Below are 115,343 nucleotides of genomic sequence, written 5' to 3'. Positions count from 1 at the left end.
ATCTAAAAAACAATGGGTAATCGGTGGTCCAGTCAACAACGGTGGTATTGTTTTACGCTGGGCTTTAGAAAAATTATTTGATCACGAAAAACAAGCCTTTGAACAAGCTCATCAAGATCCTTATCAGCAATTATTAAAAATAATTCAAACTGTTCCGATCGGTGCTGCTGGTCTGCTATTCTTTCCGTATCTCAATGGTGAACGCGCACCTTTGTGGAATGCTGATGTACGTGCAAGCTTTGTCGGTTTAAATCAATTGCATGGTCGCCCAGAAATGGCTCGTGCGGTTGTTGAAGGTATTATTTTTAATCTTCGCAGCGTTTGGGAAATTGTCAGCCAGACTTTGGGTCAGCCACAACATTTAATTCTTAGTGGTGGGTTTGCCAGATCCGTTTTTTTACGACAACTGATTGCCGATATTTTTAATTGCCCAGTACAAGTCCCTGAACAAATTGAAGCTTCCTGTCTGGGAGCAGTCTTAATCGGAATGAAAGCTTTGGGCTTAACTAATGATCTAAGCAAAAGTGCTGCTGCGATGAGCGGAACGGTTATAACTTATCAGCCTAATTCGGCAAATGCACTTCACTATTCAGAATTATTTGCTATTTATCAACGGCTACAACCACAATTGAGTCGTGAAACAGCTACTTTAACAGCACTTCAGCATAAATTTGCTGAATAAAGAATTTGAAAGGATGACTATTATGCATATTGGAATGATTGGACTAGGCAAAATGGGACTTAATTTAGTTAAAAACCTATTGGAACAGCAGATTAAAGTAACCGCTTTTGATCTTAATCCTACAGCTCGAATGTCCGCTCAAAAAAATGGTGCTCAAATTGCGACCAGCTTAACCGAATTAGTTGCTAAGCTGCCACAACCGCGCATAATCTGGATTATGGTACCTGCTGGTAAACCAACTGAAGCCACCATTAAACAATTAGCCGTATTGCTGACAGCTGACGATATTGTGATTGACGGTGGAAACTCTTTTTACCGCGACTCAATTCGTCATGGTCAAGAACTAGCCGCTGCTAATATTAATTTTTTTGATGTTGGTACCTCTGGTGGGATGGCTGGCGCTCGCCACAATGGCAACTTTATGATCGGCGGGCCAGCCAATATTTTCCCGCAGATCAAACCATTGTTTCAAAAAATTGCTGCTCCAAATGGTTATCTCTACACTGGTCCAACTGGATCCGGTCACTATTTAAAAATGGTCCACAATGGAATTGAATATGGCATGATGCAAGCAATCGGTGAAGGCTTCGAGATCTTACAAAAATCACCTTATAATTACGATAACGCTGCTGTTGCCCAAGTCTGGAATCATGGTTCAGTCATTCGCAGTTGGTTAATGGAACTTGCACAACAACAATTTGCCAAAGACCCACAGTTATCCCAGATTAAAGGCATAATGCATTCTTCTGGCGAAGGTGCTTGGACCAGTGAAGAAGCAATCAGGCTGCATGTACCGGCACCCGTTATCAGTGCCGCTTTAATGATGCGCTACCGCTCAGAAGAAGCAGACACTTTAAACGGTAAAGTCGTCGCTGCTTTGCGTAATGGTTTCGGCGGTCACGCCATGGAAAAAAATTAAAACAAAACTATATTTTATGGCAAGCACATTTATTGTAACCGTTTTATAATGTGCTATAATACGAAGTGTAAGGGATTATAGCAAAGCCTATAATCTTGCTGGGCATCATTTAAAACGTGATCGTCTGGCAAAATAAACCGTGATAGCGGTTAGAAAAGAGGTTAGAGCTTGAAATTCCCTTATGTTTTAGCAGTCCAGTGAGATAATTGAACAGTAATTGCTTTTTGGATTAACATGTAGTCCATGAAAGTCAGAAGCTGGATCAATTAGCATCGAAGAGATAAATGTTGGTAGTAAATTGTAGTTGCAAGCAAACATTATCTCGCTGGACTGTTTTTTTGCGGTCTAAATTATAAATATGCTAAAATCCCTACCCATCGTTTCCAGCAAAAACTATACATATTGTAGAAAAACAAAACATGTAATTGACTTGGTGATTCAAAGAATAAATTTTAATTGCGCTGTTTTTCCAGCTTGGCTTGCGGCAGCTCTTGTTGAATTTTAGTTGCCAACTCTTGGCGAATTTCAATCAGCCGTTGCATGTCATTAACTTGTGAAACCTTGTAGCCGACAAAATAAGGCGAAACAACAAACCGAGGCACTATCTTGGCGATTATCTGCTGCTGTGGTCCCGGATAGAAAAATAAATTATATGAATTACATCTACCATTAAAGTAATCCCGCAACAAATACTGGACTACCACCTGTAAACAATCTGCAAACTCATCTAGCTGAGCAGAATCATGCAAGCACAAATTAAATTCCACAAATCCCATAATTGGCAGCGTTGAGATATTCAAGCTGACTGCCTGATTAGCAACAACTGTTATTCCCTGCAAATTTTCCGGCTTGATCTGCGCATAAATATCTACTTCTTCAAAACCAACAATTTGCAGATGTGGATGTGACAAACTGCCACCTGACAATGGTCCATAATTTTTATAAAGTGCCGTACTGCGATATTTACCGCTTGTTTGGGTCTGCTGCCAAGCAGCAAGCGCAAATTTTAAAATTGCCCGATTCTGTTCGCGTTTGTAAGTGGAAATATCCCCATCATGAATTGCGGATTCAATAATTACTGTCTGCCATGTTTTGGCTAACGTCCGGTATTTATTAACCAGCCATATCCGGTCATCCTCTTGACGAATAACTTTTTCCAAATTCGCCACATCGCAAAAGGGGCACCGATGATCTTGATGAATAATCGTTTCTGGTTTTTGGCGGGCAATTTGTGGTTGAAAAACTAAAACATCTGGTTTCATAAAATAGTTTCCTTTCACTTTTCATTTCAACAATGGTAACAGAACTTATTATCTAGTAAGCCTAGTGTAGGCTTGTTTTGGTTGCAATACAAATTCAAATTTATGCTTATATTTTGAAAAAATGGTTCATCTTATTCAAAAATGTGCTAGAATTCAGTTGTTTTAATTGATAATCGTTCTCATTTACTAGAAATTTTCTAAATTATATTGATGGAAGTGGTTGGTTTGCGTTCTTTAAGTACAAAGTCAAATAGTCGTTCATTGGTTGGTCCGTTTAATTTAAAACACTTTTTTAAGGTCTGGGGCCCTGGCTTGGTAGTAATGCTGGCCGATACTGATGCCGGTTGTTTAATTACAGCCGCTCAATCAGGTGCCCAATGGCAATACACCATGATTTTACCGCAGCTATTATTAATTCCTATTTTATTTATGGCTCAAGAAATGACTGTTCGTTTAGGTATCGTTACCGGCAAAGGCCATGGTGAATTGATTCGCGAAAATTTCGGTTTGGGTTGGGCAATTTTATCCGCTGGAACTTTGGCTATTTCGTCAATTGGTGCCTTACTAACTGAATTTGCCGGGATTGCCGGGGTCGGCGAATTGTTTGGAATCTCTAAATGGATTACCGTCTCTATTGCTACAGTTTTATTAGTTGGAATTGCCTTTAGTGGTAGCTATCGCCGGGTTGAAAAAATTGGAATCGTTATTGGATTAGCCGAACTAGCATTTATTGTTGCTATGTTCATGGTTCATCCCAGCCTCTCAGCTATCGGTCAGGGACTAGTTACTGTTCCTTATCGTAGTTCTTCATATATTTATCTGGTAGCAGCTAATGTCGGTGCTGTTATCATGCCTTGGATGATTTTCTATCAGCAAGGCGCAGTAGTTGATAAGAACTTATCTCCCACCGTTTTGCATAAAGAACAGCACGATACTGCTGTTGGAACCTTAATTACTCAAGGAATTATGATTGTTTTTGTCATTACCTTTGCAGCAACTGTCGGACAGCGTCATGGACAAGTCTCGCTTAATACCGTTGGTGATCTGGCAGCTTCATTGACACCCTTCTTGGGAGCTGCAACGGCTAAAATTCTGATTGGAGTAAGTTTGTTAGGCGGAGCACTGGTAGCTGCCCTAGTGGTTGCTCTGGCAGGAACATGGGAAATTACTGAAGTTCTCAATTGGCCACATAGCCTAAATGAAAAATTAAATCGCAGCAATTTTGGATTTTATTTAATGTACGCTTTGGCGCATGTTATCGGCGCCGTTTTAGTTTTAATTAATTTCAACTTGGTATCTTTATCCATCACCGTTGAAGTTATGAATGCACTGCTGTTACCAATTGTTTTAGGTTTCTTATTATTATTGGAAGCCAAAGTTTTACCATCAAAATATCGGATGCATGGCTGGTATAAATGGATCGTGACCAGCTGCTGTTTACTTGTAATGGTATTTGGTTTATATATGATCGGACCAACTCTAAAACTTTGGTAATTATAAAAATAGCCTTCAAAAGCACGTTAAATCAAGCTTGCAACCATTAGTTGCGTGGAAGCACTGATAATTATCGTGCTTTTTTTAGTACCTTAGTCAATAATATAATTAATAATTATTGAATATTGAAAGCAGGTTGATTCTATGAAATTAGGACCGCAGATCAAAGCTGAACGTGAAAAACAACAATTAACCCAAGAAGAACTGGCACAGCGCTTAAATGTCAGTCGTCAAGCTGTTTCCAAATGGGAGTTGGGAACTGCCTACCCAGATATTGAACGGCTAATTCAAATCAGTGAATTATTTTCAATTAGCCTAGATGCTTTAATTAAAGGCGACGATACATTAAAACAACGAATCGTAATTGCTGAGCATCCGCAGACAGCAACTAACTTTTGGGACTTTATGTGGCACACCGGCTGGATGATTGCCATTATCGCTATCTTTTTTACCTACAAAACTGTAGTAGCTATCTGGGGTCATTAACTGATCTTTGCTTAATTAATTGCAGTAGTTCTTGCCTATTCAAAAATCAGCTTTTAGTTTAGTTGCTGATTTTACTGCACAAGGTTACTTAAATAAAAAATGAGCTGAAAACTTTTTACCACTTGGCAAAAAGTTCCAGCTCATTTTATATTGTTTTAGACTTTTTCTTCAAAACGCTGCTGAAATTCACTTAGATGCTGATAAACACGAGCTACATCGGCTGAAGTACCACGCAATTCATAAAAATCAATTACTGGAAAACCGAATTGACTAGCATATTGTTTGGCAGTTAAACCGAATTGAGCATTAAAATTACGATTACCACTGCCGACAACACCATAACACCAGCGATAATTATCATTATCTTCCAGCGTATCGCGCAGCTCATTAGTCATGATCTCATGGTTGCCACTGGTAATTCCATCACCGCCATCAAGGTATGTTGGTACCAAGACAGCATAAGGCTGCTTCATTTCGATCAGTTGATTGCCATTGTTTACCTCAGTTGTCTCAACTAGCCGCGCCGACTGATCTTTTTCCTGCTGTTTTTGGGCATACGCAACCAATTTTTTAACAAAAGACCGTGTATTACCCGAAATACTGATAAATAAAATTCTAATTGGAGCTGACTGCCTACCCATGTCTTTTCCTCCTAGACCAGCTTCCTACTTAGCCCGTGAAGTTCGAAACCAACCGCGAGTGCTGAAGAAAGCGTACATATCATTTAAAAAGAAAACCCCATAACTGAAAATCAACGAAAAATTACCATCACCCTGGAGCATCGTTTGTGTCCATAACGCAATTGTAAACAATGACGAAATCGTCCAAACAAAGTATTGCTCACGTTTTCGATTGAGTTCCAGCAAAGAACCAGTAACAGCCATTGCTAAGTTCAAACTATCCAAGAAAACGCGGGGATCATTGGTTAAATTAAATAGATAATAAAAAACTGCCCAAGCTGCGACGAAGAACAATGCATAATACAACCATTCAATTGCTCGATCGAATTTTTCAGCTTGAATATTATCATTCCATTTCGGATCTAAGATACAAAATAAATCAAGAAAAAGCAAGTAGCCTAACTGCTCACAAGCTGTAGCGTAATTTCCCGCGGTAAAACCAACTGAGGCAATACAGATAGCACTCAATGCACCAGCCCAGCCCTGAATTCCTGAACGATTAGAAATTCCAATCACACAAGCAACTGATAAATTACCACCAATAAAAGAAATTATTGATTGAATCGGTGCCACATTAAATGATTGAACTAACGAGATAATTTGCAAAACCAAGTTAAATAATAGTAAACCATAACTGAAACGCCCCCAACCACGACACTGCGAAATCAACCAACTAAAATAATTATGCCGAAAAATATTTTTGGAATATTGTGGTAAATTACTTAAAACATCAACATAGCGAGAAAACACACGAAAAACCCCTTCCTGTTTAGCAGTTCATGAAAACTGCGTTCAAGGAATCATTATACTTACTCTTAAAGTAAAATAACAGTCTTGACTTTTAAAATTCCATTCTATATATAGTAGAAAGATCCTAACAAGGGCTAAATAACTACTATATATAGAAAATGTTACTTAATAAAAAATCAAGCCGCCGTTAAATTTAGGCTATTATTGAAAGATTGAATTTATCCAAATAACAAATCACGCTTTATTCGTAATAATTTAACATATAACTACAAAACTAAGGTTGAAAAATAATTCTTACGAGACTACACTTGGTTTTAGTAAGCGCTTGTAAAAACACTTATGATCAAAAATTTTGAAGAATTGGAGATGTCGATTACGAAAGCTGCGAGAATTTATGGTAAAAAAGATATTAGAATTGAAGACGTTGAGATTGCGGACCCTCGTGAAGATCAAGTCCAAATCAAGGTAAAGTACTGTGGTATTTGCGGAAGTGACTTGCATGCTTATCTTGAAGGCTGGGGTTTGCCTACTACACCTCATCCCTTAACAGGTAAAACTGTTCCGATTACAATGGGTCATGAATTCGCTGGAGAGGTCGTCAAGGTAGGCAGCCATGTTCAAAAATTAAAAGTTGGTGATGCAGTTGCGGTCGAACCTTTAATTGCATGTGGAAAATGTGAAAATTGTCGTAAGGGATTCTATAATCTATGTAACAAAGCTGCGGCAAAAGACGGTGCTGGAAATTTCTTAGGCTTTTCAGATAACGGCGGTTTTGCTGAGTATGCTAATGTTGATGAATTTTTTGCACATAAAATGCCTACTGGAATGAACTATAAATTAGGCGCTCTAGCTGAACCAACAGCTGTAGTTTTTGAAGCAATTAAGAAAAGTGGTTTGCGTGCTGGTCAAGATGTTGCGGTCGAAGGTGCTGGACCAATTGGTTTACTTACTTCTATGCTGGCAAAACTTGCAGGTGCAAACCATGTTTACGTGATCGATGTTTCTGAAGTAAGGTTACAAAAAGCTAACGAACTGGGACTTAAACGGACTCTTAATCCTAATAAAGTAGATGTTGTAAAAGAAGTCCAAAAGGAATGTCCTAACGGCGTAGATATTTCATTTGAAGCCGCCGGAGTACAGCCAACTTTTGAAAGTGCTTTAAAATTAACCAAGCGGACTGGAACTTTGCAAATTGTTGCGCTTTTTGGAAAACCGCTTAAAATCGATATAACAAATGATGTTATCATGCAGGGAATTGATATCATCACCACGCTTGCTTATAACAATTCTTATCCAGAAGTTTTAGGCATCCTTAATAATCATCGTGAATTATTCAGTAAAGTGATCACAAAACAAATTTCGCTAAATGAAGTAGTCGATCAGGGAATCAAGGCATTAGCAACTGAAAAAAATCAAATGAAAATCTTGGTTTCTCCTGAAGCATAAGTAAGTGATTTTATAATAAATTGCTAGTTAAGCGACTAAAAATCCAACTCTAAATAAAAACAAGTATTCCAAAATTTCAAGTTTGGAAATACCTGTTTTTTATTTTTTAAAAAATTATAAATAACCAACGTGAAAATTCAATTTTTCCACTATTATTCCCATTTGTTTTCCAAAATATTTTACAGGCTTTCACATTAACAAAAAAAGTTATTTAACCAAGTTCCTATCAAATTAAAAAACAATGAAATAACTCATTGATTTTTCCATATATTAAAGATATAGTATAAATTGTTTTTTAATTGTAATACGACTTAATACATATTGCCAGCATTTTTAATGCGAAACGAATAATTAACCTTTTAGGGGGAATGTTCATGTTTGATTTTATGAAACAGTACTATCCCGTTTTCATCGAAGGAACAGCGCAAACAATTTTAATTTCAGTTATTGGAGTTTTAATTGGAATCTTATTAGGATTATTTTTTGTAATGATGCGCTTGTCTAAATTAAAAGTTTTTGAATATATTGCCCGCATCTATATTGCAATTGTTCGTGGGACACCGTCAATGATTCAAGTTATGCTGATTTATTATACGTTATCAAAAGTTATTTCAATTCCCCAAGTCCAATTTCTAGGCTCTGGACTTGATCGTGTGATCCCTGGTTCAATTGCCCTTGGCATTAATTCAGGAGCATATACAGCTGAAATATTTCGTTCGGGAATAATTTCAATTTCTCGTGGACAAACAGAAGCTGGTTTATCATTAGGTTTGAGTGAAAAAACTACTATGTTTTCAATCGTTTTACCCCAAGCCATTCGCAATATTTTACCAGCTCTGGGCAACGAGTTCATTTCACTAATCAAAGAATCCTCAGTTTTATTTTATATTGGTGTTCAAGAAGTCACCGCGCAAGCGCTGGGCGTCGGTGGCACACTATATAATTTTGTCCCGCCATTGATCGTAGCCGCCATAATTTATTTTGTTTTGACTTTCCTCTTGTCACAATTAATGCAATTTATCGAAAAACGAATGAGTCGTCAATATATTTGAAAGAACTAGCAATCTCTAAGCCTAGAAATGTTCCTAAGGTCAGGTGATTCTAGTATCGGCTGGGAGGCTGAAAAATGAAAAGTTTATACGAAAGATCGCTAGCTGTTCTACCACCAGTTGCATTACGAGCAACTAATTTAGGTATTGTCAAAGGTGATGGTGTTTATCTAACCAGTGAAGATGGTCAACGATATTTAGATTTTGCCGCTGGCGTCGCGGTGACTAATTGCGGACATAATAATCCTAAAATTGTCGCGGCAATTGAAAAGCAACTTCATTTATTAGTTCATGGCGGACATAATGTTGTTTATTATCCCTCCTACATCGAATTAGCCGAAAAATTAACTAAACGTGTTGGTAAAGATTACAAGGTCTATTTTTCAAACAGTGGTGCCGAAGCCAATGAGGGGGCCGTCAAACTCGCTCTAAGTGTAACAAAAAGAAACGGAATTATTGCTTTTTCTCATTCTTTTCATGGACGCACTTTGCTTACAACCGCTCTAACCGCTTCAAATTCTCATTATCGTGAAAACTATGAAAATGCATTACCCACTGTATATCATGTGGACTACCCAGATATTTATAATAGTAAATTATCCAAACATGAGGAAATAGAGCATTGCCTAAATGAATTGCAGCAATTATTTAAAAACATTATTGCTCCCAGCCAGGTAGCTTGTATTATTGTAGAACCAATCCAAGGCGAAGGCGGCTATGTCCCCGCTCCTAAAGAGTTCTTGGTCGAACTGCGAAAAATATGCAGTCAGTATAAAATTATGTTGATCTTTGATGAAATTCAATCAGGTTATGGTCGAACTGGCTACCTATTTGCCAAAGATTATTATGCAGTTGAACCGGATATCTTAACTTCGGCTAAAGGAATTGCCAATGGACTGCCTTTAAGTGCTGTGATCAGCAAAACTGAATATATGGATCAATGGTCACCAGGAGCACATGGTGGCACCTTTGGAGGCAATCCTTTGGCTTGTGCAGCCGGAGTAGCTGTGTTGGATATTATGAATAATGAATTTTTAGCTGACGTCCGTAGAAAAGGAAAATTATTTCAACAAGGGCTACGGCAATTACAGCAAAAATATTCTGTAATCAGTAGTGTCAGAGGTGTGGGCTTAATGATCGGTGCAGAATTTCGTTCAGTTGACGAGAAAAAGCCCTTAACTGAATTAGTAACAAAAATCCGTCAAGAAGCTCTGAAACGTCATTTAATTTTATTAAATTGTGGCGTTGAGCATAACGTGATTCGTTTTATTCCGCCTTTAGTTGTAAAAGAAGCAGAGCTGCAGACCGCTTTAAAAGTTTTAAACGAAAGTATTGCAGCAAGTTTAACAAAATAATTTGTTTTTAGATTAGAAGGGAGCTTTAATTATGACTAAAATCACAGTTGCCGCTACACAAATGACTTGTTCTTGGGACGTGCAGGCAAATATTAATCAAGCTAAAGAATTAATTACTAAAGCTGCTAATGCTGGTGCAAATATTATTTTATTACAGGAATTATTTGAAAGAAAATATTTTCCCCAACAACAAAAACCAGAATATATGGATTTTGCATGCAAATTAGACGATGATCTTGCAATTCAGCAACTTCAACAGCTTGCCAAAGACTTACATGTTGTTTTACCAGTTAGTTTTTTTGAACAACAAAACACTAATCGTTTCAATTCAATTGCAATCATTGATGCAGATGGCAGTATCTTGGGTATTTATCGTAAAAGTCATATTCCTGATGATGTGGGCTACGAAGAAAAGTATTATTTTACACCTGGTAATACTGGTTTTAAAGTTTGGCAAACAAAATATGGAAAAATCGGCGTCGGCATTTGTTGGGATCAATGGTTTCCGGAAGCCGCACGGTGTATGGCATTGTTAGGTGCAGAATTTTTGTTTTATCCCTCGGCAATTGGATCAGTACCTAAACATCCTAAAATCAATTCGCGAAAACATTGGCAGCGTACAATTCAAGGACACGCTGCAGCAAATCTAATACCGGTTGTTGTCTCCAATCGAATCGGAACTGAAACAATCGATGATTCTTCTATTAGATTTTATGGATCAGCTTTTATCACTGACCAAACTGGCGAAATTGTTGAGCAGGCTGACCAAGAAAGCACGACTGTTTTGACTCACACTTTTGATACTGATAAGATTAAACAAACAAGAAATTCTTGGGGATTGTTCCGCGATCGCCGTCCGGATTTGTATAAAACCTTGTTGACATTGGATGGAACTGAAAAGCATTAGTGATTACACATCACATAATTATTAAAAACTATTTGAAAAATATAAGTGTAAAAACAACGGTTTGACAACAGAAAGGTGATTTAAGATGATAGCTTCAATAAATGTCAAATCGGAAATTGGGAAATTAACCACCGTTATTTTAAAACGTCCAGGTAAAGAAATTGAGAATATTACTCCGGCTACAATGCCGCGATTGTTATTTGATGATATTCCCTATTTACCGATTGCTCAAAAGGAACATGACCAATTCGCAGAAATTTTAAAACAAAATGGAACAGAAGTCCTTTATCTTGATGATTTAGCTGCTGAAGCCTTGAAAGATACAAATGTTCGGCAAAAATTTCTACAACAAATGATTGCAGAATCAGGGTTCAAACAAGGCAAAACAGCTGATGCATTACAAGATTATCTCAGCGGCTTTGCACCGTTAGCCATGGTACAGCACATTATGGAAGGCATCAGAAAAGAAGAACTTCCACTAAAAAATTTTGATTTAAAGAATATCTCGGAAAATAATGATTATCCATTTTTAATGGATCCGATGCCTAACCTGTACTTCACACGTGATCCTGCTGCTTCAATTGGCGATGGTTTAAGCATTAATCGAATGACTTTTACAGCTCGTCGTCGAGAATCACTATTTATGGAATATATTATTGCTCATCACCAACGTTTTGCAAGTCAACGAGTCCGCGTTTGGCGTACTCGGAACCACCATACTCGGATCGAAGGTGGAGATGAGCTGGTTTTAAATGACCATATTTTAGCAATTGGTGTCTCGCAAAGAACTTCCGCTGAAGCAATTCAAGACATAGCAGGAAGTTTATTTGAAAATGCTTCAGGTTATGATACAGTCATTGCCATTAAGATTCCTAATAATCATGCCATGATGCATTTAGATACTGTTTTTACAATGGTCAACTATGATCAATTTACGGTTCATCCCGCAATCTTGACTAAACAGGGACAGATAGATAGTTGGATTTTGCATCCCGCTAAAGATGGAATTTCAATTGAACATCATCGAGATTTAAAGCAGGTTTTAAAAAACGTACTTGATTTAGATGATCTGGATCTAATTCCAACAGGAAATGGCGATCCAATTGCAGCACCCCGTGAACAATGGAATGATGGCTCAAATACCTTAGCAATCGCTCCTGGTGAGGTAGTCACCTATAACCGAAACTACGTATCAAATGAAATTTTACGAAAACACGGCTTAAAAGTTCACGAAATTCTGTCAAGTGAACTTTCGCGAGGACGTGGAGGCCCAAGGTGTATGTCTATGCCCCTCGTTCGGGAAGATTTAAAAAAATAATTACATTAAGCTTGACCACCAAAAAAAGTCCTTAAAAAAGGACTTTTTTCGTTTAACAAAATTAGCAGCACTTAATCTCATCCCGTGCATTAAATATCAAATTTATAATACTCACCTAAATAATATTGATGTCCTACATGAATTGGAATCTTATTTTGATCTGAGATTTCAGTTTCCATATAGAAAAAAGGTACTCCAATATTTACCTCCATTATTTTGGCAAGTTTAATGTCAGAAACACATAATTCCAAAGTTGTTTTTCCGGGATTGTCCGGGAAAATATTATATTTTTTCCCTAATAAATGGTATAGTGAATCTTCTAGATTCTCATTCAATAAAAATGCGAATCTTTTTTGGGAAAAATAATTATTTTCTAACATAATTGGTTTTTCGTTTGCCAATCTTTTTCTTCTAATCCAAATGGCTTGTTCACCATCGGCAAGTTTTAACTGCCTTTTTATCTCTGGTGTTGGTGTTATAATTTCTTTGTCCAACAAAATCGTTTTAGGTGTTAAGCCATTCTCAATACAACTGTCGGTAAATCCACGTACATACTCTATTTTTCTATTTACTTTTTTATAATTAACAAAAGTCCCAATTCCTTGTTGTCTAATCAAAACACCATTATCGACCAAACCATTGATAGCTTTTCTTACCGTTACTCGACTAACATTAAACATTTTTTGCAATTGCGTCTCAGTCGGTATCTTCTCGCCATGGCTAAATTTGCCAGAGTTTATACTGTTTTTTATATCATCTTGTATTTGTAGATAAAGTGGCCTTATTGAATTACTGTATTTCATTAAAACCTTCCCATTTCTTATAAAATCCTAATAACCAGCAAGTTTAGCCAGTTTATTTCAATTATAATAAACTGGCTGTCCTTAAGGAAGCCGCTGACAAATTTAATACTTCACGCCCAAACCAAATGATCCATTTAGCTGACAAATCTCAGCTGCAAATTCATGCGCTTTGACCATCGATTCTTCAATACCAACTTGTTTTGATAAATAAGCTACTAAAAAAGCTGTTATGAACGCATCCCCAGCTGCCATCGTGTCAACTGGTTTTTCAATCGCTGTCGCTGCTTTTTCAAAAAAACGTTTACCATCGTATGCGATCGCTGCTTCTGACCCACGAGTAGCAAGCAAAACTTTATTGTTGTTTGTATAAACTTGCTGCAAAAAGCTTTTAACAGCTTCATCACTTTTGCCACTTAGTGAGAAAAAACCATATGCAACTTTATTAATTAGCATATCAACTTTCTTACTAGTAAAATTATCAGAAAAATCATAAGACACCCTTAAATCTAGAGAATGCACCTTATCTAACAAATGATCAACTTGACCATAAAGTCCGATGTGGATCAAATCAAAGCTTTTTAAATAATCATCATCTGCGGCTGATAATTTTAATAAATTTTGAGCTGAAACTCCGCCTTTATTACTGCCAATGAAAATTCGATCATTATCTACAATTTTGACCTCAGAGTAACCATTTTCTCCCTCTTCAGTCCGAGCATGACTATTATCAATCTGCAATTTATCAATAACTTTTTTCAAGTAGCTACCTGCTTGATCAGAACCAAGAACTCCTAAAAAGCCTGCTTGCTGTCCAAGTTGCTTAGCAAAAACTGCGAAATTTAATGCGTTGCCACCAGGATACATCGTATATTTGTTAATATATTTATCAACTACTGCATCACCTAATCCCAAAACCTTCATACCAAAAGCCACCTTAATATTTAACTTTACCCATATAGCGTCTAACGTCTAGTGGATGCTGACGAACATTTGCTAAAGCTTTTCGATACTGCGATAAAACACTATAAAATAAAACCGGATTGAAGTACTCGGCAACACTCTCATTAATTAAATCAAGTCCAAGTTCTTTTGCATCAATAACTTCAATCTTTTGAGCATAACGATCCAAAAATTTCTTTACTCTTTCATCTAAAGATCGTGTTCTGCCAATACTCAGCGTTAAAATAAACGGCAATTCTTTATCGGTCACTTCAAAGGGACCATGGAAAAATTCAGCTGAATTTATTGGCACTGCATTCAACCACTGCATTTCCATTAACGAACAGATTGCAAATCCATATATCTGACCAAAAGTAGCTCCACTGCCAATTATATTAAATATCTTTTCACCTGCTCTTGCGTTTGCAAACGCCTTTGCCCTTTGTTGCACCAAATCTTCCGCATGGGCAACGATCGTATCAATTCTTTCCAATCCCTCTTTGAAGTTGCTGTAATTATTATAACCCTCAATTCTTTCGAACACTTCAACTGCTAAAGTCATAATAAGCGCCATCGGATTATTACTTACTTCCCGCTCGTTTCCCCAATCATATATATAACTATAATCTGCCGTCTCCAATAAATCAGCCTTTTCATTGAAGGTGAATCCGACCGTTTGGGCACCAGCTTTTTTGGCTATTTTTCCAGCATTAATAGTTTCTAACGTATTGCCGCTATGTGAGCATAAAATAACTAACGACTGCTTTCCCAACCTTTTAGGAGGAAATTTTACAAATTCATTGCTGGTAAACCACCCACTAGTTAAAGTCAGTGACTCATGCTCAAGTAAATAATTAGCTACATACATATCAACTAATGATCCGCCACAAGCAACAAAATAAATCTCTTTTAATTTTTTCTCACTGTTATCTACAATATTCTGGGCAATTGTTTCTATCTTCATAAAGATCCCCCTATATTTATTAAAATCTAAAACTATTAAAAATTAATTTACTTCCCGTATTTGTCCTGTAATTGCTTTGCTTCATTAAACATTTTAGTATCTTCACCATTTTTTTGGAGCTGCGTTATAACTTTATTAACTCGTTTTTTCAGTTCATTATCTCCCTTGCGAATTCCAATATTATTGGTTTGCGCATCTTTTTTAACTGGAATTTTAACCTTAGCAATTGAGTATTTATCTGGGAATTTAGCAACATACTCAGCCGCAATTGCCTGCCCCACAACAATACCATCTAATTTTCCTTGAGATAATTCGGTTGACATGTTGGTAACCGCACTTTCTACAATTAAGTTGCTCTTTTTAAACCTTTTCTTTGCTTCTGTTTCCTGGGTACTGCTCTGCTGGACACCGATACTTTTACCAACCAGCGATTTAACTGAATCATATTTCTCAGCATTACCTTTTCTTACTAGTAAAACATCAGTTGCTTTATAATACGGTTTTGAGAAACTTATATATTTTTCACGCTGCTTAGTTACAGAGAGTCCAGCTATGATTAAATCGATCTTATTTCCTCGCAGGTCTGTAATCAACGAGGAAAATTCTTCATTTTGGATTTTTAATTTAACATGCAGTGCTTGGGCTATTTTTTTAGCAATCATCATATCATAACCGACAATCTGCTTCTGACCATCTTTAACGATTGGAAATTCGAACGGTGCAAAGTCTGCCGAAGTCCCCACCACTAAGGTTCCCTTGTCTTGAATCTTTTTTACACTATTATCTTTGCTAGCTGACTTGCTGCTAGAACAACTAGCTGCCAACACCATTAATCCTAAAAGCGAAATAACTAAAATTAATTTCTTGTATATTTTTTTCATCTCAATTTCTCCTCGTATTATATGTTGGTAGTTAAAAAGATCGTATTGCTTTTCTATAGTTTCATTATTTTTCAGTCTGATTTTTTATCAGCTGAAATACTCGCTTATCTGCTTCAAATGGCTTTTTATAGTACCTTGAAGCAGTTATTTCTTGACCTAAAAAGCCAGTATAATTGTATTTATTTAAAGTCTTAATCGCTGCAGCTAAGTCTTGTTCTCCATCCCCCCAAGCTAAATGACCTCCTGTTTTTCCACAATCCACAAAATGAATATGCACAATTGAGGTGCCAAACGTGTTAAACCATTGTTCTAAAGTTTCACCGGCAACCGTTATCGCTGTAGTATCGATCATCGGCTTTAAGGAATCCGAGTTAACTTCGTGCAACATTTTTTTGGCATCTTCAATAGTCGTAACTATTTGTGACTCTTCCGGTCTAAGCGTTTCTAAGGCCAACGTAACATTTTGTCGCGCTGCAAATTCGGACAGTGAACTCAACATTTCTAAAGATCTTTGCCAAGCTTCACTTGCTGGCTCATTCAACAACCCAAAACCAGAATTAATTCCCATAATTTTTGCACCTAGCTCCGCAGTAATCCTAATTGCATTTTTAAAATATAGTTTGCTCTTTTGCCACTGCTCCTTATTTGGAGCAGCTATATTGTATTGGTAAATAATAGATTCAGGAGTAAATACCGGTATTTTGATCTTATACTTTCTGGCTAAGGCAATAACTTTATTTAAGCTTTCGAAACTAGCTGCATCCAAATACAAGTGGGGTATTCCTCCCCACAACTCAACATTTTTAATTCCGATGTTATTTTGATAGCTGAAAAAATCTTCTAAAGCATAAAATGGATAATGTATATTCATTCCTGCCAGATTATCCGTTTTAATCAAAAAAACATCTCCCTATTACAAGACAACTCAATAATATGTATTAAGTCGTATTATATGATTTTAAAAACAATTTATACTATATCTTTAATATATGGAAAAATCAATGAGCTATTTCATTATTTTTTAATTTAGCAAAAGTTCAATTAAATATTCTTTTTTGCTAACGAAAAAGCCTAGCAAATCTTTCGGAACGCAACCAAAAGCCTAAAATAAATGGCTAGAAAAAAATAGCCTGCTAACTTTGATTGGTTAACAGGCTACTTATTTACAATATTTTTTTAATATCCAGTAGAAAAATTATTTAACAGCGTCACTAACGGCTGCATTAACAGCTCCAGCTTCCGCTTCAATCAAGTTGACCCGACTGGTAATAATCTTAATATCCATTTTGATTTCACGCGTCATTCCCGGAATGTTGATTTTAGGTTCAAAGAAAGCCCGAAATTCTGCCAAGCGCGCAGCACTGTGGAAAACACGCGCGGTTACTGTAATATAAGTCGTGAATTCCATATCGCCGCCGACTTTTTCTTCCAGCCATGACCAGTCTTGACGAATCCAATCCCAAGCAGCCTGCTGACCATCATTATTAGCTAAAGTCCGATAATACCAAGCCCGCAAGTCTTGTGGCTTAATTGTTTCAGTATCTTCAAATTTTTCAATCAGCTTTTTAATCAAAGCGGCATCAGGCGTGCTAGTCAAAGCCGCGCACAGATCTGCCTTGTAGCTCGCATCAGGTGTTTGACGGTAAATAGTAAACAATTTGTCAAAAAGTTCTTCACTACCGAAATTCTTAACCTCATTAGTTAAAACCAATGAACGAATTGCTGCTGGTAAATTAATTAAATCAGCTTGATGAGCAGTAAATAATTGATGAGCCTGATTGATAGCTAGCTGATTTTCAGCATATAAAGCCGCACCCAAAACATATGGTCGAACCAGCTTATCATCGTCAGATTCACCAGCGACAGCCTGCCACCCCAAACGTTTAACTGCAGGCGCACTTAACTGATCAAAGAATTGCTTTAACTGTTTTTCCTCAGCTGTATCAGGTTCAACAAATTTCTTTAAATTGGCTGCTGTTTGATACAAAATAGCATTAACTACCGCTGAAGTGCTGACTGCAAATTTTGACAGCAGTGGTACTAGGTCAGCATAAGACAGCTGGCGACTATCAGCTAGTAAGCGTAGATCTTGCAATAATTGCAGCTGATCAATTTCATCCAGCGTGGCAAAGTTCGCTAATATATCCTGTAGTAACTCAGCAGTATATTTAACAATAAAATGCGAGTTATTGCCGACATTCAAGCGAAATGGTTTCGCAGCAGCTTGACGTAATTGCTGGTAATCACCCAAAGTCAGCTCCCGTTCAGTCATCAATGTTGGAACCGCTTGGTAATTGCCATGCAGCGGAATCTGCCATAAACGATCCTGCTGCTGTCCTTCACCAATAAAGAATTGTTCTTGTGTTAAGGTTAATTTGCCATTTTTGACTGCCACGGTAACCACTGGATAACCGGGCTGTTCAAGCCAAGACTGCATAACTGCCCCAACATCAATTCCGGCAGCAGCTCCTAAGGCCGCCCACAAATCTGCTCCAGTAGCATTACTGTACTGATGAGCTGCAAAGTACTGCTTCAATCCAGCCCGCAAAGCTTTGTCTCCAATTAATGCCCGTACCATAACTAACATTCTGGCACCTTTAGCGTAAACAATTGCGCTATCAAATAGTGCATCGATTTCGGCTGGATTGTTTACTTTAACATGAACTGACTGTACTCCATCAGTTGCATCCCGTTGTAAGGCAGCCGGAACATCGGACTCTTGGAATAATTCCCAGATACGCCATTCAGGCTTAATTGCATCAACAGCAACATATTCCATCATGTTCGCAAAACTTTCATTTAACCATAAATCATCCCACCACTTCATCGTTACTAAATCACCGAACCATTGGTGTGCTAATTCATGCGTAATCACTGTTGCTACCAATTTTTGAGTATCCAAGGCCGTATTTTCCGGATCAATCAGCAAATAAGCTTCTCGGTAAGTTACCAATCCCCAGTTCTCCATCGCTCCTGCTGAAAAATCTGGTAATGCTAATTGCCAAGAATGTGGTAATGGATACGGCGTTTGGTAAAAGTCTTCATAAAATTCAATTGCACGTTTGGCAATATCCAATGCAAAATCCAATTCATGCGGCTGATGTGCCTTAGTTGCAAAAACGCCAACTTTAACCCCACTCTTAGTTGTCGTTATTTTACTTTGAAGGTCCCCAAAAGCAAAAGCTACCAGATAGGTCGACATTTTGACTGTCGGTTCAAAATAATGCACTCCGTCCTCAACTTTAGTTTCTGGCATATTGCTCAAAACGGTTTCTCCCGGCTGTTCATCAAACTTGATAGCCAACGAAAAAGTTGCTTTTGCTTCCGGTTCATCAACACATGGAAAAGCTTGGCGAGCAAAATTCGTTTCAAATTGTGTACCGATAATCTGTTTTTTAACTCCGTCCACTTCGTAATAAGAAGGATAAATACCCATCATTGTATCCGTCAATGGTGCCGTATAATTGACCGTAAAAGTTGTCTTGCCACTTTGAGGCAATTTAATTTTTAAGGCATCTGCTGCTGGATCAAGGGTAAATTCCAATTGCTGTTGAGCAGCTGTAACCTTGGCAACTTGCAGATCCTTTTGATGAATTGCGATTTCTGGTTCAAGCGCTGTCCCCGTAATTGTTGTTTTACCCGTAATAGTCTTTTTTTGACGATCGATATCCAAAAAAACATTATAGTGTTCTGGTTGAAATGTATTATAAAAACGTGTTATTTCAGTCATAGTATCTCCTTCTTAATCAGAATAATATTATTATACATCCTTTATGCAAAAAGTTGCTGCTGTCTGGATTTAATTATAGATAAGCTGAAAAAGCAATGTAAAGCAAAGTAAACTTCTCCTCTAACTTATGATTCTTCATTTCATGAGCTTATTTACAAAGTAATTTTAATCAATAGTTGTTAGAAACCTAGTCTTAAAAAATTACTGATCTTTTGCTGATGCCTTCTAAAATCAGCTATTGGTTATTGACATCTGCTGGAATTTGTTTTTTAATAGCTGTAAATCAGCTTTGAGAAGAGATTCAACTAATTATTTTTAAGAGAGCGCCGGTAGCTGAAAAAGTGCAAATAACAGTTGATGAAGATGAACTCAAAAAGTATTGGATGGTGCAAGCTGTCCAATCGGCAGAAGCCGTTATCGTTCTTGACGATTCATGTCACTGAGGTTTATCAATATGATAGATAAAGAGCAAGTGGTACCACGGTCACCCCGTCTTGCACTATGAAAATAGTGTTAGGCGGGGTTTTGTTATTAAAAAATTAAAGAAAGAAGCGTTGTTTATGCGAATTACTGCTGCAGCAGAAACTGAGTTTTTAGAGAAAGTATTCCAAAGTGTCGGTTTTTCTGCTGAAAATGGAACCTTACTAGCTGACACATTAGTTGATGCTGATTTAAGAGGAATTTCTTCTCATGGTATTCAACGACTTGATTGGTATATCCGGATGGTTCAAGATGGGACGATCAAACCGCAAAATCAGATTAAAATCTTAAAAGAAACGGCTACCAGTATGCTGATTGATGCTAACGGTAATATGGGACAGATCGCCTCTGCATTGGCAATGAATAGTCTGATCAAAAAAGCAAAAACTACGAACGTTGCCATGGCGGTTATTCGCAACTCAAATCATTTTGGAACCGCTGGATATTACTCACGCCTAGCGGCTAAAGCCGGTTTGATCGGTATTTCAACCACCAATACGCGACCATTAGTAGTCCCAACCAATGCAATTGAAGCATTTTTAGGCTCAAATGCTTTTGCTTTTACTTTTCCAGCCGAACCACATCCCTTTGTTTTCGACGGAGCCACTGCCAGTGTTTCCAGCGGCAAAATCATGGTTCTAGCTAAAAATCAAAAACCGATTCCTGGTGAATGGGCTGTCGACCGCAACCGAAATGTTATTCATGATTCTAAAAAAGCGGCTGAAATTTTATCTGAGGTTGCTTTTACAGAACATCAGTCCGGCGGCGGCGTTTTAACCCTCGGTGGTAACCAAGAAGAAAACTCAAACTACAAAGGCTTTGGCAACTCACTTGTTGTTGAATTGCTGACCGGCATTTTAGCTCAGGGTTCAATTTCTGCTGACACCAGCACTGGCAAACATGATTTCAGTCAATTCTTTATGGTTATCAATCCGGCTTTCTTTGGTGACTTGGCAACTTTAAAAGCTAACGCTGAAAAAATGTTTGATCGGATTCGGCATTTAGATCACGTTCCGGGAACTCACATTATGATTCCTGGTGATCGTGAATACCGCAACTATGATAACAACTTGAAACAAGGTGTTACCATCGATCCTAAAACCACTCAGGAAATTACCGCGATCGCTAAAAAATTCTCAATCGATCTTCCACAAGCCCTCTAAAATTAATTATTTAAAAATAAAATTCCCATTAAGAATTAAAATTTCTAATTCTTAATGGGAATTTTCAGTTAATTTACTCTTGCCGCACCAGCAAATCAATAATTGCCTGTCGTTCAATCTTGCCAAAATATGACTGAAGGTCCACTCCGGTTAATGCCTGACTGATTGCATCACGATCATAACGAATTCCCAGTAGTTTCGCTGCAAATTGGTCAACATCAGCTTGACCTAAAAAATCACCATAAACTTTTAAATAACTGATCCGACCATGTTCAACCTGCAAACGAAAATCAATCGTACCTTGGGCAAAATGCTGGCGATGTTGAATTGCCGCTTGCGGAGAATTACCATAAACCCAATCCCAGTTGCTGAAAAGCTGTTGATTAATCGCTGCAACTGCTTGTTTAGCCTGATTATCCAAAACATACTCATCTGCTGCTGCAAGATCTGTTACCTGCAAAATTTTTTTCGCTAATGTATCCCGAAATTTTTCAATCGTCAACTGCTGATAGTCCGGCGTAAAGTAAGGTCTTAGATTGGTAACTCGGCTATGAACTGATTTGATCCCCTTAGCTGCAATCTTATCTTTAGGAACATTCAGAGCCTGTTCAATAACGTTCAAGTCAACATCATACATCAAAGTTCCATGCGAAAACATCCGTCCATGTTCCAAACGCATTGCATTACCAGAAAATTTTTTACCATCGATCTGCAAATCATTTCTACCAACCAACTGCGCGCCGGTCGCCCCCATTTCGTGCAAAGCAGCAATTACCGGTTCAGTGAATTTAGAAAAATTGCCATTAGAATGACCATCATCTTTGGTGATAAAACTAAAGCTTACATTGCCTAGATCATCAAAAACCGCTCCGCCGCCAGAAGTTCGCCGAGTAATAATGATTTGGTGTTTTTGCGTATAGTCTAAGTTAACTTCTTCGTAAACATTTTGATTACAGCCTAAAATAATGCACGGTGAATTAATATAAAAATATAAAATTGGTTCTGTTAAATCAGCATGCTCCATCAAGTATGTTTCTAATGCTAAATTATAACGAATATCTCGCTGATCTGTTACCAAGTATTTCATTTAAGCTCCTCCCCGAAAGCAAATTCATTTACCAATTCTATACTAACATTGGAACTGCCAGCCAATAATTTAGCAACGGGGCAACGCCGTTCACAAACCGCCAGAATTTTTTGAGCTTCTTGCCGCTCAACATGTGGTATTTTAACTTGGGCCCGAACCCAAAATTGAAATCCTTGATAATCACGACCCATATCCACGGCTACCCTAACAATTGCTTGATGTGGCAAATTTCGGCGTTTTTCTTCTGCTTCAAGTGTCGCATTCAAGCAAGTCGCCAACGCCGCTCCGAGTAATTGTTCAGGATTAGTTCCAGGAACTGCCTGCAATGGACTGCTTGTCAGTTGCTCAAATTCACCGCCGACAAGTGATCGGACATTACCGGCAATCCCTGCTTGGTTTTCAATCTCCGTATGATATAATGATTTTTTCTCCATAAAGCCGCACCTCATTTCAATGATTCCGGTTACATATATTATCATTATAGCAAATCACTGTGAATTCGGCTAAAAAGTAACTTAAAGTTTTCCTAAAAAAGAATTAGTTGCTATTTGCCCCGACTAGCCCTTCATCCAAACAAATCTTCAAGTTATACATTAATTCTTTGTTTAATTGGAAAAGTTTAAATTCTTCGCAACTGGTCAATGTTTCCGAAATGATTTTTGCACCTTGTTTGAGATCGCCGTCTTTTACCATGTTTACTCCAACAATAAAAGCTTTATAACATTTTGACCAGATATCGGTTGCTGCGATTTCTACTTGGTTCAATAGCATAAGGCAAGTATCAGCTGTTGAAAAATGATCATTTTTTATTAGCAAAACAATTACATGTGCCAGCAATTGAACCTTTGTCCGCGCTAAAATAAAATCATTTTCTTTATTATAAAAATTTTCCCACCGATCACTATTGAGCAACTTTTTTATGTCATCTTCAGTAAACATAAAAAGAGCTTCATCAAAAAGCTGATACTCATATTTGCTCCAGCGTGGTGTCTTTAATAAATAATCAATTATTATCTTTTTTTCTACTGTAAAATCTTTTTGCTTTTTAGAAATTTTTTTCGTCATGCAGCTGGCTAGTTGAGCTAAGTGATTAAAGCAAGTTAAATGATTGAATTGATATAGATTAATCGCATTTTGATTAATCAATTCCAATTCCATTATTTCTCCTTTTTTAAAGGCTTTTAGCAAACGCTGATGATATTTCTCAAATAACTTAAATTCTTCATTTTCCGCTTTAAACAAATAGATAAATTCTGAGAAATCTAAATTTAGACGTGCAATAATAACCAGTAGTTTGGCAATTTTTATTTCTTCTTTGCCGCGTTCATAACGTGAACTTGTTGATTGAGTCATTAAATCTTTATAAACATATTTGGCTTTCAAACCCTTTGACAATCTAATCTGTTTAACGATTTCACCTGATGACATCATTCCAATAAACTCCCTTTTATGAAAAAGACACAACTGTTAAGTTATGTCCCTATTGAATTTTGACATAAGTATATCATAAATATGTTTTCAAATTTAAGGGTTTTGAACGTTCTCACCTAATAAATGAGTAAATTACGGACGATTTTAAAGACAAATAGATTACAGACACAACTTAACGGTTGTGTCCTTATTTTTAGTGCTTTATAATTGATTGGGCATTGTTTTGCTTAAAATAATTTTCAGGTTCAGCCAAATAGCTCAAAAAGTTATTCCCATTTGTTGATTAATTGATTCGTTTTTAGAGATTTTCAAGGCTAAGCTGACTTTTGCTGCTTGGATTGAGACATAACAATTGTAATATGCAAGCAAATATTATTAAATAACAGCAATACGTATAAATTTGTTATTATTTAAATGAATCATTTACCATTTTCAAACAAACACTTTTATTTTAGGAGAAAATTATGACAACCGAGCAAATAAAGCAGATCGTGAATAATATTTGCTATACCCAAAAAACTTATAGTTACATCAACAAAGAACTTAAAAAGGATTATTCTCCGCAAAGGATAAGAGCTTTAATCAGAAAAGCAATTTTTAAAGCAACCCAATTAGAACAAAATGGTGAGTATATATCTATTTACACCCCAGCTTCCAACCTTAAAATCATTATTAACTCCCATGATTTCCATATAATTGCCGTCATGAAAACAAAAAAAACTATCCACCGAAAACGAATCACCAAATATGGTTATGCCAGGGTCAGCACTACGGATCAGAAACTTGAAAATCAAATTGAACTTCTAAAAGCTGCCGGAGCAGAAAAGATCTATCAGGAAAAATTTACTGGGACAACTACAGAGCGACCAGAGTTTAAAAAACTACTGGCACAATTATCAAAAGACGACACTCTGATCATTACCAAACTTGATCGTTTTGCTCGTAACACTAAAGAAGCACTAGAAATAATTCAAATGTTATTTGCTCTTGAAATCAAAGTTAATATTTTAAATATGGGATTAATTGATAATACTCCTACCGGACAGCTTATATTTACTATTTTTAGTGCTTTTGCTCAATTTGAACGTGATATGATCGTTACCCGAACACAAGAAGGCAAAGATTTTGCTAAGAAAAACAATCCTAACTTTAAGGAAGGTCGTCCTAAAACATATACGGATGAACAAATTCTACTAGCTTATAAGTTACGACAAAAGGGATTAACTTATAAACAAATTGAGCAGCAAACCGGAATTGGTAGTAAAACATTGCAAAGAAGATTTAAAACTATCAAATAACCTTTGAGTTTTCAGTTCTAGAACTGCTTAATTAAGAATTGTCTTTACTTTCTTGACAATTTACTGAAAGATTGTTAATGTTGAGCTAATAAATTCATGAAAGGGGTGTAATTGTTATGTTAAACAAATTATTGTTGGCTGGTCAATTACACTCTTTTATTCAATTAAATAATAATTGTTGTTGTTGATTTCTATACTTTTTTAGTTGGAACGACTTTTTTAAGTCGCTTATTATTTGACTAACAGCTTATTTTTTCAAATAGCTGTTGCCCCAAGTATGGAGGTCTTTTTTTATGACAATAACTAATATAAAAATTCACTTACTTTCCTTAAAACAATTACTGGCTGCTGGTCTTCATCCGCACTGGCAACTGATAATGTTTTATTTGGGTGGTGTTCGAGCTTGCTGTTAGACCCAACAAGTTCTTTACAACATTCAATCAATTAGGTTAGGGAGTGAATTTTTTTATGGTCCAACCATTACAGATTGGAATTCTAAATCTGATGCATGATAAGCTGCGTACCAGAATTGAGCTGCAACAAGTCTTACAACAAACAAGTCAAGCAGTAAAATTACATTTTTATTATCCACGTATGCACTATCAAAATCGTCCCGTTCCAGCTGATGTTCAAGCAACAGCCAGTCCACTGGATTTGACAGCAGTCGCTAAATTAGATGCTTTCATTATTACCGGAGCTCCACTTGATCAACTGCCATTTGCACAGATCACTTATTTATCAGAATTGCAAAGCTTATTTCAAGTTCTCACAAAAGTACCACAGCGCTTGTATCTTTGCTGGGGAGCTATGGTAGCTTTACACGAAATCTACCAAATCGGTAAACAAAAGCTCCCACGAAAATTATTCGGCGTCTATCCGCAACAGATTTTAACTGCTGATCCGCTGCTCCAAGGTCTTAAAAATCATTTTTGGGCACCTCATGCACGTTATGCGGAAGCGGATCGAGCGCAAATTGAGGCGCACCCACAACTAAAAATAACCGCCGTCAGTCAAGCTGGTAATTTGTTTCTAGTTCAAAATCGTTTTGGTAATGAAACTATGCTGTTTTCACATTTAGAATATCAAGCCGACAGTTTAATGGCAGAGTATCATCGTGAAGTAGCTGCTCATCCCGACCGACACTATCAGTTACCCGAAATGCAAACGACTGCTGCTTTTGCCTGGCAGCAGACACAACAACTTTTCTTTCAAAATTGGTTAAACTTAGTTGCGGCAACAGTCAATAATAACGGAGGTCTGATCTATGGTTAACGCTAAACAAAATATTACTGAATTAATTGGCCAAACACCACTCTTAAAATTAAATCAAATAGTCCCTGAAAACGCTGCTGATGTGTACGTCAAATTGGAATTTTTTAATCCCGGCAGCTCGATCAAAGACCGAATCGCTTTAGCAATGATCAACGCCGCTGAAAAAAACGGTCAATTACACCCTGGCGGCACTATCATTGAACCAACTTCTGGAAATACTGGAATCGGTTTAGCCTTAGTCGCAGCTGCCAAGGGCTATCACTTAATCATTACTATGCCTAAAAGTATGAGCATTGAACGCCGGAAACTAATTCAAGGCTATGGTGCCGAACTAATTCTAGTTGATGGTGGTATGCCGGACGCTATTCAAGCTGCTAAAGATTTAGCAGCACGCCATGGCTATTTCTTACCATTGCAATTTAACAATCCAGCTAATCCAATTATTCACGAACAAACTACTGGTCAAGAAATTATTGCTGCTTTTGATGGAAAAGCCCCCACTGCTTTCATTGCCGGAGTCGGAACTGGTGGAACTTTGACCGGTGTCGGTCATGCTTTGAAAAAAGTTGCTCCCCAAGTCGCTATTTACGCATTGGAAGCTGCAGGATCTCCCTTCTTAAAAACCGGTCATGCTGGTAAACATAAAATCCAAGGAATAAGCGCCGGCTTTATTCCCCAAGTTTTAGATACGACCCTTTATGACGATATCATCGAAGTCAGCGATGAGCAGGCCATTACAACTGCTCAACAAGTTAGTCGCCAAGAAGGGTTTTTACCGGGAATTTCAGCTGGTGCCAACATCTATGGAGCGATTGAAATTGCCAAAAAGCTTGGCCCCGGCAAAACAGTTGTGACAATCGCACCAGACAATGGTGAACGTTATCTTTCAACCAGTTTATTTAATTTCTAATTTGATATTCGAATAAGTTAAAAGCAGCAGAAATTATTTAGGAAGTTATCAGCTTTTATTTAATAATTCCGAAATGACTTATCTGCTGCTTTTTATTTAACTAAATTTAATCAGTGATTATTAATTTTTTTGCTATGCTTTTTTCTTTAAACTAAGCTATCTTTCAACCAAGAAAGCGTTATAAACTCTTTTTTAAAATACTTGTTGCAAAACATTTTGCTAAACATAAAATTAAAGTTTATGCTAAAGTATTCTTATGTAGGGGGAAAGGAGTAATAGCATGGCAATCACAATTAAAGATATTGCTAACGCTGCTCAAATATCAGCTGTTACTGTTTCACGTATTCTCAGCAATAAAGAAGGCCACTATTCAGCGGCAACTGCTGCTAAGGTTCGTAAAATTGCCAAAAATCTTGGCTACCGCAAAAATTTTGCAGCAGCCGAGCTGGTTACTCGTAAAAATCGGGTAATAGCGGTAATAGTAAGCGCTGTTAAAACTAATTTTGCTGAAAAAATTCTTGAGGGTATTGCTAATAGCGCGATCAAATATGGTTATAACATTGTACTGCTTTATGTGAAACCGAATAATCCGCAATCGCAAAGGCATGCATTACAGACTATTTTAGGCCGATTAATTTATGGGGTTTTATTGGTTTCATTGGAATTAACTGATGAAAATTTTCAGTTGCTTAAAACCACCAAAATTCCTTATTTATTTATTTCAATTGCTGTTAAAGATGGAGCAGCCTTTATTGGATCAGATGATTTTCAAATTGGCTATCAAGCAACTAACTTTTTAATTGCTCAGGGTCATACCAAAATCGGGATCGCAGGAATGTCAAACAGCTCCTATATCGGTCAGCAGCGCGTTGCCGGCTATCGCCACGCAATGAAAAAACAACAGCTGCTTATAAAAGATCGTTGGATTCAATTTGGGGATTTTACATATCAAGCAGGCATCCAGGCAATGAAAAATTATGGCGCTGCTACGGAATTAACCGCCATTATCGGAACCAGCGATCTCGTCACAATCGGAATTTTGAATACAGCCGCAGAACTTAATTTATCAGTTCCGCAACAATTATCACTTTTGAGTATTGATGGCACACAGCTGACTCAAATTGTTCGGCCGCAGCTTAGCAGTATCACCCAAGATTTTTATCAAATGGGCTATCAAGGCTTAAGAGCACTAGTCCATCAGGCAGAAAAAAAATTAAAGTCACACTATATGCCCTTCCAAATTATTGAACGGCAAAGTACCAGTCAGTTAAAATCCAAGCGCTAATTACACCACTATTTCGTGATTGAAAATAATTTTCTTTTAAAACTAATAGTTATAGAGTTATATATGCCTGCTAATAGGTTATAATTGGGATGAAATTCATAATAAATTCAGCAACAATAGCAGGAGGAATTGCCGATGCGGGTTAATATTATTCAACATACTCCCAATGAACGACCTGGTTTAATTTTAAATTGGGCACAACAGCAGCAACATGAAGTTTACATTTATCATCCCTACCAATTTCAAGGAATTTTACCAACAGCTGATCAAACTGATCTGCTGGTTATCCTAGGTGGCCCGATGAGTCCCAATGATGACTTTCCTTGGTTGGCAAGCGAGCGCCAATTGATTCAAGAATTAATAGTTCGCCAGCAGCCAATTTTTGGCGCTTGCTTGGGAGCACAACAAATCGTTAAAACGCTCGGTGGAACTGTTACAACTGCTCCTGTCAAAGAAGTCGGCTGGGCTCCAATCAACCGTGAAAGTACACTTATCCCTGATTTACCAGCAGAATTAACTGTTCTTCACTGGCATCAAGATACCTTTTCAATTCCAACCGGTGCAACTCGGCTATTTTCGAGTCAATTCGTACCCAACCAAGGATTTCTCTATCACCATAATGTCATCGGCTTACAATTTCACTTTGAGGTTGCCCCGCTTAATGTCCGCGAAATGTTAATTAACGATGGAGCTTACATTAATGGTTCGGTTTTTAAACAATCAAAAGAAACGATTTTGAATCAACCAATTCCTGCTATCAATCAAAAAGTACTATTCCAATTGCTAAATTATATTACCAGCGATTGATTTTAACCGCTGAGCCAAAAAACTTTGTTCAAACTGAGCTCGACTTTTCAACCAATTTTTACCAAATTCATCCAATAGTCCATGTAATTCTTGAGCATCCTGATAAGTAAAAGCAGCCGGTAACTTAATCTGTTGCTGTAGTTGCTGATATGTTGCGGCCGGATAACCTAAATAAACAAATAATTTTCGAGCATAGTTATCGGCAATAAAAACCGGTTGATCAAAAATATAAACTAAAAAGACATCAGCCGTTTCATTACCAACACCGTTCAAGTGCAGCAATCTTGCACGTAATTTGGTTCCAAACTGAGTGGTAATTTTTGAGTAATTCCACTGATAGCGATCTAACCATTTAAAAACATTGTGAATAGTTGCGGCTTTTTGACGATAAAACCCACTTGGACGAATCAATTCCATCAATGCCGCTGATGATAATTGCAAAATTTTTGCTGGTTCAAAATTGCTCGCTTGCCGTAAGTTTTTCAATGAACGATCTACATTGCGCCAATTTGTATTTTGAACTAAAATCGCTCCCAAGATAATTTCTGGCTTACTATCGGCTGGCCACCAACCTTGTGGACCCATTTCAGTTAACAAAATTTGATAAATTTCAGTTATTAATTCCTTTGTTAATTTCCTTTTCATCTTAAAATGCACCTGCATTAATAAATTCGATCTTGTTGCAGTAATTGTTGATTCCAACCTTCTAAAGCTAATAAAGCTCTTTTTTTCTCTAAACCACCTGCATAACCAGTTAAATTACCATTACTGGCAACTATTCGATGGCACGGAATAATCACTGACAAGGGGTTGCGGCCGACTGCATTTCCAATTGCCCGCGGTGCAGTCTTATGTCCATAGCGCTGCTGTAATTTAACAGCCAACTGCTGATAACTCCAGCACTTTCCATAAGGAACTTGCTGAATGAGTGTCCAAACCTGCCGTTGAAAAATCGTTCCCATTAACTTTACTACTAATTTAGTTGACGTTGGTCGTTGACCAGCAAAATATGCATCTAACCACTGCTGCGTTTGTTCCAAAATCCGCGGTACACTTGAACTGGCTGCATCCAAGTTATAATTAGCTCCAAAATGTCGCTGTTGTTCAAACCATACTCCATAAAGTGCCTGATGATCACTGAGTAGAACTATTTTACCTAAAGGCGATTGATAATTTGCTCGATAAAACATCGTATTCCTCTCCTTTAAAAATAAATCCAGATTTTTAAGGCTGATCACTAATTTCAAGTTTATTAAAACATAAACTGACCGTTCTTGCTGTAAATTTTGTTTAATCGCTAATTATAGCACTTTGCTTTAGGCATAATTTAAGCACAAAAAAGCAGCTTAACTTCAATAATCTCAGTTGAAGCTAAGCTGTTTCATAATACATTGCAATTTGTCGTTTCTTCTAATCAAATCTTTTAAATCACAGGAAAACTGCTTTAAATAAACTGGCAGCAGCAATTCCTGCTAAAATCGGAGCTACTACTGGAACCCAAGCATAACCCCAGTTCGAATTTCCCTTATACTTCAACGGAAACACCTGATGCAATAACCGCGGTCCCAAATCACGGGCTGGATTCAAAGCCGGTCCGGTTGGTCCACCGAATGAAGCAACAATTACCATTACCAACAATCCAACACCAATAAAACCTGAAAGTTGATTACCTTTAGCAAATGCTGGTGAATTAGTAATTCCCAAGGCACCGAAAACCAAAATAAACGTTCCCAAAAACTCATTAATAAAACCATTTAACCAATGATTAGTAGCATCTGATGTCGCAAAAGTTCCCAACACCTTACCAGTATCAGCAGTTAAATCATAATGCGGCTTAAAGGCTGCAACTACAATTAATTGCCCAACGATTGCTCCTAAAAATTGTACTACTATGTACGGCAAAACTTCTGTCCAAGGAAACATTCCGGCAGCAGCTAATCCAACTGTAAAAGCTGGATTAATATGGTTTCCCGAAATGCTGCCAAACATCAAAGCTGGAATCATAACGGCAAAACCATACCCAACTGAAATAACAATCCAACCACTGCGACTGCCCTTAGTTTTTTCCAAATCAACAGTCGCCACTGACCCGTTTCCTAAGGCCACCATAATTGCAGTGCCAAAAAACTCCGCTGCCAAACGGGTCGTTAAAGCATAATCCATCAAAATCTCTCCTCTTTCTTACTTATATTAAGAAACGAGCGTCGTAACAAATGACGGTAACATTTGTTACGATTGCAATAACGGATATATTAATACTTGCAGCTATTCTTGTCAAGCTTTTTTTGTATTATATTTTTGGGATATAGTTTTGCGATACTTTAATCTTTAAAATTATTTTATGAATTATGCTTTTTTGACCAGCAAAAGTGCTACAACATCATTTTTTCCAAATTCAAACAGACTATAATTAATGCTTAATCATGCTTCAACAAATATTTAAGGAGAAAAACTTCCATAACAATCGCCGCCATAATCTTTAAGTTTTGTTTATTAGTGGTTTAGTTACAAAAAAGCATTATGCTGCCTATTGCAACACAATGCCTTTTATTCGTAAATTAACTTTTATTTTCGTAATTTAACTCCTACTGGAATAACTCGACCATCTTGATAAACAAAAACCGCTCCTAATAAACCAGGACGACTCTGTAGCCAATTTGGCAGTGGCTGCCCAGCAAAAAACAAGCGCTTAGCTTCAATTTCAGCCACTACTGATTTTTCAGCAAAAATTGTTACCCCTGCCAAGTCAGTTTCTAAAGGATAACCGGTTCGCGGATCTAACAAATGATGGTAGCTACGACCATTTTGTTTTAATGAGCGCTCATAAATTCCCGAAGTCACTGCTGAACAGGCTGGTAAAATAACTTCACCAACATTTATCCCCCGCGGCTGTCGTGGATCTTGTACGCCAACCACCCAATGTCCGTCAGTATGCGTTGGTGCTGTTCCTAGCAGCAAAACATTCCCACCTAAATTAATAATTCCTGTGCTGACTCCATATGCCTGCCATAAATCTTTAATTCGATCGGCGATGTAACCCTTGGCGATTCCACCTAAATCCAGTTTCATTCCCGGCTGTGGCAAATAAACACTGAAGTTACGGTCATCAAGTTGAATCTGCGTTGGATCAATTAGCTTACAGCAACGTTGAATTTCAGTTGTTGATGGTACGTGAGCATCATCAAAACCAATATCCCATAATTTAACTAGGGGACCGATGGCAACATTGAAGCCAAAATTAGCCTGACTAGCCGTAACTGCCATTTTAATTAATTGATAAACCGGTTCACTAACTTGAACAGGCTTTTTCCCTGCTGCCATGCTAATTGCCAAAACTTGCGACTGTGCTCGATTAATTGTCAATAAATCTTCATACCAAGCCAAGAGTTCAAATGATCGCTCAAGGATGAACTGATTCACTGTCCCGAAAATTGTTAAGGTGTTTAACGTTCCTAAACCGTATTTTGTTTGGGTTAATTTTTGCGCTGCAATATTTTTAATCATTTCAAATCTCAATTTTGCTTTTATTCTTGATGCTGTGAAGCACCCGTTGTTGTATCAGGAGCAGCCGGTGCTGTTGATGTCGTTGGCTGAGCAGAAGCTGCTGTATCCAGCTGTGAAGCTCCTGTTGCTGCATCAGTTGAGTCTGTTGAGTCGGCCGCTTTTTTAGAAGCACCGGTAGTTACATCAGCAGCAAAACTGCCATTTTTAAAAAGCTCATACAAATGATCGACATTTCCGGTAAATTCCATTGTCCCCAAATAATGACCGTTAACATCGCGAATTGCATAGTAACGAATCAAGATTTTATGTCCCTGCAACGTCAAGCAACGTTCAACCAAATTCTTTTCACCTGATTTAAATGAAGAAATAATCTTTTCAACTGCCGGAACTGCTAATGGTGGATGACACTCTTGAACCGTTTCGCCCAATGAATTGACTGAACGAACATGTACTCGTTCAGCTTTGTCAGAAAACCAACTAAAATGATCAGTCGCATCAATAAAGTCAACTTCAAATGGCATCGTACTGAAAATCTGCTGTATCTGTTGTAAACTTAACTTGCCGGTTGGAAATTGAACAAATGCTTCACTGATCAATGGCTGCTTAATAGCCATCAAGGCTGCCTGTGGCGAACGCTGATTTAATAATTTGGTAAAGCTGACAAAATTAGTAAAGTATTTCTCTAATTCTGCAACAGCTGCTTTGTCAGTTAGCTCACCTTGTTCATTAAAAACAGTTGCTACATTTCCCAGTAAGAACTCATTTCCTGACAAAACAGCTGCGTTCAGATCAGGTGATGCTAAAATCTGCCGTAAATGTTCTTGCGCTCTGGCTGAACCTTGCGGACCATAAGAAGCTCCCACGATCATGGTAGGTTTATTATCTAATAATTCACAATGATAAGACAGCCATTCAATTGCACTTTTCAACGCTGCAGGAATGCTGTGATCATATTCCGGTGACGAAAAAATTACCCCATCAGCCGTTTTTATTGCTTGCTTAAAACTCCAAACAGCTGATTGCTGATCTCGTGGTAAGCTTTTTTGAAATAATGGCAATTGATTAATTTCTAAAACTTCAATTTGCGCTAAATCAGCAAAATGCCGTTGCATATACTGCAGTAGTTGCCGATTATAAGAATGGGAAGCATTTGTCCCAACGATAGCAGCTAATTTCACTTTATTTTCCCCCTTTATTACCTCTTTTGACTTTCTTTACAAAGACAGCAAAAGCTTGCAGACAGTCATCCAAAAAACTAACCGTCTTCGGATCACTGATTTCATTTGACTGATCAAAAGCCGTTTTAGCTTGTCCTAATAAAAACTCTTGTCCTTGAAACACATTAGCATCTACTCCTGGTGAGTTCAGAATCTGTCGTAAATGCAGCTGTGCTCGTGAAGAACCTTGCGGATAAGTTGAAGCCCCAAGTATCATTATGGGTTTTTGCTTTAAGGGATGAACTTGGTATGACATCCATTCAATTGCATTTTTTAATGCCGCGGTTACTGAATGATTATATTCTGGACAGGCAATAATTATTCCATCACTTTTGTTGATTTTTTTCGTCCATTTCTCGACAACTGCTGGAGTAACCCCAGCAATGTCTTCATTAAAAAGCGGTAATTCACGTACTTCAAGTTTTTCCAAATGAAACTTAGGGTAATGTTTCGCAATGAATTCAATCAATAATCGATTATAAGAGACCTGGTTATTTGAGCCAACAATTGCTACTAATTTCACAAAACCACTTCCAAACTATGTTGTATTTAGAATCTACCGTAATTATAACGCAATTGCGTCCTAAAATTCTTGCTTTTTTCTAAAATATCCTTGTCCAAAACTGAACAAATTTCTGCAAATAAAAAAGCAGTTATCAACGTTGGAATTAAACTCTGATAACAGCTTTGAGGGTGGTTATTTTTTTCTACTTTTTACCAAATGATTTAATTGTTCAATCTGTCGACGAGCAATAAACATATAAATTATCCACTGCAGGATGTACATTGCAATAAAAATCAAGGTAAATCCACCCAGCCAAGGCAAATTCCAAGGAAACCAGCCAGCTAAAACAGCTAACGGAGTAAAGACAAGATAAGTAATAATAAAATGCCAAATGGTTTGCCGGGTGATACTCCATGTTTCTTTTTCAAAAATCAGGCTGGCACCAGAAAAGACTCCCCCCATTGCTGCCCAAAGCAAAGCTGAAATAAGCGTCGCTACGGTATTCGATGAAAATTGAGCAACAAATTCGGGTGACGACGGGACAAAGTGATCAACACGGTAGATAAAAGAAAATACCAGTGCAATTGAAAAACCAATTACCACACCTTGGGGAATTCCTTGTAAAATTCTTTCAATCAGACGTTTCATGTTAGTAACTCCTTTCGAATTTTCTGGGCATAACGACGTGAAGTAAAAGTTTGTTTGCCATTTTTCAAAGTAACTTGGTAAATACCACTTTTACTCAATGAAAAATACTTGATCTGCAAAAAATTGACAATTTCACTGCTTGAAAGCTGGATAAACAGTTGTGTTGGCAAAATAGCTTTTACTTGATAAATCCGCTGTTTAATCCGATAAACAGCAGCAGTGGTTTCGCAATAAACTTGTTTATTTTCAGTATAAACTCGGATAATCTGGTAAAGTGGAATGATTTTGCGCCGATCAGTTTGATAACCAATCAGTACCTGTTCATTCACTAACTGCGAAATCGTCTCCGCTAAATTGGTCAATTCAGTTGTCCGTTTGGAAGCATGAATTGCAATAAATGGCTCCTTGATTAATTCAGAAAATTTAAACCTGACTAGCATTGTACTTCTCCCCCTTTCATAAATCAGCTTAAATGAAAATTAGCTAAAAAACTATCAAATTTAGCTATTCGGTTAATTTTCAACAACAATTGGTCACGTACTAAATTAAACCGGCTGACTGCAATGACTACCAATTAGCAATTCATTCTTTGCTTTTAAAATTATGCACAAAAAAATCAGCTGCCAGCTGGCGGCTGATTCCTTTGACTAACTCATATTTTTTTATTTCACAACAAAATTGACTATATCAATTCACACTGATTATATTCCGTGCTTTAATAAGAATAATAAGTTTCTTTGAAAAGAGGTTTTAACTATTACCACCAAAAAACAAATTCGCCAACAAGTTCTGCAGCAATTGAAGCAAAAAGATCCCACACAAAAATTACAGCAAGAGCAACTGCTTTATCACCAACTCTATGACTTATCAGCTTGGCAAAAAGCCGAGTCAATCGGGATTACTATGAGCATGTCCCATGAAATTAATACTTTGCCGATTATCAAAAAGGCTCTAACTCAAGGCAAGCAAGTCTACATTCCCAAAACAATCCATCGCGAACTAAAATGGCTGGCTTATGATCCACAGCAACTGGAAAAAACTCGTTTTGGAATTTGGGAACCTACAGCCAGCCTTGATCAAGCTGTTGACATTAAACAACTTCAACTTTTATTAGTTCCAGGAGTTGCCTTCACTCCCACCGGCTATCGTGTCGGCTATGGTGCTGGATTTTACGACCGTACTTTATCTAACTATCCCGGAAAATCAATTTCACTGGTGTTCCCTGAACAACAGATCGCTGACTTCCTGGCAGACAGTTGGGACAAGCCCGTTGATTTAATCCTGACTCCTTCAAAAATTAGTTAAATTACTATTCTAGATACAGCAAAAAAGCCCTTTGTAGTAAGCAAAGGGCTTTTATAATACTAATACTTTTTACAGTCAGTTATGTCACTCATGTCGATTTTCGTTATTTCTTTTCTTTACAGTCGTTTTATGGTTAACGACATTTTGTTCTAACATGCTTTGCAAACGCCGTAACTCACTTACCTGCGTTTCAATCGAACCCAGCATTTCTGTTTGGATTTTTTGAATTTGCAACATATTAGGCTGATCTTGTTGAATCATATGATCGATCTTTGAATGTAAAACCCGAATTTCTTCTTCAGATTTCAAATTCACATGGTAATCATTTCGAGATTCCATCCGATCATATTCAGCCGAACGATTCTGACTCATCATAATCAATGGTGCTTGAATCGCTGCGACCATACTTAAAAACAAGTTCAACAAAATAAATGGATAAGGATCAAACTTGAATCCAAACCAATGAAATACATTGAACAAGATCCACAAGACCATTACAGAAATAAAAGAAATGATAAACGGCCAGCTACCCCCGAAGTGTGCAACAGCATCAGCTACTTTCTGACCAAATGTCAGCGAGTTTTCCAATTGCTCACGAACATCAACCATTTGATAGGCATCTTTTTCCATGACCCGGGTTAGTTTCCGGTTCAGCCTATTATTTTGGCGATAATCCTTCGCAATCATCTGATCCATCTTCAATAATCGATAATGAACCAGATGCTCACTACAAATAAAGTCATCATTTGTCGCCTTGGGAAAGTCCTGACGAATCAACGCCTTTAAAGGGCCATCCAAGTCTCCTAGGAATACACCATCTACTAGACCATATTTTTTATGATCTACTAAACAGTTGACTGTACGATCAAATTTATTCTTCATTGAGATAAACACCTCAGTTGAAATTAATTATCCCGTGCAGTTAAAAAAGTTAATTGGCAGGTTAAATGCCCATTACTATCCTGACTACACGAGGGACCATCATCGCTAGTTGAAGACGATATATGATGTTCTGACATAAAACCCACCACCTTTCCTAGTTTACTTGAATGCTTGGAGCTGTTCTCCGCATTAGCTTAATATATACCCTAAGCAACCAGATGTCAATCTATACGTAATTAAAGTTAGATTAGTATGGTTACAGAAGCTTAATCATCATTATTAGCAATCTCTTTTTTCTATATTTTGCAGCACTATTTATTCGCAATAAATGAATAAATACATGTAAAGCATTGGCATGCTGCCTATATATATTATTCATATTTTTGATTATACTTGCTATTTAAATACAAAAAGTAAGAAATAATGCAATTTTTATTAAAAAAAGATTGAAATTAGCTTGTAATTGAATTATAGTTAATATCAATTAAAAATGATTTTTTATTCAATAAAATGAATTTAGAGGATGATTAAATGGAAATTGGAATAATCGGAGCCACCGGATATAGCGGTAACGTACTTTATAGTCTGCTTAAACAACATCCACAAGTAACCAAAATCAATTTATACGGACATCAGCAAACAAATTCAACAACATCCTATTTAGATGAAGAAATTCCATCTTTTCAAGGAGAACATTTGCCGCTGCAAGCTTTTAATGCCGAAAAAATCATGGCCGAAAATGATTGCTTGTTTTTTGCAACTCCAGCTGGCGTAGCAAAGCAACTAGCCACTCCACTGCTGGCAGCTGATTTTCCTATAATTGATCTCTCGGGTGATTTTCGTTTAAAAGATCCGGCTGAATATTCAAAATGGTATCAACAACCAGCTGCTTCTGCAGAGCAATTGGCTAAAGCAGAATACGGGCTTTGCGAATTCAACGATCATCCCACCGCGGCTTACATTGCTAATCCTGGTTGTTATGCTACTGCTACTTTGTTAGGCTTGGCTCCTTTAATCATCGAACATTTAATTGAACTTAAATCCATCGTTGTTGATGCAAAATCAGGCGTGTCCGGTGCTGGAAAGAAACTAAGCGCCAGCAGTCATTTCAGCTTTATCAATGAAAATGCTTGGCTTTATAAATTAAATCAGCACAAGCATATCCCAGAAATACTTCAACAAATGCAAAATTGGGACGATCAAGTCCAAGCGGTGCAATTTTCCACAACACTGATTCCCATTACCCGCGGAATCATGGCAACGATCTATGCCCAATTAAAACCGGGAATTACTCCCAAGCAAATTGATGACGTTTATCGCAAACATTATCAAACCAAACCATTTGTTCGCTGGCGCAGTACTGAGCTGCCAATGATCAAAAACGTTACCGGCTCCAATTATTGTGATCTCGGCTATGGATATAATCCTGCTACTAATGTAATAACCGTCGTTTCTGTTATTGATAATTTATTAAAAGGCGCTGCCGGTCAAGCAGTACAAAATTTCAATCTAATGTGGCATTTTCCAGAAACCACCGGCTTACCGCAACTACCAATTTTTCCTTAAAGGAGATTCTCATATGCAAACTACTAATTTTAAAAATGTTCCCTTTTGTTGGCCACAAGGATTCAAAAGTGATGGCCTGCATTCTGGTTTAAAAAAAACTGCTGATCAACTGGACTTAGGTTGGCTTTGTTCTGCTGTTCCTGCCCAAGCGGCCGGAATGTATACCACTAATCGTTTCTGTGCGGCACCAACTGCTTTGACTAAAAAATTAGTCAGCACCAATCACCAGTTACAAGCTATCGTCATGAACAGTGTTATTGCAAATTCTTGTACGGGTTCTAAAGGCGAAGAAAATGTGCGCTATGAACAAAAATTAGTTGCTCAAAAATTAGGAATCACGCCAGAACTGATCGGAGTTGCTTCAACTGGTTTGATTGGAGCTCAATTACCCATGGAAAAGATCAGCTCCGGTATCGCTCAATTGCAGCTAACAACTAATCTTAACGTTACAAAAGCAATTTTAACTACCGATACTCATTCTAAAAAAATCAGTCTCCAATTCACAATTGGTCAAAAGCTTTGTACGATTAGCGGCTTTGCCAAAGGATCCGGCATGATTGCTCCCAATATGGCGACGATGCTGGGATTTATTACAACTGATGCAGCAATCGCTCCACAAGCACTACAGTCATTATTGAGTAAATTAACTGATAAAACTTTTAATCAAATTACCGTAGATGGTGACACTTCAACTAATGACATGGTATTGGTTCTTGCCAACGGACTGGCCGGCAACCCGACTTTAACGCCTAATAGCCCTGATTGGTCAACTTTCGAAGCTGCTTTGCATCAGGTGCTGGCTTTCTTAGCTCGGCAAATTGCCGGTGACGGAGAAGGTGCTACTAAATTATTAGAAGTCAATGTCGCTCATGCCGCTACTGAAATGGAAGGCCAGCAAACAGCTAAAGCTATCGTTGGTTCCAACTTGGTTAAAGCAGCCTTTTTTGGAGCTGATCCGAACTGGGGAAGGATTATTAGTACATTAGGCATGACACATGCCCAATTTGATCCACAGCAAATTGATTTATCTTTTAATAACTTTCAAATTTTAACAGCCAGTCAACTGCAGGCTTTTAATTCCGAAAAATTAATTTCCAGCTTACAGCAAAACAAAATAAAAATCGATTTGGATCTGCATGCTGGCACCGCTACTGGGCAAGCATGGGGCTGTGATTTAACTTATGACTATGTCAAAATCAATGCTACCTACAGCAGCTAAACAACAACCGAAGAAAGGATATTGCTATGAAAAACTTGATCGTTATAAAAATCGGCGGAACTGCGATTGACCAGCTACAGCCAGAATTCTTTGAGCAGCTCCGTTTATGGCAGCAAGCTGGCCGCAAAATTTTATTAGTTCATGGCGGCGGCCGTGAAATTTCAGCTTTAACTCAAAAACTACAACTACCAGTTAAACGAGAAAACGGCATTCGGATCACCGATCAAGCTGCCTTGCAATTGACACGAATGGTTTTGTTGGGTCAGACGCAGCCAAAATTATTAACACAATTATTGCAGCACAATTTAACGGCCATCGGTTTAAATGCAGCTGATCAACAATTTCTGCAAGGAGAATTGCTCAATTTTACCAAGTACGGCTATGTTGGTCGAATTACCGCAGTTAACCAAGAATTTTTAAAACCACTGCTACCAAAACAAATCGTAGTTTTAGCTCCGCTGGCATTACTAGGCGATCAATGGCTAAATGTCAATGCTGATAGTGCGGCGGCGGCAATTGCCAGTTTACTGCAAGCCGATGAGCTGTTCTTACTGACTGACGTTCCAGGGGTTTTAAAGGCCGGACAAGTTTTACCTACTTTAACCGCCGCGGCTGCTCAGTGTTTAAAAGCGGCCAAAATTATCACTACCGGCATGCAGCCTAAAATCGCTGCCGCCTTGCAAGCTGCTCGTTGTGGTGTCACCCATGTTAACATTACTAATCAATTATCTGCTGCTGGAACACAGGTCATTCAGAAAGGGGATCTTTAAAATGACAGCACTTTTTGCTAATTATCAACGGTTTAATTTTGAAATTGTCAGTGGTCAAATGGTTACTCTAACCGATAACCATGATAAACAGTATCTTGACTTGACCAGCGGCATTGGCGTCTGCAATCTTGGTTATAATCATCCAGTGGTTAAAGCCGCCGTGCAGCAACAATTGGACTTAGTTTGGCATACTTCAAATCTTTATCAAAGTTCATTACAAGAAAAAGTCGCCACTTTATTAACAGCCGGTAGTAACAAAAAAGTTTTCTTTTGTAATTCCGGCACTGAAGCTAATGAAGCAGCAATGAAATTAGCTCGGAAAGCCACCGGTAAAAGCGCAATTCTGGCTTTTGATCATTCTTTCCACGGTCGGACTTACGGCTCATTATCTTTAACTGATAATCCCGGAATCAAAAAGGGATTCGGTCCTTTTGTTCCAGGAATAAAATTTGCTAAATATAATGATCCGGCTGCACTTGATCAAATCACTGATGATTTGGCTGCTGTAATCTTGGAAGTTATTCAAGGCGAAGGTGGTTTGGAGGCAGCTGATGGCAAATGGCTGCAAGCCGTCCAAGCAAAATGTCAGGCAAAGGGAGTTTTATTGATTATTGATGAAGTTCAAACCGGTATTGGACGGACTGGTAAGTTATTTGCCTATCAACACTTTAATCTTGATCCTGATATTGTAACTTTGGCTAAAGGTTTGGCTAATGGAATTCCGGTCGGCGCCATGATCGGCAAAGAAAAATTAGCCGATGCTTTCGGACCGGGGAGCCATGGTTCAACATTTGGCGGTAACCCGCTGGCAATGGCTGCTGCTAAGGCTGTCTTAGAAACCATCGATCAGCCATTTTTAGATGATGTCAGCCAAAAAGCTGATTTTTGCTGGTATTATCTGCAAAAAGAAATTGCTCCTTTGCCAATGGTTACTGGAATTAGTGGTCGGGGATTAATGATTGGAATTCATCTTGATACTAAAGTTCCGGTCAGCGATGTTATCCAGCAGTTGCAGCAAGCTGGTGTCTTAACATTATCATCTCGTGGCAATACTTTACGGTTACTGCCGCCACTAGTGATTACCGGTTCAGAACTTATGCAGGGCATTAACACAATTAAAAATGTTTTAGAAGAAGCTATCGTTCATTAATCAAGGAGGAATTTGATGAATCATTTTTACCAAAAATCATTCTTAAAAGAAATCGATTTTAATGCTGCTGAATTGAATTATCTGATTGATTTTGCAATTCACCTCAAACAGCTTAAACAAAAAAACATTCCCCATCCATATTTACAGGGGAAAAATATTGCCTTATTATTTGAAAAATCTTCAACCAGAACTCGTTCAGCTTTTACAGTTGCTGCGATCGACCTCGGAGCTCATCCTGAATTTCTTGGAAAAAATGATATTCAATTTGGCACTAAGGAATCTGTCGTTGATACTGCTAAAATTCTGGGAGGAATGTTTGATGGAATTGAATTTCGCGGTTTTAAACAACAAACTGTCGAAACGCTGGCTCAAGCCAGTGGTGTCCCTGTTTGGAATGGTTTGACCGATGAATGGCATCCCACACAAATGATTGCCGATTTCATGACCTTAAAAGAACATTTTGGTAAATTAAAGGGACTAACTTTAACCTATGTTGGTGATGGACGCAATAATGTAGCAAATAGTCTGCTGGTTACCGGTGCCATCCTTGGGGTCAACATTCACATTGGTGCCCCAACTGATCTGCAACCCAGTAAAAAAGTCGTCCAAGCCGCTCAACAAGCAGCTGGCAAAAGTGGTGCCGAAATACTAATTACAGCTGATCCACAACAAGCAGTTGCGGGAGCGGATGCTTTGTATACTGATGTTTGGGTTTCAATGGGAGAAAAAGTTGACTATCACCAAAGAATCGAACAGCTACTTGCCTATCAAATTAATTCTGAACTAGTTGCTGCAACTCACAAGCAAGACACCGTCATTCTTCATTGCCTACCTGCTTTTCATGATACCAATACTAGTATCGGTCGCAAATTTATGGCCGATTATAATTTAACTGCCTTAGAAATTACTGATGAAGTTTTTCAAAGCACGAACTCGTTAGTTTTCCAAGAAGGCGCCAATCGGATGCCTGCAATTAAAGCAATTATGGCTGCAACACTTGGCAATTTATTTATTCCAGAAATTTTTAAGTGAACTCATTGGTCATAATAGCCAATTTAAGATCCATCAATTACAAATTTCAGTTTTAATTGAACGTTACAGATATTTTTAGCTTTCTTCATTAATAACATGATTGATCCTACGACTGACACTACTTGCAGGGCACGGTCAAGCTGACAGTCGATTCAAGATAATCATGCTTTAATTTTAATGAGCAAAGCCCTTTGAAAACCAATTTTCAAAATTTCAGAAACTGCTGATTTAACAATCTGATTAACTTTTCTTTTTCTTGCTGACTAATTAAGCTGTTAACTTGTTCATCAAGTTGACGATAGCAAGCTTTAATTGTCGGCATCAATTGTTTACCTTGGGAACTTAGACTCAATTCTATTTTCCGCCAGCCAATTTGCTTATTGAGCAATTTCTTTTCAACTAAGAACTTAATAAATCGCGACATAGTAGACGGAGCAATTCCCATTTTTTTAGCAAGCTCATGTAAAGTAATTGTTCCAGATTGATCAACAGTCAATAAAATATAATTATAAGTTGGGCTTATCCCGGTAGGTTGATAAGCCCTTTTGGCTAGCTTTTCTGTTTGGCGAGCCAGCCGATTACTAGTAAAATACAAACACTCATTGATTGCTAACGAATTATCCATACTACCACCCCTTCATCTTTAATCGGAACAATAATTCCTCTAAAACTGGATCCAGTTTATTCTGAATAAATAAATTAACTGCTTGCGGCACTTTAATTGGTTCATCATTAATAACTATTAATTTAGCTTGATTGGGAATTAATCCATGATGTAGTTTAGTTCCCATTACTATTAATAGATCAGCTTGTTTAATTAATTGTCTTCCGGCTGTTACTGCTGCTTTCAGTGCCACCATATTTCTCATAACAAAAATCGGTAAAATCAATGAATTATCAATTGGACAATAAGGAACTGTATTATCCTGGATATAATTTAAATCAAACCGGTGGTGATGGGCAATACAATAGTTGTCATTGATACTTCCCCAATACTCAATAACTCGTTTTGCACCTGCAAGCGTGTGCAGGTAATCTAAGTTAAAAGTTATGATCCCCGTAATTAATTTTCTCTTTTCCAATTCTGTAAGAATTTGATGGCTTGCACTTGGAAGCACCTCTGGTCGAAAATGTGTTAACCGATACAAGCGATAAAAATCAGTCGGATTTTGTTGTGCAAACCGATTAGTTAATATTTGCATTAACGGTTGCTTATTTTGCGTATGCTTAATTGTTATTTCATTCATCTTGTCCAAATCAGGATAGCCGCAAGCAGTCGATATTCCAGCACCGGTGATCACAACCGTTGATTTTGAATGAATTAATAACTGCATAAATTGATCTAGTTGATTAATTGACAAACACCCCTTTCGGTTTTAGTATGTACATACATAGTAAAGCTGAAAGGATTTATTTTCAAGGGAGATGAAACCATGTTTTTAAAAATTACACCAGCGGTTCAAAAAAGACTTAACAAGTATTTGAAACAGCCAGCTTTAAAAGTGCTCTTAAATTTTGATGATGGTGTTGGTCTTTATTCCAGGGTTCAAGCTACTTGTAGTTTGGAAGTAAATTTTAATTTGATTATCGTTAATTCTTCTGCTGACCTAACCGATTTCGACAGCCAGGTAAACACTAGTATGGGAAGTTTCCTAATTAAAGGTTATTCAAAAGAATTTTTAGATGAAAAAAATCGGTTATTTTTAACCAAATTCGGTTCGCTTTGTTTAACAGGTGATAGGACTGGATTAATTGCGAATAATTTACCAATAATTGATTTATCTCAAACAACAGAAAAACCTAAAATTGGTTTAGAACCAATTGACGAGATTGCAAACTGACTTTTCGCTAAACTGCATTAAATTAAAAACCACGTTAAAGAAGCTGAGATTAGATTTAGTCTCAGCTTCTTAACACTTAAAATAGTAAATTAATTTTCAATCTAACAAATTTGATCAACTATTACTGGTGTTTTCATTAATTGCTGCTAGTGATAACAAATCTTGATACATCTCCGGTCGTCTATCCCGAAAAACGCCCCAATTACGCCGATCTTTCATAACCTGGTCTAAATCCAGCTCAGCAGTAATAAAACTGGTCGATTTTTGATCTGCTTGTGATAATATTTCTCCAAATTGATTTGTACTAAATGAAGATCCATAAAAGGTCAGCTTATTTTCATCGACTTCTGTCCCTACTCTATTACTAACGACAATTGGAACTAAATTGGCTGCTGATTGTCCTTGAATCGTACGCTGCCAATGGGGTTCACTGTTATATCCCAAAACGGGTTCACTTCCAATCGCGGTTGGGAAAAAAACAATCTCAGCACCCTTTAACGTTAAAATCCGCGTAGTTTCGGGAAACCATTGATCCCAACAAATGCCAACACCTATTCGGCCGTATTTAGTTGTCCAAACTTTAAAACCAGTATCGCCTGGAGCAAAATAAAATTTTTCTTCATAATCTTGACCAGTTGGTATGTGCGTCTTGCGATAAACATCCAAAACTTTACCATCAGCATCGATTACAACCAGTGAATTGAAAAAAATGTTACCACATCGTTCAAAAAAACTAATTGGCAAAACAACTTTTAATTGCCGAGCTAAAGCAGAGAATTTAGCGATCACTGGATTTCCATTTAATTGTGCAGCTAGATCAAAGTAATGATATTTTTCTTGGTGACAAAAATAGGGTGTTTCAAATAACTCCTGCAATAAGATAATCTTAGCCCCTTCATTGGCCGCTGACACAACAAGTTTTTGAGCTTGACTTAAATTTTCATCAATTCTCCAATTGCAGTTCATTTGAGTAGCTGCAACCTTAACTTTTCTCATTTACTCACGACCTTAAACGTTTGATACGAGCAGGAACTTGCTGTGTAATACAATGAAGATTACCACCGCCTAACAATAATTCTCGTGTCTTTATCTGAATAATTTTCCGATCAGGGAATAGATGCTGAAATTGGTCTTTCGCTAATTCATCTTCAGGAATACCAAAAGCTGGCAAAATCAATCCGCCATTGCAAAAATAAAAGTTGATATACGAAGCTGATAAGTAATCACCAGCTCGCCGTGACTTTTCCGTTCCAATATGATCAATTCCATCAGCTTCAGTTACTGATAGCTTAAGACTGGTTGGAATTATTACTTGATGTATTGTCAGCGAATTTCCTTGCGCATCAGTTGATTTCTGCAAATATTGATAATCAGCCAATGAGTAGGCATACTGTTTTGAATCTTGATCAGCCGGCCAACCCAAAGCAACAACACCTGGGCAAAGAAACGTACAGATATTATCAACATGACCATTGGTTTCATCTTGGTATATTCCATAAGGTAACCATAAAACTTTTTGAACATTTAAATAATCTTTCAATATTTGTTCAATCTGATCTTGATTCATATTGGGGTTGCGACCGGCACTGAGCAAACAACTTTTGGTAACAATTGCCGTTCCCTGCCCATCAATTTGAAAAGAACCACCTTCCAACACAAAATCCTTTAAATAATACTCATCAACTTGTTCTAATTCACTGATTTTTTGAGCAGCTTGATCGTCAAGATCCCAAGGAAAATACAAACCATCAACCTGACCTCCCCAAGCGTTAAAACGCCAATCAATACTACGCAATTTTCCATTTTTATTTACCAAAAATGAAGGCCCAATATCCCGGCACCAAGCATCATTGGTTGACAGTTCAACGACTTGGACCTGAGTAGCAAGTTGTGTTCGTGCATTTAAAAACTGCGCAGCATTGACTAACATCGTCACTGGTTCAAATTGACTAATTGCATTAGCAGCTTGAGTAACAACTTTTTGCGCCGGTTTGCCCCCATTGCGCCAAGTATCAGGACGTGTTGGCCAAATCATATAAGTTCGCTCATGCTGCTCAAATTCAGCCGGGAAAAACCAACCATCTTTTTTGGGTACTGATGCCAGTTTCATTCTTCATCCTCCTGCGCAAAGTGTCTACATTAAAGTTTGAACTCAGTCTTTGTGTCTGTTAAAGCACCTTTCATTCGCTCAATAACCGTGTCCAGCTGGTCATAACTGATAATTGCAGGCGGCTCAAAACGGATCGTTTTTGAATTAACTAATGTCCCGGCAGTTAAAACTCCACGTGAGAAAAGCTCCTTAGCCACATTGTAGCCAATTTCATTAGTATGAAACTCAACTCCAATCATCAAACCAATCCCGCGAACTTCTTGAATAACTTCTGGAAATTCATTAGCTAATTCACGTAACTTTTTAATCAGATAATTTCCCTTTTCTTTAGCTTGACCTGGAATATCTTCTTTTAACATATACGAAATAGTCGCTAATGCAGCTGCACAACAAACAGGATTACCGCCAAATGTTGGTGATCCTAGCAACCATGGATTATCAATCAGTTGTTGGACCCACATCTTTGAACGACAGATAATTCCGGTAATCGGCATGATACCACCACCAAAAGACTTGCCAAAAGTCATAATATCGGGTGTTACGCCTTCAGCTGCACACCGCCACATTGATCCTGTTCGACCCATACCACATTGAATCTCGTCAAAAATTAAAGCAACATCATATTCATCACAAATTTCACGAACTTCTTTCAAGTACCCCTTAGGCGGGATAATTATCCCCGCTTCTCCTTGGACGGGTTCTAAAATTACGGCAGCAATTTTTTCACCAACTGCCGTCAAGTTACGAATCGCTTTGCGCATATCTTCAGCATTACCATATTCAACATGTTGTACCTGCTGAACCATTGGAATATAAGGCACCCGATAAGATCCCTTGCCTCCCATTGAGATCGCCCCCATGGACTTACCATGAAAAGCTCCAATCGTTGAGATATACCAGCTTCCACCTGTGGCGATCCGCGCTAACTTCAATGCCATTTCAACTGCTTCAGCTCCACCATTAGTGAAAAAACATTTTTCCAGATCACCAGGGGTAATGTCTGCTACGGCTTTTGCTAAATAGCCTCTCAAAGGATCCAATAATTCTTGGGAATGAAGTGCTTGATGTTTAAGTTGAGCTAAAACGACATCTAAAATATATTTATTACGATGACCACACGTGTAGATTCCAAAGCCACCCAAACAGTCAATGAATTCTTCACCCTTTAAACCGTGTATTACAGCGTCTTGATCGGTCCATTCCAACACAGCTGCATCAGTAGAAACCGATTTACGGTATTTCAACCATCCTGGTGAAACGTAGTTATCAAAGTAATTCAAAGTATCTTTGGTCATCTCATCTTTTTGTTCATCAGTCATTGAATTGCTTTGGATATATTCTAAAACTTCATCAAGTTTAGCAATAATTTCTTTTTTTGGTGTTTCAGTTACGGTTGATTTTTCAGTCATATGATCACCTTTCATTCTGTAAATTCAATCATTTAAACGTCCAATTACCGGCTAATAATGTTGCATCAACTTGAATATTTTTAAGTTGATCAGCCGCTAAATTTTCAATATTACGTTCTAAAACACAAATATCTGCAGATTTACCAACTTGTAAAGATCCAGTTTGCTCTTCCAAGCTGCAAGCCTTAGCTGCATTTATGGTTTGCCCTTGCAAAGCCTGGAATAAACTTAATTTTTCTTTGGGATGCCAACCTCCCGGCGGATCTCCATTTAATGTTTGACGGGTCATTGCAAAATAGATATTTTGCATGGGACGAATATCAGTAACGACCGGACTGTCTGTCCCAAAAGCTACTGGAATATTTCGTTGAAAGAAAGTTGCAAACGGCCACATACGTGCTGCTCGTCGACCAACGTATTGTGATACAGTTTGATAATCCAACAATGGGTGACTAGGTTGAATTGACGCAATTAAATCATTTTTCTTCAGTAAAGAGATGTCATTTGGATCAATCGTTTCCAAATGCTCCAAACAATGATGTCCGCTTTTTAAAGAACCAAACTTGGCAGTTGCCGCTTGAAAATCAAGGATTGCTTGGTGGATTGCCTGATCGCCGATCGTATGGATTCGCAATGGTATTTGATTCTCTGCGGCCAAAAAAATTAAATTTTTCATTAAATTAGGAGCAATATTAGGCGTTCCTCTAATCTCTTTTTGCTCATAATTACTTTTCATCCAAGCTGTATAACTACTAGTAACACCATCAAAAAATAGTTTTCCGCCAGCGACCTTGATTTGTTCAGTTGTAAACTTTTGCCGCAATTGTTTGATTTCTGCCACGCCGCGACCAAAATAAGGATATAAATTTACCCTTACCGGTAAATGATTTTGCAGAGCTAAATTCTTATAAGCTGCTGGATAAATTTGATCATCCATTCCCGCCGCTGTCTTAGCCGGCAGTAAGGCCAAGTCACAAACCGAAGTAATTCCGTATTGGGTTAATTTTGTAAGATACGGTCGCAAAATTGCCGCCCGTTTTTGATCAGAATAATTGAAGATCTCATGCAAAAACCCCATTGCCGTCTGTTCACCAATCACTCCATCAGGATCACCACTTTTATCCAAGTGAACATCTTGATCATAACGTTCTGGAGCAGCCTTGGGCAGCAGTTTATTCAAAGCAGCTGAGTTTAACCAAAGGGTATGCAGATCATCAGCAATAACAACTGTGGGTCTGTCAGGAAAAACCTGATCCAAGCTGTTTTTTGTTGGCATTCGACATGGTATCCAATGTGGCAGGTACCATCCCTTACCAACTAGCCAGTCACCCGGTAGATTATTTGGAACTGCTTGAGCTTTTTTCACTAAATCAGCGACACATTCTGATTCTGAATGCCCATTAATCAGAATAATTTGTTTTGCCGCAACTAAGGCTGATAAAAAAATATGAGCGTGACTTTCAATGAAACCCGGCAAAATTGTTCGGTCTCCAAAATCAATTACTTCATTATTCGTATTTTGATATTGTTGTGGTATATTCTCTGACACAATATCAATGATTCGGTTGTCCTTAATTACAAGTGCACCAGCAAAAAAATGGTCCAGCGTGGCATTTAAAATTGATTTACTTTTTAAAATCTTAATTGACTCCAATTGGCTCACCTTCTTTCAAAAGTTATTGTTTGACACGTTTAACCTGAGTTACCGCATTAATAACAATTACCAAAACTATTACCAGCATCATAACTGTTGAAATTGCATCAATTTCTGGAGTAATCCCAGTTTTGACCATCGCATAAACCTGCAATGGAAAAGTTGTACTGGCTGGACCGGTTGTAAAAAAACTGATGATCACATCGTCCAGCGATAATGCAAAAGAAAAACCTGCTCCACTAATGATCCCAGGAAGTAGCAATGGCAAAGTAACTTTAATAAAAGCAACTAGCGGGGTCGCACCTAAATCTAAAGCCGCTTCCTCTAAAGATTTATCAATTCCGATCAGGCGAGAACGAACTGTCAAAACAACAAATGGAATACAGAAAGTTACGTGAGCTAAAATTAAAGAAAACAAGCTTAATGGAATGCTGGCTAAAGAATAAATTGATAGCAATGCAATTCCTAAAACAACTTCTGGAATAACAATAGGAATATAAAGGACCTTATCTAGCAGCTGCTTCCCGGGAAAACGATAACGTGACATTCCAATTGCTCCCAAAGTTCCAATGATCGTCGCTAATAATGTACTAATCGCACCAACAATCAACGAATTGCCTAATGCCGACATGATTTGATAATTATGAAAAACCATTGCATACCAATGTAATGTAAATCCCTTGAATAAAATATTTAATTTAGAAGTATTAAATGAAAAAATAATGATCACAACAATTGGTAGATAAAGAAATATGAAGGTCAAGCCGATAAAAGCATTTTTCCAAAAACTTTTGTGTTGTCTTTTTTCCATTAATGACCCTCCTTAACCTAAATCATCCATCTTACCGCCACGACGCTGAAACAAAACCAGTAATATCATGGTCAAAACTATCAACATTACCGAAATTGCAGCACCAAATGGCCAATTGCGGGAAACTTGAAATTGATTTTCAATCAAGTTACCCATCATGATACTGGTACCGCCGCCCATCACATCACTGACAAAGAAATAGCCCAATGAGGGAATAAAGACCATAATACAGCCAGCAAAAACTCCGGGCATTGATAATGGAATCACGATTTCCTGCAGGATCTTCCATTTTGAAGCACCCAGATCCTCAGCCGCTTCGATCAAGTCATGATCAATTCGATCAAGTGAATTGAAAATTGGAATAATCATAAACATTAATAGTAGGTAAGACATCCCTAACACAATTCCTCCAGTATTGTAAACCATTGCCAATGGCTGTTTGATAAAACCAATTTTTTCTAAAATCGTATTGATAACTCCTGTTCGTCGCAAAAGCGTGATCCAGCTGAATAAACGAACCAGTGAATTGGAAACTGAGGGAACGATTACTAAAGTTATCAGAATCATTTTGGCAATCGGCCCTTTTTGAGCAGTAAATAAAGCAAACGGATAAGCAATCAGTAAACAAATGATTGTACTCATCAACCCAATCCAAATCGATTGACCATAGATTTTTAGATTTTGCCAATTAAAAACCTGAACGTAATTATTCAAAGTAAATTTGTAAACAATCCCACCATAATAATTCCGGGACATAAAACTCATTACTAAAACATACATTAATGGAATTACAACTAGCAGCAGCATCCATAAAGAAATTGGAATGATTTGAATCCACTTCGAAATTTTTTCAGATATACTGTTATGCGCTGGTTGATTGGTTGGCGTGGTGTGCTTTTTAAATTTAGTTGAAAAATCATTTTTGGGGATTTCCATCATGAGCACCTCCCTTGTTAACTACTCAATTGGAGCGAAATCTGAACTCTTTAATATCTTGAAAATCTTGTCCGAATCACTTTTGACTAAAATAGCATCCATTGGATCCCAGTAAACAAAAACATCTTTTCCAATTGGTAACAATGGCTGGTTACTTGGAGTATTCATTTTTAATTCCATTCCGTTTTGTAGCTTAAGGACCGTCTTTTTAACATTACCAGCGTAGTAATGTTCACTAACTTTAGCAGGAATATGGAAATGGTCGATCTCGGTTTCAGCCAATCTAATTTTCTCAGGTCGTACTACGACATTGACGGTCTGATTTTGAGATACCTTCATTGATGACTTGATTGCTAAATAGCCATTTTCAATAACAACCTTTGTCAAATCATCTGTAGTTTCAACGACCTTGCCATAAAAAATATTCGACTCCCCAATAAAGTTCGCTACAAATCTTGTCCCCGGTTTTTCATACAATGTTTGTGGATCAGCAATCTGTTCCAGATGTCCCTTATTCATAACTGCAATCCGATCACTCATCATTAAAGCTTCTTCTTGATCATGGGTAACATAGACAAAAGTAATACCTAACTTACGTTGCAGCCGCTTGAGTTCGATCTGCATTTGCTTTCGTAATTTTAAATCCAAAGCTGACAAGGGCTCATCCAACAATAATACTTGTGGTTGATTGACCAAAGCTCGAGAGATAGCGATCCGTTGTTTTTGTCCCCCAGAAAGTTGATCTAGTTTACGGTTTTCATAACCTTCCAGTTGAACTAGTTTAAGCATCGCTTCCACTCTTTTTTTTCGTTCACTTTTAGGAACTTTAGCCATTTTCAATCCAAAAGCAATGTTTTCTGCCACGGTCATATTCGGAAACAAAGCATAATTTTGAAAAACTGTGTTGATTTTGCGTTTATTTGGTGGCAAATTATGAACCGGTTTTTCATCCAACAAAATCTCACCACTTGTTGGTTTTTCAAACCCCGCGATCATTCGTAATATAGTCGTTTTCCCACAACCAGAAGGTCCCAACATGGTTAAAAACTCGCCTTGATAAATTGTAATATTCAAATTTTTAATAACCACAACATTACCAAAGCTTTTACTGATTGAGGCTAATTTGATCATTTCTTTCATATCAATCTTCCCCTTTAAAGTGCATCCTCACCACGTTCACCTGTACGAATTCGCATAATTTCCTCCACCGGTGAAACGGCAACCTTTCCATCTCCAACTTGACCCGTTGCAAGCTGTTCGTGAATATTGATTAAGATTTCATTAATACTTGTATCCTTTACATAAGCCACAACATGGATTTTGGGCAATAAGTTAATGTGTATTTTTTTGTCATTGAACCGAACAACATCTTTTTCACCTTTCTGATTACCAGCTCCCATAGCTGAAAAGATTGTCATCCCAGTAACACCATGAGCTGATAAAATTTGCTTGATTTCTTCCAAGTTCTCCGGTCGAATCGTAATTTCTAATTTTTTCATGCTTAATTTCCCCTTTTATAATTATTTATAGTTGTAAATTATTTATGAAGAATAATTTTATAGCTTGCAATTAATATCCACCCGTTTTAATCATGCTTAGTTTAATTATTCCCCTTAAAGTTGCTCCAAACTTCATCGATTTTTGACGTATTCTTTCCAATGTCCAAAACTGTCTGCGAACGTTTTAAAACTGTTTTTGGTACCATAACAGCCGGATTATTTCTTAAATCTTTTGGCAATAGTTTAACTGCTTTATTATTGGGATTATAGTAAGGAAAAGCTTTGGAAAACTTAACACTAACATTCGGACGAAGCATATAATTAATGAACTTTTCAACATTACTACCGTTCGGAGCTTTCTTTAATTTCATGAAAACATCATATGAAAAGTAAATATCTTCTTTAGGATAAACAACATTAATGTTGGGATTATTTTTGATTGCTAAAGCAATTTCACCACCATAGACCAATCCGGCTGAAACCTGGTTGTTAATTAAAGGTGTTTTGGGACTGGCACCATCAAAAATTTGAATATTTGGTTTCAACTTTTTAAGATAGGCACTAGCATCCTTTAAAGCTGGTTTGCTAGTATCATTGATCTTATGTCCGGTCGCCATTAAAGCACAGCCAACAACTGCTCTGGAATCTTCTACTGTGACTAATTGATTTTTGAGACTAGGATTTAATAGATCCTGATAACTGGTAATCTTGTTCTTGACTTTTTTCTTGTTATAAGCAATTCCCACCACTGTTCCTAAATACGGTGAGGAATACTGATTATGTCGATCATAAGGTTTATTCAAAGCCAATGAATTAATATTTTTATAATTAGGAATCTTGTTTTTATTTAGTTTTTCTAATCGCCCCAATTTTTGTAAAGTTTGAACATACATCCCTGGAGCTAGAACCATATCATACGTACCATTAGCCGAAGATAAAACTTTTGAAAGCATCTGATCTGGATCAGAATAAGAGATATAATTGATTCGGATGCCCGTTTCCTTGGTAAAATCATCTAAAACATTTTGTGGAACGTACTCACTCCAACCGATAATATTCAAGACTTTAGTATGCCGATGACTAGCTTGTGAATGTCCACATCCAGTTAAAATCAACAACAAGCTACTTACCAAGATGCTAATCAGCCAAAAATATCTTCGTTTCATTTAGCAACCCCCAATTCAATCTTTTTTTAATCAAAGTTAAATGTTATGTCATATAACATAAAAGCTATAAGACGATTATATGATTCATAAAATAACAAATAAATTAGTAATAAGTACTACAAAGTTAACTTTTTAAGAGTAATTCATACTCCAAAAGTAGTAAAATTTCGTATCGAACTTTATTTTGTTTTGAAAATAAGGGGCTTTTATTTATTTTGAGGTATATAATATAACATTAAATAATGATTAAAATTGGTGGTGATTATGATTTCTTTTTCGCTTAATGACCTTTATATCTTCAATGATATTATTCATCATATTTACTGTTGTTCTGACAATACAAAAATGCGTCTGCTCTTAATGCAGAAATTAACTTATTTAGTAGACTTTGATGGAGGCTCTTTTTACTTGTCAGCTATTGATGATGAGCAAAAAATTACCAGTCCGGTAATTTACAATATTGATTCAGCTTTTGGGGAAAAATATCTGCAGGTTTATAACAAGTTTGACTATTCTAAAGCTTTGATGTTTACAGACCGAAGCATGACCTATCGAGAAAGTGATATTGTTTCAGATAATCAGCGAATCCTAACGCCTTATTACCAAATGTTTTACAAAGATTACCACTTTCATTTTTCGCTTCATTCCATTATTTCATTTAAAGGTCGATTTTTAGGTATCATGTCCCTTTTCCGAAATGATCAAAAAGAAAACTTTACACAAAACGATATCGAATTAGTCAGATTATTAACAACTCATCTTGAAAACAGTTTATATCATCATTTTCAAACCGAAATTTATTCGCCAAAAAAAATGACCGTCAGTCAGGTTACTCAAAAATATCATCTGACCGAACAGCAAAAAATCATTTTGCAAAAATTATTGGACGGAATAGACAACAAACAAATTTGCAGTCAGCTGGGGATTACTAATAATACTCTCAAGAAACACATTTCTAATATTTACAAAAAATTGCAGATAAAAAAACGTGTTCAATTGTTTAAGACAATTAAAGAAAGGGGAAAATAACCACTGCTTGTCTAAATTACATGGCGTGAAATAATAAATTTTTTTGAGAGGAGTATAATCCAAATTCAAAATAGCTATCGAAAGTTTGGAGATCATTAACCTAATCGTTTAGTGGCAATTAATAGTTATCTCCAAAAGATAGATTAATTTTGTTTTTAGGAGACGCTTGGGTCTAACCTCTTATTTTCCCATCCACATTTTGTTTCGCATACAAGCGAGCCCGACTAAGCATAAAGCCAATCAAAAAAGCTACCTATTCCTCAGAACAGATAGCTTAAGTATTCAGATTATATAATTTTTAATAATTTATTTATCAGTAATGCTGCCGCAGAACTAAGCATTAATAATATTATTATTCCAAATAAAAAAACTGAAGCGTCTTGGATTACTAGCAAGTTTGTCCAAAACGTTTCAATTTATTAATGATTTTGATTCATTATCATATCAGTGTTTATCCATACAGTAATATCATTCTACTCGTGATAAAACCTATGCTGCTAATAACCTACCTTAGCAAGATTTCCTTTAATGTAATCAGCTGATTTTGATAGAGATTCCTTTTCAGCGGTCGTTAATGAAATATCTTCAACATGTTCGATTCCATTTGCTCCTACTACCGCCGGATATCCGATGTAAGTATCTAAACTTTCCAAATAAACTGAAACAGGGAAAATTGTATGAGCATCGGCGAATACTGCTTCAATTAAACGAACTGCACAGGTTGCGATTGCATATGATGTATATCCTTTTCCAGAAATAACTTCAAATGCTCCTTGACGGGCATTCTCCTCTAACTTTTTATATTTTGAAGAATCACTAATATACTTGCTTAATGGCCGGATTCCAACCGAAACTGTTGACCAAGCTGTAAATTGAGAATTACCATGCTCGCCTAAAACATACCCTCCAATATTTTTGGGGTCCTGATTACCTAAATAATCGGCAACCTGTCTTTTCATGCGTGAAGTATCAAGTAATGTACCTGTTCCAAAAATTCGATTTTTAGGAAAATCACTAGTCTTTTTTAGAATAGTTGTGATTGCATCACAAGGGTTAGAAATATTAATCCATATTCCCTTAAAACCGCTTGCTTTAACTTTAGGTCCGACGATCTTCGCTTGTTCCACATTAATCGGGAACTCTGCAAACCGATCATCAGTCCGAGCCGTTGCTTTAATATCACCAAATGCAGTTATTAAAACATCAGCATTAGCTAACTGATCATAATCGCCATTAATTACCTTCGTATGAAAATGATTGCATGATAAAGCATCTTTCAAATCATTTTCTTCAGCCCGAACTTTTTTTGATTTTGGATCAATCAAAACCAATTCATCAGCTACACCGCGTGTAAATAAGGTATAGGCAACAGTGATACCAACATTGCCTAAACCAATAATTCCAATTTTACGCATTGATTATCAATCCCTTCTAACTTATCCGACATCAAACAAATAATGGTACCAACAAACTTAGCAAAATAACAACAATCGCCCCGCCAATTCGGTTAGAGATAATTGCAAAAGGCATCAACTCCATCCGTTCGGCAGTTGATAAGGTTGCTACCGCTCCACTACCACCAACATTACCTAATTGAACACCAACAGCTATCATAGAATCGATCGGGTAGAAGCCCAAAGCTTTCCCGCCGAGTAACGCACCCAACATAGCTCCTATAACTCCCATTGCAATAATCAAGAAGTTGGATAACGTAAAGTATGATATGAGTTGCCCCAAGTCAAGTGAGACAATTCCAATTCCAGTGATCAGGAAGGCGATGAAGTTCGAAACAACAAATCCTTGCCAATTAGCACTGTAACGACATACTTTATCATTAAAGACACCAAATGCTTTAAGTGCAATTGCCAGCAATGATGTCCAAGCAATATAGTTTAATTGTGGAACAATTGTCTGTAAAATATTTCCTAACACTAGTAATGATAAGGAAATTACAAAACCGATTCCTAAAGAACGCAAACTTTTTTTATCCATTTCAATTGGTTCGACTTTAGTTGCTTTTACCTTAGCTGAACCTTTCATTAATGCACCGTTACCTGTCCATTCTGGTTTCTTTTTTCCTAATTGGTTTAATATTCCCGCAAAGATAACACATATTAAATTAGAAATGTTCATCAAAACAATAAATTTGCCAGAATAACTAGTAACCGGATTATGAAAAATCCCATGGTATATAGTTGGCACAACCACTAAAGCACCGGAAGAACCACCGGTATAGTTAATAATTCCGACATTGAAAAATCCCTTAATCAATGATTGTCCTGTTAAAAACGTAGTAATGACCATAAATACAATTGCAAATGCCAGAGCAATTAACATAACTGGAATCAATCTAGCTGATACTTCCAACAAAACTTTCCGATCCATGCTCAAAATTGAACCAACCACAATAGCAGCAATGAATATGTTAATCGCGCCAGATCCCATAATTCCGGCAATTAATTTGGTTAAATATGCAGGTACCAGATGGAAATATGCAAGAGCAGAGCCACCAAATAAAGGTAATAAAATTGCTCCTCCCATATAAGTTCCAAAAATAGGAATTATTCCTCCGACATAGAAAAAAAGGCCACCAATAACATATAGAAACAAGCATCCACCAACAACATCGTTATTCAATGAGTGTGTGTAAGTTGCCACAAGCGTAATCAATAGTACTGGGATGTAATACATTAATGGCAAATTACAAATTTGAATTTTTTTTAAATGATCCATATCGATTCTCCTTAGGCCAGCTTACGAGGATCAGAAATTTTCCCAGATAAAGCAGATGCTGCTGCCATAGCAGGTGATCCTAAATAAATTAGTGATTTTTTAGAGCCCATCCGACCAATAAAGTTACGATTACCTGTACTCAAGATCTTTTGTCCATCAGAAAGCAAGCCGTATGGCATCCCACAACATAGGGCACATGATGGATGAGAAATTACTCCACCGGCTTCAATAAAGGTTTGGATGTATCCTTTTTCAATTGCTTCCTTGAAGATTGAGTTGCTTGCAGGAACAACAATGAAACGAACATACGGAGCTACATGTTTTCCCTTCAAAATATCTGCTGCTGCTTTTAAATCTTCAATACTACCATCTGTACATGACCCAACATAAACTTCATCAAGTGTAGTACCTTCTGCTTCTTCGATTGAATGAACATTATCTACACCTTGTGGGCAAGATAATTGTGGACTCAATTTACCTAAATCATAATGCAAAACTCTTTCATACTTTGCATCATCATCGGGACGAATCCAATCAATATCTGCTAAATTTTCATCAAAATAATCAGCGGTCTGTTGATCAGCTAAAAATAACCCACATTTTGCTCCAGCTTCCAAACTCATATTAGCAATTGTGTAACGTCCTTCCATACTAATATTAGCCACACCATCACCGCAAAATTCCAAAGATTTATATTGAGCACCAGATGCTGTAAGATCACCCATAATTTTTTCAATTAAATCCTTAGCGTAAACTCCTTTTTGAAATTTACCAGTTAATTCAACTTTAATTGCTCCTGGAATTTTAAACCACAGCTCACCAGTTGTAAGTGCTCCAGCCATTTCGGTAGTACCAATTCCTGAACAGAAGCAGCCACCACCGCCATAAGTAGTAGTATGGCTATCAGTAGCAGTTACAACCATTCCTGGTTTAGCATAGTGCAATTCGTGCATTAAAGTATGACAAATTCCTTCTCCTATATGCATTTTTTCGATACCATATTTTTTCGATAAACGAATTCCGGCATCATAATGAATTGAATCATTTTTAGCAACCGCTGTCGGTAAACAGTGATCAAACATAATCGTGACCTTATCCGGATCGTCTAGTTTAAGTGTCCCCATTTCATTTAAAACTTTTTCAACATATGGGGTATAAATATCATGAATCATAAACATATCGGGGTGAGTTGTTACAATATCGCCAACCTCAACATTGTCAACTCCTGCATTACGCATTAAAATTTTTTCTACCATTGTGTATCCCATGATTATTTGCCCCCTTTAACAGCATTTAATTTCTTAATGTGGTTAACTAGACCACCATCGTTAACGATTTCAAAAAGATTATCTGGAATATTCCCAATAGGAAATTCTTTACCATTGGTTTTAACTTTATTGTTGATATCAATTTCAATTTGATCGCCATCTTGGCAGGCATCCTGAACACCATCACACTCAATCAAAATCAACCCAATGTTAAAAGCATTTCGAAAGAAAATTCTTGCAAAAGACTTAGCCACAACGCAGGTTACGCCATTTGCTTTAATAACTGCTGGAGCCTGTTCTCGAGAGGAACCACAGCCAAAATTATCTCCAGCAACAATAATGTCACCTGCTTTTGAATCCTTAGCAAAATCTGGACGCAAAAGTTCAAAGGCATATTTTTTCATTTCATCCATGGTTGGAATAGTTCCGCGTTTACCAGGAATAATGGTATCTGTATCAATATCATCGCCCATTTTCCAAACACGGCCTTGGTATGTTCTTTTCATTTTAAATTCCTCCAATTCTATTTAAACTGTCTGCGTTCTCGAAGAGATACTTCAATCAACGTCTTCATATCGCTCACGTAAACATTTGCATCTGAGGAACCTAAACAATTGCTGAAAGTATAACTGCCAACCGTCAAGATTCGTTCACCGGGGCCCGCTGCTCCCGCACCTTGAGCCACAATATTCTTATCACCTGGAGCAATCATCTGGGCACCATAGTCAATGAATTTAGAAACCAAGCCTTCTTTCAGGGCTAATAAATAGTCTTGACTAGTTGCCGGACAAATATTTAATCGGAAACCAAACGCTACATGTTGATGATCGCCGATTAATTTTGCAGCTAATCGCAATGAATCAATATCGCCGCCAGTGTAACCACCAATCATCCCAGCATTAAAATCAACATCTTCTAAAATCGACATTGGAGCGGCCACATACGGACTATTAGTAGTCGATGTAGTTGTTGGTAGTACCAGCAATGATTGAACACCAGCAAGGTCAAATTCCATATCAGCGACACTTAATTTCTCATTCCAAACAGCTGTTACAGCACCCTTGCGAGCCATCATACTGAAGAAAGCGCCACGTTGAGATTCAGATAAACTATCTAAATAAGTACCACCAATTTCAAGGACCTTACCTTCTGTATCTTTACGCTTTAGCTTCGAAAGAAGATTAATATATACATCTCGAACGTCTAAATCATTAGAAAGTTTCCCAGTCAATTTAATTGTATAAGTTTCTGGAACAGTCATTGCAAAATGACCAGTTTCAATAGCCTGAATAAAGTCATCTGGTTGCAAATTCAATCCCAATGAATGTTTAGCAGCATAAATAGAATTGTGTTGTCCTAATGAAACCACAACCTGATCTGCAGAAATTTCATTTAATAAATATGAATAACCTATTCCTTTTGCTTGGATAAAATCAATTTGGTATTTTTTTGAAAATTTAGTCAATTCTCCAAATAATTCTGATGTCCGTGGATCACCGGAAGGCACATCTTGATCAATAAAAATCTTTAATTGTTTGTTATCATTAACTGCTTTGATTTTGTTTAATATACTGTCAATTTCTGAATAGTCATTAAGTACAATTATATTAGGGGTAATTTCAGCTTGTTCTCCCTGTTTACTACCCATTATCTTTTCAATTTGTGTCATTTTATGATAACTCCTTAATTTCGTTACATACCATCTTTGTAACTTCCCTAGTACCAAGCACCATCTTTGTTTCAGAAGTCTTAAGATCAGCAGGAACGTAACCTCTATTAACTACATTCATGACTGCTTGTCGAATCACTTTAGCAGCCTTAGGTAGTTCAAGCGATTGTTCCATCATCATAGAAACAGCCATAATCAGTCCTAATGGATTAGCTATGTTTTTACCAACAATTTTCTGATTCATATTATGCAATTGATTAGGTTCGTACATACCAAATGTTCCTTGTCCCATGGTTGCATCTGGCAACAAATTGCCTACTCCACTCAAACCAGTAAGTTCATCGGCAACAATATCCCCAAATAAATTTGGAGCAACAATAACATCGAAAGCAGCAACTCCTTTAGTGAATGTTTGGACACCGCTATCAACTAAAATTGAATTTATATCGACCTTAGCGGCTGTTAATTCACGAACCATAATTTTTCGCCATAATTCAGAGCTTGCCAACCCATTTGCTTTGTCTAGGCTCACTACATTATTTTTTCGTAATTTAGCATATTTCTTTGCCCAGTTTGCTACCCGTTGAACAATCTTTTCGTTGTAGTAATCTTTATCATAGGCTTCCTCGCCACCAGAGCCTTTCCCACGATATTTTGGTGACGGTAATTCACCGCCGATCACGTCTCGAATTACTACTACATCAAATCCTTCATCTACAATCTCATCTTTTAGCGGTGAACATGAACGCAGACTACTTGGAATAAAAATAGGTCGAACGTTTACTTCTAAGCCTAATTCTCCGCGCAATCGATACATTACCCGTTCAGGACGTTGTTCAATTGGTAAATTATCATATTGAGGAGCACCAATATTCGCTAACAAAATTGCGTTGCTGTCTTTACACTTCTGAAAATTTTCTTCTGTGAGTGGAGTATTATAGCGATCGATCGATTGTCCACCAGCACACACATCATCAATTTCAATGTTTAAATTAAACACCGCAGCAACTTGGTTAATAACATCCTTTGTGGCAGCCATTATTTCAGGACCGATTCCATCTCCCTCGATTGCAGCAATTTTAAAAGCCACTAACATCACCTCTCCATTAAGCCTTATATATATAAAGGTACAACGTTGTATCAAACCTTTAAAATACAACAATTGGAAAACGTTGTCAACCTTTTTTGTGAAATTAGTCACTATGTTTCAAGCTGATATATTGCTGACTTTTATTTCAAAATACGTTATAATGAATGTCACAGCTATAAGCAAAAAAAGCCGTTTTCTTAAAATATATTTTTAAAAAATAATTACTTTTTAGTTCAAATTTTACTCTAAATTAATGATTACTTGATTAGAATAAAGATGTAACTATTGATTTTTTATTCAGTGAAAAAATTAAAGTCACCATATATGTTGTCTAAATATTAATGATTTAATTGATAATATATAAGGAAAATCATATGCCTAAAGTCAGCATCATTTATAAATTCCGCGGTTGATTGGTTATTAGCAGTTTTAGCTTGGATTCTTGTTGAATAAAAATTGTTAGTGCGGTAAAGTAACCTTGTTTAAAATTACTTTAATTGCCTTTTGTGATACTAAGGTGTATGTTTTTTATACACAATTTAGAATTAAGTTTCGACTGATAATGGCAATAATTAATTAATAAAGGACTTACAAATTATTTAATTCAGATCAATTTTAATTGGAGATGAGGTATTAATTATGGTTACACTCAAAGATGTAGCTAAGGCGGCTGGGGTTTCTCCTTCAACCGCTTCCATAGTTGCTAACGGGAGAGCAAAGGAACGTAATATATCTACAACTACATATAATAAGGTAATGTCTGCAATAAATAAGTTAGGTTATGTCCAAAATCTTAATGCTCGTAATTTACGATACGCCAACTCAACTATTCCCAGAATTGCTATTTTCTGGCCCTTAGATCAACGTAGCAATATCTTATCAACTTTTCTAAGCGCTATCAAAAACACCTTAAAAGATCAGCAGCAAAATTATTCTATAATTATTCAAACTTATACCGCCGGTGATATTTTAAAAGACGATGCATTATGGCAATCTTATTCAGCAATCATTGTCAGTGGTGCCAGCCATGATGATGTTCTGCGCTTAGAACATTTAAGTAAAAATGAAAATATTATTTTAGTTAACCGGCATTCAGACATTCTTAATACCATTCAAGTTTCTTCAGAAGCAATCGCAAATAACGTCATTGACCTTTTACTTGCAGAACGCATTTCTCGAATTGCCGTATTTAAATCAAATAACAATTATCCTGCTTCATCACAACGAATCAAGTTGATTCAATCAGCGTGCGCAAAACATAACATAAATGTCGAGCAACTTATTAGTGTAGCTGATAGTCTCAACGGTGGTATTCAGGGAATTAACGAATTATTGGCTATTTCTAACCATCCAACAACCATTATTTTTGAAACTGATAGTATAGCTTTGGGGGCAAACTATGCTATTAAACAGCATCATTTATCTGTTCCTAAAGACATTCAATTATTATCCATATCAAGTCTTGATCCAGAACTAACAAAATTCTCTAATCCACCAATAACATCTGTTGAAGTATCTACTAAACTTTTAAGTTTGGGGTTAGCTCAAATTCTCGAAAAATTTTTAAATAATCAGCAAGCTAATCAGCATCTATTTATCAAACCCAAAATAAATCTACGCGGCTCGCTAAAAAATGAATCACACCAAGCTTAAATATTGTTCGTTAATCTCCACCACAGCCCACAAATTTCCCAAAGTAATATGTTAAACTAAAAATCCTCTAGACTGTTTTTCAATATAAACAGTCTAGAGGATTTAATTTTAAATATCATTCCAATTTTTTAATCATAATGTATCTTCATTCATTTAACGGTTTAAGTGCCAAATCCAGTTGATCTAATTGTTTTTCAAACTCAGAATTACTTCCAACATATGCTTGAGACAACTCACGAAGCGATTTTTCACGTAATTCAAGTGATGTTTCTAAAATGTTGGGATTGTTTTTAATAAGCAAGTTTTTGGCTTTTTTATTATAAAACAACTCACGAATCGGTGTGTTGGTACTAAAAATCTGATGCAAATCTTCAGTTATTTCATAAGAAATCTTATATGTTCCTGGCTTTAAGATACACTTATTATCCTTCACTTGGTTAAATATTTCATTTGAATTATTTGTAAATATATCTTGTGGAGCTAATGGCAAGGTTAACAACGCTTCACACCCCAATGGTACATGAACACTTAGAGTAACGTGCGTACTATCAGTCAATATCCATTTAATTTGATACGGACCAGCAGCAGTATTATACTTCGCTTCTGCTTGACGAATTTTCCAGTTCAATAAAGGTTTTATTTGAACCTTCCTAAAACCAGGAGCTTCTTCTAACGGACTAATACCTGCTACATGCCTAAAAATAAATTCACCGATAGATCCGTAAGCTTCATGATTTAGACTGTTCATCCCGGCGCTGGAAATTTCTCCAGTTGGTAATACGCTGTTCCAACGTTCCCAAACAGTTGTTGCCCCTAAATTGATTTCGTAAAGCCAGCCAGGGTACTCTTCATTTAAAAGCAAATCATAAGCTACCTTCTCAAATCCATTGTCAGCCAGTGTATTGCATAAAAGTGCGGTCCCAACAAATCCAGTAGTAAATTGATGACCGGTTTCTTCAAAAGCTTTTGCTAAAGCTGTAATGATTTTAGTTTTATCCTCAACAAGATCGAAAGCTAATGTCATTAATAAAGCCGTTTGGGTGTTTATCGTACATCTGCCATTTGGTGAATAATATTCATCTCGAATATACTCTAAGATTTTTTGAGCTAGTTTTTCATAATGAACAGCTTCATCTTTTTTATCAAGTATTCGGGCAGCTTTAGCAGTTAATCGTGCACTGATCAAATAATAAACTCGTACAATAAAGTCAACATCAGTTGCTCCCATTACATCATTTTTTACATCAGATTTATTATCCAAGGCCAGCCAGTTACCAAAATGGAAGCCTTTATTCCAGCCTAAATTGTCTCCATCAATTTTCTCAATATAATCGACCCAAGCTTTCATACTTGGAAACTGATCAGCTAAAATCTTTTTATCGCCTGAAAATAGATAAACATTCCACGGTATAATACATGCAGCATCACCCCAAACAGAAGAAGTAGCCTTATCACCAAACGAAGGTATCATGGAAGGAACTCTTCCGTCTGCTTGTTGTTGTTCTAATAAGATGTCATGCAGGTACTTTTGGTAAAAAGCATAGGTATCGCGATAAAAACTAGCAGTGGCTGAAAAAATTTGAGCATCACCTGTCCACCCCATCCGTTCATCACGTTGAGGACAATCTGTTGGCATATCAATAAAATTGCTCTTTAATCCCCATTCAACATTATTAATTAGTTTATTAATCTTTTTATTGCCAGTTTTAACTTCACCAGTTTTAGGTAATCGTGAATATAATGAACATGCCGTAAAGTCTTCTTTTTTAAGATTTGGAATTCCTTCAACTTTCACGTAACGGTACCCAAAATAAGTAAAGGCTGGTTGGATAATCTTTTCTTGACCATCAGCAATATAAACAAATTCTTGTTTAGCTGTCCGTAAATTTTTATTATAAAAATTACCCTGCTGTAAAATTTCGCCAAATTGTAAACGAATTTTAGTTCCTTTTGATTCTTTAACATGCAAACGAAAGATACCCGCCTGATTTTGTCCGATATCAAGAACTGTTTCACCTGCTGGTGTATGAATAAGGGCAATCGGCTTGAGCTCTTCATGAATAGTTACCGGCGTGCTATAACGATCAGCCAATTTTTCGGTGGTTCTTTTAGATAAAAGCACTTGTTCTTCGGATGTGTCTGCAAGCGTCATATCTACCTGTTGACCATCGTAAATTGATGAGGCGGTAATTGGTCCATAATGAACTTTCCAACTTGAATCAGTACCTATAACCGCGGTTGAACCATCAGCATAGGTCAATCTTACTTCAGCAATTAATTCCCAAGCATCACCATAACGATTTTCTTTAGAATTCGGTTCATAACCAAAGCGGCCTTTATACCAACCGTTTCCTAGGATAACTTCTAATTCATTATCCCTTTTTAATTGCTTAGTTACGTCATATGTCTGGTACTGAAGCCAGCTATTATAATCATTAACATATGGGGTTAAGAATTCGTTGCCAATTCTTTCTTGGTTTAAATAGGCTTCATATAATCCCAGTCCACAAATATATAATCTGGCACTAACTAAAGGTTTAGTTAATGTGATCTGCTTTTTGAATACCGGATGTCTCCCAGTTTTTTGTTTGCTTGTAATCCACTGCGCTTCCCACGATTCATGTTGCTTTCCGGTTTCAAACCAATTTACAGCACTTGTCGCCTCTTCATCCAAATCCGTTCTAGCACTTACCGTCCAATAATAACGCGTCCGTGGTTTTAACAAAACATTGGCAATATATCCCAAAGAATCGATTTCATTGGTCCAACCAGAATCAAAAATCAAATTATTTAATTCTTGATCCGTAGCAATAACAATTCTAGCTGTCGTTTGTTTTTCAGCTTTACTATCAGTTATTACGTAAGAAAAATCTGGTTTAGTAATTTGATATCCCAGCGGATTTTTTAAATGATCAACTTGACAATTAATTATTTTCATATTTAGCTCTCTCCTGTGTTATTAATCAATAAGTTATAGTTATTATTCTCTATTGAAAATAAACGCCTTATTGGTATAAAAATTTATTTTAAAAACTAGCATTGATTAAAACTATTTAATCAAATATTTATTATTTCTAATACAAACGCCAACTGCCATGATTTACCTCTGCAATATCCTGCTTTAATTTTTCCAAAGAATACTCTGGAATCATCTGACTCAAAGTCGTAATTGGAAGTGATAATAATAATTTATACATATCGTTATTCTTTTGCTCTTCCAATTCGTCTGCGGTTACCTGTTTAGTATCAGTTTTTTGATTGGCAAATCCTGATTCAGTAACTGCCTCAAAAAAGCGGTCGGATATTTTCTCCCAGTATTTAACACCGTTAGGATTTTTCAATAAATCACCAATTGTTGATAATTCAGTTAATTTCTGGTTTTTTACCGTATCTCCTACTATATGAATCGTTTGTACTAAAATGTTTTCATGAGCGTTCTTGCCAATGATAATGTCGTAGTCACCGGTTTCAACTGACCAATCTTTTTCTTCCACATTCCAATATGCAAAAGAACGATGATCAAGTTCAAAAGAAACCTGTTTGCTTTCCTTAGGCTGCAGCGTTACCTTAGTAAAACCTTTTAATTCTTTTACTGGTCGAATAATATTTCCTTTATGCGGACTAACATAAAGCTGAACAACTTCTTTTCCAGTACGATCGCCACTATTCGTTATGGTTACCGTCACCTTAGCCGATGCCTTATCATCTTTTTGATCAACAACTAAATCAGTATAATCAAATGTTGTATATGATAATCCGTAACCAAATGGATAACGAACTGGCATTTTCTTAGTTTCAAAATAACGATAACCAACAAATACACCTTCGCGATATTCAACGTGGTCGCCTTCACCGCCAAAAAATAAATATGACGAATGATCCTCAAGCTTATATGGGAAACTCTCAGCCAAACGTCCCGAAGGATTAACAATGCCAAACAAAGCATTGACAATTGCTTGACCGCCGGCATCTCCACCAAGATACATCTCAACGATACCTTTAACTTTGTCAGCCCAAGGCATTTCAACCGGGGAGCCATTTTGCAAGACAACAATCGTATTCGGATTGGCTTTGCTAACAGCATCAATCAATTTCACATGATTTTCTGGAAGTTTCATATGGCTACGATCATAACCTTCAGATTCATAGGTTTCCGGTAAGCCAACAAACACTACGGCCAGATCACTTTTTTTCGCTTTTTCCGCAGCCTTACTGCGTAACTGTAAAGCATCTTGCCCGTCTTCTCGATATCCTTGACTGAAAGATACTTCAGTTATTTTTGAAACAGCCTCCAGTGCCGAGATAACATGAATCGAATTAACATGCGATGAACCAAAGCCCTGATATCTTGGATTTTTAGCAAAATCTCCAATAAAAGTTATTTTTTGCTTTTTAGATATAGGCAAGATTTGATCTTTATTTTTCAACAGCACTAGAGATTCTTCGGCAACTTTTTGAGCAACTTCTAAGGGCTTTAATGAACGTTTAAACGACTCTTTCTTTCTTTTATCTCTTTGTTCTTTTACTTTTAATGCCAAAGCAAGTAGACGTTCGCAATTTCGATCAAGTACTTTTTGCAGTTCAGGACTATGCTTAATTTTTTGAACAACCTCAGCTGTTGCTTGTTCTTTAGGCATTGTAAGGTCAGTTCCGCCAATTAAAGCCTTAATTCGATCGTGAGTAGCACCCCAATCTGAAATGATGGCGCCTTTAAATCCCCATTTATCACGCAATACATTTTCATTGTATTTTGCATTTTCAGTAGCAAAACAACCATTTATTTTGTTGTAAGCTGCCATTACCGTCCAAGGCTTGCCCTTTTTTACAGCTATTTCAAAATTAGTTAGATAAATTTCTCTTAAGGTACGTTCATCGACGTCAGATGAACCGGTAACTCGACGAAATTCTTGCGAATTAGCAAAAAAATGCTTAAGACTAGTTCCGATGCCGTTACTTTGCACCCCATTAATATAAGCTGCGCCAAGTTCACCAGAAATTAAAGGATCCTCTGAGAAATATTCAAAATTCCGCCCGCCAATTGGTGAACGCTTTATATTGACCCCAGGACCCAACAATAAATCAACACCTTGAGTAATACATTCTTCGCCCAAAGCTTTCCCCATTTGCCCTACTAATTTACGGTCAAAACTGCAGGCCGCCAAACTAGCTGTCGGAAATGCGGTTGCTTTTACTGAATTAAAAACATTAGGATTGTTTTCATCAACTTGTTCTTTTCTCAATCCATGCGGACCGTCACTCATTACAACTGAAGGTACACCATATTTTTCAAACGAAACTGTCTGCCAATTATTTGCTCCTGTTGTGAGTGCTATCTTTTCTTCTAAAGAAAGCTGCTGCAAAATTTCTTGTATCTTGTCCATAAGATTTAATCCCCCTGTCGTCAATAATTGTTAGTTAATCTCCGTAGTATCATTTTGCTTTTGACTGCTATTAAATCTCATCTATGATAAAACTTCTTGATCAACTACTGGTATAAAATTAAAATCACGTAACGCTAATGTTCCCTGACCTTTAAATTTAAAATAAATTGATTGAACACCGGTAAGATGCTTAATTGTCCCCACATGATTCTCCCATTGGGCCGAAGAACCGACATTTATTATTCCAACTTTGGATTTTCCTTGACGATCTAAAGAAATAACTAGTTTACCATCACCATCACCACGGGTTGTAATACTAATTTCTTTTATTTGCTGATCAAATCGAAAATATTTAAAACCAATAACATCATTATTGTGAATATTTGCCACATATTGATCAGGACCATCATTACGATCTTCCCCATCTTGAGTAATATAAGGCATTTTGGCAGGATCTCTCGGTCCAAAAACATTTTTCCCACCAATCAAATTACAAGCTATATAAGCCGGATATTCGCCTAAACCTATTAAGGGACCATTATTTAAACCACAGCTGGTAGCTTCGGCTTGTTCAATTGAGCCATCCGGGCTAAATCTAATCGGTTCAGCAACCCCTTGCCGAGTAAAATAGGTGTGATTCGTTACTCGCTGATCAAAGATATACCATTGGCCTTTAATTTCCACAATTCCTCCATGCGAGCTTCCCACTGGATAATTTGCCTGGAGAAAGTTTCTTTTATGATAACCAATATCAGATGTCGAGTGAATTGGTCCTTGATAGTGAAACCCTTTATCAGGATATTTACTTATACAATAATTAAGGCCAGTAGCATTTGTTGCAGAAAAAATTAAATAATATAGTTTGTTAATTTTACGAATGGAAGCTGCTTCAAAAAAATTAGGAGCTTTCCAGGTTTCATTAGCATTCATAATAACTTTAGGCCGACTTTTGACAGTCAACATATCTTCTTCTAATTCAGTTACTGTCAAACCTGCAATTTTTTGTTTGACCTGATCTTGGATACTTGTTTGGCCGGAACCTGAATAAAGAAATATCTTTGTATCATCAATTAATACTGCCGGATCAAATTGAAAATAATCACCATCTCTAGTACCAAGTGCTTCTCCATTTTCATAATGAACATCACCAAGGTATTCATATTTTCCATCAGGTTCATCACACACGGCAACTCCGATAACTGAAGAGTTTGCTGGTGAAAAATACAAATAATACTTTCCGTCCAATCCTTGAACGCAGTCTGGAGCATACAGGTTTCCAGTATATGGTTGTTGGTCTTTTCTAAAGATTATTCCGGAACAACGCCAGTTGGATAAATCATTAAGTGGTGCTGACCAACCGACATAGTCATTCATGCAATAATCATCACCACCAAAACGATCATGACTGCCAAAAATATATAACCGATCGTTAAAAATCCGTGGTTCAACATCAGGTACATATTCCGTACTGGGCAAATAAGGATTAAAAACTTGTTTCTTCATATCTAAAAATCCTCCCCAACCGCACTAGAAAAAATCAAATTTAAAATTCTGATTGCACTTGTCTTAATTGCTTTTTCAGGAATCGTTCCTTTCTTTAATCCTGCTAATAATGATTCTCGTGCAACTGGATAGCCTGGCATAATCAAATCATTTCCTGAAGCTTGGCATTTTTGATAATCTGCTTTACCTTCCGCAGCTGCATTCCAATCTGTCATCACTATTCCAGTAAAACCAAACTCATTTCTTAATAATTTTGTCAGCAAATCATAATTATTTGCTGTATAAACTCCATTTACCTTATTATACGAACTCATAACCGCCTTGGGTTGTGCGTGTTTAACTACAAATTTGAATGCTTTAGTATAGATTTCTCTTAACGTCCTTTCAGAAAGATTGGCTGACATATGATCCCGGTTTTCCTCTTGGTTGTTGCAGCAAAAATGCTTTACAGTGACACCAACACCCTGATGACTCTGAACACCTTCAATAACTGCACTGGCCATAACACTTGTCAGATACGGATCTTCAGAATAATATTCAAAGTTACGTCCACAAAGCGGATTACGATGAATATTGATAGCTGGTGCCAACCACAAACTTACACCGATTTCTAACATTTCTGCCCCAATTGCCGATCCAATTTGTTTTACTAAATCTGGATCCCAAGTCTGTGCTTGATTAACAACAGCTGGCCAAGCAGTCATAAACTGATATACCGGTCTGCCTTCTTGAGGCTTAGCGATTGCATAATCTGCCATTTTTCTAATAAATCCCCAATTATTACTATCTGGGATTTTTCGTAAAAATTTTTGGATACCGTCTGGGGTAATTAAAGTTTCCGTTAATACATTTAAACCAGCCGGACCATCGCTCAAATTAATGTTAGGAATACCCTTTTCCAATAATGCTGCAGTTGTATTACCTGCTACACCGGGTGTTAAATTATAATACTTGTCAAACTGTCCTCCCCCAACACATAAAGTAACCAAGTCTTCAATATTTAAGTTATTTAATATTTCAGTTGTTTTAGCGGTTGGCTCAGCCGTACTCGGTTGATATGAATGCTCGATCAGCTTAAAAGCAGCCGGATCGACTGTCAAACTAGGAACATCACCAGCAGCAACATGAGTTTTCCCTTTAGCAACTTCTAATTCTTTAAAGTCACGGGTTTTAGGACAAATATGTGCCACTTTTTCAACATCAATATCCTGTGAAACTTTTAAAACGGCAATTGGTGAAATATTTTGTGATGAATCACCCAAAAGCAGTGTATAGTCACCCTTTTCTAAAAGCCACAGTGCTTTTTCTTCATTAAATACAGCAACGTCATTCAAATCAAAACTTAGGGTCAATTCTGCTGTCTCTCCCGGTTTTAAATTTGCTGTTTTTTCAAAAGCACACAGAGCAATTTTTTCACTTTGAACTTGAATTCCTGGTTTAGAAATATATAACTGAATTGTTTCTTTACCGGAATAAGTGTCACCAATATTTTTAACCTGAGTTTTAACTTTGACTGAAGAACCTTTAATCAATTGAGAAGTTGACTTAAAATCAAACGTCGTATACGACAAACCAAATCCAAATGGATACCTTGGCGCAACATTAAATGTATCAAAGTACCGATAACCAACATAAATTCCTTCGGTATAATCAGCGTTGGTTAAATCAGATCCCAGATAACTATAACTTTCTGCCGCTGGAAAATCAGTATACTTCTTAGCCCAAGTGTCCACCAATTTCCCTGAAGGTGTCACTTTTCCTAAAAGGACATCAGCAACCGCATTGCCACCTTCTGTACCTACTTGGCCTACAAATAAAATTGCACCAATATTATCTATCTGGTCTAATGGTGACAAATCAATCATGCTACCACAATTAACAATTACAGTTAGATTTTTAAATTTTTGTGCCAATAATTTTATATTAGCTACTTCAACATCGTCTAGTAAAAAATCTCCTTTTTCAACATGGCGATCATGACCTTCGCCTGCTTGTCTAGCAACAACATAAATTGCATTTTGCGTATCATCTTGTGGAATTTCTTCAAGAGCAATTTTTGAACCAATTGGATATTTAAGCGGAACCGCTGCAATTACTTCAAACATTTTTAAAACATCTTTTTGAGTGTAGTCTTTAATTTTTTCTTCAATTAAATTTCGCCGATCATCGCTTTGTTTTTGATAATCACTTTGAAAGCGATCCAACCAAGCTTTACTGGTTATGGTTACATTAGCATTTTGCAAACCTTCTTCAATATTGACACTGTAGCGTTCACGCATATCCCCACTACCTGCTCCGCCGCGAATCGTCATTCGTGCTCCAGCACCATAAAGTGCCACTTTCTGTGTTTTTAGCGGTAAAACACCGGTATTTTTCAAAAGAACGATACTTTCTGCTGCAACTTTTCTTGCCAATGCTCGATGCTGCTTCTCCATTTTGGTTTCTTCAGGACTATCTGGACTATAAACTTTAAATTTTTTCATTATAAATATTCTCCTTTATCTTAATTTTCTTGATTAGCTGCTTTTTTTTGCAGAAGTGGTAATTTTTTCTCAATATCAAACTTCAAATAAACTAATAACACACAGACAGCTGAAATTAGCGGAATCCAATTAGAAAAAGCATAAATTGCGTATCTTGATGCCGTTGATACTACAGTCATTTGGCTACTATATCCAGCAACAGCTAAACTACCACTTAAAAGCATTGTTGCTATAGCTCCGCCAAGTCTATTTCCCATTCCAACAGCTGCATTAGTTAACGTTACAAGATTTTCACCATAAAGATATTCATTGTAATCAATTGCCATTGCTGACATAACACCCATTTGTGTCATAGCTGGTATCGAAGCAAAAGTACTTATAACACTTGACACCATAAAAATTGGTAAATTAGCAGGTATTAGCGCTTTAACTAGTAGAGCAGCAATCCAAATTAAAGCAGTTGCACGCATTGTCACCATAACACCAAATTTTTTAACCAGTGGTGTGGAAACTATAAAACCAAGGATAGTTGGAATAAGCGCCATGCCTCCAACCACGGCAACTAAATTATCGTCGCCAAAAATCCATTTCATATAATAAACACCTGACATATCAGAAAGTGTGAAATTAATCTGAAGAAATATATTAATAAAAAATACCATGACCCAATATTTATTGCGAACTAGTTTTAGCAGATTTTTTACTATCGAGTCTCGCTTTAAACTTTCTTGTTTTTTCTCATCAATCGGAATTTCCATTAATGTTTTATTTCGACTTGAAAAATAACAAATTGATAGAGTTATTACCATAATAATTGCTGCACCAACACCAAATTTCAACCATGCATAGCGATCCCCACCAAGCATATTGGTAATTGGAATAATTCCAATTGTAACTAACATTCCACATAAATAAGACGCTAATGATCTAAAAGTTCCTATGAGACTGCGTTCTCCCCGATTCTTAGTCCGAACTACCTGTAAAGATGCGTACGGCGTTGCTATTAGAGAAGAAATCACAGCCATTACCAGTATATTGGTAGTCAAAACATAGATGCCGGAAACATTTTGACCAAGTGAAGTTGGGACAGTAAATAATAGAATAAAAGCGATAGCTGCTGGAAGAATTAATCTGCCCATCCAAGCAGTATATTTATTTTTGCCCAAATTAGATTTATCAACCATATCGCCTAAAAAGATACCGACTATAACTTCAAATATCTTTTCAATCGTTAAATAAACACCTACCATCCCAACGGCTAAACCCAATTTATCTGTATAAAAATAGGTCATTTGGCCAACCGTCAATGTCATAATGCTCAACCCTACTTGACCTAGAGCATCACCTAAATAGTCCCATCTTCCCATCATCTTTTTGTCATAATTGTTTTCCATTTAATCTACCTCCTAATAAATTTCACCGAAATTTTCATCAACAGAATTACTTTTTACTTTTATCTTTGCATCCGGATACCCCCCTGCAGATACTCGAATATTCGTTGTACCGGCTTGACTTCCTGCACGAATTACCGCTAAAACACGACCATCAAAAGTTTTCCAAGTACGATCAAAATAATTGCCTTCGCAAGAAGGGTTAGCGCTTCCAAAAGCAACTAATTTACATGGCCCTGATGTTTCAATTGAGACATCAGCTTCATCAAATTGATTCAATTGCCCATTTTCATCAACTGAACTTATCATCAAAAACGCTAGATCTTCTCCATTTGCTTTTAACTCAGTTTTATCAACCGTAATTTTTAACTGCTGTGGTTTCCCAACAGTTGCTAATGTTGTTTTCTCACAAGGCGTTCCATTCTTATAACCAACCGCCACCAACTCTCCAGGTTCGTAATTGATTTTAAAGACTGCCAAAAAATCATGTTCTTCGCCAGCTGCTTTTTTGCCCTGACTTTTTCCATTGAGAAACAGTTCCACTTGATCAGCCGCTGCACAAACATTTACAATTGCCGGCTTGCCTTCAAAACCAGGCCAAGTCCAACTGTTAATCGCATCTTTCCACATCCATGGTGTTTTGCTTGGTTCTTCTCCATAATGATTTAAGCGTTCAACCGCAATATAAGGTTGCTGACGCAAACCATAAACTATTTCTCGGTAATAACTCATCGGGCGACGATTACCAATTAAATCAATATCGCCAATATAAGCAGCCCGATCAGGATATTGCGGCTGAAAATTTTGCTGGCCATTATAATAAAAGATTCCCACCCCTGCTTCACCCAAGTAGTCATAACCAATCCATGTAAATTCACCAATTGTATGCGGATGCCGTTTAATAATTTTCCAAGCGGAGGCAATATCAGCTGGAAATGTTTCTGTACCTAAAATTACCCGATTAGGAAAATGTTCGTGTTCAAAAAGATATCGCCCGGTCAAATAGTTATATCCAACAACATCATTAGCCTCGACATATTCATTGAGCATTGCTGTAATTTGAGGATTAACCGCGATCGCGTTAGCTAAAGGACCAACCAAAACACTTTGCATCCCATTTAGCTCGTTAATGTCCTTTTTGGAAGACTCAGTTTGCTTTGTAAAATCTTTGTTATCAGCAACAAAGTCTCCTTTTGACAAAGTATCAGTAACAATATTTTTAAACTGCTTATCAGCAGCAACAATTGCATTAACTGCACTAGTTACATAACGTGTTGGATCCAATTTATGAAATTCATTAGTAAGCTCTCGATTTATTTTTGCTCCCAACGGCGTACCGGCTTCTTTAATTTCATTACCGGTGCTGTACATAACCACACTTGGATGGTTAAAATCTTTGTTGACCATTAGTGCAACATCGTGTTTCCAAAATTCATGAAAGTAGTTAGAATAATCATTAACATTTTTTCCTTGATTCCAAACATCAGTTAATTCATCAAGTACCAATAAACCTAATTCATCACAAATTTGCAGTGAACGATCACTCATAGGAAAATGCGAACCTCTAATAGCATTAAAACCGGCATTTTTCAGGAGCTTAAGTTTCCTTCTCTCAGCATCTTCTAAGCAAACAGCTCCGAGGATTCCGTTATCATGATGTAAACAAGTTCCTCTTAATTTAATTGATTTACCATTGAGTAAGAAACCATGATTAGCATCAATTTTTACAGTTCGCAGACCAAAGCTAATTTGTTCTTGATCTAATATCTTTTTCTCAGAGGCAAGCGTTACTTTAGCAACATACAAAGCAGGATGTTCAGGCGCCCACAAATGCGGGTGCTCGATGTTTAGTTGTTGATTAACGTGCACTTCACTTTGACCATCTAGCGTTACAGAATAACTACCCGCAGCAACCGCTTGCTGATTGGTAGAATCAAAAATTTCTAATTTTAAAACAGCCGTTTGCTTAATATCCAAATTCTTCAAATTTACATCAATACTGACTGTTGCAGAAGCTTGATCTGCATAAATTGTTTGTAACTTAGTGCCGTAAATTGGAATATATGTTTTGTTTGCAAGGTATAAAAAAACATCCCGATAAAGACCACTACCGCTATACCAACGACTATTTTGTCCAACCGAATTATTTACAATCACTTCTATTTCATTTTCTTGCCCATATTTCAAGAAATTATTCAGGTTTATAAATTCACTTTCATAATCGTTAAAACTTGTTTTAGCAAAAACATGATTAATTAATATTTTCGAAATACCTTGGATCCCGGCAAATTCAATCATTATCTGTTTATTTTGAAATTCTTTTGGTACAAAAAACTTTTTTGTATAAAGATAAATCCCCCCAGGATAATAACCAGTCTGACCTCCATTCTTTGTTTTGGCGTTTCTTTTTTCGTGAATCATTGCATCATAAGGTAAATCAACCGTAAGAATTTTTTCTTTATTCTCTGCATCATGAGTCACAGTAAATGACTCTGATTTTAATTTGCTGAAATTCCACTGCCTATTAAAATTAATTTTTTTCATCCTAATCTCCTTTCCTTACCTATAGCCTGTAATCCCTTTCATAAATAAATACTAGTTACTTTTAAGTTTGCATTATTGTAAAAAAAAAGCATATATTGTAAAATCAGTGAGATAATGTAGGCGGTTACAAAATATACTTTAATTTTATTTAAAGGAGGTTTTATTATGTCATTAAATTACAAGATTTGTTCTCTATTGTATGCAAGTTTCTATATACCTATTATCTATGTACAAAATCAGCGCGAAATATTGTTTACTTTTCCTCCCACTATCAAAAGTAAAAAAGAAATCCTAACTTTAAATAAGTATTTTGATTCAAATAAGAACCCTAGCTTATTTTTACCTGAGTCAGAAATCATTTATGGGAAAATAAAAATTCGTGATAATAAAGATTACATTATAATCGGACCTGTAATAAACGATTCTTTTACTCCTAATAGACTAGATAAAGATTTCAATCTATCCCAATTTGATTTAACAGAAATTCATAACATTGCAGCAGATGTGTTTTCCCCTAAATTTAATTTAAATTCATTTAGTAACTTTCTAATTTTGACTAATTATCTTATAAATAAAAAAATGCTTACAACCAGTAAACATTTCCAACTTTTAAACACACATGTAATTAAAAATATAAACACTCAAAAAACAAAACAAAAAATCCATAAAGTTGAAAGTAATAATCTGCATAACACCTACTTTTTGGAACAAGAAATGTTAAATTACATTCGTCGTGGGCAAAAGAAAAATTTAATTAATTTCTTAGAAAATAAAATGTCAAAATCCTTCCTACATGCCGGAAAAATGGGAGAAACACCACTAAGACAAACTAAAAATATTTTTATCGGTACTTTGGTCAAAGTTGGTAACCAAGCTGCCATACCCGGAGGAATGGCAATTGAAGATGTCTACGAGCTAATTGATAACTATACTATTAAGTGTGAAAAGCTTAGTTCAGTCGATCAAATCTTAGCGCTGCAATATAATATGCTCATTGACTTTTGTCAATTAATCAAAAATAAAAAAATCAGCACTGTCTCCGTAGAGGTTCAAAGAATGATGAATTTTATTGATGGTCGCGTTAATACAACTACGACGATTGCCGATGTTGCCAAGTTCTGTAATCGCAGCAATTCTTATGTTGGCAGAACTTTCAAAAAAGAAACCGGTAAAACTATCCATCAATATATTTTGGAAGCGAAGTTAATAGAAGGGCAAAATTTATTGACTTATACTGATATGACAATTGCTGAAATATCAAATTATCTTAATTTTTCCAGTCAATCGTATTTTCAAAATTGTTTTAGGAAGTATTTTGAAGTTACTCCCTTTACATTTAGAAGAAACAGTTCAGCTTGAATATTAAAATTTTCTAGAATAACTCAGCACCATAATATCAGCACATTTTTATTGAAATAATAAGCTAATGGCTATGGTAAAAACAGTTAAAATCATTGTTTTTTTTAATAATGCAAACTGCTTATTTATATCGTTGATTGTTTTCCTGTCTAAAAAATGACCCGTTATGATATTGAAATTGAGCCACTTTGAAAATTAATATTTGAACCAAGAATTGTAAATCATTGTAAGATGCTTAAAACTGAAATTAATACAGCCGTCATGACCACCCCCGAGACCTCAAGCGTCAATTTAGCATTCTGAAATGACTAAAGCTATTGGAACAATCAAAAAAGCTACCTATTCCGCAGAACAGATAGCTTAAGTATTCAGATTATATCATTTTTAATAATTTATTTACCAGTATCACTTGCAGAAGATCTGAAATACTGTATCTTGCAATATTTAACAAACCCGATTCTTTAATCAACTTATTTATTATATTTCTGCTGCAATTGTTTTGCTTGATCAAACATCTTCTTGTCAGTACCATCTTTCTTCAACTTACTAATAACGGTGTTAACTCTCTTAACCAGAGCCTGATTACTTTTATCAATTCCTACCGAATATGACTGCGATTCTTTTTCAATTGGCATTTTAACAGAAGCAATTGCGTACTGGTCTGGATATTTGGAAACATAACCTTCCGCAACGCCACCTTCAACTAAAACCCCATCAAGTTTGTTACCCTTTAATTCAGTTGCCAGACTAGTCACAACACTTTCAACTACAAGATTGCTCTTTTTAAGTTTCTTCTTGGCAACTGCTTGTTGTGTACTACCTTGCTGAACTCCGATATTCTTTTTGGCTAATTGATTAAGTGAATCATACTTGTTTTTATCAGCCTTTCTGACAAGCAGAACATTTTTAGTAGTGTAATACGGTTCAGAGAAGCTGATACTCTTTTTACGCTGCTTGGTAACTGATAAGCCTGAGATAATCATATCAACTTTCTTGTCTTTTAATTCAGAAATCAGTGATGAGAACTCAACATTTTCGATTTTTAACTTAACCCCAAGATTTTTAGCGATCTTCTGTGCCAATAAGATATCGTAACCAATAATTTTCTTTTGACCATTTTGAACAACTGGAAATTCAAATGGTGCAAAATCAGCGGAAGTTCCAATAACCAAAGTTCCACGGTTCTGGATCTTTTTGACCTCATTAGTTTTACTGCTGCTATTCGAACAACCAGCTGCCAAGAAAATCAAACCAACAACTAGTAAACTTAAAACTACTTTGTACCAACTTTTTCTCTTCATGTTCAGTCCCCCATAATTTAAATGCAATTAAACGTTCAAGTTCTTACAGAATTAATATAAACTCATAACGTATAAAATGCAACTAAAAATGAATATTATTATTAAAAAAAGAATTTTAATACACATAGTTTCAAAAATAAAGTAACTTTGCTCATATATTGACTATCAAAACTCTTTTTCCCAATAACAAGTAAATTGAGCAAAATAAAAAAGTACTTTTTCCCTAAAGCTAAGTTTTTGAGATTTTATCATATTTAAATTCACTTTTGAGTTTCATATCAAAATGGTTTTCATGTATCTTTTTGTAACACTTTCAACTGCTTCACTTGTTAATATAAAATCAGTAACCATTGTTTAATCTTAACAAGGAACATCAAAAGATAAAATATTCGGAGAAGGCACCTCCATCATGATGGCCTTAGCCTTTATTTCAATCCTACTGCGATGTTTCTGAAGATCCCAAACGGTTTCTATATGTTGCATTTATGAGGTGAATAGTTTATAGTCGATATTAATTAATCGTGCACGATTAATATCGGAGGTTAATATGAAACTTGATGAGATCGACTTAGCGAACCAGCTTTGCTTTTCCATCTATAATGTCCATCGATTGTTCAACAGATTTTATAAGCAGGCATTAGCACCATTTGGATTAACTTATTCACAATACCTTATTTTGCTTTCGCTTTGGCAACGGGACCGAAAGAACTTGCATGAAATCGGCAATGAGCTCAATTTATCTAGTAATACCTTGACGCCATTGCTTAAAAAAATGGAAACAACAGGTTGGTTAAAGCGAATCCACCCCACTGAGGACAAGCGGCAATTATTAATTGCTCTAACTGAAAAAGGTCAACAACAGGAAGCTGCTATTCATCAGTCAATCATTACCCGCTTTGATCGTAATGGATTTAGTATTGACCAGTATCGGCAAGCACTAGCAGTCAACCAAAAGCTGGTCGCTCAACTTACCAAAGCTGTCGAGAAATGATTTTTTGTCAAATCCGTCGTTCACGACTGAAATTGGTATCGATGATGAAATCAAGACTCAGTGATCCAAGTTAATAAAGTTATCAGCTTGGTTTCAGCCACAATAGATAAGATTGCTCATATAAAGTAAACTATTCGTAATTTTTCATAGAGGTGAAAATAACAATGACAAATGTATTAATTTTAGGTGCCAGTGGTAATATTGCCAAATTAGTTGCCACTCAAATTAACAAGCAAGTGACCTTAACCCAGTTCCTACGAACCCCAAGTAAATTAGGTAACGCTGTCAAAGGAAGAGTCATTACTGGAGATGTCTTGGATGAAGACGCACTGCAACAAGCAATGGCTGGTCAAGATATCGTTTACGCTAACTTAGGTCCAAACCCAATGGCTAAAATGGCCGCAGCCGTTATTAAGGCTGCTGAAAATGCGCAGATCAAGCGTCTCATTTGGGTTGCCACTGCCGGTATTTATAATGAGATAGCAAAAGATGGCCGCACTCAGGCAGAAGCTATTTATGGTAAGGCTGACGATCCTAATAGCTACTTTGGTGATGAACGTCGGGGTGCCGACATTATCGATCAGAGTACCATTGTCACAACGATTATCCGCCCCAATGCACTAACCAATGATTCGGCAGTTCAAGAAGTCGTTATTAACGGTCGCAATGAGCAACTACAGGGGCACCCGATTTCTCGTGCCACCGTTGCCAACTTTATTTCACAACTGATTTTAAATCCTGATCAGTATCTAAATGATTCAATTGCCATCAGTAAAAAATAAGAGCAAAAACAATTCAGACTCACTTTAGGAGGCCCCACTATGGTTAAAATTCCAACAGTTACATTAAACAATGGTGTTCAGATGCCGATGGAAGGATTTGGCGTTTATCAAATAAATGACTTGGAAGAATGCAAGCGCGCCGTTAAAGAAGCACTGGCAACCGGTTATCGTTTAATTGATACAGCCCAAGGCTACCAGAACGAATCAGCAGTTGGTGATGCGATTCAAGAAAGCCCTGTTGACCGCAAGGATGTCTTCTTGACAACTAAAATTTGGCCAACAAACTACGGCTATGAAGAAACCAAGGCGGCCGTTGAAGAATCTTTGAAGCGGCTGAAGACCGACTATATCGATTTAGTCTTACTACACGTTCCATTTGGTAACTACTACGCAGCTTACCATGCCTTAGAAGATCTGTATCAGGAAGGTAAATTACGGGCAATTGGTGTTTCCAATTTTTATCCGGATCGCTATATCGACCTAATCCACTTCTCTAAAGTCGTTCCTGCCGTCAATCAAATCGAAAACCATGTCTTTTCCCAACGTAAAGTTGATCGTAAGTATTTGAAGAAGTACGGCACCCAAGTTGAAGCATGGTCACCATTTGCTGAAGGCCGCTACAATCTCTTTACCAATGAAACACTGGTCAACATCGGCAAAAAATACCAAAAGACAGCTGCTCAAGTAGCTTTAAGATTTCTAGTTCAAAATGGCATCGTTGTTATCCCTAAGTCAACTCATAAGGAACGCATTGAAGAAAATCTTGATATCTGGGACTTTAATCTTTCCGATGATGACTTGGCACAAATTGAAGCACTGGATTTAAAGAAAAACATGCTCGATCATGAAGATCCTAAAACCGTTGAGTGGTTCATGAAAAAAACTATGCCGCTTGATAATAAATAATTCACGCATCTCTGAATAGATAACAGGATCACAGTAGTCGTTAATATCTATAACATAAATCAACTTAAGCGGGTCATGCGATTCCTGAGTCAACTCAGCATTCAGCATAACCCGTTTTAGGCCAACCAATCACAATTAAAGCAGTATATATCCGTTTTCTGCAAGTTGCTTAATCAACAATAACAATTAGAGTCAGGAACACAAAAGCGATTAAAATCATTTGAAAATAGAGCCAATTTAAGCACGGATAAGGTAGAAAAATAAGCCCCAAACGGCTAAAAACGCCTCAAAACGCCACTGGTGGCAAAGACGATAAATAAGGTATAATGAAAAAGTTGCCTATCCAATCTGCAACGGTTGGGAGGTGTAGAAATTGTTTACTTCTTTCTTTGCCCCACTTGCGGTTGCGCTGATAACAGCGTGGTTTACGGACTGGTTAAATAGGCGACATTTAGCCCACTAAAAAAGCCCTTAGTAGCTTGCGACTGCTAAGGGCTTTGGTGTAAAAACGTTTATTCTTTCTTTGCAAGTTCATTATAACATGAAACAAAAATGAAGTGCAAAGAAGCAGAATAAAAGTAAATGGAATAGATTCTGTAATTTTAAAAGAGCAACCATACGTGAATCAATCATAATCGTTTGAAATTAGTTTTTTTTATCAAGCTAATTACATCTGTAATTAACGATATGCAGAATAAGGATGTTTAATTTTTATTCAACAACTAATCAAGGAATGAGCGGAAAATATGCTCATATTAATCTCCATTCGCTGCGCCCTTTATTTTATATCGTTCAAACAAATGGGCGTCCACCGGCTAAAATAAAACCAATAATCCCAACTATCACGACTGCTGCCACCAGCAAAATTTTAATAAGCTTGCCCATATCTTTTTGCCGGCTGAAGTATATTTCACAAAAACCGATTAGACCAACCGCAAATATAATTTTTACGATCGACAGAACGGGCGACGATTCCCATGCATATTTCAAAAGCATTATTCCACTAATAATTGCAACTACATAACAAAGCCGTGCAATCATTTTTAGTGCTTTACCCGCACCATCTTTGCTGAAAACTGCTAAAACCACAATGATTAGCAATACCAACCAAGCTAGTAGATGCATCCATAACCAAATCATTCAATTACTCCCTACTTTAGAATTATTCTTAATTCCATTGTAGTTTATAAAATTTAAAAATGCACCTTTAATTTAAACTTCTCATCCTTAGTTAAAATTTCAAATTACTTCCAGTAAGCGCGGGTATAATCCGCAAACCCAGCTGTATGATAGATTACACCGTTTAATCCGTCCTGAACCAAATGATCTTCTTTAACATAGTACAGCGGAATAATACCAGTTGTTTTTTGCAATTGATTTTCAGCATTTCTCAGATTAGACCAGTAAGCAGCTTTGGTTTTTGCAGTTTGTGCGTTTTCAACATACGAATCAAATGAATGATCCGAATACTTTCCTGAATTCATTGAGTTGCCAGTTGTCAAAATTCCCAGATAATTAATTGGATCAGCATAATCCGCTAACCAATACCAAAGACTTAAATCAAATTCTCCAGCTGCTTTTTTATTCGAAAGTGATTTAGCTGGTAAATCTTGAACTTTGACAGTGACATTATTCAAATTACTTTGAATAGCACTCTGAATGTACTCAGCCACCTTGTTTTGCGTTTCAGTATCTTCAGCAATCAAATTTAGTGTAACTGAAGATTTACCAATTTCCGCTAGACCTTCTTTCCACAATTCCTTTGCTTCTTTAACATTCTGTTGTGTAGAAACAGCTGTCTCCTTGCTAAAATCTTTACCAGTCGTTGGATCGGTAGCCGTTTTAGGGCTAACAAAGCTGCCAGCAGCAGTTGAACCATCACCCAAAACTTTCTGCGTCAGCTCTTTGCGATTTATTATCAGCGAGATTGCTTTTCGTAACTTAGCATTAGCTAAAGGCCTGCCGGAACCCTGATTGACTTGTAAATAATACGTCCAAGCGCGACTTACTTTTTTCAAATTTTTGTTATTCTGCAATCCTTGAGCAACTACACCAGAAACGGTTGCATCATCTAACTTATTGGTCTTAAAAAGATTGTACGCAGTATTATCATCTTTTACTGTCGTATAATTAATTTTTTTCAATTTGATTTGATTTTTTGCATAATAATACTTATTTTCAACTAACGAATAAGAGTCATCTACGCCAGTCCACTTAGTAATCTTGAATGCACCATTAGACACTGTATATTTGGCGTTTGTTCCATATTTTTTGGTCCCGACTTTTTGAACAAAAGCTTTGTCCTGTGGTAAGAAAACCGGCATCGTTACCAATTTGTTAAATGATTGCATCGGATGTTCCAAGTTGATTTGCAGCTTATACTTTCCAATTGCTTTAATACCTAATTGGGTTGGCGAAATCTTTCCGGCAGCAATCGCATCAGCATTTTTAATTCCGCTAAACACATACGTATATACCGGTTTATTTGTTGGATCCACCGAACGACGCCATGAATAAACAAAGTCTTGTGCAGTGACTTGATCCCCGTTAGACCAGCGAGCATTTTTACGTAATTGAATCGTATAAGTTTTTCCACCATTTGCAGGTTTAGCAACTTTTTTGGCGAGAGCTGGCACAACCTCATTTTGGGAATTAAGCTTGTACAGTCCTTCATCTAAATTTGTCAAAGTTGAAAACTCCGACATTGTAGCTTGATTAGTATTATCAAGGGTTGTTAACTCTGAAGTCTGCATCAAATTTAACGTGGTTTTCTGCTTAGCAGCACTTGTTTTAGCTGAACAAGCACTCAAAAATGAAACCCCAATTGCTAATGAAATTGCCAGTTTGCCTAAACCTTTTCTTTTCATAATATTCTCCATTTTCCATTATTCTTGTTCAAAATTGAAAGTGAATTTTACTCCGGCTGCCAATGTTTTATGCACTGTGCATTTAGCTAATGTTTCCGCCAGAAAATCATCTTTCGCTTTACCGGTAATATCTGCTTTAAAAGTAATATTAACGCTGATCTCATCTACTTCTGACGTTCCATCTGCGTGCTTGGCAACATTCCCCACTGAACGAACATTGAATTTTTCCAGTTTAATGCGGTATTTCTTGGCAACTGATTGCGCAGTAATTGTCAAGCACCCATTTACTGCCCCAATTAAATACTGGACTGGATTGGGACCAGCATCAGTTCCCCGAGCAGTTGTTGGTTCATCCATCAGATAGCGATGAACACCCGCTTGTGTTCCAACTTGGTAACCAATATTTCTGATACTTGAATTTACAACATATTTTCCCATAAAATCGCTCCTTATCTGATCAAATCAAAAAAGCCCCTGAAATATAACTTTCAAGGACGAATTGTTTTCGTGGTACCACCTAGCTTCACATTTTAACTCACGCTAAAATGCCTTAAGAAATACTCATTTAAAAAAATGAAATATATCTAGAATTTCTAATGGAATCCATCCAATATTGCCTTACTCAAAGCTGCTCAGCAATATATTACTCCAAGACCATTTTCTCGATATACATAACGCTTGCTTTCAGCAGTTACAAGCTCTCTTAAGATAGTTTTATCGTTACTTATCTCTTCTTAGTAATTATATTATAAGTTGTAAGTGACATAATCATATATATTTTTCTCTGCGCTGTCAATTAAGAACTAAAAACACAAACAAAAGTTAGTTAAAAACAACAGTTAGTTGTCTATAGATAAATTCATCGAATTGTATTTAATAATTTTTTGATTTATGATTGCTATAAATTATATTTTCTATTCTAAGAATTGTTTGCATCGTTAGTCAAGCATCATTGACTAAAACCAATCAGTCGGCTATCTGTTGACGGATTTTAAGTGTTATTTATGTATAAATAACAGTTGCTTACCCAGCCGAAATAGGGCACCTAATTACTCTATCCATTTCAATATTTTTTAATTTTTCGGCTATTGTGTAAACAAAACTGGTTTAACTTAAACTTAATTTGGGGCTATGACAAAATTAATATTTTGTCCAGTCTCGTTTGATATTGTGAACAAATTCGTTTTAAGATCAGTTTTTCCAACTGACCCCTGCTTTTTCAGCATTTCCTCATGCTATAATTTTTTGGCACTCACTTAAGAGATATTGAAAAATTAGAGTTTAAAATTCTAGATTCTAGTATATTAGTTTTAACATTTTTATAAGTATGCTGTAAACACTGTTTTTTTTATCGTTGACAGTGGCTTTTTATTTTGTAAAATCCATCAGAATCAGCCAAAAGATTTCTGATGATCCTTAGAAATTATTTATTTATTCATAGTCTTCAGTTGCAGAACTTTATCTATTTTTTTGACAGAAAGGAATCCTATGATGTGTTTTCAAATTTATTAACCAATACCTTTTCTTCACTTCACTCGCGAAATTTTAGAAATTTTTGGTTTGGCCAATGTATTTCTGTTATTGGTACTTGGATTCAACGAACCGCCCAAACATGGCTAGTTTACAAAATGACTAATTCGGCCTTTTTAGTTGGTGTTCTATCAGCTTGCCAATTTATCCCAATTTTAATTCTAACTTTAATCGCCGGAACTGTCATAGATCGTTTTTCCAAAAGGAACATCTTGTTGATCACCCAAAGCGGTTTTTTAATTTTAGGTGCCATTATGACAGCCCTTGTCTTTTTCAAGGTAGTTAAATACTGGGAGATTCTATTGATCGCATTAGGTTATGGCGTCCTGCAAAGTTTTGACAATCCCACCAGACAATCATTTGTTTTTGAATTAGTCGGCCCACAAGATCTACTGAATGGCATCTCATTAAATTCTTCTGCTTTTAACTTAGCTAAAGTTATCGGGCCTTCAATTGCCGGCATCTTAATGGCAAAATTCAATATCACCTTTTGCTTTTTCATTGATGCTTGCAGTTATGCTGCCGTTTTATGCGGGTTATTTTTCGTAAAAAATACCGGTGCAGCTACTAAAATAAAACGCCAAAGTGTAATTGCCGGCATTACCGAGGGACTCCATTATGTTACGCACACTCCCGATGTTCGTTTTAGTGCCGAACTAATGATGATTATTTGCACTCTGAATTTTAATATCAACGTCATCATTCCTGTTTATGCTAAAACCGTTCTCCATGCCGGTTCGCAGGTTTTTGCTAATTTGCTATCAGCAGTGGGAGTTGGTTCTTTAATAGCCGCCTTTACCATGAGCTACTTGGCAAAAAATGGAACTAATCGTCGTTTATATATTTTAATTTCTTTAGTAGCCGTTTTAAGCCAGTCAGCAATGATTTTAGTCCATACATACGGTTTGGCACTTATAATCATGGTAATCATTGGTTTCAGCAATATGATTTTTCTAAACCAATCGAACGCTTCTTTCCAATATTCTGTTCCCAATCAATTACGCGGAAGGATCATGAGCGTCTATGTTCTTTTAAATCAAGGTTCCACACCGATTGGCAGTCTATACGCTGGTGGTGTCATGGATCTAACATCCGGCTTATTCGGTTTCCCAGCTTGTGGTTTGCTGGCCCTTATTCTTTTATTGCCGGTAATGTTTGAACATAAGCAATTAATCCAGCAATGGATCAAAGCTAAAGAATAAGCTTTAATGCTTATTGTCAATTAATCAACCGATTGCTCAACCGCAATCGGTTTTATTTTGGCTGTAATACTGATTAACTAAGCAACTTATTTAATTTTACTAGTCTTTAAAACTAAACTCAGTAAAAACCCGAGTGCTGGGAATAACAATAACCAGCGGCTAGTCATCAACAAAGCATGAGCATACGACATACTAGCTGCAAAACAAGTAATTAAACTTGAAGCTACCACAACACTGGCAGCTCCAATCAGTTGCCGCATTGTCGTGATCAATGCCGTCCCATGGCTCATTAATTCTTTAGGCAAAGCATTATTGGCAGCAGTTAATGCCGGCATCATTGTAAATGCATTGCCACTCTCCAATAATATGCCGCCAAGTACACTCCACCACAACCAGCTGGTACCTATTGTCCCTAGCAATAAGAAACCAGCTGCAATCAATGTCATTCCGATCCAAATCAAACGTTTTAGTCCTAAATGATTCAATAATTTTCCGGCTAACGGATTCAAGCGACTTAAAATATAAGCAGCTGGTACCAGCAATAAGCCGGACCAAAATGGACTAACTTTAAAAACTTGTTGATAATATAACGGTAAAATTACCGTTGCAATAATCAAACCACTATAAGAAATCCCCGTTAACAGCAAAGCCGCTGCGTAACCTGGGAAATGCAGAACACGCAAGTTCAAAAACGGTCGTGCAAGTTTTTGTTGACGCCAAGCAAAAATAACCAATAGTCCCAAACTAATCAGTAGCAAAATCCACCATGCCAGCTGCAATCCGACCGTTGGAAATAAATTGATCGCATACAAGAGACCACCAAAACCAATTAGTAAAACGGCTGACAACCAATCAAATTTGTGTGGTGCCAGTGGATGAATCACTTTGATTACCGTTTGAATGCGAACAATTAAAATAATTAATAAGACAATAAACAAACCAAACAGCGCTCGCCAAGAAACAAATTGCAAAATCACGCCGGAAATAATCGGACCAACTGCTAAAGCTGAACCCATTACCAAGCCGACAACTCCCATTGCTAATCCCCGGTCTTCTTGACTGCTGCTTTCAAGGATTAAACTCTGAAAAACTGGAAAAAGGGCGCCAACTGCCAGTCCTTCAATTAGCCGTCCTAAAATGATCCAACCGAAACTTGGCGCAACCATCGCAACAATTGTTCCCAAAATAAAAATACCGACAATACTATTCAACAATTTTTTTAATGGCACATTATCCAGCAGCCATGGACTTAATGGCATCACCAAGGTCATTGCTACCATAAATCCGGTTGTTAACCACTGTACCGTGCTGGTTTGAACCCCAAACTGTTTCATTAATACCGGATACGCCGTTGTCATTGTCGATTGACTAATTGACATCAAAAAAGAAATTGCTAGTAATCGCCTAGCAAATATTGTCATTTTCTTGAAATCTTGCAAAATTCTTCCCCCGTTTTCACATTCTGTTTTCATTAATTATCATTTTAGAATCTTTCTAAGCAGAAAGCAAAAAAAGAGATTGCTCATGCAATCTCTCAAGCTTATTTATAATAAGTTTCTCATTTTACAATATTATTTTAATTTTTTGGTCAAAATTGTTTACCGACCCAACAATAGGTAGAATAACTACCAGTATCACCTTAACTTAACCGCTCAATTTTTGTTTACTTAAAATGATACGGTTGCAGTGCCGGCTGCTGTTTGAAATAGCGCAATATTTCCTCTGCACACTGTTGCGCTGAAGCTGCTAATGTTTCTGTCGTTTCAGCTCCAATGTGTGGTGTAATAATGAAATTAGGTAATTTTTGAAAATCAGCTAATGAATACTGGTGCTTTTTGGTCCAAACATCAACAGCTGCTCCGGCAAACCGTTTTTGTAACAGTTGTTGATAAAGGGCATCGCTATCCACCAAAGTTCCCCGAGCTGTGTTGATCAAGACAGCAGATTTAGACAATTGCTGCAATCGCTCTTGATTTAAAAAACACTGTGTTTCCGGTAATGCCGGCAAATGTAAACTAACAACATCCGCTTGCTGCAGTAGTTGTTCAAGTGACACTTGCTTGCCATAACGAATCTTTTTAGGGCGATGATTCCAAACTAAAATATTAGTCGTAAATGGCTGTAATAACTTTTCAACTGACTGGGCAATCTTTCCATAACCAATTAAACCGACTGTTTTTCCAGACAGCATTGAACCGGTCAACCGCTGCTGCACTGCAATATTCTCTGGTAAGCGATGCAGACTCATCAGCATCAGTGCCAAAGTTAGTTCGGCAACTGATTGAGCATTGATTCCCGGCGTAAAGGTTAATCGAATCTTGCGCTGCTTGATTTCTGCTAACGGCAAATTATCAAGTCCAACACCATGCCGCGCAATAACTTGTAAATTGGGTAAATGTTGTAGATCGGCTTTCGTTAACCGACTAGCTCGAATAATCAACCCCTCAGCCTGTTGTAATTCGGGCTGATTAGCCAGCCATTGCTGCCAACTTAAAGCGATGGGCTTTTGTTGAACGATCATTCCAGCTTTTTCAAGCAATGTTACTCCATTATTTGCGATCGGTTCGGTTAAAATTAGTAACGCCAAATCATTTCTCCTTATTTACCATGACTAAAAACACGGCTGCGTAAGCGATAATAGACCGGCAAAGCCACCAAGCCGCCAACTACTCCTTGAAACAGATTGGTTGGGATTCCAATCAGACCGGTTTGCAATTGATAAAGCAAAGTATCAGCAGCAAAGTACCCGGCAACCATGACTAAGACACCCGTTCCCATGGCCGCAATCAGTGAACTGCGGCGTGAGCTTTCATTCAACCATCCGGCTAAAAAGCCTTCAAGTCCGTGGATTACGAGTGAAAAGAACATGTACTGTGGATAACCAGAAATTAAATCCAGCAAAAAGCCGCTGAGACCACCAACCAGCAAACCAGATTTACGCCCAAACAACAGTGCTGCAATAAAAATCCCAGCATCACACAAATTAATATTTCCATGGGTCATAGGTACCGGAATAATCAAAAAACGGGCGACTGCAACATTCACGGCAATCAACAATGCCATTTGAACTATTTGCTTCAACGGCAGACTTTTTTTCAACATTTATCCCCCCAATTAAAATTTTTGAAATTGCTTTTTAATCGAAAACTAATTTTATCAATTTTAACACTAATTTGACCGTTTATCAGCCTTTTTTGCCAAAAATGTTTCAATTTGAACTAATAATGAACTAAGCTCAATTCCATAACGACGTTGACTGGTTGGTAAACTAACTTGTTGGGCTAACGAATCGTGCAAAAAACCAGTCGCTTGAATAACCGCTTGCGACCAAGATAATCCTTGCCAAAGCAACCCAAACAATAAAGCTGCAAATACATCGCCACTGCCATAAAAATGTCCCGGCAGACTTGGATATAAAACTTGGCGCAACTGGCCGTCTTCTAACCACACACAACCAGTTTTACCGGCAACCGTAATACCGGTAATTACTGTTTTCCCACCTGCCGGCTGGCTGCTCTCCAATTGATTCAGCCAGCTGGCAAGTTGCTTAAAAGTCGGGTGAGAAATATAGGGCTGATCCAGCAAAAAACAAGCTTCTGTTAAGTTTGGGGTGCAGATCAATGATTTAGGCAACAATTTTTGCAGAATTGTTATATGAGATTTGGTGAGAGTTGGATAAAACCGACCATTATCAGCCATTACTGGATCAAGCAATGTTAATTTACCGGTAAACTGGATTTCATTTAGCAATAGTTCTCCAAAACGCTGATCGGCAAAATATCCGATTAAAGCTCCAGTCAATTTAATCCCCATTGTTTGCCAATGCTGCAACGCAGCGCGAGCCCAAGCTACTGTCGACAGTTTAAATGGCATTCCAAAGCCTTCTGATTGAGTCGACAGCAACTCTGTCGGTAATACTGCCAGCGGAACTTGAAAAGCATTTAGAAGCGGCATGGCTGCCGTAAGGGAAAGCTGACCAACAGCTGAAAAATCTTCTGCCAGTAAAATTCGGGCTATATTTTTTTTCGAATTTTCCAAATTTATTCCCTCCGAACCAAAATAACTATTTAAATAAACCAATTTTTGCATAGACCGACAAAAAATGCTACATTACTTTTAAATCTTTTAACAGGAGTTGAGCAAATTGCATTTGCGACAAATAAAAACGGCTGATAATTCAGCCGTTAAAAATATTATTCAAAGTACTCTACGAGAATTTCACGATGATTTACCGGGAACTGCCTATTATGATCCGCAACTGACCAATTTAGCCGAGTATTACAACAGCCAGCCGCAAAAAGCAGCTTTTTGGGTAGTCGTTGAGCAAAAGCAAATCCTAGGTTGTGGTGGTTTTGGACCATTTAGCGATCAAGTTGCTGAACTACAGAAGCTGTATTTTTTACCAGCTGCTCGTGGTTACGGCTTCGGCAAAGAAATTATGCTTCGTTCATTAGAACTCGCACCTCAGCTTGGATATCAACAATTATATATTGAAACCTTTGCCAACCTTGATCAAGCGATTGGGCTTTATCAGCATTTAGGCTTTAAACCTTTAACTGCACCATTAAACGGTAGTATCCACTCAGCTTGTGATCGCTGGTTCCTTAAAAGCTGGCAGCATTAACGCAGATTAAGGACTAATTGACGCAAAACCTGTGTAAAGCTTTCGTCAGCATTTAAAGCCGGCACCAAGCGAAAATCTTCTCCTCCATTGGAAATAAAATATTGCCGATTTTCAATATCTAACTCATGTAAAGTTTCTAAGCAATCAGCCACAAAACTTGGCGCAACTACCAAGACCCGTTTGCTTCCCTTAGCCGGCAATTGTTTAAGCGTTTCATCAGTTGCTGGTTTCAACCATTCATCGGGACCAAACCGCGATTGATAGGTTTGTTTGATCGGAATTTCTGTGTTCAATTCTGCACGTAACAATTTAGTCGTAGTTTCACAGCGTTCCTGATAAGGATCACCCTTTGTCACGTAGCTCTTAGGAATTCCATGATACGAAAATAATATCTGATCTGGTTTAAAATCAGTTATTTCCTGTTGAATCTTAGCAGCTAAAGCCTTAATGTATGGTGAAAAATCACAAAAATCAGTAACAATCCGCAGATTAGGAATCCGTACCCGTTTAAAATAGAAACGGTTGATATCATCAACAACTGAACCAACTGTTGTTGTTGAGTATTGCGGATACATAGGAATAATTGTCAGATCAGTTATCTGATTTTGTTCAAAACGCTTCAACTCGGTCGCAATCATTGGGTGACTGTAACTCATCGCAAAACGAACTTGATGTTCTGGAAGCAGTTCTTGCAATTGCTGTGCTTGCTGTTGCGTATAGTACAACAAAGGAGAACCATTTTCTTTTGACCAGATCTGCCGATAAAGTTCCGCCGATTTAGCCGGTCGATGCGGTAAAATCATTGTATTTAAAATCGGTTGCCATTTCCAAGATGGCATATCAATTACCCGTTGATCACTTAAAAAAAGTTTCAGGTACTTGCGAACTGCCGTTGGTGTCGGACTGGCGGGAGTTCCTAAATTAATTAATAGTACTCCTTTTTTCATATATTTCTTCCTCTCACATCAGATATTAGAAGTTGCGCATATTCAGGACTTAATTCGAGATAATTAATTAAATTCTGCTTAGTTAACATTGCTGCTTTTTTACCAGTTACTAATTGCTGTGGTGTTAAAAACCAAATATTTTGACTGCAGCGAGCTGCAAAATTGATATCATGCAGACTAAGCAAAATCGTTCGTCCAAGTTGGCGTTGCCAAATTAATGCTTCTAAAAATTTTTGCTGATACTTCAAATCCAAGTATGTCAGCGGTTCATCAAGCAACAAAATTTTAGCTGGCTGCAACAATGTATACACTATCCATGCACGTTGCTGCTGACCACCGGACAATAGACTAATATCTCGCTTTAGTAATGGCGCTAAACCAAACAACTCAATTAACTTTTGCAATTGGCTTTCATCATTATTGCGATTAATTGCTAACAGTTCTGCTACCGTCAAAAAATCAAATACTTGGTTTTTTTGCGGTAAATAAAAAGTTTTTTCGGCGCCTGCTGTAATTTCTCCAGCAGTCATTGGCTTTAAACCTGCTAAAAGCAGCATTAAGGTGGTTTTCCCACTGCCATTCAAGCCCAGTAAAGTAGTAATCTGCCCTGATGGCAGCTGCGCATTGATATTTTCAAAAACAATTTGTCCTTGATAAGCAGCTTGCAGATTTTTAAACTGCACGAGACCACCTCACAATCAAAAAAACAAAAGCAGGAGCTAATAGTAACAATAACACTGCATTAGTTGGCAATTCAGTTGGGTAAAAAGCAAAATGTCCTAGCGTATCCGCAACTAATACTACCAAAATACTAAAAATTCCTACAAAAGGCAAGCGTGCGACTAATCCTAGTTTAGTTAATTCTTTGATTAATTGATTTAAAACTACCCCGGCAAAAAAAGCTGTTCCCAAAACAGCCGTAGCTGCTCCCAGCCATAAAGCCGCAATCAATTGAAAAATCAAGGCTGCTCGATCTTCGTTAAAGCCCAGCTGTCTTGTTTGAATTTCCGGCAATGCAAAATACTGTAAATATTGCCCCGCCAGTATCCATAAAAAACAGCCGGCAACTAAAATAATCAACAGCCAAATCACATCTGTCCACGTCACATTTCCCATACTCTTACCGGTCCAACCGCTATTGCTAGTCAAAATAACCGTTAAAGCATTGAAAAACATTGCCAAACAAAATCCTCCGATTATCATAAATAAAGGTCGTGTTTTCAACTTGAAAACACTGGCACGTAATAAACCTAAACAAACTACTCCGGCTAGAGCACCTACTAATACACGGTAGGTTAAAATATTGGCATTTAAAATGACTAATAGGGCCACTAATAATTCAGCTCCATTGGCAATCCCAAGCATTGAGCCGTCTATGTATGGTTGCCGCAAAGTTGCTGCTAATAATAAAGTGCTCAGTCCCAGACAAAGTCCGGTCCCGAGCACAAATAATAGACGGGGCAATCTTAATTGCCAAAAAATTAGTTGCCAATCTCCAGCGGAGTTTAAATGCAGACTCAATTGCAAAATAATCAGCAGCAGGCAGGCTGCGATCATCGAACCTAACAACCAATTTTTTTTATTCAACTTGATCGATCCACTCCTTAATTTGCGCATATGCCTTCTTCACTTGCAAATTAGCTGTTGGCGAAAATACAGGCGCTTTAACATCATAAACATGCTGTTCTTTTACAGCTGTCAATTGATTATAAGGATCAGCTTTAAAAGCTGTTTTAAATGCTGCTTCCACTTCAGCCGGCATTGCATGTGCCAAACGAATCACAATTTGCGGATCTGCTTCAGCAATTTTTTCACTGTTAGGGCTTGTATAAAGCGAATGTGGATCTGCTCCGACGATTTTTCCACCCGCTTTTTCCACAAGTTCACCTAGATAACTCTGCCCGTTCATTGCCAAAAAGCTTCCACCCGGCATTCCCATCAAAATCAAAACTCGCGGTCGCTGTTTGCGTTGAACTGGTTTTAATTTCAATTGTGCTGTCAACTTTTTAGCCGCAGCCTGTTTGCCATAAACTTTGCCTAAATAAGTAATCGTCTTTAGCAGCTGCGGATAAGTTTGCAAGTTTAAAGCTTTCATCGTAATTTTCTGTTCTTTAAGCTTGGTTTGATATTCATCAGCTAATTCGGAATCCACGTAAACAATATCTGGTTTGACAGCTAGTAAATTATCCCAATTAATGCTGACATGATTACCTACTCGTGGCAGCTTACGGTATTGATGTGGGAGCGCCTGTGTCGTAGTCGGAACTGCAACCAGCTTGACGCCCAGTTTAGCCATAATTGCCGTAATCGCCGGTGTGGTAGCTACAACCCGAGCCGTTTGCCGTCGTGAATGCGACTGTGCTGAATGATGCTGAAAACTCAAGAAAATGCCACCACCCAGCAAGATAATGAATAAACCAGCCATTAACCAAAGCTTTGTTCGTTTATCCCCGATAATTATGAACTACCCCCCAAGCTCCAATACCCAGTCCGCCAATAATTACCAGCGTTAAAGCAGCTTTGCTAAGTACTGAGTTATTTTTCTTTTGTTGATTTTTGGGTTTGGTATTTTGTTTACTTGTGCTGCCTTCTTTATTATTTTTAGCTGCAGCGCCCTTCTTACTGGCAGCACGGGACTCTTTTTTCTTAGAATCACTGGCAGCTGAATTAGAACTGGCATTCGAACTAGAGCTGGTCGTTGAACTGGAATCAGCTTTAGCACTCGAGCTGCTGGTTGAATTAGAACTTGAGCTGCGCGTTGAATTAGAAACGGCTGTTGAACTGCCAGTCTTAGCGCTGGCTGCGTTACTGTTATTGGCGACAGTTGTTGTAGATGTAGATGAATTATTAGCTGAACTAGGACTAGCTGCCGGTTGACTGACAGTCTTAGCAGCAGACAACTCTGGAACCTGACTAGCATCCAATGCAATATTAAAGCCATAATAATGATGGTAATTAATATTATTTATATCTACCTTCATATTGCCGCTCAAAGATTTACGAACTGTTGCGGTATTAAACGTAAAAGTATAATAATCATTATCACCGGACGTTTGCTTTTGAACCTGTGGTGTTTGACCATTAACATTTAAAATCTGAACGGGAAAAGATCCTAAACTGTGATTGGTTTTAACTGTCATTTGGACGGTGTACTGATTATTCCCAACAGTAACTGTCGCTGGTTTAGCAAAATATGCATCAGCTACTGATGTCTGACTTGTGCCATACTTTTCGATTGTATAGTTTACTTGATACGATGCCGCCGAAGCTGAGGTAGTCATTCCCAGCCAAAACATCGCGAAGTATCCTAAAACACATAATAAAAGTTTAAATTTCTTTTCCATTTTTTCTCCTCAAACTGAATATTCCAATTATTGTAGCAAGTGCTACTACCATAATACCCAGAATAGTCAAGAAAAGGGAACCCGAATTTCCTGTTTGCGGTAAAACTTTTTGATTGTTACCAACAGCCAATGGCAAGGTAGCCGCTGAAACAGGAGCCGCATCTGTGTTTAACGATCCTGTTTTTACTGCCGGCTGATCACTGGTTGCCACAACATTTGGAGCTAATTGGTCACTAGTTGCTGCCTTGTCAGGAGCTAATTGATCACCTGATGTTTTTCCAGCTGCTGCTGGCTTATCATCATTTCCTTGGGCAATTCCTTTAATTACTACCAACACTGATTCATTATGTGTGAAAGCTCCTGGAATCGTGTAGGAAACCTTAGCAACGATTTTACTGCCGACTTTATATTTATCCACCTGCGACTTAGGCAAAACTGCTGTCCAACTGCCACTTTGAGCAGTTGCTGAAGCAACATGCTTATCCAATGTAACTCCGTCAAATGCCGCACTTGTCATATAATTCATCAGCTTGGGTTGAGTAAGTGTTACCGTAACCGTACCATTGCCATTATCTTTTAAACTAATTTGGTCAGACCAGATACCATCAGTTTGAATCATTGATGGCTGATTCAAGTCTTCTCCTTGACTGCCAATTTTGTTATAAGTAACACTCAAAGTCTTGGTTGATGCTGGTGTATCTTTTTTTGGTTGTGGTGCTGGTGCCGACGTATCATTTTTTTGTTGTGTTGCGTTAGAATTTGAACCTGTTGATTTACTATCGGTCGTATTTGTATCATTATTTGCCGATGTACCGGTTGCTGGTTGTGGTGCCGGTTGCGGCTGTGGTTGTGGTGCCGGCTGCGTTGCTGGTGTGCCACTTGTTGAATCAGCATCTGGATCAACAACCGCCGTCGTTGCCAAAGGATCTGCTTTTACCAATTGCTTGCTGGTTATAACTATTATAACGTCCACGTTATGAGTAAAAAGTCCCGGCACCGTATAGGTCATGTTGCCGACCAATTTTCCACCGACTGTCAATTTTCTGACACTGCTTAATGGTAAAGTACCTGTCCAACTACCAGAGGTTGCTTTATCTGCTGCCTGCTTAGTCATTTTTTGACCATCAATCGAAAGCTGTGCCATGTAATCCATCATTTTAGGTTGCTCTAAGTTGATCGATGCTGACCCGGCACTATCTAAATGGTAGGTCAACTGGTCGGCCCACAAACCACCGCTTTGGATCATTGACGGTTGACCAGAATCGTTTTCACCATCGGCTTCATCATACTTAACCCCCAACTGATAGTCACCAGGCTGATCAATTGTTGCAGGCAATCCACTGGTTAATTTCACATAAAAACTCTGACTATAATTGGATCCGTTAACATTATAAACTACCGTACCGCTATGAATGGACTGTGTTTCCAACTTAACTGCATCTTGCGGTGATAAATTAACGCTCCAAGTCCCCGACTGACCGTTTGCCGTTTTCTTCAAATTATGACCGTCAAATGTCGCACTAGTCATCAAATTCATCATTGCTTTTTGAGTAAACGTCAAAGTAGCTTGATTGTTTTTAACAGTCAATTGACCACTTTGGCCCCAAAAGCTACTCATTGCGTTCGATGACTTAGTACCTGCAGCATCAGTATAGTAACTAGTCTGTACACTATAGCTGCCATCTGGCAAAACCTGTGTTGTATCAGCCAATGCACTGGTCAAGCCCAGTGCCATAAACACTGCTGCTGCCAGCCACATTAGCCAAAAACTTCTTCGCTTCTTAACCATTTGCCATAAACCCCCCAGAATTTTTAATTAAGCTAATTGAGAGTCACTATCAATTAGTCTGTTTAAATTTTATCACAGTTTCATTGACAATCAATAATAAATTAAAAATAGTTTATGTTTATTAGAAAATTTATTTGTACGTGATTTTTATTAAATTAGCCTCATTAAAAACTGGGGTATTTTTTAATAATTATTTTTCTGATTCAGTTCCTGAGCTGTTTTGGTTTCCAAACCAAAATATCCATCATGAATTCCCAAATAATAACACCCAAGACTGCCTAAGATTACCAAGCCAAAGTCACCGGGATACGGCAGCCAGCCATTGCCGCCAAATTGATGACTGCCGATCAACGACATGATCGTTAACCATAAAAGTTCCAACACCAGCCAACGAGCTCCTTTTAAACTCGCCAATAAGCGCGTAATCCCCATTGGACGCCGAATTTCATAAATAACATAAAAAATCAAGCCGAGGCCAATCACTCCAAAAACTTCAATAGTTGTTGGCCATTTTGCCCAGTAGATAGCTAAACATCCCAGTAAATAAGCCAGCGGTGCTAGTAAGCGAGCTGCTTGCAAGCGAAATGGCCGCTGCCAATCAGGAGCCAATTTACGAAAAGTCATTAACGTAACCGGACCTGTTATATAAGCAATCAAGGTTGATGTCGAAATTACATTGGATAAAGCACTCCAATTGCGAAAACAAGCAGCCATCAAAATTCCTAAAAATAAATTGACAATCATTGAAGTGCGCGGAGTCCGATATTTTTGACTTAATCGTCCTAAAAAGGTTGGCAAATGTCGCGTTGTTGTCATTGCCGCTAATGCTCGTGAAGTTGTCGCTACAAAAGACACACCGGTCCCAAATGGTGACACAAAAGCTTCGATGTATAAAATATCGGCTAACCAACTCAGATTTAACAGTAATGCAATATCTGCAAATGGTGACTGAAAATTAATTCCGTGCCACCCAGCAGCCGCTAACTTGACTGTTGGTACTGAACCGATAAAAGCTACCTGCAGCAATGTATAAATTACAATACTGATTCCAAATGAAATTACAATTCCCCAAAAAATATTTTTCTCAGGATGTTCAATCTCATCACCCATATTAATAGTGGTTTGAAAGGCATTGTACGAAAAAATAATTCCAGCAGCCGTTGTCGCTGTAAAAATTGTTGAACTGCCATAAGGCATAAATCCGGCAGCCGAATGAAAATTGCCGGTATTAAATCCCGACAGCATTAAAATACCAATGGTCAAAATGGGAACTGCCATTTTAAAAATTGCAATTAAACTGGTAAAACTAGTTAATAATTTTACTGACCAAAAATTCAGCAAAGTAAAAGCTGCCATAAATAAAAAGACAATTACCAATCCCCGATCAGTAATATTGCCATTAGTAATAAAACTGCGGGTCCAATTTGCCCATGACCATGGCCAAGAACTCATATACTGAACAGCAGCTACCGCTTCGATCGGAATAATCGTTAATAGCGAGATCCAATTTGCCCAACCGGCAACAAATCCCAGTAATGGTCCATGAGAAAAGGAAGCATATTGGCTCATCCCGCCAGTTGTTGGAAACATTGTCCCCAATTCAATATAATTTAGTGCAATTATTCCAATAATCACACCTCCCAGAATCCAGGAAATGATTGCCGCCGGACCGGCTATTTGAGCAGCCATGCCTGAGCCAAACAACCAGCCTGAACCGATAATTGAACTCAGAGTCAACATTACAATTGAAAACAAACTTATTTTTCGCGGCATGAAATTTTCCTCCAAACAGTAATAACTAAATTATAGCATTTTACTTTCATTAAAAAAGTCTCATCTAAAAAAGCAGCTGATCGGGTGCTTTTTTAACTAAAGCTCCATTATCTGCTGCTAATTTTTAGCTAATTTAACGTTTTTTCTGTTTGCCGACGACCGCGCTGTAAATAATAAATAGCCAGCAATACCAAAATAATTCCCAAGACTTCGACCCAATTCATCTTCAAACTTAAAAATAACACACTCAAAATTGAGGTAACGATCGGTTGAACTGCATCCATAATACTGACAACATCTGCCGGGGCAAAGTGTAAACTATATAACAGCAAGCTAAAGGGCAGAATCGTTCCCAACAAGATGACCGTTCCAATAGAAACAACAACTGCCGGAGTAATAGTCGGCACTTGCTGCCAAAAAGGGTGATACAAGTTGAAAAATATTCCTGCTAAAAATGTTCCCCACCCCAGCACGACAATCGGTGAAGCAGTTTGCAGTATTGGTTTTGGTAAAACTATGTAACAAGCAGCCGTAATTCCTGAACCAATGCCCCATAATAAGGAATCCAGCGGTATTGCTAATTGCGAAAAATTGCCTTGAGTAATAACCAAAAAGACGCCTGCCAATGATAGCATGAAGGAAATTAAATCACTCGTAAAAGGTTTTTTCCCTTTGAATACTAGACTGCCTAAAACGATAAATAGTGGGCTTAAATACTGTAAGATCGTAGCTGCGGCTGCATTGCCAGTTTGTACTGAGATAAAAAAAGTTATCAAATTAGCCATTAAACCCAAAACTGCATAAGCCAGCAGCCAGCCGATCAAATGCCATGATTTAAAAATATCAAAAATCCGCCAGCGATATTTAATAAAACTGATTAGGAGTAAAATGCTGCCGGCACCAAGTGTCCTAACCGACAAGAACCAACTAATCGGTAGCGTTTCATTTTGCGAAATAAATTGCAAGACCGTTCCGGAGATCCCCCACATCCCCGAAGCTGCTGCTGCCCAAAAAATTCCTTTTACAATTTCATTTGTCTTCGTCTGCATTCAAAAGATCCTTTCATACTATTAAAAATAATAAGCTGTACTTTTAATAGCATACCGAAATTCGGCTAAAAATAAGCTTAAGTTAAAAGAATCTCACAAAAAGCTAACTAAAAACTATGCTTAATTGACAATTTTCAGTATCATAATCGATTCAATTTTGCCCCTCCAAGCCTCCTATCAGCCTATGAAAAATTTTGCCTAACTAAGCAGCTTTTGTGCTTGAGATAATTGTGCTATACTTACTTGAATTAATTTGAACCCTGAACAAAGTGCGCGAGGTAAGCTATGCAACTAGGTAATTCATTAAGAAAAATAAGAAAAGAACAAGGGTTAACACAAAAAGAAATCTGTAGAGGTATTTGTGCGCAATCAATGCTTTCAGCCATTGAAAATAATCAGTATATCCCTAATGCAGAATTAATGATCAAGTTATGCAGCCGCTTGTCAATTTCTTTAAATGATTTTAGCCTTGCAGCTAATTTTAATATCAGTGCTCACAAACAATTTAATAACGAAGTTGAAATGTTATGCAATAATCATGAATATCCCAAACTAAAAAATTTCTTATTAGCTTCTTCAACCATCAAACAAGTCGAAACAGCAGACCAAATTCAAGCATATTATTACTACTTGGGCGTCTCGCAATTTCACACAGATAAGAATTTAGACGAATCCCAAAAGAATTTACTCATGTCTATTAACAGTGCTGAAACCAAAAACAGTTTATCGACCCTATCTCGCCTAGGCTTAATTTCTTTGGCTGTGTTGAAAGCAAAATATGGTCAGCAACACAGTGCACATACGTTAACAGTGCGTGCCATGAAAAATATTGCTGTTGCTCCCTATGAAGAAAATCTCAATGTTGTTTTTTATTTAGCAGCTTTTACGATGTACATATTAGCTGATGAGCATGCTGCCCTTTCACAAATAAATAGTGCAATTGACTATATTACTAAACATGATTCACATTATATGTTAGCTAATTGCTATCACTTAATTGCCCAAATTGCCAAGGATCAAGGTGCAAATGAGCGCGAGTTAGAAGCAATTCAGCGTCAAAAGTTTCTAACCGAGCTCTTTCACGAAAAGATTGATGATAATTTTTAAAATATCAGTATTCTGATTTTCCAACTAACTTTATATTTAGTAAATTAAGACTATTCAATCAAGGAGGTCTTTTTTTATGAATACAAAATTATTTACAAATGTTGTAATGGTCAACTCAAGTGCTGATATGGTTAAAAAGTCTTAGCCAATCCTCAGCAAATGCTGCAATGGGTTCCCGAGGTATCCACTGTAGCTAAAGGTGATGCTGGTTTCACTATTAAACGAAACAAAACTGCACTAAATCAGTCCGAATTTATCCAAGTTGAATCCAACAATAACCAAATCATTTATACAAGTACCCAAGGCAGACTTGAGTATCAACTGATATTTTCATTAAGTGAAGAAAATAAAAGTACTGTTATTCAAGAAGAATTGTATATTCCTGATACTGCTGGTAAGCACTTACCTGTTCAGCTACTAGCTCCGATTGCTAAACATGCCTTTCACACCAACTTAGTTAATTTAGCATCACTGGTTGAAATGCTGACAGCAACGGAAGCGTAAAGAATATAGTGTTGGTTATTTAACGCCCTTTGAAATGAAGATAAAATCGATCCAAGTTCCTGATTAGTTTAATTAGTAACGTGTAAGGTACAATTATTTAAAATTGTGCCTTTTTTATTTGATAGCAATTTATAATTTTTTAGGTTTAATTGGAGCAAATCACTTTTCAAAGTGTCGGAAATAAGTTATATTTGATTAGTCAACTATTGACGAATCATGTATGAAAGGAGTTATAGATGAATTTAAGACAAATTAGCAAACTGTTTTATCAACTTAAACTTGCCAATCAAGAAATGACCACTAAATTTGAAAAAGAAACCGGATTTAGTATCACTCGGTATGAATTAATGATGTTTCTAAAAGAAAATGGCCAGTGTTCGCAAACAATTTTGCAAAATGAGTTAAAAATAGATAGTGCTGCGGTCACTAGACATTTAAAGATTCTAGAAGAAAAAAATTATGTTATACGGGAAAGAAACAAAAATAATAATCGCGAAGTTGTTGTTAGAATTACGGATAATGCAGCAAAAGAATTGGAACATTGCGAGCGAGAATTTAGTCATTCAAATAAAACTATCATATCGCCTTTGAACGAAGAAGAAGAAAATACTCTCCTAAGTTTATTAACAAAATTAGTGAAATAAATACAGTGTGATCAGATCGGCGGATAAAGGAGATGGCGGATGTTTGCGTATCAAATAAAGCAATACGGAAAGCAAGAACCACTTTTTTTGAATGAGATAGCAAAACCTGTATTATCTGAAAATAGCATAATGATCAAAGTTCATGCAGCAAGTTTGAATCCTGTTGATTATAGAATTCGCAATGGCGATGCAAAATATGTTTTGCGTTATTCAATGCCATTGACACTAGGACATGACTTTTCAGGTGTCATTGAAGCTGTTGGTTCAAAAATCACACAATTTAGGGTTGGCGACTCTGTTTATGGACGAACACCGGTTACAGGATCTTTCCAAGAATACGTTGTCGTTGGTGAAAATGATATAGCAAAAACACCGAAAAACCTTACTCTTGTCGAATCAGCTTCAGTTCCGCTTGCGGGATTAACTGCCTACCAAGGATTGTTTGATTGGCTTCAACTAAAGGAAAAACAATCTATTTTAATTCTTGGCGGTTCAGGTGGTGTTGGGCACATTGCTATTCAACTCGCTCTTCTAGCTAATGCAAAGGTTTATACCACGGCAAGTAAAGAAGGAAAAGCGTTTTTGCAACAATTTGGGAATCTAGAATTTATTGACTATCATAAAGAAAAATTTTATGAAGTGCTACCTCAAGTAGATGCTGTTTTTGATATGAGAGGTGGAGATGAGCTGATACATTCATTTGATATTGTGAAAGCCGGTGGAAAAATTGCCTCTATCACTAGTATTCCTACTCCATCGTATGCCAAATCGGCGAATATGAATTGGTTTTATCAAATGATTTTGCGTGCACTCACTGTAAAAATGCATCAATTATCAAGAAAAAAGAATATCGTTTTTCATTCTTTTTTAACACAGTCTAATCGACAAGAACTTCAAAAAATTACCGAGCTTATTGAATCGAAAAAATTGAATACTTCTATTCAAAAAATATATCCTGGTTCAGAGATTAATACTGCCATGAAAGAAATAAGTAGTGGACATATCAAAGGTAAAATTGTAGTAGATTTTACGAATAAAGCCAAAGAAGCGTAAAGCAAAAGCCCGCAAAATAGCTGTAATATTATGAAGCAGTTTCTAAGAATATATAATGAAATGAGAGAGAAAATAATATGTCAAAAAAACTAGTAAACAATGATTTCCCCGAAATTATATTTGGAAGAAAGTCTGTTCGTGTATATGATGAAACATTTAAAATATCTCATGAAGAAATGCTTGAAATGATTCAAGAAGCGACAACTGCACCATCTTCAGTCAATATGCAACCTTGGCGTTTTGTTGTTATTGAGAGCGATGAACAAAAAGCAAAACTAAAACCATTAATTCGTTTCAATACAAAGCAAAATGCTACTTCTTCAGCGATGATCTTGATTTTTGGTGACATGCAATGTTACGAATTAGGTGAAGAGATTTACAACCAAGCAGTTGCAGAAGGTAAAATGCCCGACGAAGTAAGAGACCAACAGTTAGCTGTGATTATTCCTTATTACAAAAATTTCACTAAAGAGCACATGAATGATGTTGTAAAAATTGATTCAAGTTTAGCTGCAATGCAGTTGATGTTAATTGCTCGGGCACATGGATATGAAACTAACCCAATTGGAGGATTTGAATCTGATCAGTTAGCAGAAGCAGTTGGATTAGATAAAGAGAGATATGTGCCAGTAATGATTTTATCTATAGGGAAAGAAAAAGAAGCTGGATATACTTCTGTTCGCTTACCTGCTGAAAAAGTCACTGAATTTAAATAATGGGGTAGAAAGATGAAAATTATCCAAGCGGATTTTTATATAAGAAATGATAAAAGAGAAGCGTTTTTAGCGGATATATTGCCTCTGGTTGCTGCTGCACGATTAGAGGAAGGCTGTTTGCGATATGATTTATACGAATCAGTTGAAAAGAAAAATCAATTTATAATGATTGAGAATTGGAAAAGCCAACAAGCAGTTGCTAAACACAATCAAAATCCACTATTAATAAACTTATTTGGAAAAATTCCCGAATATGCTGAAAAGAAAACAGAATTAATGATGACCGAAAAGGAGGAATAGCGATGTCTATAATTTCAACTATTTTAATTGTATTGGTTGCTTTGGAGTTCTTCTATATCATGTATCTAGAGACTTTTGCAACTACATCAGATGCAACAAGCAGAGTTTTTAATATGACAAAAGAAGAATTGAAACGAGGTTCTGTGCGCACCTTATTTAAAAACCAGGGAATATATAATGGCATAATTGGTGTAGGATTATTGTATAGCGTATTTTTAGCAACAGCTTCACTTGAAATTAGTCGATTATTATTAGTGTATATCATTTTGGTTGCTTTATATGGTAGTTTGACAAGTGATAAAAAGATTATTCTAACCCAAGGTGGTTTAGCTATTTTAGCACTTGTTTCAACCTTCTTTTAAAGATAAAAGCAAAAACCGCGATCAACTAAGGTTGTGGTTTTTGTTTGTCTTTCTTTAAGTGAACAGAATCATACTTTTCCTTATTTAAATAGCTTTGCTAAAAAAATATCAGCATTTTCATATTCTTTTATCTGAAATATAATTAGCGTGGAGCTAGTGGATAAACTAATGTCCGAAAATTTATTCAATGGAAATATTATGAACATTTAATCAGCTTAATATGCAAATTAACTTTAATTGCTTAGACCCATCAAAGAGATTTTTATAATTAGCTTGAGACTCCTAATATATAAACGCAAAATAAAACAGCTATGGCACCTCAAAGCGTCCTAGCTGTTTTATTTTGTATAAGCATAACTGTAATTATTTTCAATTCACTTTTCTTAAAATGCAACTTGTCAGTTACTTTAATTTTGTTCCTAAATGTAAGGCACCGGCACCAAATGTAAACGAATGATACTCGACTTTGCCTAACCCTGCTTGTTGAAACATTTTCGCCAGTTGCGGTGCAGCAGGAAAATGTTGGGCCGTTTTTTGCAAATAACGATAATCTTGTTGGCGGTTGCCATACATTTGTGCAACCCATGGGACAAAAGAAAAATACACTTGCCAACCCAGCTTTAATAGCCCCTTTTGCGGCTTTGAGGTCTCCAAACAAGCAATTTGACCACCCGGACGTGTTACTCGTGCCATTTCTTGCAATACCTGCTGAGCGTCACGCACATTACGCAAACCAAACCCAATTGTTACCAGATCAAATGAATTATCAGCGAATGGTAATTTCATTGCATCTCCCTGCAAAAATTTTATTTTTGACTGCAAAGTAGAATCAGCTAACTTGGCTTGCGCCAGTTCCAACATTTGCGGACTGAAATCTAATCCAGTAACCCTGCTTTGGTCATCAGTTGCGCGAGCCAAATCAAATGTCCAATGTCCGGTCCCGCAACATAGATCCAAGACTTGTGCCCGCACCGGCAAACGCAAATAATTCATCGTCTGTTGGCGCCATGAGTTTTGAATACCCAGTGTAATTACATTGTTCATCCGATCATAGTTTGGTGCCAACCGATCAAATAATTCTTTAACTTTAGTTGGCGGTGTTGGATTTGTTATTCCCATTGATTCATCCCCTGATTCTTAAACTGACTGCTTCATTGTTGATTTTAGTCTTTTTAGCTGTTGTAAGCTAGAACAATTATTTTAGTTGCATATGATTTGTTACATTTCATCCAAAATATTCACCATTGGAAAGAGTCAAAAAAGCAGAACTGATCATCAAATTATCTCAGTTCCGCTATTATTACTAATACGCTTAGTTTAATTTATTTACTGTAGTTAGGTGCTTCTTTAGTAATCTGAACATCATGTGGATGTGATTCGCGCAAACCAGCATTAGAAATGCGAATAAACTGTGCATCATCTTGCAGATTTTTCAGTGTTGCGGCGCCAACATAACCCATGCCGGAACGCAGACCGCCAACCATTTGATAGACAACATCACCCACGCGACCTTTATAAGCAACGCGGCCTTCAATTCCTTCAGGCACTAACTTGTTGGCTTCATTAACTCCGCTTTGGAAATAACGATCTGATGAGCCGTGTTTGCTGTCCATTGCTGCCAAACTACCCATGCCGCGATAAGTCTTGAAACGGCGTCCTTGATAAATTTCTGTCTCACCAGGAGCTTCATCTGCCCCAGCAAGCATGCTACCTAGCATAACTGCATTGCCACCGGCTGCTAAGGCTTTGACAATATCACCAGAATACTTAATGCCGCCATCGGCAATAATCGTTTTGCCATATTCACGTGCCACGCTAGCTGCATCATAAATAGCTGTCAGTTGTGGTACACCAACACCAGCAACAATTCGTGTTGTACAAATCGAACCAGGACCAATTCCGACCTTAACAATATCAACGCCCGCATCATATAAAGCTTTTGTAGCAGCTGCCGTAGCAACATTGCCGGCAATCAACGTCACTTTCGGGAAATGCTGGCGAATTTCTTTGATTTTCCGAATAACTCCTGCAGAATGTCCGTGAGCTGTATCAATCACAATTGCATCGACACCGGCATCAATTAAAGCTTGCGCTCGATCAAAAGTATCGCTGGTAACACCAACGGCTGCCGCTGCCAATAAGCGACCATGTTTGTCCTTAGCAGCATGCGGAAATTCAACCACTTTTTCAATGTCTTTGATAGTTATCAATCCCGTCAAACGGCCTTGATCATCAACCATCGGCAATTTTTCAATTCGATGCTTATGCAAAATGTTCTGCGCTGTTTCTAAAGATGTTCCCGTTGGAGCGGTAATCAAATGATCCTTCGTCATCACATTGCCAATTGGCTGTTGATGATCTTCAACAAAACGCAAGTCACGATTAGTAATAATGCCGACAAATTTACGATTTTCTAAAGTTTCAACAATTGGGACACCACTAATTCGGTATTTTCGCATTAATCCTTCAGCCTCAGCAACTGAATTTTCAGGTGTTAAGAAAAATGGATCAATGATAACGCCACTTTCTGAACGTTTGACTTTACGAACCTCATCAGCTTGCTGAGCAATCGTCATATTTTTGTGAATTACACCCAATCCACCTTGACGTGCCATGGCAATTGCCATCGCCGACTCAGTAACTGTATCCATCCTAGCACTAATAATCGGGATATTAAGTTTCAAATTATCTGCCAACTCGACTTTCAAATCAACATCATTTGGTAAGACATGACTTTCAGCAGGAATCAATAACACATCATCAAACGTGAATCCTTGTTTCGCAAATTTGGTATCCCAATTCGACATTACAAAAAACGCTCCTTTAATATTTTTATTTTCTAAAATACCCAAAATTTGGCTTAAAAGCAAGCATTCTCATCTATTTTTCACAAAAAAGCGATTAAATGCCCAAAATAGTCGAAAACTCCAACTACTTTTTGAGCTTTCCAACTATTCAGCAATTAAAATAATAAACGATATGGATCTTCTAAAGCAGCTATAATTTTGGCTAAAAATTCAGCAGCAGGTGCTCCGTCAATAACTTGATGATCAAAAGTTAAACTCAATGGCAATTTTTGCTGGTTGACTAGTTTTCCATCAAGTAAAGCTGGAACTTCCAGCAATGAACCAACACCTAAAATCCCCACTTCCGGTGGATTAAGTACCGGAGTAAAGTATTCGATTCCGTTATGTCCCAGGTTTGAAATTGTAAAAGTACCTCCCGTATAGGCCGTAGCAGCTAAAGTTCCTTGTTGTGCTTGTTCAACCATTCTGGCGATCTGCCGGCCTAATTCACCAGCTCCCATTAATTGGGCCTGCTTAATTACCGGTACAACCAGACCATTATCGACAGCTACTGCCAGGCCTAAATTAATGTCTTTCAGCTGTTCATATTTACCTGCTTGATAATGTGCATTCATTGCGGGGGTCGTCTGTAACGCAATAACAGCTGCTTTAGAAACTAAAGTAGTTAGACTTAAAGCTCCCGCGGTTACCGGCTGCTGTATATTTTGCTTGATCGTCTTTTTTAACTGCATTAACTTGCTGATATCAGCTTTGGCCTGCAATGTCACTTGAGCTGTTGTCTGCAAACTTGTCATCATTCGTTGAGCAATTATTTGCCGCATTCCGCTCAAACCAGCGCCAATATTTACAGTAGCCTGATTGGCAACAGCTGTTTGTGAAACCGGTTGGTAATTTTCAACATCCCTTCGTGTAATTCGACCGTTGCCGCCAGTACCTTTGAGCTGCTGATAGTCAATCTTCTTTTCAGCAGCAATTTTCTTAGCTAGCGGTGTAATAAAGATCCGCTCGGTTTTTTTCTCAGTTGCTGTTGCCGAAGTCGGTTTGACAGCCGGTTCAGTTGGTTGTGATGGTTGTGGTGATTCTGATGCCGCTGGCTTATCGGTTGATTTATCCGGCAATTGTTCACCTGCTTGTCCCAGATAAGCTATCGGCGCCTGGCATTTAGCATCTTCGCCTTCTGGAACAATTATTTCCAATAAAATGCCATCTGCCGGTGCCTCAACATCCGCCGTCAATTTTTCTGAATTGATCGTCGCTACGATCTCACCTTTTTTTACTTTATCACCTGGTTTTTTATGCCATTCAAAAACAGTCCCTTCGGTCATCGTCAAACCAAGCTTAGGCATAATAATTTCAGTCGCCATCGCTCTCACCTCCTTAATTTTTTAAATCAGCAATTAATTCTGCTGCCGTTTCCATGACCCGCTGCGAATTCGGTAAATACAACTGTTCCAAATTAGTCGCAAAAGGAACTGGTGTATTCGGTGCACAAACACATTTAACCGGTCCATCTAAATAATCAAATACTTGATCACTGACAACAGATGCAATATCAGTTGCCGTATTATTATGCGGATTGGCTTCATCAATAATAATCAGCCGGCCGGTTTTTTTAACTGAGTTCAAAACAGTTTCTTGATCCCACGGTGCTACCGTCAATAAATCAATTACTTCAGTTTCAATTCCGTCCTTAGCTAATTTTTCTGCCGTCTCAAGTCCAACATAGAGCATCTTGCCGATCGTAACAATCGTTAAATCTGTCCCTGAACGTTTGATTTTTGCTTTGCCGATCTCAACTTCGTAGGCTGCTTGGGGAACTTCATCTTTCAAGCCATAAAGGGTCTTGTCCTCGGAAAAAATTACTAAATTATCATCTTTAATTGCTGCCAGCAATAAGCCTTTGGCATCATAAGGTGTTGCCGGAACTACTACTTTAACTCCCGGAATTGAACCAAGGATTCCATAATAAGAACCTGAATGCTGGGCCGCAGCACTGGCACCGGCTCCATGACATGTTCGAACCGTTAATGGAATTTTAGCCTTCCCCCCAAACATATAGCGCATTTTAGAACCTTGAGCCAAAATTGTATCCAAACAAAAACCGATAAAATCATTAAACATTAATTCCGAAACCGGTCGTAATCCAGTGGCTGCGGCACCAACAGCTGCACCCATATAACCCATTTCCGAAATCGGCGTATCAATTACCCGTTCCCGACCATATTTGGGCATTAAACCTTTTGTCACACCAAAAACTCCACCCCAAGCATCTTCATTCTTATCAGCCAAATGCTTCACATCTGCTCCACCGGCAATATCTTCACCTAGTAAAATAACTCGTTCATCTTGCTCCATTGCTTGATCAAGTGCTTCATTGATTGCCTTCATAAAAGTTATTCTGCGTGCCATAATAATCTGCCCCTTTCTTAGTCGGCAAAAACATTATCATACAATGTTTCCGGTCGCGGTATTGGACTATTTTCAGCAAATTTAACTGCCGCGGCAATATCTGCTTTCGAAGTGGCTGCAATTTGATCAGCCTGCTCAACTGTCAGTAATTTATTTGCAATTGCATACTTACGAAAATCCTTAATGCAGTCCTGATCGGCATATTTTTTCTCCTTGCCATCAAGTGCTTTATACTTTTGCTCATCACCTTCAAAATGACCGTAGTTTCGATAAGTGCGACATTCGAGAATCATTGGTCCCTTACCTCGGCGAGCACGATCGATCGCTTTGCCGGCAGCCTTATAAACAGCCGTCAAATCCTTGCCATCGACTGTTTCACCTGGTATGCCATAAGCTGCTGCCCGCTCAGCAATTGTTTTTGAGCCTGATGCATACCACTGCGGAGTTGCTTCTGCAAAGCTATTGTTCTCATTGACAAAAATTACCGGTAACTTCCAAATGGCTGCCATATTAACACTCTCATGGAAAGTTCCTTCATTGGCAGCTCCATCTCCAAAGAAGCAGACAACTACATCAGCTGTTTTTAAATACTTATTGCGTAAGCCGGCCCCAACTGCGATCGGAAAGCCACCGCCAACCATCCCATTAGCCCCCAGCATGCCTTTATCGATGTCAGCAATATGCATTGAGCCGCCCTTTCCTTTACACAAACCCGTTTCTTTACCATAAATTTCAGCCATCATACCAGCTAAATCGCATCCTTTGGCAATACAGTGACCATGGCCGCGATGCGTACTGGTAATATAATCTTTGTCTGTTAAATGTGCACAGACTCCAACTGCTACAGATTCTTCGCCAGCATACAGATGAACAAAGCCGGGAATTGAACCAGTAGTAAATATTTGATGCACCTGATCTTCAAAATTACGGATATCATTCATCTTCTTGTAGATCCACGCTGTTTGTTTTACATCCAATTCTTTCATAATAAATTTCCTCCTTTGAAATTAACCATGAATTGCCTGCCCCATAATTGCGTTAGCTGTTTCACCAATTGCCTCAGCGAGGGTTGGATGAGCAAATACTATCTCAGCCAATTCGTCAGCAGTTGCTTCAGCCGCAGCGGCAGTCAATAAAATGTGAATTAATTCAGTCGCATTTTCTCCCACAATCACTGCACCTAAGATTTCGTGATACTGCTTTTCACTAATGATCTTGATAAAACCGGCAGTTGCTAAACTGGCCATCGCCCGGCCGTTAGCAGCTAATGGTACTTGTTTGATTTCCACTTGATAACCGGCTGCTTGTGCCTGCTGTTCATTTAACCCAAAACTGGCAATTTCGGGAAAAGTATATACACAGCGGGGAATTTGCCGAGCAGCTACCGGTGCCTGCGGTTGCTGACAAATTGCCGCTACGGCCCGCAGTCCTTCGGCGCTGGCCGCATGTGCTAATTGATAACCACCGATCAAATCACCAATGGCATAAACATGCGCTTGACTGGTCTGATAGTGACGATCAACTTTTACAAATCGTTTTGTTTCATCAAGCTGCAGTTGCAATTGTTGTGCCAAGGTTAAATCTGCTCGACGGCCGGTAGCTACCAGTAATTGATCAAAGGTAAATGTTCCGGCTGAACTAATGATATTGGTTTGACTGATTTGCTGCAGCTTAACACCAGTTTTGACAATCGTTCCTAATTGCCGCAGCCGTTGTTTGATTAATTCACGAGCTGCCGGGTCTTCGGTCAATAAAATATCTGGAGCTACTTCTAATACTGTTACTTGGCAGCCTAACGGTTGAAAAGCAAAGGCCAACTCAATTGCAATCACTCCCCCGCCGATGATCACTAAATTTTGCGGCAGTTTTTGCAAAGAAAAAATCGTATCCGTGGTTAAATAATCAACCTGATCCAATCCCTTAATCGAAGGAATAAACGGATGACTCCCAGTTGCTAACAGTAAATCAAGCGCCTGCAATTGCTCATTCCCAACTTGTAATCGATTTTTGCCTAAAAGTTTAGCTTCTCCATTAAATAAACTGATCTTATGTCGTTTGAACAATTGTTTAATTCCCATTTGCAGTCCAGCAACCACTTGATCTTTACGTTTGACCAGCTTGGCAAAATCAATTTCACCTAAAGTTAGTGCTATTCCGTTTTCCTTAGCCTGTTGGGCAGTCAAAACCCAATGACTGTGTGTTAAATAAGTTTTAGACGGGATACAGCCAACATTTAAACAGGCTCCACCAACCGCTTGCCGTTCAACTACTGCGACTTTTTTCCCTTGTTGGGCAGCTCGGATAGCGGCAACATAACCACCTGGGCCAGCTCCGACTACAATCACATCAAATTGTTTCATAAGCACTCCCTCCTTCACTTGTTTCTATTAATTAGTAAGCAAGTTTAATGCCAGTTATAACTTTAATCGCTAATTCTATAAAAAAACGATGTCTTAGTTAAAGACACCGCTTTGAGAAAACAATTAAACGCTTTATTTTTAAATGTATTAGGAGTAAATAACGAACAAAGTTATTTTTTCCTCTGGATAATTCGCATTAAATAAAAAATACCGATTTTTTAAATACTTTTATTCACCATTATCAAATAATTGCCAAAATAATCTGTTTTATCACTAACATAAATTAATATCTTCAAATTGCTGCTTGATTGTTCAATTAAGATTGCACCTGAACAAAACGTAACTTTAACGCAAACCAAATTGTTTCATTTTTCGATAGAGGGTCGTTCGCGAGATTTTTAATTCGGCAGCTGTATGACTAATATGATAATGATTTTTTTGTAAACAAGTGGCTATTTGCGCAGCTGTCAATGGTAATCTTCGCCGCTGGCATTTAACAGCAATTTGCGTAACTGGTTTAGAAATTGCGGCATCCAAAGTATCCAGCAACTGCTGCAATTGTGCGATCGTTGGTTCTTGATTTGGATAATATAATTGAATTCGCTGTAAAAAATTATTAAATTCACGAATATTGCCGGGCCATGAATACTGATGAGCAACTGTCAAAATTTTCTTTTCCCAAGTAGGCCGCCACTGCTGCTCCTGGCAAAACTTCTCCAACAACTGCTGCATATCTGAACTTCGTTGCCGCAATGGCGGAATCTTCAGTGGTGCAACATAAATTCGGTAAAATAAATCCGTCCGAAACTTTCCGGCTGCCGCGAGAGCGGGTAAAGACTGGTTGCTAGCTGAAATCAATCGAAAATTAAGCTTTTGGGGATGCCCATTAACCGGTGTAACTTGTTTTTCCTCCAAAACTCGTAATAAAGCCGTTTGCATCTTACGTGGCATGCTGTCGATTTCATCTAAAAATAACGTTCCGCCATTCGCCTGTTCCAATTTGCCTTGATGACCTTTGGCGCTGGCGCCGGTAAAAGCCCCCGGAGCATAACCAAACAACTCACTTTCAAGTAAGTTTTCACTGATCGCACCGCAATTAACCGCAATTAGCGGACCAGCAGCAGCTGGACTATTATAGTGAATTGTTTTGGCAATGATTTCCTTTCCTGTTCCCGATTCGCCATAAATATGAATCGGCAGCCAACTGCGGGCGGCGCGAATTACCTGCGTTAAAAATTCTTGGTATTGCAG

General features: G+C 37.3%; 104 protein-coding genes and 1 other annotated feature (2 of these 105 running past the window's edge). Of the genes, 37 read left to right on the top strand and 67 right to left on the bottom strand.

Annotation, left to right across the window (positions count from 1 at the left end):
* Both FC89_RS06580 and gnd read left to right on the top strand, forming a co-directional pair.
* Positions 1 to 682: the end of a gluconokinase gene (locus FC89_RS06580; protein WP_057871754.1), read on the top strand. 857 nt of this gene lie to the left of the window's left edge; only the last 682 of its 1,539 coding nucleotides appear in the window; its start codon lies beyond the left edge, outside the window; the stop codon is at positions 680 to 682.
* A gap of 22 nt (positions 683 to 704) precedes the next feature.
* On the top strand, positions 705 to 1,601 hold the full coding sequence (gene gnd / locus FC89_RS06575) for a phosphogluconate dehydrogenase (NAD(+)-dependent, decarboxylating) (protein WP_057871753.1): 897 nt from the start codon (positions 705 to 707) through the stop codon (positions 1,599 to 1,601).
* A 452-nt stretch (positions 1,602 to 2,053) separates the two neighbouring features.
* Here gnd and FC89_RS06570 read toward each other — a convergent pair whose 3' ends face one another.
* Positions 2,054 to 2,863: a DUF4931 domain-containing protein gene (locus FC89_RS06570; protein ID WP_057871752.1), complete on the bottom strand. Its 810-nt coding sequence runs from the start codon at positions 2,861 to 2,863 to the stop codon at positions 2,054 to 2,056.
* 261 nt (positions 2,864 to 3,124) lie between these two features.
* Here FC89_RS06570 and FC89_RS06565 point away from each other — a divergent pair, with 261 nt between their 5' ends.
* The gene (locus FC89_RS06565; RefSeq protein WP_235804400.1) at positions 3,125 to 4,357 is read left to right on the top strand and encodes an NRAMP family divalent metal transporter; all 1,233 of its coding nucleotides are present in this window, start codon (positions 3,125 to 3,127) and stop codon (positions 4,355 to 4,357) included.
* A gap of 144 nt (positions 4,358 to 4,501) precedes the next feature.
* Positions 4,502 to 4,843: a helix-turn-helix domain-containing protein gene (locus FC89_RS06560; protein WP_057871750.1), complete on the top strand. Its 342-nt coding sequence runs from the start codon at positions 4,502 to 4,504 to the stop codon at positions 4,841 to 4,843.
* Positions 4,844 to 4,998: 155 nt separating this feature from the next.
* Here the strand turns inward: FC89_RS06560 and nrdI are convergent, their stop codons facing one another.
* Together nrdI and pnuC are read right to left on the bottom strand one after the other, a co-directional pair.
* Positions 4,999 to 5,484: a class Ib ribonucleoside-diphosphate reductase assembly flavoprotein NrdI gene (nrdI, locus tag FC89_RS06555; RefSeq protein WP_157060676.1), complete on the bottom strand. Its 486-nt coding sequence runs from the start codon at positions 5,482 to 5,484 to the stop codon at positions 4,999 to 5,001.
* A gap of 24 nt (positions 5,485 to 5,508) precedes the next feature.
* On the bottom strand, positions 5,509 to 6,273 hold the full coding sequence (pnuC, locus tag FC89_RS06550; RefSeq protein ID WP_057871749.1) for a nicotinamide riboside transporter PnuC: 765 nt from the start codon (positions 6,271 to 6,273) through the stop codon (positions 5,509 to 5,511).
* Between the two features lie 366 nt (positions 6,274 to 6,639).
* Here pnuC and FC89_RS06545 point away from each other — a divergent pair, with 366 nt between their 5' ends.
* From FC89_RS06545 to arcA, 5 genes are all read left to right on the top strand, one after another.
* Positions 6,640 to 7,719, top strand: a complete 1,080-nt coding sequence (locus FC89_RS06545; protein WP_057871748.1) for a 2,3-butanediol dehydrogenase — start codon at positions 6,640 to 6,642, stop codon at positions 7,717 to 7,719.
* 374 nt (positions 7,720 to 8,093) lie between these two features.
* On the top strand, positions 8,094 to 8,771 hold the full coding sequence (locus FC89_RS06540) for an amino acid ABC transporter permease (RefSeq protein ID WP_057871747.1): 678 nt from the start codon (positions 8,094 to 8,096) through the stop codon (positions 8,769 to 8,771).
* Between the two features lie 74 nt (positions 8,772 to 8,845).
* Positions 8,846 to 10,123, top strand: a complete 1,278-nt coding sequence (locus FC89_RS06535) for an aspartate aminotransferase family protein (protein WP_057871746.1) — start codon at positions 8,846 to 8,848, stop codon at positions 10,121 to 10,123.
* Between the two features lie 31 nt (positions 10,124 to 10,154).
* Positions 10,155 to 11,030: an N-carbamoylputrescine amidase gene (aguB, locus tag FC89_RS06530; RefSeq protein ID WP_057871745.1), complete on the top strand. Its 876-nt coding sequence runs from the start codon at positions 10,155 to 10,157 to the stop codon at positions 11,028 to 11,030.
* 85 nt (positions 11,031 to 11,115) lie between these two features.
* Entirely contained in the window at positions 11,116 to 12,348 is a 1,233-nt protein-coding gene (gene arcA, locus FC89_RS06525; RefSeq protein ID WP_057871744.1) for an arginine deiminase, read from the top strand.
* A gap of 89 nt (positions 12,349 to 12,437) precedes the next feature.
* Here the strand turns inward: arcA and FC89_RS06520 are convergent, their stop codons facing one another.
* The 6 genes from FC89_RS06520 to FC89_RS06495 form a co-directional block, all read right to left on the bottom strand.
* Positions 12,438 to 13,151 carry a GntR family transcriptional regulator gene (locus FC89_RS06520; RefSeq protein ID WP_057871743.1) on the bottom strand — a complete coding sequence of 238 codons (714 nt, stop codon included), beginning with the start codon at positions 13,149 to 13,151 and terminating at the stop codon, positions 12,438 to 12,440.
* Between the two features lie 102 nt (positions 13,152 to 13,253).
* A complete protein-coding gene (locus tag FC89_RS06515) occupies positions 13,254 to 14,072 on the bottom strand; it encodes a PfkB family carbohydrate kinase (RefSeq protein WP_057871742.1) in 819 nt (272 codons plus the stop codon).
* Positions 14,073 to 14,085: 13 nt separating this feature from the next.
* On the bottom strand, positions 14,086 to 15,054 hold the full coding sequence (locus FC89_RS06510) for an SIS domain-containing protein (protein WP_057871741.1): 969 nt from the start codon (positions 15,052 to 15,054) through the stop codon (positions 14,086 to 14,088).
* Between the two features lie 47 nt (positions 15,055 to 15,101).
* Positions 15,102 to 15,935 carry a transporter substrate-binding domain-containing protein gene (locus FC89_RS06505; RefSeq protein WP_057871740.1) on the bottom strand — a complete coding sequence of 278 codons (834 nt, stop codon included), beginning with the start codon at positions 15,933 to 15,935 and terminating at the stop codon, positions 15,102 to 15,104.
* Positions 15,936 to 15,999: 64 nt separating this feature from the next.
* Positions 16,000 to 16,833 (bottom strand): sugar phosphate isomerase/epimerase family protein, encoded by an 834-nt coding sequence (locus FC89_RS06500; protein WP_057871739.1) that lies wholly within the window; start codon positions 16,831 to 16,833, stop codon positions 16,000 to 16,002.
* Positions 16,834 to 17,130: 297 nt separating this feature from the next.
* The gene (locus tag FC89_RS06495; RefSeq protein WP_057871738.1) at positions 17,131 to 19,665 is read right to left on the bottom strand and encodes a M1 family metallopeptidase; all 2,535 of its coding nucleotides are present in this window, start codon (positions 19,663 to 19,665) and stop codon (positions 17,131 to 17,133) included.
* Positions 19,666 to 20,225: 560 nt separating this feature from the next.
* Here FC89_RS06495 and FC89_RS06490 point away from each other — a divergent pair.
* Positions 20,226 to 21,308: an Ldh family oxidoreductase gene (locus FC89_RS06490; protein WP_057871737.1), complete on the top strand. Its 1,083-nt coding sequence runs from the start codon at positions 20,226 to 20,228 to the stop codon at positions 21,306 to 21,308.
* Positions 21,309 to 21,381: 73 nt separating this feature from the next.
* Here FC89_RS06490 and FC89_RS06485 read toward each other — a convergent pair whose 3' ends face one another.
* From FC89_RS06485 to FC89_RS06475, 3 genes are all read right to left on the bottom strand, one after another.
* Positions 21,382 to 22,395: a lipoate--protein ligase gene (locus tag FC89_RS06485; protein ID WP_057871736.1), complete on the bottom strand. Its 1,014-nt coding sequence runs from the start codon at positions 22,393 to 22,395 to the stop codon at positions 21,382 to 21,384.
* Complete coding sequence (locus FC89_RS06480; protein ID WP_057871735.1) at positions 22,392 to 22,829, bottom strand: OsmC family protein; 438 nt, start codon at positions 22,827 to 22,829, stop codon at positions 22,392 to 22,394. The genes FC89_RS06485 and FC89_RS06480 overlap by 4 nt, the downstream gene beginning before the upstream one ends.
* A gap of 103 nt (positions 22,830 to 22,932) precedes the next feature.
* Positions 22,933 to 23,826 (bottom strand): Rgg/GadR/MutR family transcriptional regulator, encoded by an 894-nt coding sequence (locus FC89_RS06475; RefSeq protein WP_057871734.1) that lies wholly within the window; start codon positions 23,824 to 23,826, stop codon positions 22,933 to 22,935.
* A 464-nt stretch (positions 23,827 to 24,290) separates the two neighbouring features.
* Between FC89_RS06475 and FC89_RS06470 the strand changes: the two genes are divergently transcribed.
* The 5 genes from FC89_RS06470 to FC89_RS06450 all read left to right on the top strand — a co-directional run bounded on the left by FC89_RS06470 (position 24,291) and on the right by FC89_RS06450 (position 29,398).
* Positions 24,291 to 25,124: a recombinase family protein gene (locus FC89_RS06470; RefSeq protein ID WP_477218323.1), complete on the top strand. Its 834-nt coding sequence runs from the start codon at positions 24,291 to 24,293 to the stop codon at positions 25,122 to 25,124.
* A gap of 468 nt (positions 25,125 to 25,592) precedes the next feature.
* Positions 25,593 to 26,396 (top strand): homoserine O-acetyltransferase/O-succinyltransferase family protein, encoded by an 804-nt coding sequence (locus tag FC89_RS06465; protein WP_057871733.1) that lies wholly within the window; start codon positions 25,593 to 25,595, stop codon positions 26,394 to 26,396.
* Positions 26,389 to 27,306 (top strand): cysteine synthase A, encoded by a 918-nt coding sequence (gene cysK, locus FC89_RS06460; protein WP_057871732.1) that lies wholly within the window; start codon positions 26,389 to 26,391, stop codon positions 27,304 to 27,306. The genes FC89_RS06465 and cysK overlap by 8 nt, the downstream gene beginning before the upstream one ends.
* A gap of 280 nt (positions 27,307 to 27,586) precedes the next feature.
* Complete coding sequence (locus FC89_RS06455; protein WP_057871731.1) at positions 27,587 to 28,591, top strand: LacI family DNA-binding transcriptional regulator; 1,005 nt, start codon at positions 27,587 to 27,589, stop codon at positions 28,589 to 28,591.
* 135 nt (positions 28,592 to 28,726) lie between these two features.
* Entirely contained in the window at positions 28,727 to 29,398 is a 672-nt protein-coding gene (locus FC89_RS06450; protein WP_057871730.1) for a type 1 glutamine amidotransferase, read from the top strand.
* Here FC89_RS06450 and FC89_RS06445 read toward each other — a convergent pair.
* The 8 genes from FC89_RS06445 to FC89_RS06410 all read right to left on the bottom strand — a co-directional run bounded on the left by FC89_RS06445 (position 29,375) and on the right by FC89_RS06410 (position 35,712).
* Positions 29,375 to 30,043, bottom strand: a complete 669-nt coding sequence (locus tag FC89_RS06445; protein ID WP_057871729.1) for an endonuclease III domain-containing protein — start codon at positions 30,041 to 30,043, stop codon at positions 29,375 to 29,377. The genes FC89_RS06450 and FC89_RS06445 overlap by 24 nt on opposite strands.
* A gap of 17 nt (positions 30,044 to 30,060) precedes the next feature.
* Entirely contained in the window at positions 30,061 to 30,588 is a 528-nt protein-coding gene (locus tag FC89_RS06440; RefSeq protein WP_057871728.1) for a methylated-DNA--[protein]-cysteine S-methyltransferase, read from the bottom strand.
* Between the two features lie 238 nt (positions 30,589 to 30,826).
* On the bottom strand, positions 30,827 to 31,561 hold the full coding sequence (locus FC89_RS06435; protein ID WP_057871727.1) for an MIP/aquaporin family protein: 735 nt from the start codon (positions 31,559 to 31,561) through the stop codon (positions 30,827 to 30,829).
* Positions 31,562 to 31,963: 402 nt separating this feature from the next.
* On the bottom strand, positions 31,964 to 32,902 hold the full coding sequence (locus tag FC89_RS06430) for an FAD:protein FMN transferase (RefSeq protein WP_057871726.1): 939 nt from the start codon (positions 32,900 to 32,902) through the stop codon (positions 31,964 to 31,966).
* Positions 32,903 to 32,922: 20 nt separating this feature from the next.
* Complete coding sequence (locus FC89_RS12400; protein WP_083485434.1) at positions 32,923 to 34,080, bottom strand: NAD(P)H-dependent oxidoreductase; 1,158 nt, start codon at positions 34,078 to 34,080, stop codon at positions 32,923 to 32,925.
* Between the two features lies 1 nt (position 34,081).
* Entirely contained in the window at positions 34,082 to 34,642 is a 561-nt protein-coding gene (locus tag FC89_RS06420; protein ID WP_057871725.1) for an NADPH-dependent FMN reductase, read from the bottom strand.
* 174 nt (positions 34,643 to 34,816) lie between these two features.
* The gene (locus FC89_RS06415; RefSeq protein ID WP_057871724.1) at positions 34,817 to 35,272 is read right to left on the bottom strand and encodes a DUF3021 domain-containing protein; all 456 of its coding nucleotides are present in this window, start codon (positions 35,270 to 35,272) and stop codon (positions 34,817 to 34,819) included.
* The gene (locus FC89_RS06410) at positions 35,269 to 35,712 is read right to left on the bottom strand and encodes a LytTR family DNA-binding domain-containing protein (protein ID WP_057871723.1); all 444 of its coding nucleotides are present in this window, start codon (positions 35,710 to 35,712) and stop codon (positions 35,269 to 35,271) included. Before FC89_RS06410 ends, FC89_RS06415 begins: the two co-directional genes overlap by 4 nt.
* Before the next feature lie 316 nt (positions 35,713 to 36,028).
* On the opposite strand from FC89_RS06410, the gene FC89_RS06405 reads away from it, so the two are divergent.
* Positions 36,029 to 36,577, top strand: coding sequence for a 5-formyltetrahydrofolate cyclo-ligase (locus FC89_RS06405; RefSeq protein ID WP_083485433.1), 549 nt, complete (start codon positions 36,029 to 36,031; stop codon positions 36,575 to 36,577).
* 84 nt (positions 36,578 to 36,661) lie between these two features.
* Here the strand turns inward: FC89_RS06405 and FC89_RS06400 are convergent, their stop codons facing one another.
* Complete coding sequence (locus tag FC89_RS06400) at positions 36,662 to 37,459, bottom strand: DUF1003 domain-containing protein (RefSeq protein ID WP_057871721.1); 798 nt, start codon at positions 37,457 to 37,459, stop codon at positions 36,662 to 36,664.
* 531 nt (positions 37,460 to 37,990) lie between these two features.
* On the opposite strand from FC89_RS06400, the gene argC reads away from it, so the two are divergent.
* Genes argC through argF form a run of 5 tightly spaced genes read left to right on the top strand, consistent with a single transcriptional unit; the run spans position 37,991 to position 43,196 of the window.
* A complete protein-coding gene (gene argC, locus FC89_RS06395) occupies positions 37,991 to 39,025 on the top strand; it encodes an N-acetyl-gamma-glutamyl-phosphate reductase (protein ID WP_057871720.1) in 1,035 nt (344 codons plus the stop codon).
* A gap of 13 nt (positions 39,026 to 39,038) precedes the next feature.
* Positions 39,039 to 40,244, top strand: a complete 1,206-nt coding sequence (gene argJ, locus FC89_RS06390; protein WP_057871719.1) for a bifunctional glutamate N-acetyltransferase/amino-acid acetyltransferase ArgJ — start codon at positions 39,039 to 39,041, stop codon at positions 40,242 to 40,244.
* Positions 40,245 to 40,270: 26 nt separating this feature from the next.
* On the top strand, positions 40,271 to 41,014 hold the full coding sequence (gene argB, locus FC89_RS06385; RefSeq protein ID WP_057871718.1) for an acetylglutamate kinase: 744 nt from the start codon (positions 40,271 to 40,273) through the stop codon (positions 41,012 to 41,014).
* A 1-nt stretch (position 41,015) separates the two neighbouring features.
* Positions 41,016 to 42,164 carry an acetylornithine transaminase gene (locus FC89_RS06380; protein ID WP_057871717.1) on the top strand — a complete coding sequence of 383 codons (1,149 nt, stop codon included), beginning with the start codon at positions 41,016 to 41,018 and terminating at the stop codon, positions 42,162 to 42,164.
* Between the two features lie 15 nt (positions 42,165 to 42,179).
* Entirely contained in the window at positions 42,180 to 43,196 is a 1,017-nt protein-coding gene (argF, locus tag FC89_RS06375) for an ornithine carbamoyltransferase (RefSeq protein ID WP_057871716.1), read from the top strand.
* A gap of 205 nt (positions 43,197 to 43,401) precedes the next feature.
* Here the strand turns inward: argF and FC89_RS06370 are convergent, their stop codons facing one another.
* Together FC89_RS06370 and FC89_RS06365 are read right to left on the bottom strand one after the other, a co-directional pair.
* A complete protein-coding gene (locus FC89_RS06370) occupies positions 43,402 to 43,821 on the bottom strand; it encodes a MarR family winged helix-turn-helix transcriptional regulator (protein ID WP_057871715.1) in 420 nt (139 codons plus the stop codon).
* 1 nt (position 43,822) lies between these two features.
* A complete protein-coding gene (locus FC89_RS06365) occupies positions 43,823 to 44,557 on the bottom strand; it encodes an SIR2 family NAD-dependent protein deacylase (RefSeq protein WP_057871714.1) in 735 nt (244 codons plus the stop codon).
* Between the two features lie 72 nt (positions 44,558 to 44,629).
* Here FC89_RS06365 and FC89_RS06360 point away from each other — a divergent pair, with 72 nt between their 5' ends.
* Entirely contained in the window at positions 44,630 to 45,037 is a 408-nt protein-coding gene (locus FC89_RS06360) for an iron-sulfur cluster biosynthesis family protein (RefSeq protein WP_057871713.1), read from the top strand.
* Between the two features lie 114 nt (positions 45,038 to 45,151).
* Here the strand turns inward: FC89_RS06360 and aguB (FC89_RS06355) are convergent, their stop codons facing one another.
* The 9 genes from aguB (FC89_RS06355) to FC89_RS06315 form a co-directional block, all read right to left on the bottom strand.
* Positions 45,152 to 46,033, bottom strand: coding sequence for an N-carbamoylputrescine amidase (gene aguB, locus FC89_RS06355; protein WP_057871712.1), 882 nt, complete (start codon positions 46,031 to 46,033; stop codon positions 45,152 to 45,154).
* A gap of 4 nt (positions 46,034 to 46,037) precedes the next feature.
* Positions 46,038 to 47,147: an agmatine deiminase gene (aguA, locus tag FC89_RS06350; RefSeq protein WP_057871711.1), complete on the bottom strand. Its 1,110-nt coding sequence runs from the start codon at positions 47,145 to 47,147 to the stop codon at positions 46,038 to 46,040.
* Positions 47,148 to 47,176: 29 nt separating this feature from the next.
* Positions 47,177 to 48,556 (bottom strand): putrescine aminotransferase, encoded by a 1,380-nt coding sequence (locus tag FC89_RS06345; protein WP_157060675.1) that lies wholly within the window; start codon positions 48,554 to 48,556, stop codon positions 47,177 to 47,179.
* Between the two features lie 28 nt (positions 48,557 to 48,584).
* Entirely contained in the window at positions 48,585 to 50,210 is a 1,626-nt protein-coding gene (locus FC89_RS06340) for an amidohydrolase (protein ID WP_057871709.1), read from the bottom strand.
* A 22-nt stretch (positions 50,211 to 50,232) separates the two neighbouring features.
* Positions 50,233 to 51,021 carry an ABC transporter permease gene (locus FC89_RS06335; protein ID WP_057871708.1) on the bottom strand — a complete coding sequence of 263 codons (789 nt, stop codon included), beginning with the start codon at positions 51,019 to 51,021 and terminating at the stop codon, positions 50,233 to 50,235.
* Positions 51,022 to 51,033: 12 nt separating this feature from the next.
* Positions 51,034 to 51,960, bottom strand: coding sequence for an ABC transporter permease (locus FC89_RS06330; protein WP_235804391.1), 927 nt, complete (start codon positions 51,958 to 51,960; stop codon positions 51,034 to 51,036).
* Positions 51,961 to 51,978: 18 nt separating this feature from the next.
* Entirely contained in the window at positions 51,979 to 53,097 is a 1,119-nt protein-coding gene (locus tag FC89_RS06325) for an ABC transporter ATP-binding protein (protein WP_057871707.1), read from the bottom strand.
* Between the two features lie 14 nt (positions 53,098 to 53,111).
* A complete protein-coding gene (locus FC89_RS06320) occupies positions 53,112 to 53,456 on the bottom strand; it encodes a P-II family nitrogen regulator (protein ID WP_057871706.1) in 345 nt (114 codons plus the stop codon).
* A gap of 101 nt (positions 53,457 to 53,557) precedes the next feature.
* Complete coding sequence (locus FC89_RS06315; protein WP_057871705.1) at positions 53,558 to 54,622, bottom strand: polyamine ABC transporter substrate-binding protein; 1,065 nt, start codon at positions 54,620 to 54,622, stop codon at positions 53,558 to 53,560.
* 408 nt (positions 54,623 to 55,030) lie between these two features.
* Between FC89_RS06315 and FC89_RS06310 the strand changes: the two genes are divergently transcribed.
* On the top strand, positions 55,031 to 55,651 hold the full coding sequence (locus tag FC89_RS06310; protein ID WP_235804390.1) for a LuxR C-terminal-related transcriptional regulator: 621 nt from the start codon (positions 55,031 to 55,033) through the stop codon (positions 55,649 to 55,651).
* Positions 55,652 to 56,148: 497 nt separating this feature from the next.
* Here FC89_RS06310 and FC89_RS06305 read toward each other — a convergent pair whose 3' ends face one another.
* From FC89_RS06305 to FC89_RS06280, 6 genes are read right to left on the bottom strand one after another with little or no spacing between them, the layout of a single operon-like run.
* Complete coding sequence (locus tag FC89_RS06305) at positions 56,149 to 57,066, bottom strand: L-lactate dehydrogenase (RefSeq protein ID WP_057871703.1); 918 nt, start codon at positions 57,064 to 57,066, stop codon at positions 56,149 to 56,151.
* Between the two features lie 31 nt (positions 57,067 to 57,097).
* Complete coding sequence (locus FC89_RS06300; RefSeq protein WP_057871702.1) at positions 57,098 to 58,384, bottom strand: 2-hydroxycarboxylate transporter family protein; 1,287 nt, start codon at positions 58,382 to 58,384, stop codon at positions 57,098 to 57,100.
* 11 nt (positions 58,385 to 58,395) lie between these two features.
* Positions 58,396 to 59,652, bottom strand: a complete 1,257-nt coding sequence (locus FC89_RS06295; RefSeq protein WP_057871701.1) for a 3-isopropylmalate dehydratase large subunit — start codon at positions 59,650 to 59,652, stop codon at positions 58,396 to 58,398.
* Between the two features lie 2 nt (positions 59,653 to 59,654).
* The gene (locus tag FC89_RS06290; RefSeq protein ID WP_157060674.1) at positions 59,655 to 60,158 is read right to left on the bottom strand and encodes a LeuD/DmdB family oxidoreductase small subunit; all 504 of its coding nucleotides are present in this window, start codon (positions 60,156 to 60,158) and stop codon (positions 59,655 to 59,657) included.
* Positions 60,159 to 60,175: 17 nt separating this feature from the next.
* Complete coding sequence (locus FC89_RS06285) at positions 60,176 to 61,321, bottom strand: aconitase family protein (protein ID WP_057871699.1); 1,146 nt, start codon at positions 61,319 to 61,321, stop codon at positions 60,176 to 60,178.
* Between the two features lies 1 nt (position 61,322).
* On the bottom strand, positions 61,323 to 62,411 hold the full coding sequence (locus tag FC89_RS06280; RefSeq protein WP_162258272.1) for an isocitrate/isopropylmalate family dehydrogenase: 1,089 nt from the start codon (positions 62,409 to 62,411) through the stop codon (positions 61,323 to 61,325).
* Positions 62,412 to 63,050: 639 nt separating this feature from the next.
* On the opposite strand from FC89_RS06280, the gene FC89_RS06275 reads away from it, so the two are divergent.
* Positions 63,051 to 64,064, top strand: coding sequence for a LacI family DNA-binding transcriptional regulator (locus tag FC89_RS06275; protein WP_057871697.1), 1,014 nt, complete (start codon positions 63,051 to 63,053; stop codon positions 64,062 to 64,064).
* A gap of 145 nt (positions 64,065 to 64,209) precedes the next feature.
* Here FC89_RS06275 and FC89_RS06270 read toward each other — a convergent pair whose 3' ends face one another.
* The 6 genes from FC89_RS06270 to FC89_RS06245 all read right to left on the bottom strand — a co-directional run bounded on the left by FC89_RS06270 (position 64,210) and on the right by FC89_RS06245 (position 77,366).
* Positions 64,210 to 67,002: an alpha-L-rhamnosidase gene (locus tag FC89_RS06270; RefSeq protein ID WP_057871696.1), complete on the bottom strand. Its 2,793-nt coding sequence runs from the start codon at positions 67,000 to 67,002 to the stop codon at positions 64,210 to 64,212.
* Positions 67,003 to 67,138: 136 nt separating this feature from the next.
* Positions 67,139 to 69,445, bottom strand: coding sequence for a glycoside hydrolase family 3 C-terminal domain-containing protein (locus tag FC89_RS06265; RefSeq protein ID WP_057871695.1), 2,307 nt, complete (start codon positions 69,443 to 69,445; stop codon positions 67,139 to 67,141).
* 81 nt (positions 69,446 to 69,526) lie between these two features.
* Positions 69,527 to 70,948, bottom strand: a complete 1,422-nt coding sequence (locus tag FC89_RS06260) for a family 43 glycosylhydrolase (RefSeq protein ID WP_057871694.1) — start codon at positions 70,946 to 70,948, stop codon at positions 69,527 to 69,529.
* 2 nt (positions 70,949 to 70,950) lie between these two features.
* Entirely contained in the window at positions 70,951 to 73,431 is a 2,481-nt protein-coding gene (locus tag FC89_RS06255; protein WP_057871693.1) for a glycoside hydrolase family 3 protein, read from the bottom strand.
* 20 nt (positions 73,432 to 73,451) lie between these two features.
* A complete protein-coding gene (locus FC89_RS06250) occupies positions 73,452 to 74,825 on the bottom strand; it encodes an MFS transporter (protein WP_057871692.1) in 1,374 nt (457 codons plus the stop codon).
* Between the two features lie 12 nt (positions 74,826 to 74,837).
* On the bottom strand, positions 74,838 to 77,366 hold the full coding sequence (locus FC89_RS06245; protein WP_057871691.1) for a glycoside hydrolase family 2 TIM barrel-domain containing protein: 2,529 nt from the start codon (positions 77,364 to 77,366) through the stop codon (positions 74,838 to 74,840).
* A 165-nt stretch (positions 77,367 to 77,531) separates the two neighbouring features.
* Between FC89_RS06245 and FC89_RS06240 the strand changes: the two genes are divergently transcribed.
* Positions 77,532 to 78,725, top strand: coding sequence for a helix-turn-helix domain-containing protein (locus FC89_RS06240; RefSeq protein ID WP_057871690.1), 1,194 nt, complete (start codon positions 77,532 to 77,534; stop codon positions 78,723 to 78,725).
* Positions 78,726 to 79,195: 470 nt separating this feature from the next.
* Here FC89_RS06240 and FC89_RS06235 read toward each other — a convergent pair whose 3' ends face one another.
* On the bottom strand, positions 79,196 to 80,026 hold the full coding sequence (locus FC89_RS06235) for a transporter substrate-binding domain-containing protein (protein WP_057871689.1): 831 nt from the start codon (positions 80,024 to 80,026) through the stop codon (positions 79,196 to 79,198).
* 547 nt (positions 80,027 to 80,573) lie between these two features.
* On the opposite strand from FC89_RS06235, the gene FC89_RS06230 reads away from it, so the two are divergent.
* The 3 genes from FC89_RS06230 (at position 80,574) to FC89_RS06220 (ending at position 82,705) form a co-directional block, all read left to right on the top strand.
* A complete protein-coding gene (locus tag FC89_RS06230) occupies positions 80,574 to 81,017 on the top strand; it encodes a MarR family winged helix-turn-helix transcriptional regulator (RefSeq protein ID WP_057871688.1) in 444 nt (147 codons plus the stop codon).
* A 164-nt stretch (positions 81,018 to 81,181) separates the two neighbouring features.
* Entirely contained in the window at positions 81,182 to 81,799 is a 618-nt protein-coding gene (locus FC89_RS06225) for an NAD(P)H-binding protein (RefSeq protein ID WP_057871687.1), read from the top strand.
* Positions 81,800 to 81,838: 39 nt separating this feature from the next.
* Complete coding sequence (locus FC89_RS06220; RefSeq protein WP_057871686.1) at positions 81,839 to 82,705, top strand: aldo/keto reductase; 867 nt, start codon at positions 81,839 to 81,841, stop codon at positions 82,703 to 82,705.
* 792 nt (positions 82,706 to 83,497) lie between these two features.
* On the opposite strand, the gene FC89_RS06215 is transcribed toward FC89_RS06220, so the two are convergent.
* The 3 genes from FC89_RS06215 to FC89_RS06205 all read right to left on the bottom strand — a co-directional run bounded on the left by FC89_RS06215 (position 83,498) and on the right by FC89_RS06205 (position 86,010).
* On the bottom strand, positions 83,498 to 83,845 hold the full coding sequence (locus tag FC89_RS06215) for a DUF1516 family protein (protein ID WP_057871685.1): 348 nt from the start codon (positions 83,843 to 83,845) through the stop codon (positions 83,498 to 83,500).
* Between the two features lie 104 nt (positions 83,846 to 83,949).
* Positions 83,950 to 85,572 carry a peptide ABC transporter substrate-binding protein gene (locus FC89_RS06210; RefSeq protein ID WP_057871684.1) on the bottom strand — a complete coding sequence of 541 codons (1,623 nt, stop codon included), beginning with the start codon at positions 85,570 to 85,572 and terminating at the stop codon, positions 83,950 to 83,952.
* A gap of 18 nt (positions 85,573 to 85,590) precedes the next feature.
* Positions 85,591 to 86,010 carry an OsmC family protein gene (locus FC89_RS06205; RefSeq protein ID WP_057871683.1) on the bottom strand — a complete coding sequence of 140 codons (420 nt, stop codon included), beginning with the start codon at positions 86,008 to 86,010 and terminating at the stop codon, positions 85,591 to 85,593.
* 49 nt (positions 86,011 to 86,059) lie between these two features.
* Positions 86,060 to 86,317 (bottom strand) — a binding site (T-box leader).
* Positions 86,318 to 87,065: 748 nt separating this feature from the next.
* Here FC89_RS06205 and FC89_RS06200 point away from each other — a divergent pair.
* The gene (locus tag FC89_RS06200; protein ID WP_057871682.1) at positions 87,066 to 88,304 is read left to right on the top strand and encodes an MFS transporter; all 1,239 of its coding nucleotides are present in this window, start codon (positions 87,066 to 87,068) and stop codon (positions 88,302 to 88,304) included.
* An 86-nt stretch (positions 88,305 to 88,390) separates the two neighbouring features.
* On the opposite strand, the gene FC89_RS06195 is transcribed toward FC89_RS06200, so the two are convergent.
* From FC89_RS06195 to FC89_RS06180, 4 genes are all read right to left on the bottom strand, one after another.
* Complete coding sequence (locus FC89_RS06195; RefSeq protein WP_057871937.1) at positions 88,391 to 89,746, bottom strand: MFS transporter; 1,356 nt, start codon at positions 89,744 to 89,746, stop codon at positions 88,391 to 88,393.
* Between the two features lie 221 nt (positions 89,747 to 89,967).
* Positions 89,968 to 90,891, bottom strand: a complete 924-nt coding sequence (locus FC89_RS06190) for an NAD(P)-dependent oxidoreductase (protein ID WP_057871681.1) — start codon at positions 90,889 to 90,891, stop codon at positions 89,968 to 89,970.
* 11 nt (positions 90,892 to 90,902) lie between these two features.
* Positions 90,903 to 91,406, bottom strand: a complete 504-nt coding sequence (locus FC89_RS06185; protein WP_157060673.1) for an ECF transporter S component — start codon at positions 91,404 to 91,406, stop codon at positions 90,903 to 90,905.
* 66 nt (positions 91,407 to 91,472) lie between these two features.
* Positions 91,473 to 92,342, bottom strand: a complete 870-nt coding sequence (locus tag FC89_RS06180) for a bifunctional hydroxymethylpyrimidine kinase/phosphomethylpyrimidine kinase (protein WP_057871680.1) — start codon at positions 92,340 to 92,342, stop codon at positions 91,473 to 91,475.
* A gap of 106 nt (positions 92,343 to 92,448) precedes the next feature.
* Here FC89_RS06180 and FC89_RS06175 point away from each other — a divergent pair, with 106 nt between their 5' ends.
* Complete coding sequence (locus tag FC89_RS06175) at positions 92,449 to 92,928, top strand: GNAT family N-acetyltransferase (protein ID WP_057871679.1); 480 nt, start codon at positions 92,449 to 92,451, stop codon at positions 92,926 to 92,928.
* Here the strand turns inward: FC89_RS06175 and hemH are convergent.
* The 8 genes from hemH to FC89_RS06135 all read right to left on the bottom strand — a co-directional run bounded on the left by hemH (position 92,925) and on the right by FC89_RS06135 (position 101,830).
* Positions 92,925 to 93,875 (bottom strand): ferrochelatase, encoded by a 951-nt coding sequence (gene hemH, locus FC89_RS06170; RefSeq protein ID WP_057871678.1) that lies wholly within the window; start codon positions 93,873 to 93,875, stop codon positions 92,925 to 92,927. The two genes, FC89_RS06175 and hemH, sit on opposite strands and share 4 nt — an antisense overlap.
* Positions 93,872 to 94,558 carry an ABC transporter ATP-binding protein gene (locus FC89_RS06165; RefSeq protein ID WP_057871677.1) on the bottom strand — a complete coding sequence of 229 codons (687 nt, stop codon included), beginning with the start codon at positions 94,556 to 94,558 and terminating at the stop codon, positions 93,872 to 93,874. The genes hemH and FC89_RS06165 overlap by 4 nt, the downstream gene beginning before the upstream one ends.
* Entirely contained in the window at positions 94,548 to 95,462 is a 915-nt protein-coding gene (locus FC89_RS06160; protein ID WP_057871676.1) for an iron chelate uptake ABC transporter family permease subunit, read from the bottom strand. The genes FC89_RS06165 and FC89_RS06160 overlap by 11 nt, the downstream gene beginning before the upstream one ends.
* Positions 95,455 to 96,300, bottom strand: a complete 846-nt coding sequence (locus tag FC89_RS06155; protein ID WP_235804389.1) for an ABC transporter substrate-binding protein — start codon at positions 96,298 to 96,300, stop codon at positions 95,455 to 95,457. Before FC89_RS06155 ends, FC89_RS06160 begins: the two co-directional genes overlap by 8 nt.
* Positions 96,301 to 96,319: 19 nt before the next feature.
* Positions 96,320 to 97,219, bottom strand: a complete 900-nt coding sequence (locus FC89_RS06150; protein ID WP_057871675.1) for an NEAT domain-containing protein — start codon at positions 97,217 to 97,219, stop codon at positions 96,320 to 96,322.
* A complete protein-coding gene (locus FC89_RS06145; RefSeq protein ID WP_057871674.1) occupies positions 97,203 to 99,008 on the bottom strand; it encodes an LPXTG cell wall anchor domain-containing protein in 1,806 nt (601 codons plus the stop codon). Before FC89_RS06145 ends, FC89_RS06150 begins: the two co-directional genes overlap by 17 nt.
* Before the next feature lie 183 nt (positions 99,009 to 99,191).
* On the bottom strand, positions 99,192 to 100,781 hold the full coding sequence (locus FC89_RS06140; RefSeq protein ID WP_057871673.1) for an APC family permease: 1,590 nt from the start codon (positions 100,779 to 100,781) through the stop codon (positions 99,192 to 99,194).
* Positions 100,782 to 100,909: 128 nt separating this feature from the next.
* Positions 100,910 to 101,830, bottom strand: a complete 921-nt coding sequence (locus FC89_RS06135) for a DMT family transporter (RefSeq protein WP_057871672.1) — start codon at positions 101,828 to 101,830, stop codon at positions 100,910 to 100,912.
* Positions 101,831 to 102,115: 285 nt separating this feature from the next.
* On the opposite strand from FC89_RS06135, the gene FC89_RS06130 reads away from it, so the two are divergent.
* The 7 genes from FC89_RS06130 (at position 102,116) to FC89_RS06100 (ending at position 106,516) form a co-directional block, all read left to right on the top strand.
* On the top strand, positions 102,116 to 102,937 hold the full coding sequence (locus FC89_RS06130; protein WP_057871671.1) for a helix-turn-helix transcriptional regulator: 822 nt from the start codon (positions 102,116 to 102,118) through the stop codon (positions 102,935 to 102,937).
* 159 nt (positions 102,938 to 103,096) lie between these two features.
* Positions 103,097 to 103,441 (top strand): SRPBCC family protein, encoded by a 345-nt coding sequence (locus tag FC89_RS06125; RefSeq protein WP_235804388.1) that lies wholly within the window; start codon positions 103,097 to 103,099, stop codon positions 103,439 to 103,441.
* A gap of 236 nt (positions 103,442 to 103,677) precedes the next feature.
* The gene (locus tag FC89_RS06120) at positions 103,678 to 104,085 is read left to right on the top strand and encodes a MarR family winged helix-turn-helix transcriptional regulator (RefSeq protein WP_057871670.1); all 408 of its coding nucleotides are present in this window, start codon (positions 103,678 to 103,680) and stop codon (positions 104,083 to 104,085) included.
* A 39-nt stretch (positions 104,086 to 104,124) separates the two neighbouring features.
* A complete protein-coding gene (locus FC89_RS06115; RefSeq protein ID WP_057871669.1) occupies positions 104,125 to 105,138 on the top strand; it encodes an NADP-dependent oxidoreductase in 1,014 nt (337 codons plus the stop codon).
* 77 nt (positions 105,139 to 105,215) lie between these two features.
* On the top strand, positions 105,216 to 105,854 hold the full coding sequence (locus FC89_RS06110; protein WP_057871668.1) for a nitroreductase family protein: 639 nt from the start codon (positions 105,216 to 105,218) through the stop codon (positions 105,852 to 105,854).
* 12 nt (positions 105,855 to 105,866) lie between these two features.
* Entirely contained in the window at positions 105,867 to 106,154 is a 288-nt protein-coding gene (locus FC89_RS06105; protein WP_057871667.1) for a putative quinol monooxygenase, read from the top strand.
* A 2-nt stretch (positions 106,155 to 106,156) separates the two neighbouring features.
* Entirely contained in the window at positions 106,157 to 106,516 is a 360-nt protein-coding gene (locus tag FC89_RS06100) for a DUF1304 domain-containing protein (protein WP_057871666.1), read from the top strand.
* Between the two features lie 402 nt (positions 106,517 to 106,918).
* Here FC89_RS06100 and ubiE read toward each other — a convergent pair whose 3' ends face one another.
* From ubiE to FC89_RS06065, 7 genes are all read right to left on the bottom strand, one after another.
* Complete coding sequence (gene ubiE, locus FC89_RS06095) at positions 106,919 to 107,635, bottom strand: bifunctional demethylmenaquinone methyltransferase/2-methoxy-6-polyprenyl-1,4-benzoquinol methylase UbiE (protein WP_057871665.1); 717 nt, start codon at positions 107,633 to 107,635, stop codon at positions 106,919 to 106,921.
* 203 nt (positions 107,636 to 107,838) lie between these two features.
* A complete protein-coding gene (gene guaB / locus FC89_RS06090; RefSeq protein WP_057871934.1) occupies positions 107,839 to 109,323 on the bottom strand; it encodes an IMP dehydrogenase in 1,485 nt (494 codons plus the stop codon).
* Between the two features lie 155 nt (positions 109,324 to 109,478).
* On the bottom strand, positions 109,479 to 110,687 hold the full coding sequence (locus tag FC89_RS06085; RefSeq protein ID WP_057871664.1) for a dihydrolipoamide acetyltransferase family protein: 1,209 nt from the start codon (positions 110,685 to 110,687) through the stop codon (positions 109,479 to 109,481).
* Between the two features lie 13 nt (positions 110,688 to 110,700).
* A complete protein-coding gene (locus FC89_RS06080) occupies positions 110,701 to 111,732 on the bottom strand; it encodes an alpha-ketoacid dehydrogenase subunit beta (protein ID WP_057871663.1) in 1,032 nt (343 codons plus the stop codon).
* A gap of 17 nt (positions 111,733 to 111,749) precedes the next feature.
* Positions 111,750 to 112,718, bottom strand: coding sequence for a thiamine pyrophosphate-dependent dehydrogenase E1 component subunit alpha (locus FC89_RS06075; protein ID WP_057871662.1), 969 nt, complete (start codon positions 112,716 to 112,718; stop codon positions 111,750 to 111,752).
* Positions 112,719 to 112,739: 21 nt separating this feature from the next.
* Positions 112,740 to 114,092, bottom strand: coding sequence for a dihydrolipoyl dehydrogenase (gene lpdA, locus FC89_RS06070; RefSeq protein WP_057871661.1), 1,353 nt, complete (start codon positions 114,090 to 114,092; stop codon positions 112,740 to 112,742).
* Positions 114,093 to 114,437: 345 nt separating this feature from the next.
* Positions 114,438 to 115,343, bottom strand: the 3' portion of a protein-coding gene (locus FC89_RS06065; RefSeq protein WP_057871660.1) for a sigma-54-dependent Fis family transcriptional regulator. Its footprint extends 882 nt past the window's final position; the window shows 906 of its 1,788 coding nt (coding positions 883-1,788); the start codon falls outside the window, past its right edge — the gene reads right to left on this strand; the stop codon is at positions 114,438 to 114,440.

The organism is Liquorilactobacillus ghanensis DSM 18630 (genome assembly GCF_001435235.1).
GTDB classification, from domain to species: Bacteria; Bacillota; Bacilli; order Lactobacillales; family Lactobacillaceae; genus Liquorilactobacillus; species Liquorilactobacillus ghanensis.
The sequence above is the reverse complement of the archived record's forward strand: the minus strand, read 5'-3'. Positions and strand labels throughout refer to the sequence as shown.

Excerpts from the sequence above, each read along its gene's own strand:
- argB (WP_057871718.1), top strand. The coding sequence starts at position 40,271 with ATGAAAAACTTGATCGTTATAAAAATCGGCGGAACTGCGATTGACCAG.
- FC89_RS06295 (WP_057871701.1), bottom strand. The coding sequence starts at position 59,652 with ATGGGATACACAATGGTAGAAAAAATTTTAATGCGTAATGCAGGAGTT.
- FC89_RS06305 (WP_057871703.1), bottom strand. The coding sequence starts at position 57,066 with ATGCGTAAAATTGGAATTATTGGTTTAGGCAATGTTGGTATCACTGTT.
- FC89_RS06260 (WP_057871694.1), bottom strand. The coding sequence starts at position 70,948 with ATGAAGAAACAAGTTTTTAATCCTTATTTGCCCAGTACGGAATATGTA.
- FC89_RS06085 (WP_057871664.1), bottom strand. The coding sequence starts at position 110,687 with ATGGCGACTGAAATTATTATGCCTAAGCTTGGTTTGACGATGACCGAA.
- FC89_RS06400 (WP_057871721.1), bottom strand. The coding sequence starts at position 37,459 with ATGAAGAATAAATTTGATCGTACAGTCAACTGTTTAGTAGATCATAAA.
- guaB (WP_057871934.1), bottom strand. The coding sequence starts at position 109,323 with ATGTCGAATTGGGATACCAAATTTGCGAAACAAGGATTCACGTTTGAT.
- FC89_RS06215 (WP_057871685.1), bottom strand. The coding sequence starts at position 83,845 with ATGATTTGGTTATGGATGCATCTACTAGCTTGGTTGGTATTGCTAATC.
- aguB (WP_057871745.1), top strand. The coding sequence starts at position 10,155 with ATGACTAAAATCACAGTTGCCGCTACACAAATGACTTGTTCTTGGGAC.
- FC89_RS06335 (WP_057871708.1), bottom strand. The coding sequence starts at position 51,021 with ATGGAAAAAAGACAACACAAAAGTTTTTGGAAAAATGCTTTTATCGGC.
- FC89_RS06075 (WP_057871662.1), bottom strand. The coding sequence starts at position 112,718 with ATGAAAGAATTGGATGTAAAACAAACAGCGTGGATCTACAAGAAGATG.
- FC89_RS06345 (WP_157060675.1), bottom strand. The coding sequence starts at position 48,556 with ATGACTGAAAAATCAACCGTAACTGAAACACCAAAAAAAGAAATTATT.
- FC89_RS06225 (WP_057871687.1), top strand. The coding sequence starts at position 81,182 with ATGACAAATGTATTAATTTTAGGTGCCAGTGGTAATATTGCCAAATTA.
- FC89_RS06205 (WP_057871683.1), bottom strand. The coding sequence starts at position 86,010 with ATGGGAAAATATGTTGTAAATTCAAGTATCAGAAATATTGGTTACCAA.
- FC89_RS06510 (WP_057871741.1), bottom strand. The coding sequence starts at position 15,054 with ATGAAGATAGAAACAATTGCCCAGAATATTGTAGATAACAGTGAGAAA.
- FC89_RS06450 (WP_057871730.1), top strand. The coding sequence starts at position 28,727 with ATGCGGGTTAATATTATTCAACATACTCCCAATGAACGACCTGGTTTA.
- FC89_RS06370 (WP_057871715.1), bottom strand. The coding sequence starts at position 43,821 with ATGGATAATTCGTTAGCAATCAATGAGTGTTTGTATTTTACTAGTAAT.
- FC89_RS06435 (WP_057871727.1), bottom strand. The coding sequence starts at position 31,561 with ATGGATTATGCTTTAACGACCCGTTTGGCAGCGGAGTTTTTTGGCACT.
- lpdA (WP_057871661.1), bottom strand. The coding sequence starts at position 114,092 with ATGAAACAATTTGATGTGATTGTAGTCGGAGCTGGCCCAGGTGGTTAT.
- FC89_RS06110 (WP_057871668.1), top strand. The coding sequence starts at position 105,216 with ATGTCAAAAAAACTAGTAAACAATGATTTCCCCGAAATTATATTTGGA.
- FC89_RS06150 (WP_057871675.1), bottom strand. The coding sequence starts at position 97,219 with ATGGAAAAGAAATTTAAACTTTTATTATGTGTTTTAGGATACTTCGCG.
- FC89_RS06290 (WP_157060674.1), bottom strand. The coding sequence starts at position 60,158 with ATGAAAAGAACATACCAAGGCCGTGTTTGGAAAATGGGCGATGATATT.
- FC89_RS06445 (WP_057871729.1), bottom strand. The coding sequence starts at position 30,043 with ATGAAAAGGAAATTAACAAAGGAATTAATAACTGAAATTTATCAAATT.
- FC89_RS06240 (WP_057871690.1), top strand. The coding sequence starts at position 77,532 with ATGTCATTAAATTACAAGATTTGTTCTCTATTGTATGCAAGTTTCTAT.
- FC89_RS06115 (WP_057871669.1), top strand. The coding sequence starts at position 104,125 with ATGTTTGCGTATCAAATAAAGCAATACGGAAAGCAAGAACCACTTTTT.
- FC89_RS06270 (WP_057871696.1), bottom strand. The coding sequence starts at position 67,002 with ATGAAAATAATTAATTGTCAAGTTGATCATTTAAAAAATCCGCTGGGA.
- FC89_RS06505 (WP_057871740.1), bottom strand. The coding sequence starts at position 15,935 with ATGAAAAAAATATACAAGAAATTAATTTTAGTTATTTCGCTTTTAGGA.
- FC89_RS06155 (WP_235804389.1), bottom strand. The coding sequence starts at position 96,300 with ATGGCTGGTTTATTCATTATCTTGCTGGGTGGTGGCATTTTCTTGAGT.
- ubiE (WP_057871665.1), bottom strand. The coding sequence starts at position 107,635 with ATGGGAATAACAAATCCAACACCGCCAACTAAAGTTAAAGAATTATTT.
- FC89_RS06135 (WP_057871672.1), bottom strand. The coding sequence starts at position 101,830 with ATGCAGACGAAGACAAATGAAATTGTAAAAGGAATTTTTTGGGCAGCA.
- FC89_RS06360 (WP_057871713.1), top strand. The coding sequence starts at position 44,630 with ATGTTTTTAAAAATTACACCAGCGGTTCAAAAAAGACTTAACAAGTAT.
- hemH (WP_057871678.1), bottom strand. The coding sequence starts at position 93,875 with ATGAAAAAAGGAGTACTATTAATTAATTTAGGAACTCCCGCCAGTCCG.
- FC89_RS06100 (WP_057871666.1), top strand. The coding sequence starts at position 106,157 with ATGTCTATAATTTCAACTATTTTAATTGTATTGGTTGCTTTGGAGTTC.
- FC89_RS06255 (WP_057871693.1), bottom strand. The coding sequence starts at position 73,431 with ATGAAAAAATTTAAAGTTTATAGTCCAGATAGTCCTGAAGAAACCAAA.
- aguA (WP_057871711.1), bottom strand. The coding sequence starts at position 47,147 with ATGAAACTGGCATCAGTACCCAAAAAAGATGGTTGGTTTTTCCCGGCT.
- FC89_RS06105 (WP_057871667.1), top strand. The coding sequence starts at position 105,867 with ATGAAAATTATCCAAGCGGATTTTTATATAAGAAATGATAAAAGAGAA.
- FC89_RS06235 (WP_057871689.1), bottom strand. The coding sequence starts at position 80,026 with ATGAAGAGAAAAAGTTGGTACAAAGTAGTTTTAAGTTTACTAGTTGTT.
- FC89_RS06315 (WP_057871705.1), bottom strand. The coding sequence starts at position 54,622 with ATGAAACGAAGATATTTTTGGCTGATTAGCATCTTGGTAAGTAGCTTG.
- FC89_RS06475 (WP_057871734.1), bottom strand. The coding sequence starts at position 23,826 with ATGATGTCATCAGGTGAAATCGTTAAACAGATTAGATTGTCAAAGGGT.
- FC89_RS06455 (WP_057871731.1), top strand. The coding sequence starts at position 27,587 with ATGGCAATCACAATTAAAGATATTGCTAACGCTGCTCAAATATCAGCT.
- FC89_RS06210 (WP_057871684.1), bottom strand. The coding sequence starts at position 85,572 with ATGAAAAGAAAAGGTTTAGGCAAACTGGCAATTTCATTAGCAATTGGG.
- FC89_RS06570 (WP_057871752.1), bottom strand. The coding sequence starts at position 2,863 with ATGAAACCAGATGTTTTAGTTTTTCAACCACAAATTGCCCGCCAAAAA.
- FC89_RS06545 (WP_057871748.1), top strand. The coding sequence starts at position 6,640 with ATGTCGATTACGAAAGCTGCGAGAATTTATGGTAAAAAAGATATTAGA.
- FC89_RS06415 (WP_057871724.1), bottom strand. The coding sequence starts at position 35,272 with ATGAAACGTCTGATTGAAAGAATTTTACAAGGAATTCCCCAAGGTGTG.
- FC89_RS06535 (WP_057871746.1), top strand. The coding sequence starts at position 8,846 with ATGAAAAGTTTATACGAAAGATCGCTAGCTGTTCTACCACCAGTTGCA.
- FC89_RS06430 (WP_057871726.1), bottom strand. The coding sequence starts at position 32,902 with ATGATTAAAAATATTGCAGCGCAAAAATTAACCCAAACAAAATACGGT.
- argF (WP_057871716.1), top strand. The coding sequence starts at position 42,180 with ATGAATCATTTTTACCAAAAATCATTCTTAAAAGAAATCGATTTTAAT.
- aguB (WP_057871712.1), bottom strand. The coding sequence starts at position 46,033 with ATGAGAAAAGTTAAGGTTGCAGCTACTCAAATGAACTGCAATTGGAGA.
- cysK (WP_057871732.1), top strand. The coding sequence starts at position 26,389 with ATGGTTAACGCTAAACAAAATATTACTGAATTAATTGGCCAAACACCA.
- FC89_RS06250 (WP_057871692.1), bottom strand. The coding sequence starts at position 74,825 with ATGGAAAACAATTATGACAAAAAGATGATGGGAAGATGGGACTATTTA.
- FC89_RS06465 (WP_057871733.1), top strand. The coding sequence starts at position 25,593 with ATGGTCCAACCATTACAGATTGGAATTCTAAATCTGATGCATGATAAG.
- FC89_RS06275 (WP_057871697.1), top strand. The coding sequence starts at position 63,051 with ATGGTTACACTCAAAGATGTAGCTAAGGCGGCTGGGGTTTCTCCTTCA.
- FC89_RS06245 (WP_057871691.1), bottom strand. The coding sequence starts at position 77,366 with ATGAAAAAAATTAATTTTAATAGGCAGTGGAATTTCAGCAAATTAAAA.
- arcA (WP_057871744.1), top strand. The coding sequence starts at position 11,116 with ATGATAGCTTCAATAAATGTCAAATCGGAAATTGGGAAATTAACCACC.
- FC89_RS06230 (WP_057871688.1), top strand. The coding sequence starts at position 80,574 with ATGAAACTTGATGAGATCGACTTAGCGAACCAGCTTTGCTTTTCCATC.
- FC89_RS06140 (WP_057871673.1), bottom strand. The coding sequence starts at position 100,781 with ATGCCGCGAAAAATAAGTTTGTTTTCAATTGTAATGTTGACTCTGAGT.
- FC89_RS06520 (WP_057871743.1), bottom strand. The coding sequence starts at position 13,151 with ATGAAATACAGTAATTCAATAAGGCCACTTTATCTACAAATACAAGAT.
- FC89_RS06130 (WP_057871671.1), top strand. The coding sequence starts at position 102,116 with ATGCAACTAGGTAATTCATTAAGAAAAATAAGAAAAGAACAAGGGTTA.
- nrdI (WP_157060676.1), bottom strand. The coding sequence starts at position 5,484 with ATGGGTAGGCAGTCAGCTCCAATTAGAATTTTATTTATCAGTATTTCG.
- gnd (WP_057871753.1), top strand. The coding sequence starts at position 705 with ATGCATATTGGAATGATTGGACTAGGCAAAATGGGACTTAATTTAGTT.
- FC89_RS06145 (WP_057871674.1), bottom strand. The coding sequence starts at position 99,008 with ATGGTTAAGAAGCGAAGAAGTTTTTGGCTAATGTGGCTGGCAGCAGCA.
- FC89_RS06320 (WP_057871706.1), bottom strand. The coding sequence starts at position 53,456 with ATGAAAAAATTAGAAATTACGATTCGACCGGAGAACTTGGAAGAAATC.
- FC89_RS06330 (WP_235804391.1), bottom strand. The coding sequence starts at position 51,960 with ATGATGGAAATCCCCAAAAATGATTTTTCAACTAAATTTAAAAAGCAC.
- FC89_RS06125 (WP_235804388.1), top strand. The coding sequence starts at position 103,097 with ATGCTGCAATGGGTTCCCGAGGTATCCACTGTAGCTAAAGGTGATGCT.
- FC89_RS06220 (WP_057871686.1), top strand. The coding sequence starts at position 81,839 with ATGGTTAAAATTCCAACAGTTACATTAAACAATGGTGTTCAGATGCCG.
- FC89_RS06285 (WP_057871699.1), bottom strand. The coding sequence starts at position 61,321 with ATGACACAAATTGAAAAGATAATGGGTAGTAAACAGGGAGAACAAGCT.
- FC89_RS06495 (WP_057871738.1), bottom strand. The coding sequence starts at position 19,665 with ATGACTGAAATAACACGTTTTTATAATACATTTCAACCAGAACACTAT.
- FC89_RS06440 (WP_057871728.1), bottom strand. The coding sequence starts at position 30,588 with ATGTTTTATCGAGCAAATTATCAATCGCCTTTAGGTAAAATAGTTCTA.
- argJ (WP_057871719.1), top strand. The coding sequence starts at position 39,039 with ATGCAAACTACTAATTTTAAAAATGTTCCCTTTTGTTGGCCACAAGGA.
- FC89_RS06485 (WP_057871736.1), bottom strand. The coding sequence starts at position 22,395 with ATGAAATACTTGGTAACAGATCAGCGAGATATTCGTTATAATTTAGCA.
- FC89_RS06265 (WP_057871695.1), bottom strand. The coding sequence starts at position 69,445 with ATGGACAAGATACAAGAAATTTTGCAGCAGCTTTCTTTAGAAGAAAAG.
- FC89_RS06380 (WP_057871717.1), top strand. The coding sequence starts at position 41,016 with ATGACAGCACTTTTTGCTAATTATCAACGGTTTAATTTTGAAATTGTC.
- FC89_RS06120 (WP_057871670.1), top strand. The coding sequence starts at position 103,678 with ATGAATTTAAGACAAATTAGCAAACTGTTTTATCAACTTAAACTTGCC.
- FC89_RS06300 (WP_057871702.1), bottom strand. The coding sequence starts at position 58,384 with ATGGATCATTTAAAAAAAATTCAAATTTGTAATTTGCCATTAATGTAT.
- argC (WP_057871720.1), top strand. The coding sequence starts at position 37,991 with ATGGAAATTGGAATAATCGGAGCCACCGGATATAGCGGTAACGTACTT.
- FC89_RS06185 (WP_157060673.1), bottom strand. The coding sequence starts at position 91,406 with ATGTTGAAAAAAAGTCTGCCGTTGAAGCAAATAGTTCAAATGGCATTG.
- FC89_RS06410 (WP_057871723.1), bottom strand. The coding sequence starts at position 35,712 with ATGCTAGTCAGGTTTAAATTTTCTGAATTAATCAAGGAGCCATTTATT.
- FC89_RS06470 (WP_477218323.1), top strand. The coding sequence starts at position 24,291 with ATGACAACCGAGCAAATAAAGCAGATCGTGAATAATATTTGCTATACC.
- FC89_RS06490 (WP_057871737.1), top strand. The coding sequence starts at position 20,226 with ATGCGAATTACTGCTGCAGCAGAAACTGAGTTTTTAGAGAAAGTATTC.
- FC89_RS06540 (WP_057871747.1), top strand. The coding sequence starts at position 8,094 with ATGTTTGATTTTATGAAACAGTACTATCCCGTTTTCATCGAAGGAACA.
- FC89_RS06480 (WP_057871735.1), bottom strand. The coding sequence starts at position 22,829 with ATGGAGAAAAAATCATTATATCATACGGAGATTGAAAACCAAGCAGGG.
- FC89_RS06515 (WP_057871742.1), bottom strand. The coding sequence starts at position 14,072 with ATGAAGGTTTTGGGATTAGGTGATGCAGTAGTTGATAAATATATTAAC.
- FC89_RS06560 (WP_057871750.1), top strand. The coding sequence starts at position 4,502 with ATGAAATTAGGACCGCAGATCAAAGCTGAACGTGAAAAACAACAATTA.
- FC89_RS06080 (WP_057871663.1), bottom strand. The coding sequence starts at position 111,732 with ATGGCACGCAGAATAACTTTTATGAAGGCAATCAATGAAGCACTTGAT.
- FC89_RS06325 (WP_057871707.1), bottom strand. The coding sequence starts at position 53,097 with ATGAAAGAAATGATCAAATTAGCCTCAATCAGTAAAAGCTTTGGTAAT.